A 115,343-nucleotide genomic window follows, 5' to 3' on the forward strand; every position below is an offset into this window, starting at 1 on the left:
GTTATCGTCGATGATTCTGTTTTTGAGAGCTTAAATAATCATCTTGATCCGGCTATTCAGAAACACTCTACCCTGCATATCGGAATTAATATGAAAGATCGTTCTGATCTAAAAGAAGCGACTCAGCTATTCAATGAGATGAAGTTCTCTGAGCACAACAGAAATGATTCTCAGCTTAATACAAGCAACCAGCAAAAACAAACGATGGGCTTGATTATGTTTATCGTCGCTTTCCTTGGATTAACCTTTCTTATCACATCCGGCAATATTCTCTATTTTAAGCAAATGGGAGAAAGCGAAGAGGAAAGGCCAAACTATACCATCCTTCGAAAGCTCGGCTTCACAAGGGCTGATTTGTTAAGGGGCATAAAAATAAAACAAATGTTCAACTTTGGCATTCCCTTAGTGGTTGGGCTGCTTCACAGCTATTTTGCAGTCAAATCTGGATGGTTTTTCTTTGGAACAGAGCTTTTAACTCCGATGATTATAGTCATGCTGCTATATACCATCCTTTACTCCATATTCGGAATTCTTTCCGTCTCTTATTACAAAAAGATCATTAAAGAAGCACTTTAATACCATCTAAACAGGATATCCCTCTTTGATTTTCAGAGGACGGGTATTCTGTTTTTCTTTGTGTGTTAATATGCAAAAAAATGAGATCGCAAACTCAATATCCAAGTGGAAGTTCGTTTCATTACCTGTTAAGATGTGGATAGGTAAGGAGGGTTGCGGAATGAGTTCATTAAGAGCAGAAGATATTGAACAGATTGTGCTAGAGCAAAAAACATTTTTCGAACAAGGCCAAACCAAGGAGCTGCGCTTTAGGCTGAATCAATTGCAACGATTGCTGCAAGCCATACAGCGTCATGAGCAGGAAATCGTCAAGGTGCTTTACCAAGACCTTCGCAAAAGTGAGTTAGAGACTCATATGACAGAAATTATAATCGTAACCAATAGCATTCGACATGTCATGAAGCATCTCAAAAAGTGGATGAAGCCGCAGAAGGTGAAAACACCGATTTATCTGTTTCCATCATCCAGCCGTATTATGAAGGAGCCCTACGGCACAGCTTTAATAATTGGTCCCTTCAACTATCCGTTCCAGCTTGTCATTGAGCCGCTTATCGGAGCCATTGCCGCAGGCAATTGTGCCATTCTCAAACCATCCGAAAGCTCGCCTCATGTTTCAGCTTTAATAAGTAAAATCATAAATGAAACCTTTGATCCCGCCTACATTAAAGTCATTGAGGGGGAGAAGGAAACGACCTCATTGCTCATCCACGCGCCGGTTGATTATATTTTTTTCACAGGCAGCATCGCGGTTGGCAAAATCGTTATGGAGGCTGCTGCCAAAAACCTTGTGCCTGTCACGCTTGAGCTCGGAGGAAAAAGCCCTGTCATTGTAGATTCTACCGCTAATCTCGAGATCGCTGCCAAGCGGATTATCTGGGGCAAATTAATGAATACCGGCCAAACCTGTATTTCACCCGATTATGTGCTGGCTCATCAGGATATTAAAGAAAAGCTGGTCGCAAAAATGAAGGAAGTCATCCAATCCTTCTATGGATCTTCTATACAAAGCAACAAAGATTATGGTCGAATCATTAATCAACGTCAATTTGACAGGCTTGCTTCCATTCTGGAGCAAGACAAAGCCAGCATCGTTTATGGAGGAGACACAGACCGCGCAGACCTCTTTATCGAACCGACAATACTGGATGGTGTTTCATGGGATAGCGCGGCGATGTCAGAAGAATTATTTGGCCCTATTTTGCCTGTCATGGAGTACCGAGATATCCATGAGGCCATTCGAATGATTAACGCTCATCCAAAGCCGCTTTCCCTTTATTTATTTACAGAGAATAAAGCGCTGGAGGATGAGGTTATGAGCCGTGTTTCTTTCGGCGGCGGCTGTATTAACGATACGATTATGCACGTCTCTAATCCCTATTTGCCATTTGGCGGTGTTGGCAGCTCAGGTGTAGGAGCCTATCATGGCAAATACAGCTTTGATCTGTTCTCGCATCAGAAGAGTATATTGAAGAAAAGCACCAAGTTTGAGCTTGGACTCGTCTTCCCTCCTTATGCAGGAAAATTAAAAAATATTAAAAAGCTGCTCAAATGAGCAGCTTTTTTTGCTGACAAACAGGAAGTTAGTTTTATGCAAGCTTCACTTAGTTTCGTGTATGTAGCATTGGTTCGACTTCTCATATAATCGGTTTATCACCACAACATTAGGAGGTCATCCATTATATGAATCAATCACCGCTTCTACTCACTGACGAACAAATGCAAAAGTTTATAACTGAAGGCTTTCTTATTCTAAAAACAGATTTCCCTGAATCCTTCCATCAAGCCATGACAGCTGAACTTGGAAAAGTATATGACGAGGAAGGCAATCCCGGCAACAACCTGCTGCCGCGAATCCGAGAAATACAACAGGCTTTCGACAGCCCCGTTATTACAGGCGCATTAACAAGCGTACTGGGTCCAAACTACATGCTGCATGCCCATCGCCATGGCCACTTTAATGCACAGCCGGTTGCTGGTGGTTGGCATAAGGACAGCTACTGGGGCTACTCCCGTATGCGCAACCACCACCCATGGTGGGCTATGATTATGTACTTCCCGCAAAACACGCCAATTGAGCTTGGGCCTACTAGCGTTGTGCCTGGCACCCAAAACTATGAATCACGCACCTTTGCTTCTGACGAGGTGCAAGGAGAAGCTTACGCTAGCGGTGAAGCAGGTACATTTGCACTCATCCACTATGATATCTGGCACCGTTCAACACCAAATGTATTAGGCAATGCTCGTTACATGCTTAAATTTGAATTTATGCGTACAGCTGTTCCAACTAAGCCTTCATGGAATAATCTGATTTCCGAGTGGAAAGAGCCTGCTGACCTTGCCCTGCCAATCGCAAACCACGAAGACATGTGGGAAGAAACATGGAACTGGATGTCAGGTAAGCTAGGCAGTCTAGCAAACACTGCGGAAGCAAACGAAGAGAAATTAGCCGCACTGGCAACGGCTTTGGAAGATAGCTTCGAACCAAATGCCTTGAATGCTGCCTATGAGCTTGCTAAATATGGCGCTCCAGGTGTGAAAGTACTGCTGGCTGGTCTTCATCATGAGAGATTAGACGTATCACGCACGTCTGCTTATGGACTGTCCATCGCAGGCTCAGATGCAGTAAACGGATTGATCGACGCACTAGAGAGCGATCGCTCAGAGACTGTACAATATGCTATATTCGCACTTGGCGAGCTTCGCAGCTATGCTGAATCCGCGCTTCCAAAGCTTGTTGAACTTCTGTCCCACTCCGATGCGACAGTAAGAATTGCAGTCGTTGAAGCACTTGGCATTTTGTCTAATTCTTCAGAAATTGCAGTGAAGGGTCTTATTACAGCCTTGTCCGATGAGGATGTTCAAGTACGATTTACAGCTGGGCTGTCCTTGTCCCGCATGGGTGCTACAGCGGCAGCAGCCGTTCCCGCTTTGGCGGCAGTACTCGATGATGAGAACCGTTATGTAAGAGCTCATGCTCTAGAAGCACTGCGCTATATCGGCACGGATGAAGCGAAGGATATTTTGATCAAATCACTATTCAATTCCCGCTGGTGTTCGACAACTACGCCTGCAAACAGCTTTTATCCTTGATTCCATCGGAGTTCTTATACTTGCAGCATAAAGGTTGTCCCAAAAGAACTAGTTGTGCAGAACAATCCTAATCATGGGAAAAAGTTCGGAATAACAAAGGAGCTAAGCGATTTGAATCCGCTTAGCTCCTTTGTTTTTGGCGTACGCTGCACCGCTGTTACGAACTCAGCAGCTCTTATTTAAACCATTCGCAAGCAATTATTATGGCAACGAACTCCAGCATCGCTATTTCGAGAAAAACAGCTCGTATCATCCTGTAGAGCATGATATAACGATAATCAGGTTCGTTAGCGTTTGAAAAAGATCATTTTTTGCTTAATAAGCATGATACAGTTCGTTAGAGAAAATATGAATCCGAAAGCGTAACAGAGCAAGCGAACTATTCGCTGTCCTTTTTGCTTGCCTCCATCAACTGATGGCATTTCGTTTGAAATTCATGAGCATTATCTACAAATAAATAGATTTGGTCAACTTGTTCTCGAATCCCAAACGCCGTAATAACCGTGATTTCTTCTTTTAATATCATATGCACATTAGGTTCTGTGTCCAGAATCTTTATCGTTTTTTTCATTTTATCCTTAGCTAATTTCTCGAATGTAATGGCCGAAATGGATGCAACCGTATTGATATTCATATCCGAATACATCTGAATGCCATACTGAAACCTTATTTGTTGATCTGATACCAAAATAGGATTTAAGCACATCGCTCGGTAATCAGCAACTAGCAGCATAATAATATATACATTTCCTAATGAGAGTAACCATGCAGCGGTATGCGACCATTGCGCAAGCAGAATGTGCATGCATACCCCTTCAATAATCAATATTTTCGAAAATACGAGTAAGGTTATCAGTTTGTTAGAGTTTTTATGATAACTAAACGAGGCAGACCCCGTTCGAATGAAAGGTGTTTCTCTCCATGCGAACAAGGTGTAATAAAAAACAGATAATTCATGAGTGAGTAAAGCTGCAATTTTGGGATGGCGAATGGTCTCTTCTAGACTTTTCCGAAGTGTTTCTATAGGATGATTATCCACTTTTTTATAACGCTTATAGGCAGCCGCAATATCATAGATTTTTAAAGCTAAAATAAAAGGCGGCAGCGGAATAAGAAAATATTTTATAGCGTTCATCGTTTCTTGATCGGTGTTTGGTACAAATAACGCTAATGCTAAATAACCCAGAAGAGCAAAAGGTATGATGGATGCGATCTTGAAATTCAGCTTGCGAAACCATAGAAAGTACAGCAATAAAGGAATAACAACGACAAAATCTAATGCAATGCCAAGCGTCAGAAGCTGATCGTTCTCTTTAATTAGAACAGAATTAGCAAATAGAAGATCCAGCAAAATGATAATGAAGCTTGAAGCAATAAAGAAACTAATATTCTTTTTATAAAGTTTGTTAATGGCATAACACTCCCTTCCATTTACCTTTTCATTATCTAATATATGGGTAAAATTAGCGCCTTTCAATTCCCTCCTGTGAAGAAAATGGAAACATTTTGTTTGTACTCACAAAAAAAAGCCGTCGCCTTAAATAGCGACGGTTTATTAATTAATCATTTCAGTGAAAGCTCCCTATATTCGCTCGGTGACAAAGCCATATACTCTTTGAATAAACGAGAGAAATAAGTGGCGTCCATACCTAGAGATTCAGCTATTGCCGAGATGCTAAGTGACGTAAAGGATAGCAGCTGCCGTCCTTTGTCCATACGCTTGCGATTCACATATTGTATAGGTGAGAGCCCTGTCGTATTTTTGAACATGCGTATAAAATAATTAGGGTGAAAATGTACAAGCTGAGCAAGAGTATCTACTGTAATATTTTCCGATAAATGCTCTTCAATATAGGTCAGCACGACATTCAGCTTTTCAAACGAGCTGGTTGCCGGTGTTTTGATTGTGACATCCTCAGCCTGCTCCAGCATCATGGCCATAATCTCTAGAAACGCCGACTGCAGCTGCAGCTCGGATGTCCAGTCTTCACTCTTATGATGGTGTACCAGCCTTTCAAATTTACCCTTCAAGCCTTCGTGATCGGATATCGATATCATGACGGGCATTTCGAGCAGTTGAAACAGGTTGAAATTATCTATTTTTGCAGTGAAGTGGCACCAATATTTCCCGTAAGTATTCGTATTAATCGTTCCATAGGATTGTACGACATCTGCGGGCAGCAGACACAGATCACCGGGCTTTGGATAATAAATTTGATTCCCGGCCTTAATGTACCCTTCGCCCTCTTGGATATAATATAGCTTATTCACATCCGTCGTATAATTATCGTCCTTCCACGAAAGCGGCACCTTCGTATAGTCGGCTATGGCAACATGCAATTTTAAACCGCTCATATAGGACTTCCAAAATGTACTTTTGCTTGCGTTCACCGTAATTCCCGCCTTTCAAGGCTGTCATACCCATTGTTCATCGAAGATCGCTGCGATTACCATACCATAATAGCACAAAAAAAAGAGGCAGTATCCCTCTGCCTCTTCTTATTTTCTGCTTAAGCTTGAGCGAGCCCTTGCTTGACCCACTGCGCAACATTGACTGTACGCTTAGCTTGATATTCCACAGCTGCTTTTACATCCTCAACCATTTTCCCGCCTTGCACCGTCACGCTTGTCCCATATGGATTGCCGCCAGCTTCAAAGGTAACTGGACTCGAATAACCCGGTGCAGCTACTATCGCTCCCCAATGGTACATCGAAGTGTACAGTCCAAGGATGGTTTGCTCTTGACCGCCATGCGCGTTCTGCGCCGAAGTCATTCCGCTGACTACTTTATTGACTAGCTTGCCGTTAAACCAAAGTGAGCCTGTCGAATCAAGAAACTGCTTAACAGGACCAGGCATTCCGCCAAAGCGGGATGGAATACTAAATATAATAGCGTCCGCCCATTCCAGATCCTTATAGGTAACCTCTGGTATATCTTGCGTCTCTGCAACATGAGTTCTCCAGATGGGGTTAGCTTGTATTCCTTCTTCTGAAGCAAGCTCAGGCGTCTTCAATATTTTCACCTCAGCTCCAGCTGCTTTCGCACCTTCTGCAGCCCACTGCGCCATTTGATAATTTGTTCCCGTTACACTGTAATATATAATAGCAAGATTAATCGTTGTCATTTGATACATCCCCTTAAACTTTTATGTTATTTGCTCAGTTGTTCTGCATTAATGCCGATCGTTTTTAATAGCTCAATAAGCTTCTCTTTATCCTCGCTGCTTACACAACTCAAATTGCGTGTAATGACATCCGCATGCTTCGGAAAAATATTATCAAACAGTATTTGCCCCGCTTCGGTAAGAATGACATTTGAGCCTCTACGGTCGGTAGCGCTTGGCTCTCGTCTCACATATCCTTTTTTCTCAAGCTTATCAACAACATAAGTAATGCTGCCGCTTGGAATGCAGAACTTTTCACTTATTTTCTGTATCGGATGAGGCCCCTTGCTATACAAAAGCTCCAATATCATAAAATGTTCCTGACTAATGCCATGGCTTTCAATATCCTTGCGCACATTGTCGCCAACTGCCTTAGATGCTTTGAACCATATACGAAATAACCGAAGATCAAGCTGGCTCTGTTCACTATGTTGATTCATGCCCATGCCTCCTTGCTGCATTTATCTTAAAATCATATTTCCTAGTTTTAGTATACTTTTATCCTATCATTAGGGTAAAGACATGTCAACCAACTTTTACCACACGCAAAAAAGGACCGAGCTCTTTCTCCATATAGAGAGTGTGTCGGCCTAGTCGCTTCGTATGATCTCTTACTCCGAACAAAACAAGTTCAATGAAGTAAAAATGGGATTAGTTCATTATGTACAGCATCAGGCTGTTCATGATTAACACCGTGTCCTGCATGAGGGATTATTTTGTAACGAAATTGTCCTGCGTTTAATACCTGCAAAAAATCCTTCTTATGGGATAGCTTGTACTCACCCATCAGAAAATACAGCTTATCCTTTATCGCAGCTGCTGACGCTTGATCATATTTCTGCAGCTTATGTGCAAACATCGCTTGTTGATTGTGATTTTTCATGGCAAGAACAAGATGCTCCGCTAATTCGGGATGCTGTTCATAAACGCGGGATTGGGGCGAGCTTAGCTTTTTTATAATTTTAAGCATATTATTGCGGGTTGGAATCAGCATTTCCGGCATCATCATCATTAAGGTGCTCACCATCGTTTTAATTGGTGTTGTAACCATACCTCCCTCCATGCAAACGACTCTGTTCACTCTACTTGCCTCGTTAACCGTATAATTAAAAGCCATATAAGCTCCATTCGACACACCAGCGATATGAAATTGATTCAGTCCCATTTGATCAACGATTTCATTGATCCAATCCACCTGATCAAACGTCTTTTTCTGAAAGTTTTTGTTAGGCACACTTTTTCCTGGTCCACCCATCGTATCTACTGCAATGCAATAAAAATGGTTGGATAATTCCTTTATGTTCAGCATCCACATCACCGCCGAATTATCTCCAACGCCATGAAGCAGCAGCAGCGGCGGATTCGATTTATGACCAGAAATAAGACAATGCGTGACGCCGTATTTGGTGTTAATGTCCAGCTCCTCAAATTCCGTTGGCCACAGCTCCAGAAGCGCATTATAGGAACGCAGAACCTGTTCTTTTCCTGATTCACTCTTATATATTTTTATCATGACAGCCTCCTTCTTCTTCAATCGTTTACGGTCTTATAAGCAATCTCATCTATCGCAGAAATGCTGCTTAAGTCTACATTATCGTCACTATCAATTTTTACATTAAAATACTTAACTGTATATAACGTTTGCAAATGATATTTTATATATATTAACTAATGTGGTCTCCTAGCAGGTGTCTAATCGCTTGGCACAGCCTTTTTTTATCCACAGAGCATGATGTTTCCAACAGTCCTTTGAAGAAAATATGATAAACTAGTACGTAATGATAGAAAACGTAAGGAGATAGATCATGATTAAGCTAGTATCTTGGAACGTAAATGGTTTACGGGCATGCGTAACGAAAGGCTTTAACGATTATTTCAAGGAAACGGATGCAGATATTTTTTGCCTGCAAGAAACGAAGCTGCAGGATGGACAAATCAGCATGGAGCTTGGTGAGGAGTACTCGCAATATTGGAATTACGCGATTAAGAAAGGTTACTCAGGCACTGCGGTGTTCACCCGCATAAAACCTCTCTCCGTGCACTATGGTATTGAGGAAAACTCGGAGCCAGAGGGACGAGTCATTACGCTGGAGTTTGAAGGATTCTATCTAGTTACGGTATATACGCCTAACGCCAAACGTGACTTATCGCGATTGGATTACCGAATGGAATGGGAAGATCGCTTCCGCGGTTATCTTCAGCAGCTTGATGCCTTAAAGCCTGTCATTGTTTGCGGTGATTTGAACGTAGCCCATCAGGAGATTGATCTTAAGCATCCGAAACCTAATTTAGGCAACTCCGGTTTTACAATTGAAGAGCGCGGCAAAATGACGGAGCTGCTAGCAACTGGCTTCCTCGATACATTTAGACATTTTTACCCGGATCGTACAGATGTGTACAGCTGGTGGTCGTACATGATGAAGGTGCGCGAGCGGAACGTGGGATGGCGGATCGATTATTTCTTAGCCTCTTCAAGACTGAGCCCACTGCTCATCGATGCGTCCATTGACACTCATATTTTGGGCAGCGATCATTGTCCTGTTTTGCTTACTTTGGAAGAACCGCCGGCAATCATATAATCGTCATAAAAAAAGGCGGGCAGCACTCATGATGAGCGCTGCCCGCCTTTTGCTTCGAATTAGCTTTGAAGTGACTGTGTTAAAACATTTTTTTCACGTAAAATCGAAAGTGCCTTTTGCATCTTGTCCATGTAGGCAGGCTCTTGGCCCGAGCACATAAAGCGTACGTTACCGTTGCCTCCGCCTCCGGGAATGCCATAGCGGCTTAATAATGCGGATAAGCGTTTCACCGTTCCCACATTCCCATCCACAATCTCGATATGAGCAGGAAGCAGCTCCCTCAATATATCCTTGTAGAAAGGATAATGTGTACAGCCGAGTACGATAATTCCGTAATTGTCTAAATCATAGTTTGCGAGCTTTGCCCGGAAATATTCGTTGATAATCTGTTTATCGAATTGCAGCGCCTCACAATAACGCACAAGCTCCGGCAGAGGCAGTGAATCCACGATTCCCATCTCATCCACGCGTGACACGAGTGCGTAATATTTTGGCAATTGTAGCGTTAACTGCGTTGCGAAGACGAGTACCCTTTTGCCTGTTGCTCGATTCATTTCTACTGCTGGCTTAACAGCAGGCTCCATGCCGACAATGGGCAGGGAATAACGCTCTCTTAACTCGTTAATTGCAATACTGGTCGCTGTATTGCAAGCGACGACCAATGCATCTATGCCCTCTTCCATCATTAAACCAACCGTTTCAAAAATGTACGCTTTCACGTCTTCCTCTGACTTCGTCCCATAGGGAACATGGAGCGTGTCCGCCATATAAAGAAAATCCTTATCAGGTAGTCTTTGAAGTGCCTCCGCTAATACGGTAAGCCCGCCAAGCCCTGAATCAAAAAAACCAATTCGCATGTCTCATCGATTCCTTACGTTTATTGGAATAGAGTACCTTCTGTAGCTATATCCATCTTACCTCATTGCCTGCCTCCATAAAAGCTTATAATTGCATTTGCGAAGAAAAAAATGCCTCAAGTCCGGATAGACAAGAGGCATTTCATCTGTTTCTATGGTGCCCGCTTCGGCAGCAGACGTACATAATCATCCGAAAGCTTCATGAGTTCCAGTATATAATCATAATCTCCACGATATTTGCTGAAGTCAGCTACCGGCTTTTTCGTTCTAATATCGACAGCAGTTCCGTCCTCAAAGCCTTTGCCTGGTATAAATAAGATGTCATTATTAAAAAATGATCCTGTCGGCAAATAATACCGCATACCGATTACATTTTGAGAAATATTAAGCAAGTCATGGCCAAACGTCGTAAAAGCTTGATCATCAAGCGATATGCCTAGCAGATTTGTAACGGTCGGCATAATATCAACCTGACCGCCAACCTGATTAACGGTTTTCCCCTCTATGCCAGGTACATGAACAATAAGCGGGATGTTTAAGCGGCTAATTTGCTCATCATAGTGGATGCCCAGCTGCTCACTAACCCATGCAGGATCATTGTCTGTCGTTTGTAGACCAGCGTGATCGCCATAGGCGACTAATATCGTATTTTCCCACATGCCGCTCGCTTTGAGCCCCTCAATAAAACGGCCCAGTTCATAATCGGTATAATTTAATGCGGTCAAATAATTGCCCAGCTGCGTTCCTTGCAAGGAGTCCGGCATCGTAATATGCTGAAGCTCCGTTGGAACCTTGAAAGGATGATGACTGGATGCAGTTACGAATTGAGCATAAAAAGACTTGCCTTGCTCCTTCATATCCTGAAGCTTTTCAAGACCGACCCTGTAAAGCTCCTCATCCGATGCGCCAAAAGAATTAAAATGATCATTTTTAAATGATGCTTTATCATAATATGCCGTAAAACCTAGCGCAGGATACATTCGGTTGCGATCCCAAAAAGTCACATCATTGATATGAAAGGTATTGGATTCGTACCCGCTTTCTCCAAGCAGTCTGGGAAGACTCGGCAGCTCTCGATCACCATAGCCTGTAGACATCGCCATATCCCCGGTTGGATAGATAGAAGTATTTGACATGAATTCAGCGTCCGCAGTATTCCCTTGTCCAATTTGTTGGAATACATAAGGAAAGTAGAAGCTTTCCTTCGCTAGCTGATTAAGAACAGGCGTAACCGCCTGACCACCGACAGACAAATTGATGGCAAAGTTTTGGAACGCCTCCATTTGAACGACGATCACATTTTTACCTTCGGCAGATCTGAAATAATTAGGCATGCCTGCAACGACCATCTCTCCAGCTTGTTCAAAATAGGAGGATTTGAGCGCTACCGCATCAGCCCCTGTTTCTTCTACATTGCCATTTTTCAGCGCGGCCTGCTCTTTGCTCGCCTTAACGGCTGCCGCTACCTGATAATTGATATAGCCTAAATTCTCAGCTTTCACAATCTCATTCGGAATCGTACTCGCGGACCAAATGAATCCACCCGAGATCGCAATACATAGAACAGCTGCAATGGCTGTATACAAAGGTTTGGCAATTCGCTTGCGCCCATCGCTGCGTATTCCTCTGACACGTTTAACGATATATAGAGCTGCCAAGACGGCAACATCCAGAAAGTAAATATAATAAGCAGGCAAAATAATAGACCCTACGCTTGTCCTAATTTGCAGTACCTGGTCAAGTCCATGCAGTGCGGTATACGTAGGTACTGTTCCGTAATAACTGACATACACCGTTGAAGCAAATAGCAGCAAGGAAAACACGGCATTCACGAGCCCAAATACGGCACCTCTCCACCTCGCAGAGGTGACTAGCTCCAGCAGCAGAAGCAGTGCAAGTACGGCTGCTGCATCAGGCAGCAAGCTCTCCACCTGTATGCCCGAAAAGACGAAATGGCGAAACAGGAGCATTTTCAACATCATAAAGATGAATATAACGATAAACAGTGATCTGTCATAACGTTTAGGGAAAAACTGCAAGACGCTCACTCCTTAGAAATTTGCACTTCATTAAATATAAAAAAACCGTCATCACCTGACGGCTTTCTTAAACTTTAATGTTAAGGCAATATAAAAGCAAATGCAACGGCTAATAATTAGAAGACTTTATGCCGTGGCCACTTCAAAAATAGAATCAACAATGATCGGCAGCTGATTTCTTAAGGAGCTCGCCCCCATGACCGAACGTGCATGAATTCCTCTCTCGCCAAATACCTCCACCATCAAATCCGAGAAGCCATCGAGTACCTTATGATGCTCTTCATAGCTCGGATCAGCATTCACAAAACCTTGTACCTTTACGACGCGAGTCACAAGATCCAACCGCTCTAGTGAATGCTTTAATACGGCGAGAACTTCAATTCCTGTCTGCCTAGCGAGTTGATAACCTTCTGCTGTCGTAAACTCGTTGCCAAGCTTCCCTTTTATCGCGGCCGCAGGTCCTTTGCCAGAAACAAACAGAAGTCCATTTGAAAATACGCAGTTAGCGTATTTAGCTGCGGGCTCGCTCGCCTTTGGTACAATAATCCCTAATGTTGCCAATCTACTTTCAACGGTTCCTTCTACTTGCGGCATAGCAACCCCTTCTCTCCATTTATATTTCTTGTTATTGATGGAAGCCTATGCCAAAGTTTATACTGAAATTGACCTCTACCACAGTGTCAGATTTATATGAATTTTAAGGGTCAGATTGTGTGGAGATAAGATGGATATCAACCTTTCAGAAGAAGAGCAAGGCCCTGTCTATTTGGTGTTGTACAGACATTTACGGAAACTCATCCAATCTGGCGCTCTAGCGGATGGAACAAAGCTTCCATCAATTCGATCGCTCCGCGAGCAATCGAAGCTTAGTAAAACGACAATTGAAACGGCTTATCACATGCTGCTGGAAGAAGGTTATGTGGTTAGCAAGCCGCGCGCCGGTCTATTTGTTATAAAGTCACAATTAACTCCTGCTGCTGCCATGGTTCATACAGAGATTTTAGAAGAAAAAGCTATTATACATCGCCATTCCATTCCGATTCCTATCCAAAACGACGCAGTCGTCGATTTCAGCCTGCTCGCCGTGGACGGACAATCATTCCCCATTCGCGCATGGAAGTCCGTCCTTCATGATGCCCTATCTCTCCATGCGAATTATGTTCATCAGTATGGCGATCCGCGGGGCGAATACGATTTGCGTTTGCAATTGTCTTACTATTTAAAGCGTTCAAGAGGCGTCAATTGCACGCCTGAACAAATCATTATTGGATCAGGTTTTTCTTACAGCACACAAATTCTCGCTAAATTGCTAAACGGTGCATCTACAATTGCAGTGGAAGAAGCCGGTATCGCTCAGGTAAGAGCTGCCTTCCAGCAGCACGGCTACAACGTCTCTCCTGTCCCCGTCCATAACATGGAGAACTTCGTTTCTATATTAGTAGACAAACAAATTCGAATCTTATATGTCACTCCTTCACATCGTCCTACTGGGAGCTCATTGCCGTACTCCACTAGGCAGCTGCTGCTCCACTGGGCAAGCACAAACAGCGCCTATATCATTGAGGATGACTACGACGGAGAGTTTCGTTATTCAGGCAAAACCATCCCTTCTCTCCAAGGAATGGATCATCAGGGCAGCGTCATTTATATTGGGACGTTTTCCAAAGCCTTCACACCCGCGCTGCGTATGAACTATATGGTTGTCCCGACTCCGCTGCTCAGTAAGCTGCAATCTATAGAGCACACACTTACAAGTCCATCACGCATCGATCAGTGGGCCATGCAGCTGTTCATGGAACGAGGGCATTGGTACAGGCATGTAAGGAAGGTTCGCAATCTTTATCGTAAAAAACGTGCTAAGCTGCTTCAGCTCATTGACACTTATTTTCCCGAGCATGTCCAGGTTCATGGCGACTGTGCAGGGATGCATGTGGAAATCGCTGTTCAAACAACGTGCAGTGCCGAGGAGCTGATTAAGCTTGCTGCTTCGGAGGACGTTTACGTGTATGCTGCACAGGATACGCCTATCCTGCCCGGTCGTTTTGCAAGATTGTATTTGGGGTTCGGCGGATTAAACGAGAAAGAATTGGAACGAGGGTTGCGCCGGCTCGTGAAAGCATGGGCGGGAGCCCTACTTCCTAATCATGAATAACAGGGGGCTTTACTAATGGCAAACAATCATTTCCTTACAGATCTCGATGGAACGCTGCTTCAATCGGATGCTACCTTGTCCGAGTATACGGTTAACGTCATAAACCATGCGATGAAGCAAGGTATCATCATTAGTTATGCAACGGCAAGAAGCTATATCAGCTCCAACAAAATTGTATCTGTCATTCCGTGGAAATATCCGATCGTTTTATATAATGGCGCGGTTATCTTTGATCCCATTTCATCCAAGGTCATAGGCGGATACTGGCTGGATAACGAAACGACAAATCAAATTATTAATCTAGGAAGAAAACAAGCTCTAATTCCCTTCTTGTTCGCGCTTGATGCGGAGGATAAGGAACGTGTATTCCATGAGAAGCTGCTGCGAATTGGCGACATAACCTTCTACGAGAGCCGCCCTAATGATCCTCGTTTTGGAGAAATGCCGCTGCTCGAATGCTCGGATGCCTTTAGGACGCTCATTGTGACCTATATTGGCTTGCTGCATGAGCTTGAGCCGCTTAAGGATGAAGTACAGCGTACATACGGCGATCGGGTTCATGTTCATCTCATGAAGGATCAATATATAAAAGATCATTATTTTCTAGAATTCAGCCACAGCAAAGCAAATAAAAAAGAAGGCTTGAAGCAATGGGCTGAGCTGATGCAATGTACGCCTGAGGACGTTACAGTGTTCGGTGATAATTTGAATGACTTAGGGATGTTCGAAGCTGCCGGCACCAAGGTCGCTGTTTCCAATGCGCATCCTACTCTCATTGAGCTGTCCACGCTAGTCGTAGAGAGCAACGATGAGGATGGAGTAGCGAAGTATATTGAGCGTGTGATTGAGGAGGAGTCTTAGCCTGCATATCTAAAAGCATCATTGCTGAATAGCTGCCACCAGTTGCGCGAAGTACAATGGAAACCTATCGTGTGAATGAAAGAAGAAGCTGCCCTAAGGTCATCGACCTTCTGAGACAGCTTCTTCTACGTCCTTACGTTACTTCTTCGCTACATATTTGCGAATATCAAACGCTACAGCAACAACGATAATCAAACCTTTGATAATCAGCTGCCAGTTCGGGTTGATACCGATATAAGTCAAACCATAGTTGATGACAGTGAAAATGAGAACACCTGCGATGATCCCTTTCACTCTGCCTACGCCGCCAGTTGTTGAAACGCCGCCGACCACGCATGCTGCAATGGCATCAAGCTCATACATATTGCCGTAGTTGTTCGACGCGCCGCCCGTACGCGCTGCTTCGAGCACACCCGCTAAGCCGTACAAAGCACCCGCAATTGCATAAATCCACATCAAGTTTTTAGCCACGTTAATGCCGGATACATGAGCCGCTTGAATGTTGCCGCCAATGGCGTACATGTTTTTACCAAGACGCGTTTTATTGAAGACAACCCATACGATGAACGCTACAAAAATAGCGATTAATACGATATAAGGAATAGAGAATTGACCGCTGCCAACAGCACCTGTACCAATTTCAGTGAAATCACTGCGCAAACCGCCGATTGGCTGCGAGTTGTTTGGCGGCATATCGAAGTAAAGAGAATTCGCACCGTACACCGCGACCATCGTACCAAGTGTAGCAATAAAAGGCGGTACGTTAAATTTCGCTACGATTAAGCCGTTCAATAGTCCGACCAGCAAACCAACCGTGATCGCGATTACAATCGGAATGCTCACCCATAGCTCAGGCAGGTTAGGGAAAAACTTGCTCGCATATTCAGGCATTTGCAGCATCGATGCGGATACGACCGCACTGAGTCCAACTACACGCCCTGCTGACAAGTCAGTTCCCGCTGTGATAAGAACAAATGCAGCGCCAAGCGCAATAATGACTCGCGTCGATGACTGCACCATCATATCTCTAAGCGTTGTTATAGACAAAAAGTTTGCATCAATAATGGCGATTCCTAAAATTAATGCGACAAGTACAATCCAAATGGCATTTTGCGAAAATGCATTTTTTATTTTCAAACCTTTAGCTGCTTCCATTGCCGTAAACCTCCTTTAAATCCTTCATCATTAGCCCGTCTGTGCTGCAAGCCGCATAATGCTTTGCTCGGTTGCCATGTTGCCTTCAAGAATACCTGTGGCACGACCCTCCGACATCACCATGATGCGATCGGACATGCCAATGAGCTCTGGCATCTCAGACGAAATCATAATGATGCTTTTCCCTTGCTTGGCAAGCTCAATAATAATGTTGTAAATTTCATATTTAGCTCCGATATCAATGCCCCTTGTTGGCTCGTCCAGCAACAAAATATCAGGATTTGTAAGCAGCCAGCGAGCTAACAGCACCTTCTGCTGATTACCGCCGGATAGGTTGCGAATCAATTGATCAACAGACGGCGTCTTCGTCTTGAATTTCTCAACACCTTTTGCTGCTTCCGATCTCATCTTTGATTCATTTAAGAAACCAAAGCGATTCTGATATAAATCGAGATTAGCGATCGCTGTGTTCTCGGTTACGGACAACACCGGAAAAATCCCCGTCACCCTGCGCTCCTCAGTTAATAGTGCAATTTTGTGGCGCTTTGCATCGATTGGCGACTTAATCGTAATCGACTTCCCATCCTTGTAGATGACACCTGATTTTACGGATCGAAGCCCGAACAACGCCTCAATCAGTTCAGTACGCTGAGCCCCAACCAGTCCGCCTATTCCGAGAATTTCACCTTTTCTCAGCTCGAACGATACATCCTTGAAGGAATGTGCATGCGGCGAGGTTAATCCCTCTACGCGCAGCATGACTTCTCCTGGGATGTTCGTACGCTCCGGGAATCGATCCGATAAATCTCGGCCAACCATGCGCGTAATAATCGTATCGATGGTCAGCTCAGGAGCTGGCCAAGTACCGATGTATTTACCGTCGCGCATGATCGTCACGTCATCGGAGATTCGTAATATTTCTTCCATTTTGTGCGAAATATAAATAATCGAAACGCCTCGTGCACGCAGCTTATTGATTATGTCGAACAGCTGCTCTACCTCATTGCCTGTAAGCGAGGAAGTAGGCTCATCCATTACAATAATTTTGGAATTGAAGGACACCGCTTTTGCAATTTCGAGCGATTGTATTTTGGAAACTGACAACTCGCCGACCAGCTGATGAGGGTCAATCGTCATATTTAAATCCTCGAACAGCTGAGCTGTGTCGCGGTACATCTTTTTATGATCAATGAACCGGAAAGGTGCTATGCCTCTTACCGGGAATCTGCCAAGCCAAATGTTCTCCATCACGCTGCGCTGCGGCACTGGATGCAGCTCCTGATGAATCATGGAGACGCCATAATTCAATGCGTCCTTGGAGTTTTTAATATCAACCTTTTGCTCATCAAGAATGATCTCGCCGTTATCCGGCTTATAAATGCCAAACAAACATTTCATCAATGTAGATTTACCTGCACCATTCTCGCCCATGAGCGCATGAACCGTGCCCGGCCGTACTTTTAACGTAACATCATCTAGCGCCTTAACACCTGGAAACGTCTTGGTAATCCCGTTCATTTCAAGCAAATAAGGATGCTGCTTTGCCATCGTGTAGCCTCCCTTTGTCCAGCCCGCCAAGAAAGTAGGCGAAAAAAAACAGGGGCAACGCAAGTGACGTTATTCCCCCGCTCTTGATCATCCATCTTACCGCTTATCTTATTTGCTCTCTTGCGTTACCTTTTGGTATGGAATCCAAACGTATTTACCGTCTGTAATTTCAAAGCCTGTGTTCTCTTTCGTTGGTGTTTCGCCTGCAGCAAGAACGCGCATAAGCTCAACCGTTGCTTTACCTTGGTTCGACGCATCGTTTAGAACGGTACCGAGCAAAGTGCCTTCTTTCAGCGCTTGCTTAGCTGGATCTGTTGCATCTACGCCAACAACCGGCATAAATTTATTGTCTTTAAAGTAGCCAGCAGCTTTCAATGCTTCAATCGCGCCAAGCGCCATGTCATCGTTGTTTGCCAGAACAGCTTCAATTTTATCGCCTTTGGAAGCAAGGAAAGCTGCCATCTTTTCTTGGCCCTTAACACGATCCCACATCGCAGTATCTTCAGCAATATTCTCGACTTTGATGCCAGCATCTTGAATCGCCTGTACAGAGAACTTGGTCCGAAGCTCAGCATCTTGATGCCCCGGCTCGCCTTTCAGCATCGCATATTGCAGCACGCCGTCACCGTTTTTGTCCGCTTCCGGATGTGCTTTCCAATACTCAGCTATGATTTCGCCTTCCATAGTGCCTGACTCTTCAGCTTTTGCGCCTACAAAAAACGCCTTGTCCCATTTTGCCAAATCATCAGCAAGCGGCTCGCGGTTAATGAATACTACCGGAATATTAGCTTTTTGTGCTTTATCAATAACGATGCCAGCAGCTGTACGGTCAACCGGGTTAACTGCCATTGCTTTTACTTTTTTAGTTATAAACAAATCTACTTTATCATTTTGTGTGGGCTGCGAGTTTTGGCTATCTACGATATCTACTGCCAATTTACCTTCTGCCGCTGTATCGATCGCGCTGCGCACACCGCTCATAAATGTGTCGTCAAATTTATAAATGGCTACGCCTGCCTTAGGCAAGCTGCTTGCGCTCCCGTCGCCATTTGCGCTTCCGCAACCTGCTGCTGTAACTGCTAATGCTCCAATAACGAGCGCTGCTGTCCACTTTTTCATTATTTATATCCCCCTGGTGGATGAATTAACTACTGCTTCATTATGTCGTAATTTTGGAGGGATTCACATGTAATATCCTCATCACTTTTATTAATATCCTCATCTATTTGCATATAAAATGAGCATTATTGCACAACAGGGAACAATAACTTCTGATTTTTAAGCCAAAACATATTCTCTTCCGTTATAAGCTCCATACTCATTTCAACCTTCTCGGGAACCGATTGTCCATTTGCTGCTGCTAATGCATGCTTGACGCTAAGATAGCCCATGCTGAAGGGATTTTGTACGATTAATGTTTGCAGCTGATTTTCCTGAAGCAGCTCCAGCAGCTCCGGCGAGCTATCGAAGCCTACCAGCTTGATCTTATTGCCCGCTTGCCTGCGTTTCAGTTCATACGCCGCTCCTATCGACGTTTCTGTGTTAAGTGTTAATATGCCGTCTACCTTTTGCTTATCTAAAATACTGCTGACGGTTTGCTCACATTCTTGGTACGCCTCCGAGCACAATTGACTGCCAACAAGGTGAAGTCCCTCATATTCGTTAACTGCATCACGGATTCCCCGCTCCCGCTGAATGCCATTAATTCCACCCTTGCTATACGTTACAATCGCAACATCGCCGTTGCCTCCAAGCTGTCTGGCGATTTCCCGCAGCGCTTCTTTGCCAGCTAAGTAATTGTCCATTCCGACATAAGAAGCCGTCTTCCCCGAGGTTAGCAAGCTGTCCATTGCGATAACTGGTATATTCCGCTTCGCAGCTTCCTCCAAAAAAGGCTGAAATGCCGCATCATCATTTGCTCCGATTACAATTGCATCTGGCCGAGTCTCCAGCGATTGCATAGCTGATTGCAGCTGCCCTTTGATATCCCCCTCATCTGCACCAGCAGAGACATGCAGAGTAATGCCAAATTCTTTGACGGCAGCTTGTGCGCCCATCGTCACATTTTTCCAGTAGTCGCCTTTGCTCGTCCGAAGAATAAGCTGAATCGTCTTCCCAGTCTGCTCCTGCTTCGGCACTTCTGGACCCGGGTAGAGAGCGGAATACAATAAAAGGACAGCTATGATGAAGAGCAGCAAGCTAATGACCCTGCCTTTGAGATTAACCATTATGCTTTTCCCCTCCTTCAGCTTGCTGCAGCGTAAGAGCAGGGAAACGAATCGTGACGGTTGTGCCTACTTCCTGCTCGCTCTCGAAATGCAAACCATAAGTTGGACCAAAGAACAGTCGAATTCTCTCCTGCACATTCATAACCCCAACACCTGATCCCTTCGAGCTTATGACAGCACCTGTAAGAATTTTACCCAGTCTCTCCTCCGACATGCCAAGCCCATTATCAACGATTTTGATCACAATATCACTGCCTTCAAGCCTCATGGAAATAGCAATATGCCCCTTGTCAACGGAGGGCTCAATGCCATGCACGAGCGCGTTCTCAATTAGAGGCTGAACAATAAGCTTTAAGGTAGCAAGCGACAATGCCTCCTGCTGCAAATCAAAGGAATAGTCGAATTTATTTTTGAACCGCATGTGCTGGATAACCAAATAGTTCCGTGCATGCTCCATCTCATCCGCTAGCGTGATTAGGCTTTTCCCTTTGCCTATACTAATGCGAAACAGCTTGGACAGCGACGTAATCGTCGTAATCACTTCTTCATTTTTGTTCATGCCCACCATGCGTACGACCGTATTTAACGTATTGTACAGAAAATGCGGATTGATCTGCGCTTGCAGCGCTTCCAGCTCGTACTTTCGTTTGCTCTCCTGTTCCCTTACAATTCGTTCCATCAGCTGCTTGATCGTACCGATCATAATGTTGTACCGATCTGCAAGACGCTTGATCTCAAGCGGCCCTTCGCCGCTGGCGGCCAGGTTGAAGTCGCCCCGCTCTACGCTTTTCATCGAAAGCTCCAGTCGTTTGATCGGTCTTGAGATTCTCCGTGCGACTAAACTCGATAATAAAAATACGATTAGCGCTAGGCCGATAACAAGCTTGGACATCGATCGGTTTAATTGCCCGCTTGTCGTCATCACCTCATCCAAATAGGATACGCCTACTACCTTCCAGCCGACGTTGCCAATCGTTTGAACGCTTATCATTTTTGCCTCATCCGTAGAATCGTCAATAAAGCTGCCGTACGTATGCTTAAGCGCCAGCTCAACATTCTCTTCTTTCAGCTTCGCATAGATGAGCTCAAGCTGCGGATGATAAACAATGTTGCCCGCAGACTCGTCCAGCATGTACACATAACCCTTTTGCCCCAAGCTCACTCGTTCGGACAGCTCATCAATCGTATTGAAATTGACATCCATCAGCAAAACGCCATGAACCTGCTTGCCTTGATGCTGGACTGTGATGCTTTTGCTCATCGATACGACCCATCGGAACTGCTGCTTATACAAATTTTGAACATGCGGAAGCGATATGGATAAGTGACCTGCTGAATCGAGTGCGCTTCGAAACCAGCCTTCCTCCGTCACTTTCAGCGTTTCCTTCAGCTCAACATTCGGTAAATCGATAAGCAGCTGACCTTTATCATCGAATAAGGCGAGTGATACCGTGTCCGAACGCGTCGACATCATCGATTCCAGCTGGCGGCGCATCCCATCGGACTTCACATCGGCGCTTTGTCCGATTGAATGATGCATCATGTTGAACAAGTCAGACGTGACCTCTATATAATTTTCAAGATTGTAGCTTACTTGATCGACAATTTGCTGTGAGTTGCGAAAGGCATTTTCCTGCGCGGTTGCAGAGAAACGACCATATAATACAACGCTGACAAGCAATATAATAAACACAGAAAATATCGTAATAGAAACGGTTAATATAAACTGTATGCTTTTGCGGTTTATCATTTTTCTAGTCCCAGTAAGCCGCTGCGATATTCTTTGGCAGACAATCCGGCATATTTCTTAAAGCTGAGGCTAAAATAATTTGGATCGGCAAATCCGATTTTCTCCGCTATCTCAAATGCTTTGAGCTCTGTCGTGCGAAGCAGCTCCTTCGCCTGTTCCATTCGAAGCTGCAGCAAATAAGCACCGAACGTCATTTTTAACTCTTTTTTAAACAAGCCGCTAAAATATCCTGCGCTGATATGCAGATGGGCACACACCTTCGCAATAGACAAATCACTATCGTGATAATGCTCTTTCGTATAGTGAATAGCATCCTCTACGATTTGTTTATAAGTATGCTGCCTGCGGCTGGCGATACGAACTCTCACCTTAGCACATAAATCTCCAAACCAAGCCTTCGTTTCCTGCATGCTGTTCAGCTTCTGGTATTGATTCAATATGCCCCATCCGCCTGCGAAAATGTCATCATTGTCACTCTCATAAGCTTTGGTCAGCTTGATAATCGCCGTTACCATCTCGAGCAAATAATGCTGGTACTCATGAACAGGAGCCTGGACGCGGGATATTTCATCAAACAGTCCATCAATTACTTCCTCCAGCTCTTTCTCGGTACCAAGCTTCACCGTTCGAACTAGATTTTGCTCCTTCCATTCGTCGAAGAGAAGCTTGTCATTCACACGACTTTCCATATCATCGATACAAATGATGAGGTTGTTGCCAAGAATCCGGCGATAATCTAGAGCAACCGTTGCAGCCTCATAGGCATACTTGAGATTTCCCACATCTTGTGTGAAGATTCCAACGCCAATCATGACGGGAAAACGTAAAAACCTCTCGATACTTTGCAGTATTTCCTTTAACGCATCCTGTGTTTGCTCCATTACCAAGCCCTTATCGAGCTCTGGGCTGACCGTGAACAGTACAACTTGATCTTGATGAATAAAAACTTTGCCAAGTAAATGTCTATTCCATATTTCAGCTGCAATATTGCATACGGAGAATAGCTTCAGATCCAAATCTGTTGACGAAGCGAGTGAATGTGAGGATACTTGATGCTCAGCATCCTGCTGATGTTCAGAGTGATTAACTGCAATAATGGATACGATGTACCCTTCGCCATCCAGCTCCATGCCGTATTTCGCTGCTTTTATAGAAATGTCCTTATAAGACTGTTTGCGAGTAATTAAAGAGGAAAGAAACTTCTCGCGCACGATAGGCAGACTGGTGCGGTAATGCTCCTCCAGAAGCTCAATATTGGTTCGCTTCTCACGCTCTTCATCCATGCGCTTCGCTACTTCCGCAATCGTGTCCGTCAGCTGCTTCGCCGAGAACGGTTTCAAAACATAAGCCTCTACCTGCAAATGTATAGCTTGCTTCGCGTATTCAAATTCATCATGACCCGATAAGATGACAATTCGTGTAATGGGATACACCTTTCTAGCCCATTCCGACAGCTCCAGACCGTTCATATATGGCATGCTAATATCTGTAATGAGCACATCAGGCTCCATTTTCTCAAAAATCTCCATCGCTTCCTTGCCGTTTCCTGCTGTTCTAACTTCTGAGAAACCGCAGCTCTTCCAATCAATCTCACTCATTAATCCTTCCGTAACTTCCGGCTCGTCATCAACGAGCAGCAGCTTGTACACATGTACCCCTCCAAAATTAATGCTTTTTGACGAAGCACCTGTTCAATCACCTCGTTTCGCCACTCCCCATTTAACCATAGATTTTATGAATGTAAATAAGAAATCAATGGATTAGGTTAGGGTATGTCTTACTCCTATCTTCTTATTCATGCAGGAAAATAACTTTTGAAGCCTATAAGAGCATGCAAAAAAACCGTAATCCTCTTAAAGAGCTTACGGCATCTTTTTTGCACATATACAACCTATAACCATAACATTCCTCATTGCTTTATTGACGACGTCGTGCCCGCACAACAACAATCCCAATGATCATAAAAAGGGCTAGCGCACCTATGATGATCTGCAGCTTTGTTGCTCCGCTTTCGTTAGCATGCAAAACCTCGCCAGCGCTTAAGGGCAGCGGATTATAACCATTGCCTAGTACCTTCAACTCTTCTCCTGCAGCAGAAACCAGCTTCGTTAAATCACATATCCCTGTTTCAAGCTTTCCTGATCTGTCATTAGCAGACACGATATAGGTATCACCTGCATTAAATTTTTCATATCCGCAGCTTGCAGAGCTCATCGCTGTATATACAGCTGTCTGCTGCTTGAGTTTTCCTTTCCATACCGTTGCTACTTCAAAGTCTACTTGAACGAGATCAGCAGATGACATCGTTTTTTTCTTAGGAGGCTGTGTTACCTTGATTACTTTTCCAGTGAAAATGGCAGTCTTGCGTCCAAGCTCATCTTTTACCTGCGTCTCTGCAGACGGCGACATTGCACACGAGCATGCGAAAGCTGCTTTAGGGTTAACAATAAGTGCTGTACTTAACAGAATGACTCCACATAAAAGGTATATCAGAATTTTTTGGTTCATCATCATCACCTCATAACCTAGACGGGCTGAAAATGATAAATGTTCCCACAATAATGGATCGTTATGAAATAACGTTTACCGAAGCCGCTGGCTATTTACTCATTAAATTGATATATTACCTAAGGTGAGCGAGCTTAATGCAATGGCAACGAGCTCCTTAGACTAAAGAACCGTAGGTGACTAACATGATTGAGGTAAAGACTTCTAAGCTTAGCGATGGAGAATTTAATAGAGGAGTATTTGCGAAGGTTGATATTGCAAAAGGCGTACTGTTTCATGAAGCCCCGGTCATTCCTTTCCCGAATGAGGAGCATGAGCACATAGAGAAAACGATGCTTGCTGATTATGTGTTTGAGTATGGCGCTAATCACACTGCGATCCTGCTTGGATACGGCATGTTGTTCAACCATTCCTATACCCCAAATGCTTATCACGATCTTGATTTTGACAATCATGTCGTTAACTTCTTTACTTACTCAGACGTAAAAGCTGGCGAAGAGCTTCTTATCAACTACAACGTGGATAACGATGATCCGATGTGGTTTGATGAGAAAGTGAATGAGGACGAAAAATAGCAAGTGAGCTTTCCGCCCTTATTCTAAGCTTCACGGCGTAAATAAAGACGAGCCCGTTCCGCAGAAACTGCGATCGGACTCGTCTTTTTTGTTCACAACAAAATTATACAAAACCGCCATTCACTCGAATCGTCTGACCTGTCATCCACTGTGACTCGTCACTGGACAAAAACAGCACCACACTCGAAATATCCTCAGGTTCACCCAATCTTCCGAATGCATTCATATTGGCAATACCCGTTATTTGCTCCTCTGATTTCCCTACCTTAAAGAGCTCCGTGTTAACAGGACCAGGTGCAATGGCATTAATAGTGATCCCCTTTGGACCAAGCTCCTTCGCCAGCTGGCGAGTGATCTGTTCAACTGCGCCTTTCGTGGCTGCATATACGCTATACGTTGGGAACATCGCGCCAACAACCGAAGTCGAGAAATTGATAATTCGTCCGTTAGCGTTCATATGCAATGCCGCTTGCTGGCAAGCAAAAAATGTGCCCTTCACATTAATAGCGAACTGCTTATCGAAGTCTTCCTCCGTCATATTAGCAATCGGCTTCGTAATCATAATACCCGCGTTATTCACAAGAATATCTATTTGTCCAAAAGCTTCTAACGTTTTGCTGAACATAGCCTCTACTTCCGCCACGATACTAATATCAGCTTGTATCGCTATAGCTTCACCACCTAAACGCTTAATGCCATTTACTACTTCTTCTGCTTTGCCTGGGCTACTCGTAAAGTTCACAACAACCTTTGCACCGTTACCCGCTAATTGCTCAGCAATCTCCCGACCTATTCCCCTTGACGCTCCCGTTACCATTGCTACTTTCCCAGCTAAACGCTTCTCCAAAACTATTCCCTCCCTGGCATTTACATCATTATGCTCTGATTATATTCTCGCCACAGACAAATATCAAGTGACATTTTTTATTATTTGTCATTTTGATTAAAGAAGATTTATCTATAAATAAAAAAGCCCCTCTGATTAAAATCATCATGGGGCTTCACATTATACGATTCCACTAAGCAGTAAATTCCATACGAATTTGAACTGTTCATCAATGTCTTCTGCCAACCATTCATTGGCATGTGCAGGATGATGAAATTTCGACGTTGCAAAAAACACGGCCTTCGCTAAGTTCTCGGCTTGTCCAGACTTGAATTCGTTTGAACGTATACCTTCATCTATAATTTGCGTGATCTGCCCTATCAAGCGGTTCACATGATCGGTGATCATTTCAACCGCATTTACAGTGACAACCGCGTACATAGCAAACATTTCTGAATCATTGGCTGCATAATTCCGTTTGCTGCGGATGAGCGTCTCCATCCATAAACGCAAGCGCTCTGAAGAGCTGCCGCCGGTTTGATTGGCTATCGCTTCTAAAGGCGATGCGATGCATCTCTCCAGCCAGCGCCCCGTTACCGCTTCTCGCAACGCAGCTTTACTTGCAAAGTGGCGATACAACGTACCATGGCTTACTTGCAGCACCTTAGCTACATCCACAACCGAGCTTTTATCGGGCCCATAACGTCTAAGCACCTGTTCAGCTGCATCTAAAATCGTTTCCTTATTCAACGGAAGATCATTTGTCATATTGGGCAGTGAGCGATTCATCCACTTCAGACAGCTGGATGATCCATTAGCTCAGCACCGTCCCCCCTCTCGGTGATTTTAGCCTACTATATCAAATCAAGAGTGTAATGACAATATCGTTATTTTGTTATTCGTTTTTATGCTGTTAAAATAAAAGCCAAATTAATTCGCAAGCAAACATGATATATAATATTTAAGATCTTAACGTATGCTTGCATCATAATGACTTTGTAATAATAAAGCCGAATGTCCTCCAGTAAGAGGCATTCGGCTTTATATGCGCTTATGACTTAAAGGTAAAGCCCGCCTTTTTATGAAAAAAAGAGAGCTATTGACCAATAAAGGTTGCAGAGCCGTTATCACCTGTAAAAGGAGGTGCGCCAGGCGTTGTTACATAACAAATAATCATTTTGTAGGACTTACCATTGGATATGTTCTGGTTAAAGGTAAGCACAAAGCTTTGGTTTTGACTGTCTGCCGCAGCTATCGATACTTTACTCGCTGTTAATGAATTGCTTGGATTCACTTGATCATTTTTGCCAAGGGTTGCGATGCCTGTTGGCGTAACATCCGTTGTACTCTGAATCCAATAATTTGTTGGCGTTATGCCTTTTGTTTTATCAACTGGCTGGTCGTAATTGATGAGCAGTTGATTAGGAGATGTTTGTTTCACCTCGCGCAGCATTGGTATGGTCTGCTCCCTAGCACTTGCTGCCTGAGGAGCAACAATCGTCAGAGCAAAAATACTGATCAACACGAGCCTTGTCATAAACTTACTCATTTTGTTCCTCCCTATTCAATAAGTGAAGTATTTGTTACCTTTAAGGATAATGCCCTTACGAGTTATCATTTATCCGTTAAATAGGAAATTAATGTATTTCCAAAAAAAAAGACCAGGTTCCCCTCATAAAGGGGAAACCTAGCCTGCTTTGTCTTTATGTATGAACATTTAATGATAGCGAACAGCTTAAAATTAATGATCAATAACGATGCTTTCTAGTTTCACGTTAACCGGATGTGCGATGGTGTCGCCAACTGGACATTTGCTCTCTAGAAACTTCACGAATTCCTCAACCTTTTCTTTTGGTGAATCGGTTTTGATATGGAAGGTATAGCGAATATCCGAGTAACCAGGACGCACATCCGATTTATTGAAAAATCCATCAAGATCGATGTCGCCTTCTACCTCTACTCTGAAGTCATCCAGTTTAACATCAAACTTTGGAGCGTAAACTCTAGCAACAATCGATTGGCAAGCTCCTAATGAAGCGAGCAGCGCTTCAACAGGATTCATCCCCGTATCTGTCCCGCCCAAGCTTTTGGGCTCATCGATCGTGAGCTCGAAATGTCTAGACTTCGTTAAAACCTTTACGCCCTCTTGTAATTGAGCAGTTGCTTTAAACGTTTGAACAGCCATTTTGTAGTCTCCTCTAGTTCATTGGTTTTTTGTAGATCATTTGCAAATAAACCAAGTTATTTACTAGGTATTATATGTTCATTCTAAATTTATGTCAATCCTTGGAATCGCAGCCATGAAGCTTATCTACTCTTTATTATTCCTCGAATGAAAGATTAGACGGCCCATCCAGCAGCTCGCTTTCCATCTCAAGATTAGTTGTTGGCACGCTGAGATCAACCTCTTCGAACTTGAAGCTATCCACCCATACATGCCCTTTGCCCATAAGCAGTACACCAATGGATATGGTCGCGCTGTTATCAGGAACATCCAATACGATAGCGTAATGATTCCAGCCCGTATCGCCAATAATTTTTCTATTATTCATATTATCAAACTGCAAAATATCCTGTGCGTTGTTGTCCACCCTCATCCACAAGCCGCAATATTCCTGTACCCCGCTTGTCCTTACAAAACCTGTGAATCTCATTCTGCGACCGACAAACTTCTCAGCTTTAAATTGCTGCATCATCGTCCCAAATTGACCCGGGTCCTCTGCAATAAGCGCCTTCAAATACCCCGATGCATTTCCTTGATGAACAATGCTGCGGTCAACCCCCATTTCATAGTTTTGAGGCTGGCTTCCCGTCAGGAACCAGTCTTTCACAGGTGAAGCATGATCCATATAATCTCCTCCTAAAGTAGAATACGTATGTGGTGCAAACATTTTACGGTAACGGCCCGGCGGCATGCTGTACATCTTCTTGAATGCTCTTGTAAATGCTTCCTGGCTTTCAAAATAGCAGTTCAACGAAATCGTAATGATCGTTTCATCCGTGTTTAGTAGCAGTCTAGATGCATAACAAAGTCGGCGGCTTCTCAAATAATCCGCTATGTTTATGCCTACTTCCTTTCGGAATAAACGGTGAAAATGGTATGGAGAAAAACCAGCGTGTGCAGCTATTTGTTCAAGTGTCAGTTCATCCTGAAGGTTATCCTCCATGTACTGGATACTTTTTTGAATGATGTTGTGAGTAATCAAAGGTGCGCCTCCTTTGACTCTAGAATAGCAGAAGGAAGAAGGCTGTTTTTGATATTTTTTGCTAAGTTGTCATTGCTGCAAGCTTAATCCTCTATTTTAGTAAAGATCACTTTTGGTTAAATTACACTTGTGTGAAATCAGTAAAGTTTAAGTATAAATAAACAGCACCTTGCCGTGCCTATTTCCACTAAGCATAATGAATTTAGACATGGTATCAACAGCACCTAGAGTATGACCTCTACTACGTTAAAAGGAGTGATGATGTTTGAATAAGAACAATCAAATCAAAAAGCATGTGAGAGGTTTACATTTATAATTAAATAAACCTCTCACATACTTCTGGGAGGAAATAAGTTTATGTATATTTCGAAAGCGATAGGAACGGAACTTGCCAGCGAAAACTTCTCTAAAGCAGCAGCACTTTTTGGAGCTTTGAAGCACCATTTATCGATTCAAGGTGTCATTGAAGGTGTTTTGCACGGCAGAGTTTTCTTGTCCATTGACAGCGCGACAGCTGTATTAACAAGCCCTCAAGGTATATTTTTAGGCGGCAGCCCTGAAAATCATTTATTTTTTGAAGAAGTAAACAAGCTGTTTAAAGAAGAACTTTTGCCGAAGCTTGCAGCCATCGGACGGCTTGATTATGTGCTCTTCTATCCCTCGGATGAGAAATGGGAAAACATGCTCAGTCTCGTGATGAAGGATCTGCTGCCTCTGCGAAGCGGCCGTATGACGTTTACTCACGATCTGGACGGAATAGAGACTAAGCTTGCTGATCATATTTTCCCGGTAGATAGCAGCTTTCTTAAAAGAGAAGATTTAATAGGGCTCGATGGCGTCATCAGTGAAATTCAAGGTGGCTGGGCCTCCATTGAAGCTTATGAGGATAGAGGTTTTGGATGCGCTGCAATTCAAGACACGGATGAAGGACCCGCCATCATCAGCTGGTGCCTGACCGATTGGGTAGTCGGGGATGAATGTGAGCTTGGCATTCAAACAGATGAACAATATCGAGGCAACGGATGGGCTCGAAAAACAGCGTTAGGTGCACTGTCACTTGCGAAGCAACGAGGCATGACAAGAGTAGGCTGGCAATGCTGGTCAAGCAATGTAGGCTCGCAAAAAACCGCTATAGCTGCTGGGTTTAAGCTGCTTATTGATTTCCCCGTTTTGTTCGGATGGAATCTGCCTTTAAACAATCTCCTCGTTAACGGGAACCACTATCTGCGCGGAGACACGAAATATGGCGTGGAACGAGACTATGCACGTGCAGCATGGAGCTACGCACAAGCGCTTGATCAAGGCTGGGATTGGAACGGAGATGCCGCGCTGTATTGGAATGCCGCTTGCTTGTTTTATTTGACCGGAGAGCAGGATCGTGCCATACATTATTACAAAAGCGCGGTGGAAAAGGGTTGGCAGGGCATTCATAAGCCCCATTATCATGATTATGTCTATAGAGAAGCAGACAGTGAGCAGATGGCTCGTATTTTCGCTGAAGCATGTAAGGAATAGAGGTTGACCTCTGTTACCCTCCGCCAATGTCTAACATACAATGTTTGGTGGAGGTGATTCTTTTATGCTTCAAATGTCATGGTATTCGAAGGCTTTAGGATTAGTCGGCCAGCCAGTCGGCGTCTCTTTAATGAACGGACAAGGTGTAACAGGCGTTTTATGCAGCATTACCGGCGGTAATTTAGTGCTGCAGGAATACTTGTATCAGAGTCAATTTGCGACGAAGCAATATCCCCTTAATACGATTCAAGATGTTAATTCTTTTCCAGGCTGCAGCACGCCCGGTCCTTTATTCTAATACCAATTCACAGATCACCAAGAGCACGGGGCGTTTTAAAAGTCATATTGCGATTTTTTGAGCACTACTTATAACTTATTTTCTTCGAGAAAAAGGACCTCAAGCTCCACTATACAGTGGAATTAGGGGTCCTTTCATTTGAAAACGAGGATGTTCCCCTGTCATGCGAAGACTTTTGCGGCAGCGCCTGCAGCAGCTTCATCTAAGCACAGAAATGCACTTATTTATCCAAATCTTTTTCAATTCTGCTCAATTAGAGGTATTTGTACACCTATTTGTATCATTTCAATCTTGTTTATTAAAAACAGGTGCACTTTTGCACTTGTTTACTCTCCACTATCGGTTCACGCACATTACAATCATACAACATGCATCGCAGATGCTGGATATGGTGGAAAAGAGAATTACGCTAAAAATAGCAGTACAGGAATAGCTCTCCTGTACTGCTATTTTTCATATATTTACCAATACTTCCGTTCAACGCGAGCTATTCCTCCGCGAACTTGATCCTTATGGGACAGCCCCTTTTCTGTATGATGAGCGCTATCCATTGTAATTGAGAACAATTATCATTTATAATGATAGAAGTCGATGGATTTATCATCATCCAGAAAGAGTGAACTGCCTATGTCCCCTGCTTGTGAAGAAATGTCCCTTTCCTCCCATTTATTTTATATGCCTGTCCAAGTAACTAGAATAGATAATGAAACGGTGGCAGACCGCTTCTTTGAAGAAGCGACACCATTTTCCCGTATTCTCATCGTATCGAGCGGTACAGCTGAGCTTTCTATTAACGATCAGCTGTATGAGATAGCGCGTGGAAGCGTCGTGTTATGTGATGCCTATCAGCGATTAAAATGGAAGGCATCTCCCTCGCTGCGCGGTATCCAGGTTGCTTACCGCTGCTTGACTGCAGAGGGCTCCGAGCATCGCGGGCTCAATCACGCTGAACCGCTGCATCGCTGTCCTGTCGGAATCCTTAGACTAGCCGGCGAGCTGGAAACGGTGTGGAGAGAGCCCCAATTAAGTGAACCGCTTCAATCTCAACAGTTGTTTATTGAGCTGCTTGTAGAGTTGTTCAAAGAACGTAATGCTTTGCAGCAGCCATCCAACTACTGGCTGGAACATGCCATTCAATATATGGAGACGCATTATAATAAGGATCTGACGCGGGAGCAAATGGCTGAACAAGCTCATGTAAGCCAAGAGCATTTCTCACGTACATTCCGCAAAAATACGGGACGCACCTTCAATGCCTATCTGACCTTGCTGAGAATTCGCAGCGCGCAGCGGCGTATCCTTGTCGGAGCTCCTGATCTGAATACTCTCGCACTAGAAGTCGGCTATAAGGAAGGCTTTTATTTAAGCCGTAAATTCAAAGAAGCTGTCGGGCTTTCCCCCACCGCTTATCAACGCAAGCACAAACGGATTGCCGCATTGAATCTAAATCATACTGCTAGCCTAATGGCGCTCGGCGTTATCCCAGAGCTTGGCGTCTATACAACCTGGTTGGAGCATTCCAATAACAAGTTGATTGTAAACACCAGTCAGAAGTTAAATACATACGGCCAAACTCCCTCCACCTATTATGAAGCGATCGCTGCTGCAAGGCCTGATGTCATTATTAGCTACAATACGGCGGAAGAGAATAAGGACCTGCTTCCGCTCGCGCCAGTGGTGGAACTCCCTTTTATGACGATGAACTGGCGCGAACAGTTCCTTATGATTGCTGACATTGTAGATAAACGTCAGACAGCTGAAGCGTGGCTCGCCTATTATGATCAGTTGATCATTAGAAGCAATCATAGGCTGGATCGCCAGCTTGGCTATCGCGGTACCGCCGTTGTATGGGAGATTGATTCGAACAAAGCTTATTGCTGCAGCAGCAGCCATGGCAGAGGCAGTCAAATTCTTTATGATGATCTCGGATTTCAGCCTCCCTCCGAATTGCTGGAACAAGGCTTTTTCGCTCGTGGATATGTGGAAGCAGATATCGAAACCATTGCATCTTATCCGGCCGACCATATTTTCATTACTTCATTGCCTTCTTGCCAGCGTGATCTGATTCAAATGGATCGTTTATTTCACTCCCCTCGCTGGCTTGCGCTGAAAGCTGTCCAGAATAAGCAGGTATACCTGCTTAATGAGCCAGATATGTTTTGCGGATACGACCCGATCTCTACGCAAGCGCAGCTTCGAGAGCTGCTTCGTGCGATGACCTCACGTCACAAATCTGCATGACTACACATCATTTTAGTCCATAGTCATTTTCAAGATTACACGGTAAAGTGTTACTGAGAATGATTATCGTTTTAAATAAGGGGGATATGACATTGTTTTCTTTTCAACAGAAGTTTTACAGCAGCCGTCGTTTCATTTTTGCCGTTTCATTACTATTGTTAGCGGTTCTCGTTTCCGCTTGTGGAACAGAAAAAGCTCCAACCAACACTGGAGCACCATCAAGCGGCACCGAAGAGACCACACCCGAAACGGCCGTGCCGGAAGCTGCGAAATTCAAGACGGTCTCCACGGTTAAAGGCGACATCGAAATTCCGGTTCATCCGAAGCGGATTGTAGCCGAAGAATACTTGGGCAGCCTGATTGCTCTTGATGTTATTCCGGCAGGATCTCCGGGTGTTACGATAGAAAACTACTATTTCAAAGAAGCGCTGGCAGGCGTTGCAGATACAGGAATTTATGGAGAGCCATCCGCTGAAAACATAATCAGCCTCTCCCCCGATCTCATCATTACAGCCAACGGAGACAGCTACGAGCAGCTCCGTAAAATTGCACCAACGATTGTTATCCCATACGGAGAATTAAAAAATGTTCACGCTGAGTTGACCTATTTCGGAGATTTATTCGGAAAAGAAGATGTAGCTAAGTCATGGCTGGCCGAATATGACCGACGCATTGCAGAAGCCAAAGCTAAGGTAGATAAAGCTATTCCTGAGGGTGCAACCTTCTCCATCATGGAGTACAGCGATAAAACGACTTGGGTTTATGGAGACAACTTCGGTCGCGGCGGCCAACCCATCTATCAATCATTAGGCCGTAAACCTCCTGTCGATGTTGCCGATGAAATCATGAAGAAGCAGTGGGCTGAAATTTCATCGGAAATGCTGTCCAAGTATGCAGGCGATTATATTATTTTGACATCCAATGACCGTACAATAGAATATTTTCAAAACGACCCGATCTGGGGCAATCTTCCGGCTGTAAAAAATGGCCACATCTACATATGGCCTGAAGAGAGATCATGGTATTATGACCCCATCGCTGTTCTAGCTCAATCTGAAGAGCTGACAGAGTGGCTCGTTAATCAAGGGAAATAATAAAAAGCCTTCAAAACCACTAGCAGCGTGGCTTTGAAGGCTCTTTTAACTATAATAAGTTCTACTTATTCTAAAATAATAACCACCGCTTTACTTCGCTACAACCGGTTTATCTTGAGATACTGCAAGCTGATGCAAATAAATGCCCGTTCCATCTCCAATGGCGTAATTGAGTACCCGTTTATTAACTGGAACGATAACGGCGCGATACAGCGTCGGGAATACAGGAATGTCTTTCACCATCAGCTCCTGCCATTCCTTGTAGATGCCTTGACGTACCTTCACATCAAAGGCCGCTTCTGAAATCCCTTCTTTAAGCAATCGATCCTGTTCGTCACTAGCATAACGCGGGAAGTTATAGATCGCATCGCGCCCGTATAGGCCAGCTGGATCGACGTCAATGCCTACGCCCCAAGCCCCTTGATACACATCTACTGTTGGATCGTCTTTTCCTGTGCTTCCTACACGATCATAGAAAGTGTTAAACTCCACCATTTCCAGCTTTACGTTCAAGCCAATCGCTTGCCATGACTGTACATAATATTGAGCAAGCGGCTGTGCAATATCTCCGCCTGTCATGGAAATAAAGTTAATAGCTAATTCGCTGCCATCTGGATTTGTACGGAATTTGCCATTCATTTTGTAGCCGGCATCATCCAAAATCTTGTTAGCCAAATCTTTATCAAAGGCAAGGCCTTTATTAGTAGCATCATGGTACTCTGGGTGAGAAGGCGGAATAAGTGTCGTCGCATTCCAGCGCAGGCCGTGATAGAATTGCTTGCCGACCTGATCGTTATCGACCGCATGCCACATCGCTTTCCGCAGGTTTACATCGCCCATTTTCGATTTTGGATCAGGAACGACTTTGCCAGCCTCAGCATCCCACTTGCCTAGTTTAAAGCCAATATACGTATATGCACGGTCAATTGCACCTAAGTATTCAAGATTTGATAGACTCGCATTATCTGGATATTGATCCGCCGGGAAGGAATCAACGAGATCGACGCCGCCAGTTTTCAATTGTTGTACGACGGTTGTTTGATTAATTACTTTCAATACAACCTCATCTAGTGCAGGCTCACCGCGCCAGTAATCTGTATTTTTCTCAAAAACAACAGATTCCCCAGGAACGATGCTTTTTACTTTAAATGGCCCGAAGCCGATTGGTTTCTCACGAACCTCTGGAGAAGCCGAAATTCTAGCCACATCCATATTGCCGAATATGTGCTTCGCTAATGGATAATTCCATACACCACCGGTCAAAAGGGAAGGAGATGATTGAATATACGTAATTTTAAGCTTTTTCTCGCCTAAAACTTCAATTCCTGAGATCGTTTTTGCTTTTCCTTCATGGAATTCCGTCATCCCTACGATATTAGTGAAATTCGAATCATACCGTGGACCGTCATATTTGGGGTTGCCGATGACTTCATGAGCGAATAACCAATCCTCTGCAGTTACTGGCTTGCCGTCATGCCAGTTTACATTATCGCGAATCGTAAGCGTAAATGTTTTGCCATCCTCAGACACTTCATACGTTGCTGCCCCATCATTCGTATATACATAGCTTTTATCCCAAGTAAGCAGCCCTTCATCAAACCAGTTTAGTACTTGTGAATCCGGATCACCGGAATAAAAGTTCCAGTTCAGCGTCCCTTCAAATGGTGTATCTGATACAAGGCCAAATGTAATGGAACCACCCTTTATGGCTTCGCCCTCATTTTTCTTCACATTGCTGAAATCCTCAATGGAATAAAGACCATCGTCTGGAGCAGGCTTCTCGGTTTCCGCAGGAGCGGCACTCTCCGTGGGCTTCGCCGCACCATCAGTCGGGCTCGGCGTGTCTACACTCCCGTTATTAGATGAACAAGCTGCAAGAAAGACTAGCAATGCCACCATAAGCGGTAAAAATAAAGACCTTGAAAACATCGTGTTCTTCTTCACCATCATTCTCCTCCTTTATTATCCTTTTCTTTGTCTTGCATCTGTCGCACGCTTTAGCGCTTGACCGACATTGTTTATACTCAACATCAGTACCAAAATCAGTATCGATGCAGGTAACCATATCCACCATCTAAGCTCGAGCGTTTGCGGGTCTCTAGCATAGCTGACCAACGTGCCTAAGCTGGGCATGCTCTCTGGAAACCCGAAGCCAAGAAACGATAGTCCAGACTCCAAACCGATATTTGCCGCCAAGTTCAAAGTCATCGTTACAATTATGATGGAGCTTAAATTCGGCAATACCTGGACCATCATGATTTTAAAATTGGAGGAGCCTAATGTTTTGGATGCCTGAACATAATCAAGCTCCTTCTCCTGCAGCGCTTTTGAACGAATTAATCTTGCAATCCCCATCCACAAAAAAGCGGTCATAATAAGCGAGAAAGACCAAATATTATATTTGGGTACGGCTGTAACAAACGCAATCACGATCATCAAGGTCGGCAGGATCATAAAAAAGTCAACAAATCTCATAAAGATGTTATCAACCGTACCGCCGAAATAACCAGAAATGAGTCCAACACATACGCCAATTACTCCTGTAAATGCAGTAACAATAATAGCAATCGTTAATGAATTTCGAGTCCCAATAATTAATTGCCCAAAAACATCGCGGCCTCCATAATCCGTACCTAACAAATGCTCGGATGACGGCGGCTTTTTCAGTGCGAATAAATCAACCGATACAATTTGCTCCTGATTCAGAACAAGAGAGATCCCATACACAGAAAGAATAACTACGCTCAAAAAAATTAATGATACGAATGCGACTTTGTCTCGTACGATTTCCCGCCAAATAATATTCAAGCTTGACGGGCTTTTATCCGGCACCTGGAGCGCGGTTATGGGAATGTTCGTCTTTCTCATTTCTTTCACCTCAACATCTCGAGTTCTTATTTAATTCGAATACGAGGATCAACGATACTCAAAACAATGTCAGAGATTAATGCCCCGACAATAGAGGCCACTCCATACAATAAAACAAGCGCAGTAACGACGCTGAAATCCCGCAGAGCGATTGAGCTTAAGAATAGTTGACCCATTCCTGGATAACTGAAGATACCCTCTATGAACACCGTGCCTCCGATGAGTCCAGTAATCTCATAACCAAAAAAAGCTGCGATCGGCAATAACGAATTTCTTAAAATATGGCGATTATAAACGCGGGATTCTGAGGCGCCTTTTGCTCTTGCTGTGATAATGAAATCCTTTTGCTTCGTATCAATGATTTCGCTTCGAAGATATTGAACCGTCGACACGGTTGCGATAAGAGCCATCGAGATGGCTGGGAGCAGCAAATGATAAAATTTGCTCATAGCATATTGAAGAGTACTTGGTTCCAGTCCTGGAGCGACGCTTCCCCCTGTTGGAAACCAACCAAAATGAAAGCCGAACACCCATAACATCAATAAAGCGAAAATAAATAGCGGGGCTGCAAATCCAATATAGGTATAGCTTGTAATCAATCGATCTCCCCATGTGTCGTTATAGCGTCCGCTTGTAATCCCAAGCGGTATTGCAATCAAGTAAGTAAGGATTAGAGTGACGATGGATAACCAAACGGTATTCATCATGCGCTGGCCAATCAGATCAGACACTGGCATTTTGAAACGAAACGACTGTCCGAAGTCACCTTGCACAGCTTTCGTAATCCAGTCCCAATACTGCACATACCACGGATTGTTGAGGCCTAGCCTCTCACGCTGTGCATCCATTGCAGCTGGATCAATACTCGGATCGATCATTCCAGTCAATGCATCCCCCGGCATGGCCTTGGCTATTAGAAAGACGAGGATGCTTAACAATATAATTTGAGGGATCATTATGACTATTCTTCGTAAAACTGTGCGCCACATCGTCCTCACCCTCTCCCAGGCAAAGCCACGAAATGTGTTTCTGAAACGGGTTTTAACGGATAAGCCAAACCATCCTCGTCAAAATAATTCTCATAGGCTTGTTCATATTCCGCCTTTACCGCTTTGCGAAACGAGTGTTTTTCCTCTCGTTTCGTTGGATCAATGTCAGGAATAGCCGAGATAAGACGCTTCGTATAAATATGCTGAGGTTGATTGAAAATATCAGCTGTCGTTCCTCGTTCAACGTAACGGCCTTTGTACATAATGCCAATATGATCGCACATATGCCTTATAATGCCGAGATCATGACTAATGAGCAGATAAGTAAGGTTTAGCTCCTTCTGAATATCCTGCATGAAGTTTAGTACCTGCGCTTGAACAGATACGTCCAGCGCTGACACAGGTTCATCGGCTATAATCAGCTTTGGTTTTAAAGCGATGGCTCTCGCAATCCCGATTCGCTGCCGCTGGCCTCCTGAAAATTCATGAGGATATTTATAAATCGATTCTGGGCTCAAGCCCACTTGCTCTAGTAATTGTTGTACACTACGCTTCTCTTCGCCAGCAGACTGCTTCTCAAAATTTCGCAGCGGCTCAGCGATAATATCAAGCACGCGTTTCTTAGGATTCAAGGAGGAATAGGGATCTTGGAAGATCATTTGAATATCTCTGCGGAAGCCTGCATGGCTTCGAAGTCCGCCTGCAGCAAGCTGCTGGCCTTGGAAGAGAACACTTCCTGATGTAATTGCATTTAAGCCTATGATGGCTCTGCCTGTCGTGGTCTTGCCAGAGCCAGACTCACCTACTAGTCCATAGGTCTGTCCCTGCTCCAAGGAGAATTGTATACCGTCTACCGCTTTGATCGGTGGACCCTTTTTACTGAAAAGACTCCCGCGATTCGGAAAATGTACCTTTAGATCGCTGATCTCAAGAAATGACATGTTGATGATCCTCCTTCTCGTCAGGGAAGTGAAAATGCTTGTAGCAGCTGCATCTGACGAAATGGCCCGGAGAAATCTCATGCATTTCCGGGTTCGCTTCATGTGCAGCCTCAGCAATCCAAGGCGTCCTCGATCGAAAACGGCAGCCCTGCCTCGGGAGGTTCTGAAGAGATGGCACAATTCCCTGAATAACATGGAGCTTAGACTTTGCTTCATTCACAGTTGGTATCGATTGCAATAATGATCTGGTATAGGGATGCTGTGCTTTAGCAATGATTGTGTAGATATCGGCAATTTCAACAATTTGTCCGGCATACATAACAGCGACTCGGTCAGCCATCTCGGCCACAACGCCCAAGTCATGCGTGATTAATACAATGCCAGCCTTGCTTTCATCCTTCAATCGCCGCAGCAATTCAAGAATTTGCAATTGTATCGTTACATCCAGTGCTGTAGTCGGTTCATCTGCAATTAATAGCTTAGGATCATTGGCAATCGCGATGGCAATAATGACACGCTGCCTCATCCCGCCGGACAATTCATGGGGGTAACGCCCGTATGTATGCTCTGGGCGAGGAATACCCACTTTAGTTAAAAGCTCGATCGCCCTGTCCGCTCTTTCCTTACTAGAGAGTTTGGGCTGGTGCAGGAGAATAACTTCTTCAATCTGAGTACCGATAATCATAAGGGGATTTAATGCGGATAATGGGTCTTGGAAGATCATGCCTATTTCTTTCCCTCTCAGCTTATTTAGCGTGGAGGGTGACATCTGGACAATGTCCTGTCCTTGGTAATAAATATTTCCTTCTATCTTTGCTCTCGTATGGAGGCCCATGATGGAATAGGCCAGCGCACTCTTGCCGGAGCCCGATTCCCCCACTATGGCAAGAACTTCATTTTCTTTTACCGTTAGCGTCACATCATCCACTGCTGCGTAATAACGATCCGCAATTCGAAAAGAAGTCGTCAAATTCTCAATTTTCAGCAGCTCTTTTTTCAATAGAATCCTCCTAACGTAGTGATTCTAAACTTGCAATATTCATAATTTTCCGAATTTTCAAACCATAGATTTATCATATCTAATATAAGCATAAAACAATTTAACTGCAACTATAATTTATAGCATATTCAATATATATATTCTTGTTTTTGGATTTCATTACTCTAATGGATCATATACTAATGTTTATAGTAAACGCTGTCAAGCTTTAATGTGATGTATTACATTTCGGTGATAGTTATTTGTTAGGTTTATACTGTTATATAATTACATTTAATAAAATATGTATTTTCTTTTTGTAAATATAATCTCCGTTTTACTCATTACTACAATCATTACTTTAAAAATATTTATGAAATTTTCAGCAAACGAAACTCTGATAAACTATTTTTCAATATTAGTTTACGAGTTAGATTCCTCACTGTTTTTATGCAATAATATGTACATAATCTTTTAAAATGAAACAGAAACAGAAAAGATTTCCCTTAGTCTAAACGAATTTATTAATGGCGATAATAATATTCGATACTAAAAACAATTCATAGCTGATGGAGTGAGCGCCCTGATTTCTTTAAACCGATTTATTAAAATTTGTTTCGCTGTAATTTTAGTTCTTGCCATTATTTATTTAGCATCACTTGTCGATTTTATTTTCAAGCCCTTCGTTTCTTTGTTCAGTATTGTTATGATTCCGTTGATGCTCGCCTCTTTTTTCTATTATCTACTACGCCCGCTTGTAAACTGGATGGAGCGACCTAAATTAAAGAGACCTTGGGTCATTCTCATTATTTATTTAGCAGCTGCTGTGCTGTTTAGTTTATTTATCGTTGGCGTATTTCCTTCGCTTCGCACTCAGTTTTTCAATTTAGTAAATAATGCGCCTAATCTTTTCAATACGTTAGGCAAGCAGCTGCAAGATCTGGAACAGAACGGGTTTTTAGCAGACATTTTACCTGAAGATGTAAGTCCTTTTTCAAAAATAACCGAATACCTGAATAAAGGATTTTCATTGTTGACTAACTATTTAACGGGGATGTTTTCTTTTATCTCTAATTTCGCACTCATTTTGTTCACCTTCCCTATTCTTCTTTTTTACATGTTGAAGGAAGGGGATAAATTCGGCCAGAAAATCGTCAGCTTCATGCCTAAGAGGTACCATGCTGAAGGTAAAAAAACGATGCAGGAGATTGATACGGCTCTAAGCGGATTCATTGTGGGGAGAGTTGTTGTAAATCTGGCGCTCGGTGTTCTGATGTATATCGGCTTCCTTATCATCGGTTTGCCCTATGCTCTTTTACTGACTGTCGTTGCTGTTATTATGAATTTTATTCCTTTTATAGGTGCCATACTGTCTGCTGTACCGATCGTCATTATTGGTTTAATTGAATCGCCAACTGTTGCGATTTGGTCATTAGTGGTCATTCTACTCTCACAACAAATACAGGATAATATTATTTCACCTTATATTTTCGGAAAACAGCTCGATATTCACCCTATTACAACTATTCTATTGGTGCTGGTGGGCAGTGACGCTTTTGGAATCATAGGCGTAATCATTATTATACCGGTATATATGATGCTGAAAATCGTTGTTACCAAGGTATATCAGCTGTTCTTCAAACAGAAATGGGAAGACGCATAAGTATTAAGCTTTACAAGCAAAAGGGGATCACATCGATGTGGTCCCCTTTTGCTTACCCGTAGCCATTGTTGATTTCTACTTTGCCAAAATCGTATTGCCGTCATCCACCACCAATCTCGATTCTAGTTTATTCACCCTCAAATATTCTATGATAATTAATAGATTTTGGTGTTACAAAACATCCCTATTCTCGATATGCCGAACCGTTGACCAGGCGATCGCTACGCCAAATACTGCTAAAGCAAGCGGAATGTAAATGATGGTTGCCAGTGAGAAGACAGGATTGCTCGAACTCGTCAGCATGACGATTAGGAGTGAAGAGAGAATAGTTGCAGGCACCGAATGCTTGCGCATGCCGAAATAAAGCGGCACTAAACTTGCTCCTGCTGCTGCAAAAGCAAAACTTACGATGCTTGCTAGCTGCGCAGCATAATCCATCGGTACAGGCGCTTCCTCTATAATATGAAAAAAATGATTTATGCCAATAAGCATGGACAATGTGAAAATATGCGAGATGACGATTGCAACAAAAGTAAGGATAGCTACAATCGCCAGCTTGGAAGCAAACAGCTTTTTGCGACTAACCGGGTACATAAACATAACTAGAATTGTTTTTTTCTTATACTCATCAATGATTAACTTGCTAATTAGAACGGCAGCCATGACGATAAACGTCGATCTAACCATAGCGCCAGCTATAATATACAGCTCTCCAATATTTGCGATCTCATTTTTTACTTCTACACCCTCAAAGTAACCGATCATGAACATTAGCGTAACAATCAAGACATTCGCTATGATCGCTGCCTTCACATACCAGCCTAATCCCATTTTCGCTATTTCCAGCTTCATAAGTTTAATCACGAATGCTTCACCTCGTCCCCTTGAATCAAATCGAGGAAATACTGCTCCAAAGAAGTGTACTTCTTGTTCAGCGACTCGATATTCACATCATTTAGTGCAAGCGACTTTGAAATCGTCGTCTGCATCGCTCCCGATTCAAAGATACGAATCATATTGTCATTTATAATTTTAAAATTAGTGAGCTGGAGCTCGTTGGCTAGCACAGCGCATGCCTTTGTCCGATCCGGCGTTATGAGCTCGATATATTCCGAGTTCTGGCCCCTAACATCTGCCATCGACACCTGTTTAATGAGCCTGCCGCCACTGATCACGCCAATCGTATTGGCCATTTGCTCTATTTCACTGAGCAAATGGCTCGATATGAGAATAGTAACTCCATAATCTGTACTTAGCATTTGAAGCAGGTTACGAATTTCTTTAATGCCGGCAGGATCAAGCCCATTAATCGGCTCATCCAATATGAGCAATTCAGGTCTGTTCATAATCGCTCTAGCGATCGCCAGTCTTTGCTTCATCCCGAGCGAGAAGTTTTTGACCGCTTTATCATCCACGTTACGCAGGGCAACCATGCCGAGCACCTCTCCGATAACCTTGTCATCATGGCAGCCCATGTACTCGTTATGCAGCTGCAGGTTTTGTTTGGCAGTCAGCTTGTCATAAAAAACCGGCATTTCAATGATGCTTCCCATTCTTTTAAATACATCATACGTGTTAGGCCTAAGCGGCTCATTAAACAATTCGATTTGCCCCGCAGTCGGCTTAATCAAATTCGTGAGCATTTTCATAACGGTCGTTTTCCCTGCGCCATTTGGGCCAAGGAAGCCGTATATTTCGCCCTTCCGCACGCTCATGCTTACATTGCTTACGACTTCTTTGCCCTCAAATGCTTTCGTCAGGCCGCTCGTTCTCAAAATATAATCCACTCGTTCTCTCCTTCTTTCCATGTTGTAACTAGTTCTCAGTTTATCGAACACCCTTATCTTATTTGTTGCTTATTTCTAACAAAAATCTTAAGTTGCTAATAGGTCATGTGTTTGAGCTTAACCGTGAACGTCGTTTTCTCAAACGGGATGCTATGCAATGTAATCTCGCCATTCATTTCCTCCACGAGTCTTTTCGTAATCGTTAAGCCCAATCCACTTCCCTGGAAAGCCTTGTTTCTAGACTCCTCCAGCGTAAACATCCTTTCAAAAACAAGCTCTTGATTTCGAGCGCTAATCCCTTTGCCGCAATCCGAAACGTCAATCCTAACATACGAATCGTCAACGCTCATAGCAAGCCCAATTCTCTTCCCATCGCTGCCGTAACGAATGGCATTGGACAATAAATTGCTGAGCACCCGCTCCAGCGCTTCCTCGTTTCCTAAAGCATAGATCGCTTCTTCTGGAATTTGAATATCTGCTTCATAGCCGCTTGCCTGCACCAAATCGTAAAAGGACAAAATGCTTTTTTTGCATAGCTCGTTCATATGTATTCGCGATAGCGTGATGTCGTTGTCACYCGCTTCTAATCTAGCTAGATCGAAAAAACCGTTCATTAGCTTAATGATCTCCAGCGTTTTTCCATGAATCAGCCGCAGAAGACGTTCTCTTTCTTCAGATGCCATCTCGCGGCTGCCTTGTATCATCTCGGCATAGCCGAGCACGACGGTTAGCGGTGTTTTTAGATCATGCGAGAAGTTAGCAAGCATTTTCCTCATGGAATGATTCGTTTTAGTAAACTGCGCCAGCTTATTTTGATTATCTGTGAAGAGGCGGTTTAACTCGACCAGCAGAAGTTTCAATTCGCGATCATCTGTCATGAGAAGCAGCGTTTCCGAAGATTGCTGCTCTAGCTGTCTGCTGATTTGGTTTGCAATATACCGTAAGTCGGAGCTTCTAGCGCGCTTCATTTGATACTGAATGACATTTAAAATGGCGAGTATGACAATGATACCTACTAAACTATAAACCATATTAAAATTCTCCCAGCTTATATCCAATGCCCCATAACGTCTTTATATATTGCGGCGATGATGGATCGTCTTCGATCTTCTCTCTCAAACGGCTGATATGAACGTTTATAACGTTCTCGTCTCCAAAGTAATCATCATTCCATACCGATCTGTAAATTTGCTCCTTCGTAAACACTTTGGTTGGGTTCATCGTTAGAAGCTTTATGATCTGCCATTCCTTTGAAGTAAGCTTAATCGACTTGCCCCGTTTACTTACATCAATATTATCCGTATCGATTGTAAGTTCATGAACACGAAGTACGTTCGAGGCTTCCTGATTCCGAACACCTGAGTATAGCGTTGCTCTGCGAATCGCAGCTTTTACTCTTGCGAGCAGTTCGATCATAGAGAACGGTTTGGCCAGATAGTCATCCGCTCCGAATCCTAATCCTAAAGCTTTGTCCACATCGCCATCCTTAGCAGATAAAATGAGGACTGGAAGCAGACTATGCTCCCTAATCTTCTTCAAAAAATCAATGCCATTCAGCTTAGGCAGCATGACATCCAGCAATATTAAATCATACGTTTCCTGAGAAAATAACCGCAGTGCTTCTTCACCATCTGCCGCATGTACGATATGGAAGCCTTCCAACGTCAAATAAGCCTCTACCATTTCGCTAATCGATCGATCGTCTTCTACGAGCAATATGCGTTGTTTCAAGCCGTCCCACCTATCCTATCTATGTAAAGTCATTTTATATTTTCAATCTATTTCCTTACTATACCATAGCCTATTTGTGTCAGATGACAGGAACATTGTCCAATAACTAAAAAAAAGCCCGCGATTTTACGCGGACTTAAGATTCGTTTATTTCACTTCAACTACAAAAGGGCTGATAAACGTTTTACCGTTTCGTTGAAATTGCCCCCAAATCTTATATACACCAGCACTCGGGAAAATCGTCATGAATTTCGCCTCCGGGCCTTTCGCTTTTTCCTCCATCGGGTGTACATGCAAATACTGCTCTGTATCTTCGCTTAGAATCACAACGTGCCCAACTGCGCCTAGGTAAGGCTCTAAATCCGTTATCGGATCTTTGGACTTCGCATCCGAAAGTTTGAAGTTCAACTCCATTTCTTTGCCGGCTTCCGGATGATTGTTTTCGAGTGTGATTTCTACCCCGTCCACAATCACGAAATGTTCATCCGATGGTTTAATCGGAACTTGTTCAGCGGCTAGCCCTTCTACCTTGATCCATTCGGACTTCGTTGTGGCTGATCCGCCGGTAGGAATATAGTCGGCGAATAACTTGTAATCTCCACCGGAAGGGAACGATGTCGTGATTTCGAATTGCCCATTCCCTTTGTACTCCGGATGGATGTGGTCAAAGTAAGATAAATCTTTGCTGACTGCGATGAGATGAAGCTTCTTCTCGTGATTAATATCAAATGCCTCGATGGCCTTTCCGTCCGTATCTTGAATTTGTACGGTTATTACGGTGTTCTCTCCAGATTTCGGCGTTTCTTCAGACCATTTCCATTCAGCATTCGTCTCAAGCTTCTTCGTCTCACCAGAATGTTCTTCTCCGTGAGCTCCGTGCTCTCCGGCACTGGATGCAGCGGGTGATGCCACTTGAGAATTCCCGCCATGAGCACCATGATTATCTGTTTCTTGTTTATTTTGTTTTCCGCAAGCAGCAACAAGAACGAGTACAGCTAGCAATCCGATCAAATAAATTCGTTTCATTTTAGCCTCCATGATCTGAATAACTTTAAACTTTTGCCCTTTGTAGACGCAGCGCATTCAGTACAACGGAGACGGAGCTTAAAGCCATAGCTGCTCCGGCGAGCCATGGTGCAAGGAATCCAAGCGCTGCAATCGGGATGCCGATGACATTATAAGCAAGCGCCCAGAACAAGTTTTGCTTAATGTTTACCATCGTTTTCTTACTCATCGAGATCGCGTCCGGAATACTGTTCAAGTCACCGCGCATTAAAGTAACATCCGCAGCCTCCATGGCCACATCGGTTCCCGTTCCGATAGCCATCCCGATATCCGCAATTGCCAATGCCGGCGCATCGTTAATTCCATCTCCAACCATTGCGACCTTCTTACCGCTTTCTTGCAATCGCTTGACCTCGTTGGCTTTGCCATCGGGCAGCACTTCCGCCAGCACATGGTCGATTCCAACTTGGCTCGCAATGGCTTTCGCCGTACGTTCATTGTCGCCTGTCATCATCACGACTTCCAAACCGAGCTGCTTTAATCTGGCAACTGCCTGCTTCGAAGTTTCTTTAATCGTGTCCGCTACGGCTACCATACCAGCGTACTTCCCGTTAACCGCAACCAGCATCGCTGTTTTTCCAACCGACTCCAGTCGGCTCATTTCCTCAAAAGCGGACTCCGCGTTCACGTTAGCTTTCGCCAATAACTTTCGGGTTCCTATTAGCAATTCGTTCCCTTGAACTGTAGCTTCAATGCCAAACCCAGGTATCGCTTGAAAGGATTCGGTCGATGGGAGAGAAATACCTTGCTCTTGAATGCCAGCCACGATCGCTTCCGCAAGCGGATGCTCCGAATTCTTCTCCGCTGCAGCAATCCAGGACAAGAGCTGTTCCCGATTATAGCCTTGCTCAATCCGTACATCCGTCAATTCCGGCTTGCCTTTCGTTACCGTTCCCGTTTTATCCAATATAATGGTGTTAATGCGATGCGTGGATTCTAAATGCTCGCCGCCTTTGAACAAAATACCGAGTTCAGCGGATCGACCCGAACCAGCCATGATCGATGTTGGCGTAGCAAGACCTAGCGCACACGGGCATGCTATAACCAGAACGGCAATTGCCTTCTCCAACGCCTCTGCGAAATTGCCTGCATCAACAGCGAAGTACCAGATCAAGAAAGTGACGATCGCGATCCCTACAACGATCGGGACGAATATTCCAGAGATCACGTCAGCCACCCTTTGAATCGGCGCTTTCGAGCCTTGCGCTTCCTCTACGACTTTGATGATTTGGGAAAGCGCCGTTTCTTTTCCGACTTTAGTCGCTCTAACTTTAAGCACGCCATTTTTGTTCAGCGTTGCTCCAATGACTTGATCTCCTGTCTGCTTATCTACCGGGATACTTTCACCGGTTAACATCGATTCATCAACTGCCGATAACCCTTCAAGCACTACACCATCGACTGGCACTTTCTCGCCGGGTTTAACTAGGAATACATCTCCAGTTACTACCTCTTCTATTGGAATACTAACTTCCTGACCATCCCGTATGACGATAGCCGACTTGGCTTGTAAACCCATCAATGCTTTAATCGCTTCGGAAGATCGGCCTTTCGCCAGCGTTTCAAATAATTTACCCAGCAAGATTAACGTAATCAGCACGGCACTCGTCTCATAATACATCTCAACCTGATGATGTGCGGATGCATTTATTGATTCGATGGTTAAGTAAACACTATAGAAGTAGGCGGCAGATGTGCCGAGCGCTACCAATACATCCATATTCGCACTGCCATTGCGCAGCGCCTTATAGGCTCCGACATAGAAACGGCTGCCAATAATGAATTGTACCGGGGTAGCCAATATCAATTGGAACCATGGATTCATGAAAATCTCAGGCACCCATATCCATGACGTAAAGGAGAAATGCCCAACCATTGCCCAGAGAAGCGGCAAAGAGAGAATAGCTGATACAATCAACCGGATCTGCAGGCTGCGGACTTCTTTTTTCTTATGATCGCTTTCATTCGTCTGCTCGCTCTTTGGTTTAGCTTTATAGCCGATCTGTTCAACTTTCTTGATCATATCTGCAGCACTTGTCATGGATGGAATAAATTCCACATGCGCCGTCTCCAAAGCTAAGTTTACCGTCGCTTTTACGCCGCTCATTTTGTTAAGGCCCTTCTCGATGCGCGTGGCGCATGCTGCGCAGGTCATGCCTACAATATCGAAGTCAATGGACTCCTTCACCGTACCGTATCCCAGGGCTTGAATTTTCTGCTCCAATTGGGACATGTTCACTTGAGTAGGGTCAAAGTTGACGGATGCTTGCTCCATGGCGAAGTTCACGTTTGCATGTGCAACGCCTTCCAGCTTATTCAGGCCTTTCTCTATACGGCTCGCACATGCTGCGCAAGTCATGCCAGTGATCTGTAGTGTGGCTTGTTGATTAGATACTGCTTGATTAGAACTGCTCATGATCATCACCTATTCTTCTGTCGTATTACCATCTTAACTATGTGACTTTTTTATTTCACGACATCGTAACCCTGTTTCTCAATCGTTTCGACAATGGCATCCAATGAGACTTCACTGTCGTCATACACCAATTCAACCAGGCCTGCGGCTCGATCAACAGTCGCTTTGGCACCGAGAGTTTCGACTGCACCTTCAATCCTACGAACACAACTGCCACAAGTCATTCCTTCTACATTTAACATAACGTTTTTCATTATTAATTCCTCCGTCTCACTTGTTTTGTTAATATACAATACTCCCCTATAGTATATTAACGACAAAATAATAAATTATTGATGACTTCCTTGAAGTTGATTCAACCGACAAGCTTAGTCACACTTTCCTTTCGCAAACGGGTCACTTGCTCCAAGGGTGCAGCCTGCATATCCGATTTTATTAGAATCGACACTTCCAAGCCGGTGAACGCTTCATCCAGCCAAAGTTCGAATGGCAAACCCACTTCTTCCGCACCTTATGAGAGTGGAGATGCTAAGGCTAATATACGAAGAGTCAAGCTCCAACACAACCTTTGTAATTAATGGTAACGATAAGTATAGAATACCCCCGTACCCTATATTTGTCAAGCGAAGTTGATGAATAAAATTTAAAAGCAAATGTACACAAGCACATTTGCTCCGATTATCATTTCATTAGTTTATTTATTGTCGTCAACAACTCATCAATGACTCCATGTTCACCCGATTGAATTTTTTCAACGACACAGCTTTTCATATGGTTCTCGAGAAGTAATTTTCCGACGCCGTTTAGAGCCGATTGAACCGACGCGATCTGATTGAGTACGTCATCGCAGTACGTATCTTTTTCGATTAACCCTTTGATCCCTCGAATTTGCCCTTCAATTCGGTTCAGGCGACTGGTCAGGTTTATCTTGGTCTTCTCGGAGTGATGGCTATGTTGATGGTGGTGATGATTTTCATGTCCAGCGGATGCAACCGTTAATTCATTTTCCATGGCTTATCCCCTCCCCTTATGCCCTATTATACCCCCTAACCCTATCCGTTGCAAAGTTCTGATAAAGCAGCAAATCAGCCGTGAATAACACGACTGATTATTATGCTATCTCATATTCAATTCTCTGACGTTTTCCCTTTACGAATAAAAATCAACGCGATAAGTGCACCCACGATAGCAATGATAGCTGCTCCAACGAATGCGGAGTGAAAACCCGTATTTAATGCTGCGATTTGATCGATCCCTTTATCCAGCTCCCCTTTTGTCCAGGAAGAAGATACAGCAACCATGACAGCTAATCCAATGGCTGAACCAATCTGATAGCTCATATTGGATAAGCCCGACGCCAAACCGGACTCTTCCGGCCTTGCCCCTGACAAGGAGGAAATCGTTGCCGGGATATAAGCCATTGACATGCCAAGTGCCCCGAGTAGAGAAGCCCATAGTACGTTGGTAACGAAGTTTCCATCCTCTGGCGTATTCCCAGCGAACAGCAACAGTGATCCTGCTAATATAAGCATGCCAATGACGAGATTTCCTTTGATGCCGAACTTGCCGACAAGCCTTCCCATGACTGCGACCATCAAGATCATGATGAGGATCGTCATCGGCACCAGAGCAACCCCGCCCATGAATGCCGAATAGTTCAAAACCTGTTGAAGATACAGATTCAAGAAAAACCAAAGCGGAATCCAAGCACCTGAAAGAGTTGCCAAAATGATATTGCTCGCAAGTAGATTTGGAGCTCTAAATATCCGTAGAGGTACGAGCGGGTCTTTTTTCTTCGCTTGCACGATCAGAAACAGAATGAACAGTACAGCAGCAATGGCCAATAGACCAAATGTTTGCGCCCCCCATCCGTTATGCTCCGAAGTGACGATCGCATATACCGCCAGCACCAACGCAGCTGTGACCGTCAGTGATCCTAAGATATCGATGCTGCCTTTGCTTTTTGTTCCTTTTGGAAGGACATACAGACTGTACAAAATAGCGAACAAGCCAACGGGGATGTTGATCAGGAATGTCCAATTCCAACTGAGCCATTCCGTGATGACTCCTCCAAGGAAAACCCCGGCGGTTCCGCCTGCTGCTGCGGATGCTCCCCAGAAGCCGAAAGCTTTGTTTAACTCCTTAGGGTTAGCGACAAAAAGTTGCATGATGATGGTCAATGCAGCTGGAGCGATTAGCGCAGATCCAAATCCCTGAATGGCGCGGCCAATATTCATCGACTCCTGGGACCAAGCTAATCCGGCTAACAGCGAAGCAAGTGACAAGATTATAAACCCAAGCATAAACATCTTGCGTTGACCGAATAGATCGGAAAGTCGGCCTCCTAGCAGCAATAATCCCCCAAAGAAAATGACATACGCATTAAATACCCATTGCAGGTTGTTTTGCGAGTAACCAAGTGCTTCTTTAACAGCTGGAAGAGCAACCCCGATGATAGATGTATCCATGATAACGATGAACTGAGCCAAGCATAGCAAGAACAATGCCTTCCATCTTAGCGGATTCACATTAGCCATAGCATTTGAATTTCCTGACATATCGTATTCCTCCTTGATTTGATTTACATTCGTATAGTATACCCCCCTACCCTATATTGTCAACAACTATTTCCATAAAAAAACTGCTGACTTTAGATCAGCAGTAACTTGATTTGATTTAAATCCACTATGGGATGAGTTGATTGATGGCGCCCGTTAACGTTTCTTTCGGTACAAATCCTGTCACTTTCCCCACTAGCTCACCCTTTTTGTAAATAAACAAAGCTGGTAAACTCATGACTCCCATTTGCTCTGTCACCTTCGTTTCCGTCGCTACATCCACCATGGCCACCGTTACTTTTCCTGCATAAGCTTGGTCGATTTCCTCTAGAATCGGCTTCATTTGTTTACAGAGCGTACACCATTCCGCCCAAAATTCCACCAAGACGGCATCCTGTTCAGAAACCAACTTATCGTACGTGTTGTCCGTTAAATTTAATATAGTCATTGCTCTGTCCCTCCTCTTGTGTAATTCACCCTGATAGGTACATAACCACCACACGCAACACACAGTTTATGTTGATGGAGAATCTTAATATACTTTAACTTCATAAAATCTGACAAACACTATAATAACTCAATTACCGCCAAATTAAAATTTAAGATAAAAATCTAAAAATCTATTAATAAGTTAACATGATCTCCGTCGGAATTGAGGCAATTTGGTCTTTATCTGCGGATCGACCTATTAGACTTAAGACGTAGTCGCAGCTCCGTCGCCAGCCGCTTGAGGCGGAATAAGCTTAAATGATACATTTTCATTAACAGTAAATAACGATGAAATTCGGAGGTAAACTGATGCGTGTACGAGGAAGTGCCGGTCGTTCGTGGTCACTTGGAATATTGGCTTTTTTGGCGTTAGCGGTTGGGGCATACGCCTTGCTTTTGTACGGATCACCTGACGGCATTAAGGAGCAGGGCTTTGTCACAGAAAAAGGAAGCATGCCTGACCTATGGTACAGCGTTCTATCGGGCCATGCCGTTTCTGCTGGAATAGCGATTGCAATCGGCTGGTTTCAATTCATCAGGCGGTTTCGGCATCGCTCGCCAAAAGTACACCGCACGATCGGCTATATTTATGCTGCAATGATTGGAATTGGCGGCATCACTGGCCTGTATCTCGCTTTTTACGCGAACGGCGGGCTGATCGCAAAGGTTGGCTTCGGCACCTTATCTATTTTTTGGCTGTATTCCCTTTATCGCGCGTTAAAAAGCATTATCGTCCACCGGAATAAGGCTGAGCATGGACGCTGGATGGCGAGAAACTATGCTCTTACCTGCGCTGCAATTACACTCCGCTTGTATACTGCACTCGCAGCTGGCATTTGGAAAATAACGGATACGAATGAATCGTTCTTCGTTATTGCTTGGATTTGCTGGGTACCAAATCTACTGTTTATTGAAATGCTAATGAGTAGAAAAAAGCGTATTGGCATGACACATGAGAACGGTATATATCCAAAGATATAAACAGAAAATGAGCAAGGACGGCTGCAACCCATCCTTGCTCTTTCCTTGTTATCGTCCTGCTTTTAAACGCGGTTATGATCCGCTCTCCACTTCGTAATCGATTTCTTGATCGTCCCGGAATTCATTCCCGCTTCAACAGCCTTCACGCATAATGCAGGAAAAGCATCATCCTCCGCAAAACGCAGAGCAATGATTTGCTGCACGCTAAGTCTTGTATCCAATGGTTTGCCTGTAAGCCTGAAGTGCCGAAAATTCTCCTCGTGAACAATGCTGCGATCCTGCAGCTTCGTTGCGAACTGACGGACAACCGCCCCTAATAGAACTACACATACAGAAAGACCAAAAATTAATAGCGAAGAGAAGCTGAATTGCTCTTTAAATATATGAACAATCGACGCGATAAATAAGATAAGCGCAATGGGCGCCAGTATAAAATGATACAAAGGTGCATATTGCCCATGGTTCTCATAGCTTTGCGTTTTCACATTGCTCACAACGATTCCCCCAATGTAATGTCTAGTTCATTCTTTTTTGAAAAACTGAATCACGCCAAAAGCAAGACCTTCAGAGTCTTCACAATAAGCAAAATCGCCAATTTCAGGGATTTCCATCTTGGCGGAGGTAACTTTGCCGCCTGCCCGCTCGACCTTGCCCAAATATTCATCCAGATCCGCCACGGTAATTGAATTAACGGTTCGCAGTGCCTCTTCTGTAGAGCTGCGCATTAGTCCACCGTCAATTCCTTCCTCACCATCTTCGCCCGTAATGATTATCCAGTACCCCTCCATCATCTCTTGGAACTTCCAACCAAAAACCTCTTCGTAAAATGACATTTTTTTCTCGGGATTTCTAGTCTCTATTTCAAAATGAATAACACGTGACATGACGTTCACTCCTCTTTGTGCAGTAGTCTGATAAGACTCTACAAAAAGAATAGCCATAAACCGTGAATTTTGCTTCTTCTAGTTTGCTCTCTTTTATCCCTCCAGCCTATTAAGAAAAGCTTGAACAAGAACGGGAAAGGAAATCAATATAGGCGGATCATAAAACTTTGGAGGTCGAAGGGTAACATTGGATTCGCCTTTAGCAACGCCATCTGTTACAGTGATTTTCCCATTTGCCTTGCCACGCCAAGAGTGCTGCGGATGCAGATACTCATCGAGAGAAGCATCCCATGAAAATGCGATAGACATGATATAGTACGTTCCATCGGGAACATTCGGTATCACGTATGCTCCTGACTCAAAAACCATGGTGCATCCCATAGGCTTGCCCATAGGAATTGGCCTAGGAAACAAGCCAATACAAATCACGCCATGAAGCGATTCTGACGCCTTAACATTCCCCTCTATGGCTGAAAGCGCCTTAATGCCCTCTGGCAAACGAATGGATCGAAGTTCATTGAGCCCAAGCAACCTGCTCTCTATAAAATGTCTAAACTGCTGCGGCGAAAGCCCGATAAAACTTGAGAATTTGGAAGAAAAGGTGCTAAAACTGCTGTATCCCACCGTTTGACCTACCTCTGTAACTGATAAAGTAGATTTCAATAGTAGCTTTTTACTCCATTGAAAGCGAAGAGCAGATAAATACAGCCGAGGCGGAATGCCTGTGGTGAAGCGAAAGATACGATCAAAATGAAAAGGAGTGTACGAAATAAGCTTTGCCAGCATTCCCGTCGAAAGAGTCGAATCTTCCATACGTTCTACCATCTGAACAATTGCTGCTTTTACAGCGACTTCATGATCAGATTCCGTCGTTTGCTTCAAGCCTGCCGTCTTTTTTTCGTAAACTTCTTGAACGGAGTGACTCACACCATTACTACCCCACCTCTGCCATGTAGTCTTCCTATTAGAATCATTAAACATGGTGACGTTAAATACTTACAACATATGTAAATCATTATACATGATAACTTTCTATTGTCAGAAAAAAATAAAGTATTTTTAATAACGCTATCTGCATTTCCCTTACTATCCATCCTGTATTATGATTCTATAAAAAAGGGAAGGGACTCTTCTGCCTATGGAATTATCGAGGTCTCAGCAATTAGCTCAGGAGTATATAACAAATTACGCAAGAAGCTGCAAAAATGAGGTAGAGCAAACAATGAGGGAAATCCTTAAAATGTCCAGCATCGAGCTGAAGACATTTGAAGATGCTGTCTCTAAACTAAAATCTCATGCAAGTATTGCGCTGCACTTTCATCCCGATCGATTAGATCCGAACATGAAAAGCGTTGCTGAAGCACTGCTTGAGCAGGGGATCTATAAAAGCCAGTTCGAGACTTTCCTATCGAATGGAAGTGTATCAGCATTTCCAGGTGGTGAACGAGACGTTTGGGAAAATAAAATGTTTGGCGGAGCGTACCAAATAAATGGCTCAACCAATAGCGAACGGCCGAAGTATGGGGCACTCAATGTCATGTTACATCCCGATGGACCTGCTCCACGGTTTGGATCATGCTATTTTCTTTTATCCGCTGAGGTCTCTCATCGTTGCACTTATACTTATTTGGATTCTCACCAAGACCCTAAGGAAAAGGGGACGTATAAGGAATTTGACCTTATTTTGGCTGCTCTCATGAGGGATGCCTTCTATAATAATTTTGCCATTGGTGAAAGCAATCTGACGGTTCGAAAGTTAATCGACCATATGCTCGTCAATCTTGAAAAACCATTCCAAAATCCATCAAATAAAGAGCCAAATCGAAATCTTGACCACTATATCGAAGCTCAGGTTCATGGTGACATTTCTCTTAAAGAAGACGTAAGGACGCTTGTTGCCGATCCATCATTTAAGGGCACCCATACAGGACAAATCTTAGAACAGCTATGTTTAAAGTATGCAATTGATCTTTACTGGCATAGTGCCTTTACCCTTTTAGTTGATGAGGTTCCTATCAATTTCAGAGGTCCTTCGATGCCTTCACTAGCCAAAAGAATTGCGCAAAGTGATTTTATTGATGTTAATATGATTGGCGCAGCAGCTATGGACTTGAAACGAAATCCAAGTCATTGGAGCGATAGAGGAACCTACAAAGAAGTTCTGCAAGAATTAAAATTACTCTGGCATGTTTTAGTGAGATATGGAAAGCCAATGGAAAAGTGAAAGTTAGCGTAATCGGAGGTTAACAAAGGAAAATTAAAAAAGAGGAGCCCGCAGCTCCTCCCCTCTAAACCTTATGTTCTACCGATTCTTTGCTCTGATCAGCATCTGATCTCACTTTGATTCGATATTCCTGCGGCGATATTCCCTCAAGCTCCTTAAACACACGAGAAAACTGCTTGCTGTTCTCAAAGCCAACGGCGCTGCCGATTTCCTGCATCTTCTGATTGCCTTCGAGCAGCAGTTCTTTGCTTTTGCGAATACGAATTTTTTTTAGAAACAATACAAAATTCTCGCCCGTATGAACCTTGAACGCTTCACTGAAATAGGAGTAATTAAGGCCAACATAATTGCTCACGACAGCCATATTAAGCGGACGATAATAGTTATCCTCCATATAATTAACCGCTGCTTTAATCTCTGAATGCTCGCTATATGCTGAGCGAATGCCTCTGACATAGTCGTTCACGCTTGAGAGCAGCAGCTCCAAGCTCCGATAATAGTCGTGAAAGCTGCGGAAATTATCCATACTGCCCACTTTACGATACAGCTTCAATACCTCGATCGACTCTTCACCGTAAATACGAAATACTTCGTCCAGAACCTGCTCATTGATCATTTTGCCTACCAGCTTTAAGTAGCCAATATCTACATTTGGTATATCCTCGGTATGGAAAATTTGCTTCAGCAGCTCCTGAACCTCCCGTTCCCGATCGGTTCCGAGCATGTTGCCAAGCTTGCGAATTTCTTCTTCTGGCACCGGATAATACTGCCGCTTAGCTCGAATGTCTTCATGATGCAGCAGACGGCAATTCGAATAAATGAATGAATATTGCAGCGCCTCAGAAGCTTGCTTATAACAATGAAACAGATCTTCGATTTCATTCCCCTCGGCGCTTATCCCCATCCGCAGTCCGTCCAGCTCCTTCCCGCCAGCCTGCCTAAACAATTCTTCGAACTGCAATGCTGGGCTGCCGATCAGTACGAGCTTGCCTTCACTATCTAGAAACGAGACATCCAGTACGCCTTTAATCGGCTGCATCATTTTCTCCACTAGCAGCTTGAACTCTTCTTTGTTCATGGAGTCGCCGCTCTCCGATTTATAATTCAGGACGGCAACAGTAAATGGTCTAGTAAACTGCTCAAATCCGATTTTAGCTTCCAGATCATTTGCAAAATCGTAAGCAGGGTCATTATGCCTGAACCATTCCTTCAGCCTGTTTATCCGCAGCTGTTCACGGTACGTATCGCTTACCGCTACCCGCTCAGCTAATTCAGCTTGTGCTTGCAGCGTGTGCTCGCTCTTTGTGAGTGATTCAAACAGCTCGTCCCGCCGAATCGGCTTAAGCAAATAATCTTTAACCTGGTATTCTATCGCAGCCTTTGCATAGGAGAAATCGTCATAGCCGCTTAAAATAATGAAGATCGGTTTCTGCTCCGGCTCCGACACCTGAGTTAGCTGTTTAATGAGTTCAATTCCATCCATCACCGGCATGCGAATATCTGTAATTACGATATCTGCTCGTTCATTGCGATATTGTGTTAACGCATCTTCTCCATGAATCGCCATTCGAATGTGATACAATTCGGGAAATTCTCTCTCTATCATCGTCTTGAGCCCTAATCGGATATTTTTCTCGTCATCTACGATCAGCATTGTTCTCATATCCGGAACTTCCTCCCATCAACAGTACCTTAGGAAGGGTAATGACTACTTCTGTGAATTGCCCTTCTCTGCTATATACCTGTAATCCATATGACTTGCCATAATAAAGCCGAATACGCTGATGAACATTGCGCAGGCCGATTCCAAACGCTTGTTTTCCGTTTCCAGTTTCTTTCTCTGAAGAAATCCCGTTACTATTATCGGTGTGAATCATTTCATTTAACCGCTCCAAGCGGGCCGCTTTAATACCCATACCGTTATCTCTCAGCCTGATGATAATGCCTGCTTCCTCATCCTCAATAACATCAATTAATATTTTGCTCGTGCTCTCTTCCACACCTGTCCATGCATGTTTTACTGCATTTTCTACGATTGGCTGCAGGGACATCTTCAGCACTTCAATCTCCAGCAGCTTGGGTGGAATATTTAGTTCCAGCTGAATCGGTTCGTCGAACCGAATATTCATGACGGCAATATAATTCTGAATATGGCGAAGCTCATCCTGTAAGCTTACATACTCGCCAGACCACTTGAAATTATAACGCATCATCCCGCCAAGCGAGGTAAGCGAATCGGATATCGTCCGCTGGTTTTCCATCTCTGCGAGCATCTTAATATTCTCGAGCGTATTGTACAAAAAATGCGAGTCGATCTGACTGTGCAGGGTGCGCAGCTCCGCCTCTTTCGTTAGCGCCTGCTTCTTAACTCCCTGGGCAATTAGCTCATTAATTGTATGAATTAATTTGTTAAAATGATGCGCTAGCTCGCCTATTTCTCCGCCTCCGCCCAAAGGAAGCCCCGTTGGCATTTCTCCTCTTCTTACTTTCTTCATTGCCTCTGTGAGACGACTCAGATTTTTGAGAATAAAGGAGTTCATTAAATACGTTATGAAGGACAATAGACCGATCAAAATAATATTAGCAGCGATGATTTGTCTCTCGGCTCTGGATACGCGTTCATCAACATTTTTTAACGACACCACATTAAGAATATGCGCACTGACTTGTTCCACAGGCGTGGAGACCAGCAAATAAGGATGCTTATTTACAGAAAATCGCTTTTCCTTAACCCCTTGCTCATTCATTTCCCGGAACTCTTGCAAAATGGCTTGATGAAGCTCTGGATCACTGCCGACAAACGGTTGATTGTCATCCATAAAAATAGTTCCGTTGCCATCAGCAAGCATCATCTGTGACCCGTCATCCTTAATATTGGCAAACGCTTTAGGCGAGAACTGCTTCAGCAGCATTTCGACTTGGATAATCCCAATACGCTTGCTTCCGGAATTCACGACGCGCAGGAGTGAAACCTTCGGCATTTGCTCGTTAACATCCGTCACGTAACGATGCAAAATGTCGAGATCCTGCTCTTTGAATATCCACATCTCCTTGCCATCCAATTGATTCAGCTTGGCGTACCACGGCTCTTTTTGAATCCGGCGTTCATGGAAAATAATCGGCCAAACTTCGGACATATGATCATTGTTTGCAAACAATCGAAGATGGACAATATTTGGATTATTGATTTGAATGTTGATCATGTCGGTAAGGGCGCCGCGATATAAGTCGAGGAGCTCTTCAATAGGAAGTTCTTCATCCTTTGAAATATAATCCGAAATTTCAGATTTCGATAGCGTGAGCTGGGCAGCCCGTTCCATAGCTTCAATCTGATTTAGAACATTCACTTTCTCCATTTCAAGCAAGTATTGGCTTTGCTTAAAGGTATCGTTAATATAACTATCCCTAATCTGATTAAAGAGATAGTTCGATACGCCGATGCTAGGGATTAATAATATGACGATATAAGCCGCCACAAGGCGGCTTTGCATCGATCGATGTCCTAGCCAATTCGTAGCAGACTGAAGATGTAACCGAAATTTTCTGCCCATAATGCTCTCACTTCCGCTCTGTATTTCATTCACTCGATTAACTTCCCCATCAAGCAAAAACAGCTATTCTTATATTGCACAAAAAGCACCCCAGACCGTTTCCGGTTCTGGAGTACCTTTCGCTGGGGTCTTCCCCCTAAGTGGTAGAAATGATTATATTATTTTGCTGCGTCCAACTTCGCAACATTTTCTTCGTATTTCTTTTGTTTGTAGGCTTGTACTTTGCTGAATCCAAGAGTCTCACGTTTCTTTAGGAAATCGCCCCAAATTTTATCGAACTCTGCATCCGATTTAGCAAGCACTAGTTTTGGCAATACTTTACCAAACTCTTGATCTATTTTTGTGTTCATAATACCTTCGGCTGAAGTGCCAGTTGGGTTCAACTGGTCGAATTCCGACAAGCTCTTCGCCTTGCCGCGAGTCCAATCTTCCAATTGCTTGAATGGCTCAACAGCTGGCGGAGACCAGATTGGCGTTAGGTTCGTATCCATCATCATCCAGAACGTGTGGGATGCGCCAAGCTGCTTGTCGAAAGCGCCACGATCTGTATTCAATAGATTCAATGCGTCTGGCAAGAACTGATCTTTGCCATCAATATTATCCCAAGTTACGCCTTGTTTACCGAAGAACGTATCATGCTGTCCTTCTTCCGAGATCAAATAGTCTAGGAAACGAATCGCGCGCGCTTTGTCTTTCACATCTTTGGAGATCAGTGTAACTGTCCAACCTGAGATCGATGGACCAGCAAGCGTCGGCTGATCAAGGTTAGTATTAGCAGGACCGTCTACAGCAATGTAGATGGAGTTCGGATCATTTGCAAATAGTGCATTTTGTTGGTTTGCAAGGTCAGATCTAGCGTAAAGCATTGCGAAATAACGGCCTTGTGCAATTTTTTCTTCCATTTGCGGGCGCTTGTCAATGAAGATATCTTTCGACAGCAAGCCGTCTTCGTTCGCTTGACGCATTGTTTTCAGCCATTTTACGTATTCAGGATCTGTATTGCGATCATACAGCTGACCATCTTTATCGTAAGGAATAGCAAGGAAGTTCTGAATATAATGTTGAAGCGACGCGTTGCCTGTGTCGCTGAAATCATACATGCCTAGTGGAATAAGCGGTTGGCCATTCACATCAGGATACATTTTTTTCGCAGCCTCAAGTGCATTCAAGAAGCCTTCCGGCGTACGCATATCCGGCTTGCCTAGTGCTTCGTACATATCTTTGCGCACAAGGAAGGTTTGCGTGGATGTAATGTTGTCTCCGAATTTCTCATAGTCCTTAGGTGATGAGGAAGAGTTCGGATAACCGTATACATTGCCGTTTTCTTGTTTGTACCAAGAAAGCTTAGCAGGGTCTGTTACTTTGTAGAAGTAAGGGTCATATTGATCAGCAAGCTCGTTCAGCGGAAGGACTAGATCGCCTTCGATCATTTTCTTAACCGCATCTTCGTACCAGCCTAGTGTAATAAAGTCAGGCAAAGAGCCCGAAGCGATCATTGTATTCATCTTCTCAGCTTCGTTGCCGGCTGGAACGATGAAGTTAATGTTAACGCCAGTTTTTTCAGTAATATATTTCGAAGTCGCATCTACGCCCCATTTGTTAGGGAACCAAGAGAAGTTGATGTACCAGTCGAACGTAATCGGGCTTTTATCCACTTCCCAGCCCTTATCGTCCTGAGTAAGCTTCACTTGCTCAGCAGGAGCGCCATTGCCCTCTTCCTTGCCATTGTTTTTGTTGCCGCCTGAAGAGCAAGCGGTCGTAAAGACTAGAACCGTTGCGACCATCAGCATCAATACATTTTTGAGCTTAAGCTTCTTGTTCATGTTTGTCTTCCCCTTCTCTGTATGAATGATTATATATGCAATCCTCTGCTCAATAAAGGGCGGAAGGTACTGCCATAAGTTAACCTTTAATCGAACCGATCATCATTCCTTTTACGAAATACTTCTGCAGGAACGGATAAGCGATAACGATTGGAAGGGTCGTGACAACCATCGTAGCCAGCTTGATGGATTGTGTAGTAACGGATTTCCCTATACCTCCAGGGATAGCGGCCAACATTTGGCTAGAGCTGGACTGAGCAACAATACGGTACAAATAAGTTTGTATCGGCTGCATGTCCATGTTGTTCATGTAGATTACGCCGGCAAAATAATCATTCCATTGGTATACCCCGTGGAACAAAGCAATTGTAGCGATAACCGGCATCGATACGGGCAAAATCACTCGCACAAAGATCGACCAGTCATTTGCTCCGTCAATTTTAGCAGCTTCCTCAAGGCCATCCGGAATATCCCGGAAGAAGGTCATGAAGATAATAAGATCGAAGAAGCTGAACATGGCGGGAATGATATAGACCATGAAGTTATCCAGTAAATGCAGGTCTCTCATAAGCAGGTAGGTCGGGATTAGACCGCCGCCGAAGAACAAAGTAACCGTTCCGAAGAGAATATATATTTTGCCGCCGATGAGGCCTTTGCGTGAGAATGCATAAGCAACCATCGCCGTAAAAAACACGTGAAGCACCGTGCCAAGCAGTGTTTTGGCTACGGTAATTCCCATCGCAGTCATGATGCCGCTGCTTTGGAAAACCGCGTCGAAGCTCTCGATGCTGAATACCCGCGGCCACCAGTAGATCCCGCCGCGCATGCCGTCCTGCCCTTCATTGAAGGCATTGACCAGCACATACCAAATCGGATATAGGGTCGCGAAGCAAATGAGCAGCATACCGAAATTGTTGAAGATATCGAAAAATGCTTCTCCTTTTGTTTTACGTTTAATATTAAACACGGTTAGTCGCCTCCGTTTCTAGAACAGTGAAGTATCGTTCATTTTTTTCGTTACTCGGTTTGCAATAAGCAATAGAATTAATGCGATTAAAGACTTAAACAATCCGACAGCAGTCGAGTAAGAATAACGTCCTTGCTGCATACCCGTCTGATAAACATAAATATCGATAACGTTGCTCGCGCTCTCGTTCAATGAGTTGCGCAGCACTAGAATCTGGTCAAAGTTCGAATTAAGCACGCCGCTCACTGCTAGAATGAACAGGATGGAGATTGTCGCCTTAATGCTAGGCAAAGTGACGTACCACATTTTTTGAAAACGTCCTGCGCCATCAATCGTTGCTGCTTCATACAGCTCTGGCGATACGCTGGCAATAGCCGCTAGATAGATAATGGCGGACCAGCCAAGCTCTTTCCATATATCTGATGTAATAATGATGCTCCAGAAGTAGCTAGGCTCTGCCAAATAGGAAATCGGCTCATCGATGAAATTAAGAGCAAGAAGAACGTTGTTAATAATCCCAACATCCGAAAGCCAAGTGGCAAGAATACCGCCGAGAATAACCCATGACAAAAAGTGAGGCAAATACGAAATGGTCTGAATCGCTTTTTTGAAGCCGACCGAACGAACCTCGTTTAAAAATAATGCAAAAATAATAGGTAGTGGAAATCCGATCGCAAGTTTGATAAGACTGATGCCGAGTGTATTTTTCATGACATCAACGAAGCTCTCATCCTGGAAAAACTCCTTAAAGTGCATAAAGCCAACCCAAGGCGCCTCGCTTATGGATTTGACAATGTTGAATTCTTTAAAGGCGATAATAACGCCATACATAGGAACGTAGTTGAATATAATCATCCATAGCACGCCTAGTAACGCCATAATTTGAATGTGCCGTTGGCTGTACAACTTTTTGAACCATTTGCTTCTTGCTGCCTTTGCGTCCGCAGCAGGCAAGGAAGCAGGCGCTGAACCTAGCTGTGTTTTCAAAATAATTACCCCCATGCTGTTGAAAATCTGATGTAAGCCCTTGCATCTCTTATACTTTAATTGTAGATTGTTGGCTCCTGTCTCGTAAGGCTTTAGATTTCGTATTCAGGTGACCATTTTTCGGTTTTGGGTGCATCTACCGTTTTTTGCGCACAAAAAAATGTGATGCTGGCAGAACCTGCCTCGCATCACATTTTGTTTTTTTCATTCTATTTAGCAAACGAAAATTCAATCCAATCCAAATCTACACTGCCGCTTAAAATACGGATGATGACACGAACTGCTCCAGCTGGTAGATGAATGTCCTTTAGAAGCAGGCTCTCCGTCCAATCCTCACCGTTTACCTCACAGCTCACCGGCTCTTGGCCTTCTAGTTCAATGGATAATGTCGCTTGACCCGCAGCTGCTAGCAGCCCTGCATGCAGATCAAATGACTTTGCTTCGACGCACAAAGCATCATACGCGAGCCAATCTCCTTGATGCAGCTCAACACAAAGCGTATTATCCTCTGCCCAAACCTTGCCGCCCTCTGAATGATAGCTTGGCATCTCGGTCTTGCCCGTAATCATCCTCATTGGCACGCCGTCACTTGCACGCAGTCCTGTCTTGTTCGTTTTCTTGTTCACGATGCCAAAGCCGGCACCCTCACCTTGTCCATAAAATTCAGCAGGAATCTGGAGCGGAAGGTGACGCAGCAGCGCACGGGATATGCCTGGGAACACATCACAGTTGTCCACTTTAAGATTATCGAGATATTCATTTAAGATCGCTTCCGCAGTTGCTTCATCCGGTTTAGCGCCGCCCTCCAAATAAGCCGTCAGCAGATTCCAGCCTTCCGGCATCCGAATAGAGTATGGAGAATTTGATGTGTTCATCTTTTTCCACGTCCAGAAATTCCACGAAATCTGATGATCCTCGAACATTTGGAATGCTCCGCTGTACCACTGTGCGTTATTTTCACCGCCTTCACCCATGAAGATCGGCACATTCCACTCCTCACGCTTATCTATATATTTCTGAATACTTTCCGTATCGGGGTTGTTCCAATACTTATGGAATTGCAGCATTAAATTATCATCAAATTTCTCTGTGAATACACTCCAGTCCGTTGACCAATGCACCCCTTCAATAATGATCATATGGCGCTTGTCCACTTCACGGATCGCTGCTGTAATTTCCTTGTGCAGCGGCTCTACAAGGTCGTTATATTGATTAAACCAATCCGGAAGAGGTTCATTAAAGAGGTCATATCCGGCAATAATCCAATCGTCTTTATAGCGCTCTGCGAACATTCGCCAAATCGCGATCGTCAGCTCTTGGTTGCGGCGATCCGTAAACAGCTCCGGCAAATCATTTTCCGAATCATCAATGTTGGCTCCCGTCTGCCCGCCTGGCGCCCCGTGCAAATCCAAAATGACATACAGCTTATACTTTCTGCACCATTCAATCACTTCATGAATTCGTGCAAGCCTTTTTTCATTAAAAATGATCTCTTCGCCTTGTTCTAGAATTCCGCGGGCATTGATTGGAAACCTCACGGAATTAAAGCCCTGCTTCGCTACTTCGCGGACATCAATCTCTTCCACATAACGCTCCACATAACTATCCCAGAACTGTGCTGCTTTCTCTTCGCCGATTAATTCCTTGACCATCGCCTCGATTTTGCGCGGACGGTCTCCGCCTTGCGGAAACTTCCACATATAGCCTTCCGGCAGCAGCCAGCTTCCGAACCCAACGCCTCTCAGCACAATTTCTTTGCCGTCTCCATTAAGCAACTTTTTACCTTCCGCTCTAACGAAACCGCTTACATCATTGTTGTTGCTATGCACGCTCATCATCGGATTGCCTCCTTATATGTATGGTTTGGAACTATCATCGTTACTCTCTCAAAATATAGCACAAGACCGCAGTTTACGGTGAGCATTCCGAAATACGGAGAGCATATACGAAAGGCGCAGCCTTCTAGCAGCCGATTTGCGTTTTAGTTTGTATATAGCGATGCATCTGCATTTGTATGCGAAAAGGTAAAGTAACACGTAGAACTGTCCACCAGAAGTATCATGAGTACCCCGGAGGTGACAGCAAGTACCAGCAGTTCCAAAGGTACCTGAGGTACCTCAGGTGCCTGAGATACCAGCGGTTACAGAGATACCTGAGGTGCCAGGGATACCAGCAGTACCAACACTTCCAGCAGTTCCAGAGGTACCTGAAGTGCCAAAGATACCAGCGGTACCAGCGAAACCAGCAGTATCAGCAGTACTAGAGGTACTAGAGGTACTAGAGGTACTAGAGGTACTAGAGGTACTAGAGGTATCAAAAATACCAGCAGTTCCAAAGGTACCTGAGGTAACAGAGATACAAGCGGTACCATAGGTACCATCATTACCTGTAACGAATCTGATACACGTTATCCGCCTACATTTCCGCTTTTAAAAAATGTAACGAACACCAGCAACCTTATTTCCTTCAAAACATCCCTTTTCGTGTACAAAAGTACCTATTAGCGTTGCTGTGATTCGTTAGCATCTTCAAACATCTCTTTTCCGCAAAATAAGCTCTTTACGATTCGTTAGACTTTAACTCTTTCCAAATGGCTAATCCATCCAAATTATGCAACCTTATCAATCATTAAGGTGTCTATATGATTACAAGTAAATGTCGCAAGGCAGCATTATTATTATGTTGGGGGTGTACTATCGGTAATGTCGAAAATAAAACCAGTATTTTTCATTTTATTATGCATCATCATCTTAGGCGGATGCTCCAAAGATACAAATAGCAAGGAAAATAAGTTTATTTTAGAGGATGTAACTAAAGCGATTGAAGCTCAGAAGTTAGAGCTAATATCCTATGGGATAACAGGTTACCCACCGAAATTAAACGATGTTATTCCCGAGGTCTATTCCGTAGGAATGCCACTAGATAAGAAAGAAAATGAACCTGAGTTTATGCATTTTTATATCTTTCAATCTGAAAAAGATCGTATTAATGGGGCTGAAGAACTCAATAAACAAACAGAAAATGCCGATTCCAAATCGTTTCCGAGATTATATCAGGAAGGAAACGTTCTGATCGTTTATTGGAGTGACATCAAGGAGAATACACGACTAGACAAACCTATTGAAGCGGCGTTAGAGCAGCTCAAGAATGCCTAATAATCTCATCCGCTACCGCTTGAGGTGGGGATGACAACATCGTGTAACCCTTTGTTTTGATCGTTACTCTTTCGCCGATCCTCAGGTCATTATAAAGCTCTCTATCATCAACGCGAATAATCATCAGATCGTTATGATTTTCGTTATTCAAAAAATCAGAAAGCGATTTGGATTTAGCCTCTTTTTTGGAAATGTTATAGACAACAAATAGGGTTGGAGCGTCATTGCTGTTAAGTTGCTTCTCTAGAATATAATCGCCTTTTTCAAATGGTTTATTAATGCCAATGATTAACCCGCAGACTGCAATTGCGACTACCAAATACGCTATCCATTTTCTCATCTTGTTCCTCCCTATTTGATTGGTGGCTATTTTATTTCCAAGCTAAGCCACTCACAATATTTCAAGAAAAACTTGTCCAATAGCTCAGCATTGACCATCGATAATTGTTTGACCAATGCGTATTTAAAGAAATCCAATAGATCATCTTCAATACTCTCCAGTTGTTCAATCAATTCAATATCGTTATATTCAATAAAAAACATTTTCTGCTTCTCTTGTTCTGTTGGTGGTTTTACATTCATCACTCCATAGTAATCATCCGACCAAATCCTTACTGATTGATCCAAGTATTCGATAGATGGAAAGGGATCATGTCCTAGCCAGGCACTTTTCTTATTTATGACCGCGTCAAGGACCTCCTTCCATTGCTCCAATCCACAGCAACAACTGGGAAGTATCACATGGCTATGACTCTCAAAAGCAATCCCGCCGCTCAGTACAATTTCATCTGTATTAATGAGTTCTTTTACCACTTTATTAGGTTCTTTATTTATATCAATATCATTCATGCCACATAGCACTGTCAGAAAAATAACAACATCCTCTGCGCTTGAATTTTTTGATAAATATGCATTTTCTAGGCTCTCTGCTTTTGGAAGCCATAAAGGCTTATCGAAAAAGGGATTAGTAATTACGGCTTGAACACGTGTCATGGCCATTCTCCTCTTACAAGATACTTAAGCTTGCAATAATTCCCTGCATAACTATTCTAATACAGTAGAGCAGGCAATGGCTATATCCATCAAAATGTGTTTGATAATGAAATGCCCTCATGATATATTTAGCAATATTTAGGAGAGATTGAAAACAACGCGAATGACATAACTATTTCATATGACTAAGGAAGCGAGTGTTGTTTGGTGGAAAATAAAGCTGTCATACTTGGCTCAAACTTTTACACAGGTTTAAGCATCATAAGAGGCCTCGGCTCCAAGGGGATCTATACAGTAGCAATGGATTATTCCAAGCAAAATACATATGGCGCCAAATCCAAATACTTAAGCGAGCAAATTATTGTTCCTCATTATAAACAGCAGAAGGAACAGCTTCTGCACTATTTAATCGACTACGCCAAACAGCAGGACAAGAAGCCTGTCCTTTTTCCGAGCGTCGACCCTTATGTGGAGTTCGTTGATTCTTATTTGGACGAACTCAAAAAGTACTACCATATAAATATGAACGTTCAAGGCTTTTGGAGCAATATTATGGATAAGGAGTATCTCCATACCCTTACAACAAAACACGGTGTATTAGTGCCAGAATCGATCAGCCCAGCTGAGGAACGATTTGAAGAAAGAGTCGTTGCTGAGATCGGCTTTCCATGTATCGTGAAACCCACGGACTCTCCAGCTTTCGTGGACTTTTTCCGAGCCAAAATATTCACATGCCATAACTTGGAGGAAATGAGAGCTGCAATCGAGAAATCGAGGCAAGCTAAACTTCAGGTTATCGTGCAAAGAATTATTCCCGGCTTCGATGACCATGTCTATACACTTGATGCCTACTTGGATCAGAGTTCAAAGGTAACTCACTGGATGACCTGTCAAAAACTACGGCAATTCCCGATTAACTTTGGCGCTTCTTCCTTTACAAAGCAAAAGTACATAGAGGAGCTTTACCACATCGGTGCCCCTTTTCTAGAAGCGATTGGCTATAAGGGCTTCGCCGAAATTGAATTCAAGAAAGATGCGGTAACCGGCAAGTATTATTTGCTGGAGATTAATGCAAGAACGACTACACTGGACCCTCTCCTACAAAAATGTGGCGTTAACTTCCCACTGCTCGCTTACAACGAGCTTGTAGGCAAGCCGATTGGAAGCTATGCGATTACAAGCGATACAGGGATCGCCTTCTGCTTTTTGTTTGAAGATCTTATTTCATCGCGCGATTATGTCCGAACCAAACAGTTAAGCGTCCTGCCAATCGTTAAATCCCATTTTGTCAAAAGAGCGCCTGCCATCTGGAGCCTAAGCGACCCAGCGCCTGCCGTATCATTCTGCTATATGGTATTTAAAAAAATAGTGAGGAAAGTTTCACAACGGAGGGTAATACGGCAGCCGTAACTATAAGACGAAAAGATAGCACAATAGGAAAACCTCCCGTTAAAGCAGCTGAATCAGCTCAATTAACAGGAGGTTTTTATTAAATTTCTATAAGTAAGGTGTTCCCTCCATCAAGCTTCATTCCCTTTTGAATCTACAAAAAACCAATAAACGATAAATTGTAAAACGCTCATCCATAGGATGAACAGCAATGAATTTCCGTTTAATGAATCTAGCACTTGTTTCAATAAAGACAAAGGCTCCGTAAACAAATGAATAGAATGAAAGCGTAAAAATCTTCCTATATAAATCCCTAGACCGCCGAGCAGCATAAATCCAAATAAAATCAGTTTATTCCACTTCGTATTTATAAGAAGCAGTTGAATCTCTTTGATCATTAAAATGTAAAAAAATAGAGCTATGAAAACCCCGCTGATTAACACAAAGAAGTTCCACCACTCATTAACGTGAAGTCCCTCCATATAATCAAACGAAAAGAAATTGAGATGAATCAGATCGGTTACAACGTAGAACACATTTGGCGAGAGCAGGATGAAAACGATAAAGAAAACAAAACTAACCAGCATATTTCTTTTCTTATGCGACTTAAATAAAGGCAGCAAAAAAGACAGCTCCAGTGCTGCAAAAGCAAGAAATAAATTAAAGATCATAAATGAATAATAGTTATCTAAAGTAAACAGAAGCGCTATATACGTAAAAAAAGATATTCTCGCCTTAAAACGATTATTCATCCAAACACTCCTATTTTTATCCATTTTTTGCATTTCCGTGTGAAAAGGTATCAAAAGCCTTGCGAGATTGCCTCGCAAGGCTTTTTCGTTCTACTTTTGAAGCCGATTGGCTAATATTTTCCCTAATGCCTCTTCCGCTGCAAAAACTTCAATCGGGCTATCAGGATTTTCTCGGGTATGCTTTAACCGTTCAATTGATTCATCATTAATGTGAGCGGGATCAATGAAAGACAATGCCCATGCTGCCCAAAAACAAGCTTTATCATTTGTGGAAGCGAGTATTTGCAGTAAATAAGGGACGCTATGGCTGCCTATTCTCGTTAAAGTTAATGCAGAGGCCATTCTGAGCTGTTCATTGTCCTCCATCAACAAGGCAGCAACCTGAGCAGCAGATTCTGATGCTGCTTCGCCAAACTCACCTAGTACAACAACGATCATAGTACGTACAGATACATCCGTTACTTGCAGTTGTTCGCTTAAAGCTGGAATTACACTTGTCCCTTGTTTTTTCAAATTATGTATCGCATGAAACGCTTCTTGTGTATTTGTGCTGCCTAGTTTCATGATATTAGCATCAAATGGTTTTAAGTCAGACATTGTTTTATCTCCTTTTTATAAGATGAAAAAAACAAATCCTTTAATGTATACAAATCTCAAAAAGATGACACACTACATTTTTCCATTCCAAATGTAAAACGTTTTTTTCTGAAAGAATGTTGCGGAACATACACCTCTAAGCTCGGGTATCAGCTCATTGTAAGTACAACTCATGAATTTTTCCTTATAATCTACATTATCCAACATTAGGATTGAACATTTGTTCATTTATGATTTTACATATGTTCAAAGTCGTGTTATTATAAGCGTGAAATTAAGCATTCGTATAAGGGGAAGGTGAACTGGCTATGTTAAATTTGTCTGGAATGATTGATCATACGCTTTTGCGTGCAGATGCCACAAAGTCTGAGATTACAAAATTAACGGCAGAAGCGAGAAAATATAGTTTTGCTTCCGTTTGCGTCAATCCAACTTGGGTAGCTTACGCTGCTGAGCAATTGGCAGGCAGCACCGTTAAGGTTTGTACAGTAATCGGATTTCCATTAGGGGCTTCTACTACGGAGACAAAGGCCTTTGAAGCTAAGAACGCTATTGCAAATGGAGCGACTGAGGTTGATATGGTCATTAACATTGGTGCACTCAAAGATGGCGACGACGACTTTGTACAAAAAGATATTCAAGCTGTTGTTGAAGCCGCTGCTGGTAAAGCCATTGTGAAAGTAATTATCGAAGCATCACTGCTTACAGACGATGAAAAAGTACGCGCTAGTCAGTTGTCTGATCGTGCGGGTGCGGATTTCGTGAAAACATCGACAGGTTTTTCAACTGGCGGAGCAACTGCTGAAGACGTAGCGCTTATGCGCAAAACGGTTGGGGACAAGCTCGGCGTTAAAGCTTCCGGCGGCATTCGCAGTCTTGAAGATATGGAAAAAATGATTGCAGCAGGCGCATCAAGAATCGGTGCCAGCTCAGGCGTGAAGATTATGGAAGGCGAGCAATCGACCTCTTCTTACTAAATAGATATGATGGTGCTGCTCCAATTTGGAGCAGCCTTTACAGGAGGATTTTAGGATGAAGGAACAGTTAATTAAAGAAGCGATTGAAGCCCGTCAGCATGCTCATATCCCCTACTCGCATTTTGCAGTTGGTGCCGCTCTACTAACAGGCAGCAAACGCATTTACCGAGGCTGTAATATTGAGAATGCATCGTTTGGATTAACGAATTGCGCTGAGCGAACGGCTATTTTCAAAGCGGTATCCGAAGGTGAACGCATCATTGAAGCTATTGCAGTAGTGGCAGATACCGAAGGTCCTGTATCTCCATGCGGCGCTTGTCGACAGGTATTGGCCGAATTTTGTGATGAGAATACAAAAATCTATTTAACAAATCTCCATGGGCATACAGAAGAATGGACCATGGCACAGCTGCTGCCAGGTGCTTTTCAAGCCTCCGATATGAAATAGTAATCTGTGAATCTATTGTAAGCGCTTCATAGTAATTCTAAACTCGCACAATATTAACTAACTAGGAGAATGAACCATGAAATTTTTAATCGCTATATTAGGTTTGCTTGTTGTTCTTGGGCTTTCTTACATCGCGAGCAATAACAAAAAGAACATTCGCTATAAACCGCTAATTATCATGGTCGTCCTGCAGGTGATCTTAGCCTTCGTTCTATTAAATACCGTTGCTGGTGCTGTCTTAATTAAAGGCTTCTCCAGTATGTTTGAGAAATTGCTTGGATTTGCCCATACCGGGATTGAATTCGTATTTGGCGGCTTGCTGAATGAAGGACAGTTCTCTTTCTTCTTAAGTGTGCTGCTGCCAATCGTGTTTATTTCCGCGCTCATTGGTATATTGCAATACATCAAGGTTTTGCCGTTTATCGTCAAATATATCGGTCTTGTCTTGAGCAAAATAAATGGCATGGGCAAATTGGAGTCCTATAATGCGGTAGCTTCTGCAATTTTGGGACAATCAGAGGTTTTCATCTCCGTTAAAAAACAAATCGGGTTGCTGCCTAAACATCGGTTGTATACATTGTGTGCCTCGGCGATGTCTACGGTGTCGATGTCGATCGTCGGCTCATACATGCAAATACTCGATCCAAAATATGTAGTAACAGCGCTTGTCTTGAATCTGTTTGGCGGATTCATCATCGCTTCCATTCTTAACCCTTATAAGGTTGAGCCGGAAGACGATATTTTGCAGGTGCAAGAAGAAGAAAAACAATCCTTCTTTGAAGTGTTGGGCGAATATATATTAGATGGCTTCAAGGTTGCTATCATCGTCGCAGCTATGCTTATCGGTTTTATCGCCATGATCGCGCTCGTAAATGGACTTTTCAGCGGTATCATTGGCATCTCGTTCCAAGAACTGTTAGGCTATATTTTTGCTCCCTTCGCTTTTATCATGGGTGTTCCATGGAAAGACGCAGTCGACGCAGGAAGCATTATGGCTACAAAAATGGTATCCAACGAGTTTGTCGCTATGCTTGAGCTAGAAAAATATCCTAATTTGTCCGCTCGCGCTGTCGGCATTGTCTCTGTATTTTTAGTTTCATTCGCCAACTTCTCATCGATCGGCATCATTGCCGGCGCTGTGAAAGGCCTGCATGAAAAACAAGGTAACGTCGTGGCTCGATTTGGGTTAAAATTGTTGTACGGGGCTACTTTAGTTAGCGTCTTGTCTGCCATTATTGCCGGACTGTTTATTAAATAACAAGGAGCCTAAAACCAATGAACAAGTTTCAAAGAATTCACCTTGTTGTCATGGACTCTGTAGGTATCGGCGAGTCGCCGGATGCAGCCAGCTTCGGGGACGTTGATGTCGATACACTCGGTCATATCGCACGGGAATGCGGAGGTCTGGAGATGCCTAATATGGCTAAGCTCGGACTATCCAACATTAAGGAAATTGCTGGAGTGAAGGTCGCAGACCAGCCGCTTGCTTATTATACAAAAATGCAAGAAGCGTCCAATGGCAAAGATACAATGACGGGCCACTGGGAGATCATGGGACTTCATATTGCAGTACCATTTCGCGTCTTCGCAGATGGATTCCCGCAGGAATTGATTGCTCGCATTGAAGCTCATACCGGTCGCAAGGTCATTGGAAACAAACCTGCAAGCGGCACTGAAATTATCGACGAGCTTGGTGAAGAGCATATGCAGACGGGCGCACTGATTGTATACACTTCTGCTGATTCCGTGCTGCAAATTGCTGCTCATGAAGAGGTTGTTCCACTGTCTGAGCTTTATGGAATTTGTGAATTTTGCCGAGAAATCACACTGGAAGATCCCTACATGCTGGGGAGAATTATCGCACGTCCTTTTGTTGGCGAGCCAGGCCATTTCAAAAGAACATCCAATCGCCATGACTATGCATTGAAGCCATTTAATAGAACAGTAATGAATGAGCTAAAAGATGGTGGATTTGATGTCATCGCTCTTGGTAAAATATCCGATATATACGATGGTGAAGGTGTTACGAAAACGGTGCGTACAGTGTCCAATGCAGATGGCATGGATCAATTTATCGCGACCCTTGACGAATCGTTTACGGGAATCAGCTTCTTGAACCTCGTTGATTTTGATGCGCTATTCGGGCATCGCCGCGATCCAAAGGGCTATGGACAAGCATTGGAAGAATATGATGCTCGTTTGCCAGAGGTTTTTGCCAAATTAACGGATCAGGATTTGCTGATCATTACAGCCGATCACGGCAATGACCCGACTTATCATGGTACGGATCATACTCGTGAATATGTGCCTCTACTCGCATACTCGCCGCGTTTTCAACAAGCTGGTCAAGCTCTGCCGATAAGCGAAACCTTTGCAGATATTGGGGCTACCATTGCTGAAAACTTCGGAGTTAAGATGCCAGAGCATGGCAAAAGCTTTTTGGGACAATTAAAATAACGATTTTAGAGGAGAATGTTGATGAGCGTTCATATTGCAGCCGAACAAGGCCAAATTGCAGAAACTATTTTATTGCCGGGTGATCCGCTAAGAGCCAAATATATTGCGGATACTTATTTGGAGGATGTCATCTGCTATAACGAAGTTAGGGGCATGCTAGGTTTTACAGGTACTTATAAAGGAAATCGCATATCCGTGCAGGGAACTGGTATGGGCGTCCCTTCAATCAGTATTTATGTGAATGAATTGATTAAGGACTATGGCGTTAAAAATCTAGTTCGTGTAGGCACTTGCGGCGCTATGCAGGAAAGCGTACATGTTCGTGAAGTTATTTTGGCGCAAGCCGCTTGTACAGATTCCAGCGTTAATCGCCATGTTTTTGGCGGATATGATTTCTCGCCAATCGGCAGCTTCTCCTTGTTGAAGGCAGCCTATGAGCGCGGTAGTGAAAAAGGGCTTAAATTGCATGTCGGCAATATTTTCTGCTCGGATACTTTCTACCGCGATGATAAGACAATCGTTCAAAGACTGATGGATCACGGCGTTCTAGGTGTAGAAATGGAAACAACAGCACTTTATACTCTTGCAGCTAAATACGGCGTCAACGCACTAACGATTCTAACGGTAAGCGACCATCTTCTAACTGGCGAAGAAACGACTTCGGCAGAGCGTCAAAGCACCTTTAACGATATGATGGAAGTTGCTCTTGAAACCGTAATTTCACTATAATTTGATATTAAATAATCAATGAACAGCGAGGAGACAACAACATGAGAATGGTTGACCTAATTGAGAAAAAACGTGATGGCGGAGAGCTTACAACAGAGGAAATCAACTTTATTATTGAAGGCTATACGAAGGATGAAATTCCTGACTATCAGGTTAGTGCCTTGGCTATGGCTATCTTCTTCAAGGATATGACAGAGCGCGAACGCGCTGACTTAACGATGGCGATCGTGAATTCCGGCGATACGATTGATCTGTCGGCAATTGAAGGCGTGAAGGTAGATAAGCACTCCACTGGCGGTGTTGGCGATACAACTACGCTTGTACTTGCTCCACTTGTTGCTGCACTGGATATCCCGGTTGCCAAAATGTCAGGCCGCGGTCTTGGACATACTGGCGGTACAATTGACAAGCTGGAAGCCATTGCAGGATTCCATGTGGAAATCGGCAAGGATGAATTTGTGAACCTCGTGAACAAGGATAAAATTGCGGTTATCGGACAATCCGGCAATTTGACGCCAGCTGATAAGAAGCTATACGCTTTGCGCGATGTTACAGCAACGGTAGATTCTATTCCGCTCATTGCCAGTTCGATTATGAGCAAGAAGATTGCTGCCGGTTCAGATGCTATCGTGCTTGATGTGAAGACAGGCGCTGGCGCATTTATGAAAACCGTTGAAGATGCCAAGGAACTTGCACATGCTATGGTAAGCATAGGCAATAACGTTGGCCGTAAGACGATGGCCGTCATCTCGGATATGAGCCAGCCGCTTGGACTCGCAATCGGCAACGCGCTTGAAGTGAAAGAAGCAATCGATACACTTCAAGGAAAAGGACCTAAAGATTTGGAAGAGCTTTGCCTTGCACTAGGCAGCCAAATGGTGTTTCTTGCGAATAAAGCTAGCTCTCTAGAAGAAGCCGAGGAAATGCTGAAGGAAGTTATTCGCAACGGCAAAGCACTCGAAAAATTCAAATCATTTATCGCTAATCAAGGCGGCGATCCTTCGGTTGTGGATCATCCTGAGAAATTGCCGCAAGCGCCTTATCTGATTGAAGTGCCTGCCAAAGCAGACGGCGTGGTCACTGAAATAATTGCCGATGAGATCGGAACTGCAGCGATGCTGCTTGGAGCTGGACGTGCGACGAAGGAATCGGAAATTGATTTGGCTGTTGGCCTCATGCTGAATAAAAAAATCGGCGATGCGGTTAAAACAGGTGAATCCCTCGTTACGATTCATTCCAACCGTGAGAATGTTGATGATGTGCTTAATATCATTTACGAAAACATCCGCATCGGCAGCAGCGTAACACCACCCGTACTCATCTACGGAATTGTGACAGAATAATATAATTAAAGAAGAGGACCGTTGGAGCTTGCCGTTTAGGCAGCTACAACAGTCCTCTTCTTTAATTACAGCAGACCATATGCACCGATTTAATTACCTTCAGCCAGCAACAGCTGCTCTGCTTTGAAATGCAGCTCCCATACGTTGCAGGTTTGATTTGCCAGTATAATACTGGTAGAATCCATCTCCGGGTAATAGGCAAACATAGCAGCTACACCTGCATTTGAACCCTCTTTATACATTCGAATTAGTTTGCCATCATTATTGTAGAGAAAATGAAAGCCATATCCGTTTACGATTTTGCCCCATTCATACTTTTGTTCGATGGCAGAATGAGGCTTCATGATCTCGGTCGTCATCTCCTCGGATAACAACTTTCCATTAATGAGTGCACGCATGAACAAGTCAAGGTCGCTGACAGTAGTAAATGCACCTCCATCAGAAGTACCCATTGGCGGATAGGAATATATGTTTTTACGCCACGCGACTATATTTTGTTCGTCATAAATGGCGGCGTAGCCTTCAGCAATAGGAGCATCTCCCTCATCTTTTGAGCTAAATGCTGTATTCTGCATCCCGCAAGCACGAAATATATGTTCATCTACATAGCTTCGATAGTTTCCATTGGTTGCTTTCTCAATCGCGAGGCCTAGCAGCACAAATGCACAGTTATTATAGCTGACGTTAGTTCCCGCCTTGAATTTGGGTTCCTTATACGCAAACTGAGGAATAAAATCAGCACAATCTCTTATCGAGTAATTGGGCTTGTTTATGAACAAATCCTCGTAGCTCTCTCCCATTTCTTCATCTGCATCATCAGCAATACCTGACGTATGCGTAAGTAAATGAGTGATCGTAACGTCGCTTGGTATTTTGGTGCCAGTGAGGTCGATGATCGCTGTAATTCGGTCTTCCAGCTTTATTTTGCCTTGCTCAACAAGCTGAAGTATCGCAACTGCAGTAAACAATTTGGTAATCGAAGCTGTATCGAACATCGTATTCATCTGGTTTGCCACTTTAAATCCTCTATGTGCAAAGCCGTATGCTCGGGCGAATATGACCTTGCCGCCTTTGTTCACTAATCCTGCACCTGAAAAATGATGCTGCTCATGATACTGATCAAATAAGGAAGTTAGTTCTTTTTCCATCTCTAAAACCCTCTCATTATTAACATAGCTTCATTTTACCATTTGCATATTTCCATATCCGATAAAGTTTAACTATAATGATTTGTTATCAGGTTTTAGTACTCCTGAGAGCCGCGGCTTGTTCATTACCCGATTAAAGGGGCAGACCCATCTAACAAGCCATTTACCTCATTTCCTTCCTTACGCCAATATTCCATGCCGCCAAGCATCTCCTTTACCTTAAAGCCAAGCCCAGATAAACGAGCGGCACCTTTGGCAGCTCCATTGCATGCCGGCCCCCAGCAGTATACAACAATGACTTGTTCCTTTGAGAAGGATGAAGTCCTCTCCTCATTAATCATATTGGACGGCAGGTTAATCGCACCAGGAACATGGCACTCTTCATAAGCTTTTGCGCTGCGAACATCGATGAGCAGAAAGTCATGAACGCCCCGCTTCATATCATGACATACGTCAGAAACATCTGTTTCTACAGCCAGTTTGTTCATATAATGACGATGGGTATCCTCCGGTGAAGCTGCTGGTGTTTCAAGAACAAGCGATACATAAGATTCGTTTTCCATTTCCGCTGCCTCCATTTGGGCTGTTATATTTAAGCCGTTCGATTTCTTAAATACAATGTAGCACAGCCTTAAACAATGGAGTTATCGATAGAAATCTATAGTACACTTCATTAATTTTGATGATTAACCCCGCCAACAAGCTCTAAGAACCCCGTAAACGCTTTGGATTTCCATTTCTTCTTGGCATAGATGAGCTGTGTATAGAACTTACAATCGGGGTGCGCAAAAGGAACAGCAATCAACTCGCCTTTCTGAACCGCATCAGCAACGACAATACGCGGCAATAAAGCAATTCCAAGACCGTACATCACACACTGCTTAATCGCTTCTAAATTGCCAAACTCATACGATAATGTATAATTCACATGGTTATGTTTGAGTACCTTGAGCAGCATAGCCCGGTAGGTGCAGCCATTCTCTGTTAAAATCATCGATTCGTTCTCCAAATCTTCAACCTGCACCTTATCAAAGCTTACGAAGCGATGATCGGGACTTGCAATGATGACAAGCTCCTCTTCCCTCAAAATACAGCTGTGAAGCTCAGGATCAGCAAACGGCGGATCTAAGATGATCCCGACATCTAAAGCTCCCTCTTTTACACTCTCGATAATTACCGGTTCATTCCCCGGCTGAATGACAATGTTAACCTGCGGGTAGCTTAAACGATACGCCTGAAGATGCGGGGGGAGGAAAAAAGCAGCCAATGTCTCAATCGTACCAATGGTCAGCGTGCCCTTCGACTGTGTGGAGAGAACTTCTTTTGACTCCTCATGCAGCCTAACGATATCGTCGGCATATTGCAATAGCGTTTCCCCGGCCATCGTTAGCCTCATTTTCCTCCCAAATCGCTCCACTAGAACTGCCCCATACGATTCTTCAAGCTTCTGAATTTGAGTCGTAATACTCGACTGCGCATAACCCAGAGTTTCAGCAGCTCGTGTGAAGCTCCCCCACTTTGCTACTTCGCGAAATGTTTTTAAGTACGTTAATTCCAAGGCGCTATTCCCCTTTCTATAGGGAGAATCGTTCCCCCTATTGTAACTAGGATTTAGCTGTTATTCATTCGTATTTCACAACATTAAATACGTCCTAACATGATGCGCAAGCCAACTACGATCATGGACGGCACTAATAACTTATCGCTTTTTCCCCAAATAGGAGATGTGCTATGTGGCGACTGTATCTCGTAATTCTTTGAATCTGCAAATTCCTTCAACCGATCTTGCGAGGAGTCTGTTTCACCATTAGGATATCCAACTTCGACCTGCCCATTTTCTACTTTAGATGCCGTTATCCAGCTTGGGGATAGCAATTTAAGATTAGGAGGGATGTCAGATAAGAAAAAGACGTATTCTTCACCGGATTTGAACTTCATAGAAAAATCAGGACATGCATTTCCAGCTGGATATTTGCTTCTATTGTCTATCGTTTCTGGCAAATAAATCGTCTGCGGCGCTTTGCCCGGTCCAGCATATGAAGTAACAGCCAGTGTAACTTTTCTTCCGTCCTCACTTATATCAGCCACCTTGCCATAAACCATAGCTTTCGACTCATAAGCCTCTTCAAAGTTCCATGGGATAGGTGAGCAAGCATGGACAAAATTAGCGTTCACTACGATAAACAAACAGATGAAGCTAAGTGTTAGTAATAGTACTTTATTTCTCATGTTCATCACTCCCATTCATTCTTATATCCTATAACGATGGGATGGAAATAATTGTTGCTGCTCTGCTGCCGACTTCAAAGCAATAACCGCAGTCGCATCTAATTTAAGTCAACGGACTAATATCTTTTCGAAAATAATAATGTTTGCTGCCTAAGGGCGCGTCTTCAAAAACCGCCACTTCTCTATAACCGTTTTTCTTATAAAATTCCGGCGCCTGAAAACTAAACGTGTTTAGCTTAATGAAGGTGCATTTCTTCTCTTTAGCTATTTTCTCTATTTGGGATAGCAGCTGGCTGCCGAGACCTGTGCCTCTAAGAGCTTGATCTACCCACAAAATATCGACCTCTATCCAATTCCAGCAAAAGACGCTTAATAGTCCGCCAAGGATTTTGCCTTCATCATCCTTTATCGTCAGGTTTATTTCCTCATAATTGTTTTTCAACTCGTCGGGGACATGCCCATGATTAAACTCGATCAGTTTTCTTTTCACATATTCGCTTTCTTCTTTGCTTCCATAAGTAATTTCAGCTGACACTAGTTTCCACCACCAAATAAGATAATATAATGATCACTTTCCAATTATAGTATATTGCACATTCAAGATGAAGCGTTTTGCTTATTCATGGAAACGGCTGCGGAAGCTGCTTGGCGACTCTCCCGTCCAGCGTTTGAACTGCCTGCTGAAGTGCGCAATATTATGGTAGCCAAGCCTCGCCGATATCGACTCTACCGTTGCTTCGGGATTCATCAGCAGCAGCTTCGCTTTTTTCAGCATCAAAGTGGACAAATATTGACGGGGAGACACGCCATACACCTGGGTAAACATGCGATTGACCGACGACATGCTGTAACCCACCGAATCCGCAATTAATTTTATCGTCTCCATCTCATCCTCCTGCTCTCTTCTGCTTGCCGCACCCTCAACCGTACGCTCCAGCATTGTCGCAATCTGTGCTGCTGCAGCCGATTTCCGTGCACCAGCCTCATCGCCGCGGTTAAGCTCAGACAGCGTACCGCTTAATCCAGCAAACAGTTCAAATAAAGCAGACAAAATATTCATGCGAGATTCTACTCGTACCACTGCTTCTTCAGAGGTTAATGCCATTAATTTATCCAAAGCTGGCTTGATTGCTACTGCCAGCTCACTGCCAGCTTCGTGAAAACAACGGCTATTGCGAATAAGAAGCTCACGGAAAGACCTCTCATCGACGTCAAAATGCAAGCAGTAATAGGTCATTTCATCATTACTAGCGACAGAGCTTTCATGATTGTCCCCCGGATTGAGCAATATAAGATCACCTGGACCTTGCTTATAGCCATGTCCGTTAACCTTCATCTCCTGCGTTCCCGATAATACGAGATTCACTTCAAATAGAGGATGCTTATGCAGCGGGTATTTCCATTCCGGATCAACCGTACGCCAGTGTGCTGCAAAAACACGGAAGGTGGAATCCATATCAGGCAGCATAAATTCCTTTCTAGCGGACTCTATTTTCATTTGCATAAGCGCGCATTTCTCCTTCCTTATTTGCATACCCAAAAATATGATTGATTTGGGTAAATATCAACATGGTATGGATATGGGAACGGGTTAAAATCATTGCTATGATATAGATAGTATAGATTACAATTCATTTCCTAAAAAGGAGAAAAGATATGACTGCCATCCAAAATCCGATTTTACCTGGCTTTAATCCAGACCCCTGTATTTGCCGTGTAGGAGAAGACTACTATATTGCGGTTTCAACCTTCGAATGGTTTCCCGGCGTTGGCATTTACCACTCTAAGGATTTAAAAAACTGGAGGCTTGCCGCAAGACCTTTAAGCAGGCTCAGCCAACTGAACATGATGGGCAATCCTGATTCTGGCGGTATTTGGGCTCCTGCACTATCCTATAGCGACAATAAATTTTGGCTCATCTATACCGATGTGAAAGTGACCGAAGGGCAATGGAAAGACTGCCACAACTATTTGGTTACCTGCGACACGATTGATGGCGAATGGTCCGAGCCCATTCATGTGAATAGCTCCGGCTTCGATCCATCGTTGTTCCATGACGAGGACGGCAAAAAGTATTTTGTAAACATGATGTGGGATCAACGGGTCGGCCATCACAACTTCTATGGTATTTTGCTTCAGGAATACAGCGCGAGCGAGCAGAAGCTAATCGGCAAACCTGAAATTATTTTCAAAGGAACCGAGATTAAGCTGACCGAAGCTCCTCACCTTTATAAAATGAATGGCTACTATTACTTGCTTACGGCTGAGGGCGGCACCAAATATGAGCATCAGGCGACCATCGCTCGCTCCAAACAGCTTGCCGGACCATATGAGGTGCATCCGGAAAATCCGTTAATCTCATCGTTCCATGCACCGCGTATTCCATTGCAAAAGGCTGGCCATGCTTCTATCGTTCAAACGCATACCGGCGAATGGTTCTTAGTGCATCTTGTTGGACGACCTCTCTCTAGAGAAGGCCAGCCGCTGCTTGATCCGCGTGGTTACTGCCCGCTTGGCAGAGAAACAGCTATTCAGCGGCTCGAATGGCGCAATGATTGGCCTTATGTCGTTGGCGGCAACCAGCCATCCCTTGTCATTGAAGGACCTAACATTCCCGAAGTGAAATGGGAACGCGATTATCCAGTTAAGGATGATTTCGATAGCAGCACGCTAAATCTGCATTTCCAAAGCCTGCGCATCCCTTTAGGAGATCAAATTGTTTCTTTGACCGATAACCCTGGACATCTTCGTCTATACGGCAAAGAATCATTGACTTCTAAATTTACGCAGTCATTTATCGCAAGGAGATGGCAGCATTTCAACTTTACAGCTGAAACAAAAATCGCATTTCAACCGACGTCCTTCCAACAATCAGCTGGGCTTGTGAACTACTACAATACGCAAAACTGGACATCCTGCCAAATCTCATGGAATGAGGAAAAGGGAAGAATTTTGCAGCTTGTTGCATGCGATAATTTTTCGTTCTCTGAGCCGCTTCAAGGAAACGAAATAGCAATTCCAGAAGACGTTACCTATGTGCATGTCCGTGTTGACGTAGAGAATACACTGTACTACTACTCTTATTCGTTTGATGGCAAGAGCTGGACTCGTCTGCCTGTAAACTTCGAATGCTACAAGCTATCGGATGACTACATTCAAGGCGGCGGCTTCTTCACAGGCGCATTCGTCGGCATGCAGTGTCAGGATACATCGGGACGCAGCCTGCACGCAGACTTTGATTATTTTATATACGACAATCATTAATGAAGCAAGAAAGCTTTTGGGAGCTGAGCATCGTTCCTAAGAGCTTTCTTTTTTTATCCTTTGCATAAACGAAAGAACCTCCATAATCACTGCTGTGATTGGAGGTTCTTGTACGGTTCAGATACTGCCAAGCGGACGACGTCCCATCATCAGCTTTAGCCTTTGACCGAACCTGCTGCTATGCCTTCAACGATACGATCGCTTAAGAATAGGAATGCAATCAATATTGGCAATATACTAATCATTAATGTAGCGCCGATTGCGCCCCAGTCCGTCGTATATTGGCCGATGAAGTTTTGCACGCCGACCGTCAGCGTTTTATAGGCATCTGAGCTTATAAATGTATTAACGAAAATAAATTCATTCCAATTATAAATCATGTTAATAATGCCTGTCGTTGCGATAACAGAGCCAGTCATCGGCAGTACGATTCGGAAAAATATTTTGTTCACGGAGCAGCCGTCGATAACCGCCGCTTCTTCTACCTCACGCGGCAAAGCATAATAGAAGCCAAGCAGGATCATAATCGTGATCGGCATATTGAACGCTACATAAGACAAAATAAGCGACAACGGATGATCAATAAGATGTATTTTGTTGAAAATGCTGAACAACGGAATGAGCGTCGAATGCACCGGAATCATCATCGCAACCATGAATAGACCGAGTACAAAAGAGCTTCCTTTCCACTTCAACCTTGTTATCGCGTAGGTAACTAGGCTGCCTAACACAATCGTAAGCACCGTCGCAACAACTGTAATCCATACGCTGTTAAAAAAATAAACATCAATATTTCCAGCGCTCCATACCTTCTCGTAATTTTCCCACCTAGGATTCATAGGCAGTGACAGCGGAGGAAGATTGAATACTTCCTGATTGTTTTTAAGCGAGAAAAACAGCAGCCATACGAGCGGGAAAATTTGCAATATGGCAACGACCGATAACACGATATATAGTACGGAATAACCCAGTTTGCTTGCTATCCAAGCGCCGGAGCTTTTGTTTCCGTTCCTCAGCTGTCCTGCAGTTCCGGGCATCATGAAGCTTCCCTCCTTACGAATATTGAATCGTATCTTTTGTAGCAGTCAATTTTCGGATTATCCAAGTTACGATGAGACAAATGATAAGCAGGAAGAAACCAATTGCACTGCCATAACCAAAGTCATATGCCCGGAAAGCTTGGTGATACATGTACGATGCCATCACTTCACTGGAACCGTTTGGTCCACCATCTGTCATGACATAAATCAGATCAAAGTATTTAAGCGATCCAACAATTGCCAGCACGATCGTTACTTTAATGACCTCCATCGCCAGCGGAAGCTTGATCTTGTAAGCGATTTGAAAGGCATTCGCGCCGTCAATCTTCGCCGCTTCCTCAAGTGAAGCTGGGATGTTCTTAAGCGCAGCGTAATAAATTAAAATATAAAAGCCCGCATACTGCCATAGGATTGGAATGAATAGAGCAAACAATACCAGTGAAGACTCAGCCAGCCATGCGGGAGGATTTGCAAACCCAATGGATTCGAGAAAGCTGTTCAGAATCCCATTCGTTGGATGATAAATTTTCAGCCAAAGCTGTGCAATCGCTACGGACGACAGCAGCATCGGAATCAAATATATTTTGCGAAAAAAATTGACGCCTTTTAGTTTGGCGGACAACACCATAGCAATAACTAAATAGAGAATGAGACTAAGTGTTGAAAAAACAGCTAACATAAGCGAATGACCAGCGCTGTTCCAAAACATTTTATCCTTAATTAGAGCTTGATAATTATCCAAACCAATAAATTTCATCGCTCCAATGCCATTCCACTGGTTTAATCCATAATAGCCAGTCAGAACGATTGGAATGTATACAATAGCTAATATCAGAAGCAGGGAAGGCAGCACATACAGCGCAATTATTCTTTTGTTCGACATGACCTTATCCAAATTAGCCGACTCCTTTCTCATTCTCAAGCAGTAAGCGTTTACCCGGCATCATATGCCGGGTAAACGGCTTCCCTGCTCCCTATTCTAGAAGCTGTCAGTTTCCTTTGGAAATGGCCGCATCATGCTCTTCAGAGAATTTCTCTGGTGTCACTGCTTTGCCGAATAACGCTTGAATTTGGTTGAGATGCGTTTCTGCGGCATTTGCTTGCATTTGTACATCTGCAAACAAGGTAATGCTGCTAGCTTTGTTCATTTCATTGAACAGATCTACATATAGCTGAGGCAGCTCAAGCTTGGAAGTATCCACCTTCGTTGCTGGAATAACACCTGCTCCAGTAACGGATTGCTCGCCCCATTTTTCCACAAAATATTCTACGAAAGCTTTCGCTTCTGCTTTGACGTTTGAGCTTTCTGAAACGAACAATCCAACGCCTGGTCCGCCTACCCAGCTGTTGATATCGCCTTTGCCGCCTTCAACCGTTGGGAACTTGAAGAAACCAACGCTGTCGCGGAACTCTTTAGGAATATCTTCATTCGTTGTGAAGTTAGGAAGCTCCCACGTACCCATCATGTACATAGCCGCTTTGCTGTTCAGAAACTCTGATTTTGCTTCTTCGTTGGACAAGCCGTTAAAGCCTTTTACGAATGCGTTGCTGTCTACTAGCGATTGAACCTCACTAGCCGCTTTTACCAGGTTTTCATCCTTGAAAGATCCTGAGCCGCTAATCGCTTTGGACAATGCTTCTTGTCCTGCAAAACGATCTGCAAGGTACATGTACCACAATGATCCAGTCCAACGATCCTTGTTGCCAAGGGCGATTGGCGCGACACCGTTTTCAGAGAGCGTTTTCACAACTTGCTTAAATTGCTCGTAGGTTTGCGGCACTTCCAGCTTGTATTTCTCAAAAAGCGCTTTATTGTAATATACCGGGGAAATATTGAATTCAAGCGGCAAACCATACGTTTTACCGTCTACAGCATAAGCCTCTGTTGTGCCGCTGACGAATTTGCCATTAAGATTTCCGCTAAGCAGATCATCCAGCGGTGTGAACAGCTTGCCCTCTACATACGGCTGAAGGAAGCCCGCTGCCCAAGTCACACCTACATCCGGCAGTTGATTTGATGCTGAAAGCACTTTCAATTTATTTTTATATTGTTCGTTATCCAGCACTTCTTGTTTGATCGTAACGTTAGGGTTCTCTTTTTGATATTCAGAAATAATTTGATTCACAATTTTGTTTTGTCCAGCCGATACGCCCTCAGGCCATAAGTGCATAAAATTAACCGTTACTTTCTCGGAACCGCTTCCATTTGCACCATTCTTTGAACCCTCTTTACCGCCATTGTTCGAATTTTGACCGCAGCCTGCTGCAACAACTGCAAGACATAGAGTCAATAGGAGAATCGTCCATTTCTTTTTGAACACGTTTACAACCCCTTTTCTGCTGGTGATAGATTTGAATCTTACAAATCCATTTTATCAACACGATGTCAGCATCGTAAGGGTACATGAATTGGGGAAAATACTACTTTTATTGGATTGTCTCCTCGGAATGAGCGATCGTTCTTCGGTATTGACCCGGGCTAGTTCCTTCAAGCGAACGAAACACTTTCACAAAATATTTCGCCGTTTGATAACCGACTTGTTCAGCAATATCAGCAATCGCAAGTCTTGTTGTAGACAGTAATTCCTTAGCTCTTTGCACCCTTTTTCTCGTCAAATAATCGCTAAACGTAAGCCCCGTCTGCTCCTTAAAGAGCACGCTGAGATAGCTTGCATTCATATGCAAATGGTCTGCTGTATCGCGCATAGTGAGCGGCTTCTGCAAATTGTCTTTTAAATACTGAATCGCTTCTTGCACCTGCGGGCTGTAGCTGTCTTCTTCCTGCGCAATATCCAGCAGCTTCGGGTCCATTAGCTTCTCCATGCGCTCAATCCGGTGTTTGCTTTCTTCTCTTTTCATAGCAAGCTCTACCGCTTTAATAAGTTTAGTCTTATCCAAAGGCTTGAGCAGATATTCGACCACACCAAACTGCAGCGCCTTCTGCGCGTAATCAAATTCAGGGTGACCCGAAATAATGATGACGACAGGAGGTTGCGGCAGCTGCTCGTTTATTCGCTCCACTAAATCGAGCCCTCCGATTTCAGGCATGCGTATATCGGTGATTAGCAAATTCGCCTCGTTAAGCGTAAGCCACTCCAACGCTTCTATTCCATTGGACGCGATCTCTATCCGATATTGTCCAGCCGACCATGCTTCAAGCACTTTGCGTACGCCTTCCCTCGTTCTCGGTTCATCATCCACGATCAGTATGGTTTTCAATTGGAATTCCCCTTCCATGTTCATTCGGTATCTCAAAGGCGACGGTTGTGCCACTGCCGATCTCGCTCTTAATTTCCAAGCCTTTGGTTTCCAAATGATAATAAAGCAGCAATCTTCGTTCCACATTGCTTATGCCAACCCCAGTTCCTTTGGAGGAAGTTTGATGCTGACCTTTATCCATTGCTGCGTACAAAGCCCGAATTTTCTCCTCATCCATGCCTGGTCCATTATCCGTCACAGCAATGCGAGTATAACCCGTCCGCTCAGACGGCTCGACCCGAACAACAACGGTGCCTGCCCCAATTCGCTGTTCAACGCCGTGCAGAATCGCATTTTCCACGAGCGGTTGAATAAGAAGCTTAGGAATCGGCACGCTGCGGCAATTTTCTTCCGATTCAACCTTCCATGCCAGTCTATCAATCATGCGCATATCCATTATTTTTAAATACCGCTGCGCATGCTCAAGCTCATCACCGATCGTTACCCATTCATCCTCATCCGCGTGTGAAATGACATATCGGAACAACCCAGACATCGCAATAACAACATCCGCCAGCTCCTCTTCGCCTTTCTCATCCAGCGCCCAATAAAAGGCTTCCAACGTATTAAACAAAAAATGCGGATTAATTTGCGCTTGCAGCGCCTTCAGCTCCGTCCGGCTTTGAACAATTTCCTTCTGATAAACAACATCAATGAGCTCATTCAAAGAGCCAACCATCTGATTGTACGTATTATTAAGCTCGTTAATTTCCATCGTTTTGGACGTAACCGGTATCGGCTTCAAGGTCCCGAACTTCGCATTGCGCATCACTTTAATCAAATTCAATATCGGGCGAGTAATCATCGTTGATAAAATAAAAGTTAAAATAAGAAATAACATGCCGCCTACTAAAATCGAAACAATAATAACGGTACGCAAAATTGAAATGCCTTCGGCAGCATACTTTATCGGCGTTAAAATAATAATTTTCCAGCCGGTCATTTCCGATTTTTTCTCAATGGCCATGAAACGTTCTCCGTCCAGCGCTACCGTCTCATCCCCTTGATTAAGCATCTTCTCAACGTCTACTTCCTTCGAAAAATCGGAGGTAATCGTCTGATTCTCGGCATCGAATAAACCCATCATTTCGCTGGAATTATTGTCAGCGTTTCCATTCGATTCCGTGAGCTCAAAATATTTTTTATCAATTTGCACCATCAAATACCCTGCATGCGAGAAGGAATGGTCAATAAGCCGAACATGGCGAATCGCAATGATGGAATCGGGGTACCTCGGGTCCATCCCGAACCAGACCAACCTGCCTCTTCCCTTGTCCACAAGGCTGAGCCAGCCCGTAGATACCCGGTTGTCCAAGCTTATATCCGTAAGCGGGAACAGCATCCGATAGTCGGTTGTATACAGCTCCAATGAGCGAATCCCCGTTGCATAAGCTTCTTGCTTTCGTATCTCCTGCTGAAGGGATTGACGTTCTTCAAAGCTGATCTTTCGTCCTTGCACCTCTTGTGCCATCAACCGCTGGATCGTTGCGCTTGTTGCTACCTGCATCGTAAACGTATCGATCTGCCGCAGCAGCACATCCAGCTTGCCTGTCGCTTGAACAGCCGTTTGTTGAATATGTTTTTCCGCATTGTTGCGCAGCAGAACCGAAACTTGATCATACGTAAAAAAGCCGACCGCCCCCAGCACGATAACCATAACGAGCATGAAGCCAAGGAAAATTTGATTACGCAATGTATTCATTTGTCCGAAACGATTCATGCCTACACTCCTTGTCCCATTCATTTCGTTTTTACTATACACAATTAAGATAATAAAAAGAAAGCCCTATCATTTCCACTGCTAATATATTAATTAATTAGATTAATAATCCATTGTTCACTGTAATCAGATATAATGATCATAAGCTTATGGCATATCAGAGTATCTACTTGCTAATCATCTTAGAGAGGGGAATTCCGTTGACCGTTGATTTCCTAGTACGCAATAACGTAAATCTTTTAGGCAAAGGTGAACAAACGATTGTATTTGCTCATGGATTCGGCTGCGATCAAGATATGTGGCGCTACATCGTCCCGAGCTTTAAAGATGATTACCGCATCATCTTGTTTGATTATGTAGGTTCTGGAGAATCACAAATCGATTATTATGAACCCGAAAAATATAGTAGTTTACATGGTTATGCGCAAGATGTCATTGAAATTATGGATACGCTGCATGTAAAGGATGCTATATTTGTTGGCCACTCCGTTAGCAGTATGATTGGGATGCTTGCATCCATTCACAATACGGAATATTTTAAACACATCATTATGCTTGGTCCTTCTCCGCGTTATGTAAACGACCTTCCTGATTATTATGGAGGTTTCCATAGGCATGAAATCGATGAATTGCTTCATATGATGCAAATGAATTTTATTGGCTGGGCGAGCTACCTTGCGCCAATCGTCATGCAAAACCCAGATCGCAAAGAATTAACTAGCGAATTGGAAAAATGCTTTTGCTCTAGAGATCCCCATATTGCAAGGCAATTTGCTGAGGTAACTTTTTTATCCGATTGTCGCGCTGATCTCATTCATGCAACCGTCCCTACCCTCATTCTTCAATGTTCTGACGACAGCATTGCTCCTATTGAGGTTGGCGACTATTTGCATGCTCATCTTAAAAACAGTACTCTTCAGCATATGCTAGCAAAAGGCCATTACCCGCACTTAAGTCATCCCGAAGAGACGACGCAATTGATCAAACAATATCTATCCAACAACTAGAACTTGAAGAGAGGCAGTCGTTACATGGATACCCAGTTAAATTATGCCCCCTGTGGATTTTTCACTATTTCAAGTACAGGGGTAATTCTAGAGGTCAATCAAACGCTGTTAAACATGCTTGGTTTTGACCGACAGGAACTGCTGAACCAACATCTTGAAACCACTATGTCTCTTACGAACAAACTGTTTTTTCATACCTATTTTTATCCGTATATCCAGCTGTATGGGCATGTGAATGAAATGTACTTCTCGTTTAAAACGAGAGACCAGCTTGATGTGCCTGTACTGCTAAACGGTATTCGTCACGAACGAGATGGCGAAATTGTCATTGATTGTGTCGTTGTGGAAATGCGCAAACGCATTGAACATGAGAACGATATCCTGCAAACCAAAACAAAGCTGGAGGAGCTTTATCGGGCAACCAATGAAGCGAACAAAAAGCTTGAACTTCTACATGAAGAATATGAAAGCAAACAATCGCAATTGCTAATTTTGAACCACCAGTTGGAAAAGCTAGCCTCAACCGATCCTTTAACAGGGCTCAAAAACCGAAGGTTTTTTCAAGAGAGCTTGCTCGCGTATATCGCATTATTTCAACAAACTGAGCTGCCATTTTCCCTTTTAATTATCGATATTGATCGTTTTAAAAGCATTAACGATACCTATGGGCATCCGGTCGGTGATTTGGTTCTTACAGAGCTGGCACAATTACTCGTATCCGCGTCAAGAGAAGACGACATTGTGGCTCGATTTGGAGGAGAGGAATTCGTCATTATTATTCCTAATACCAACCAGGAGAATGCCATATTAGCAGCCGAAAGGTATCGCAGCAAGACTGAAACAGCTCATTGGGGAGAATATCATGTGACGGTTAGTATTGGCGCAGCAACGATTACGCAGGAGGATACCGATCAATCCTTGCTTCAAAAAGCTGATCAAGCGCTCTACAACTCCAAAAAAAGCGGGAGAAACCAGGTCACACACTACTCCAATTTGGAGGAGGGCTAATCGCTTGTTCCCCTTTTTGAAAACAAGAAATAGACCGAGAACCACATTTCCGAATGGTTTCGGTCTATTTTGATTTCTAATTTTCATATCGTTCGATTCATATAATAATAAAAAAGCCCATCCCTTAATTCTGCTTCCTTCTCAAAATGCAGCCTATTCAGCAGTTGAATGGATTTTTCATTTTGCTGTTCCACGGTGGCTTCGATCATCGATAAACCCATCTGTTCAAATCCAAACGCTATTACAGGGAGCAGCGCTTCTTGCATTAGCCCCATTCCCCAGTATTCCTTGGCTAAATCAAATCCTATCTCTGCTTTAGGCTGCTCTCCTTGAACCCAGCAATGGAAACCGCAAGTTCCAACGAGTCTATGATCCTTTTTACTGAAAATCCCCCATCGGCAGCCCTTATCATCGATGTGATATTGAATAATCTCTTTGGCCTCGTTTAAATCTTCACATGGGTTTATATCCATAAATCTGGTCACATTTTCATCCGAAAAATGCTTATAAATTGCTTCAGAATCTTCTAAAGTCAAAATAGAAAGCCTCAAACGTTCTGTCTCTAGTTCAGGAAATACAAAATCATAAGCAGTCAATTCACAACACCTCCGCTCAGCTAACCCTTTTACAAAAAGTGATCATACTCTATTCGCATTCTATATAAATTCAAAATTCGAACTTGTTCCTCACCTAATTGTTCATGATTCCAATACATATGCATCAGGTTGTATTCAAACAGCTGTTTCAATTTCAAAAAAAGAGGCAATGTGTCTACCATCTCCGGAGATAGATTGTGCTCTTCTCTATACCCATCAAGGAGAGCTTCTGTAATGGACTGTCGATAGTCCTTTATGTTCCCTCCGCCTGAGAATGAGAATTCCATAGCAGAATAGATGGGCACAGCTAAATCAAAAATATTAAAATGTTTTTCACAATCTTGGAAATCAATCATCGTAATTTCAGAGCCGTCCACTAAGATGTTTTCTAGCCATAAATCACCGTGGATCAGTCCGTAGTTTGAATTATTTTTAGGTAAACCCTTAATCTTTGTTAAAAGATGATCCGCCATTTCTCGTATCACTGTTTCTTCCTTCGGGATATGTGTGAGAAAATCATATTCCTTGTTTTCATACCAATCCTTAAGATGTGCCGTAGACTCACGATAGGATTGGGTTACACGATGCATCTTACCTATTTGTTTTCCAACCTTTTTAAGTACGGATGTGTTCCACTCCGCCCGTGGCAAATGAATGCCCGCCGCAGCTTTATATACAACGGCCAGCTTTTCTTCATCCAGCATGATCTTTTCAATATATTGATGATTAGAGGAGCGGACAGCTTCAGAAGCGCCAACGCCTTGATGGCATAAAAAATTCGTCCAGCTCACTTCTTCTGACTGCTCTTGATAGGTTTTATAGTTCGTTATTCGAACAAAAAAGGTGCCCTGCTCTGCAAGACAACGATAGATTTCATTGGTTACCGTCTCCACCTTATAACAACCAATAGAATAAGCTCTTTTAAGAAATTTCAATATTTGTTCTTCCATATTTGTATCCGCCTCGTTATAGATAGTTATCTCAACCACTTCTTTAGTTTACCATTTATAAACATGGGGCTCCGATAAAATACAATTATACTTGTTCTTGGCATGGCCGAAACACTCTTATTGCAGCTATTTTCTATAATTTATAGTGCGTGAGCGGCTAGAAGCAGGCGATTCGCAGGTGACTGCGCTTGTACGCCAAGCAGGGCAATATTTTGGCTACGCTTTAACTAACCTGCTTCATCTCTATAATCCAGATGTCATCGTGGTTGGCGGCAGTACTCCGACATATAAGGGCTATATGGAAGCTGCCAAGGCTGCTCTTGAAGAATGAATTGTTGAAGTGCTGCAACCTAACAGAACCTAAGATTCATAACCGTGTCATCGCCTTTGGCGCTAGAGCTTGGATAAGGAAGCTTACACAATAACCATATTTGCGTAGCTTTATTTATTCATAAAGAACAGAAAAGCCGGACACCATTCGATTGAATGATGTCCGGCCTTCTTATAGCTGCTCCTTATGTTGCTTCCCGCAAAAAAGAGCACCAGCATGGTGCTCTTTTCATTCAAAATACACCTTATAATGTCGAGGCGGCCTGGCCAACTAACGACGTCAGTTGATCATAATCAACTGTATTCCCCTGTTTAAGCTTAATGGTTTTCCGTTCAGGAGGACCGTCAAACAATGGCTCCGGAAACGAGAGCTCACTTGCGTTAAAGATCGTAAAGCTCACCGCATCCTTCGAAGTTGAAATAACGGCAGCGTATTTTCCATTTTTCAAAAAATGAGGTTTCTTATACTGAATGCGCTCCTGAACGTCTGGGATAGCTCCATGAACAAGCTTGCGCAGCTCAGAACTCAGCTCCACTTGCCAAGGCTCTTTTATCGCTGCGATAAAATCTGTTACTTCTTGATTCATATGATATTTCTCCTTTGTAATTGAAATTCTACCTGACTCTATCATTACGTCGAACGAGGATTAACAAAATCGACAGCTTCATGAAAAAACTCAACTTTTATTTAGGATGTCAATTTGGTCTCTCAAATCCGCTTCCAGTGCCATCATTCTTGAGCCTTGCAGCAAATTCGTATCATCAAGAAGCAAGCGGAGCTCAATTTCACCCTCACCGCCGTAGGCTGGGTTTGGCATACGCAGCGCAAATGCAATGGCTTCTTCCTCCGATTTCACATCAATCAGCGTAAATCCCGCAATTATTCCTTTTGCCTCCGCAAAAGGACCGACTACAACATTTGGCTTTTCTCCGTATTCGGAATACGTGATCCGCAGTCCGCTCGAGCTGGGCTGCAGACCTTCAGCAGCTAAGAGCACACCAGCCTCAGCAAGAGATTCATTGAACGAAGCCATCTCATCCATAAGCTGTCGATCGGGCTTTACACCAGCTTCAGATTGCTTGGTTGCTTTAACAATCAACATATATCGCATGTATATTTCCTCCCTATCGGTTGAGAACGGGGTGATTTCAAACCATCCTCTACTTCAGCAACGAATGGGGAGCTTCATAATCGACATGATCGTTATGTTTCATGACATTCATTTTCTTTATCCGCTTCTAAAGACAAGCACTCGGCAGCACGATTCAGCAGAAGCTCGCGCTCGCGAGCGTTACGTGTCAACGAAGCAGCACGCTCAAACTCTGTGCGCGCCTCATCCATACGGCCCAATTTAACCAGAAGATCACCACGGACGCTCGGCAGCAAATGATAGTCTTTTAACGATGCTGCGGACGTGAGCTCATCAACAATTTGAAGGCCGAACGCAGGACCGAAAGCCATTGCAATCGCTACCGCCCGATTTAATTCTACGATAGGAGACGGCATGACGCGCGACAAAGCTTCATATAAAGCGGCAATACGCGCCCAATCGGTCTCCGATGCCATCCGAGCTTTAGCATGGCACGCCGTAATCGCAGCTTGAAGCGCGTAAGGACCAAGCGGACGGCCGAGCTTTTGCGCTCGCTCAAGAGCGGTTAAGCCTCGGCGGATGAGCAGCTGATCCCATAAACCGCGGTTTTGATCCATCAGAAGAATCGGTTCACCCGCAGCATTTACCCGTGTTTTGAAGCGTGACGATTGGATTTCCATTAAAGCAACCAAACCATGTACTTCAGGCTCGGCGGGTGCAATTTCCGCAAGGATACGCCCTAGCCTTAGCGCTTCCTGACAGAGCAGCGGTCGAAACCAGCTGCCGCCGGAAGTCGCCGTATACCCCTCATTAAACATTAAATAGATTACTTCGAGTACAGTAGAGAGTCGTTCCTTGAGCTCATCGCCTACAGGAACCTCGAAACCAACTCGCAAGCTGCTTAATGTACGTTTCGCTCGAACAATCCGCTGTGCAATAGTCGACTCTGCTACAAGATAAGCATGTGCGATTTCATCCGTGGTCAGTCCTCCGAGCAAGCGCAGCGTCAAAGCTACTCTCGCCTCCTGAGATAGAGCAGGATGACATGTTGTGAAAATCAAGCGCAGGAGATCATCTCCGACCTCTCCGTCCATCGCAATATGAATATCTTCCTCGGTATATAAGACAGTTCCCCGTCCAAACTCTTCATATTTCTGGTCCCGCAGCTTGCTCCTCCTAATCATATCAATCGCACGGCGTTTCGCTGCAGTCATAAGCCATGCTCCTGGATTATCCGGAATTCCGCTTTCCGGCCACTTCTCTAGTGCAATAATAAGCGCATCCTGTGCAAGGTCTTCCGCAAGGCCGACGTCGCGAACCATCCGCGCCAACCCGGCTATAAGCTTAGCTGATTCAATACGCCAGATCGCATCAATTGTACGATGGACTGCAGACTGGCTCACGATTTTTTAGGCCTCTCCATCTGTTCTCGAAGCGCGGCTTCCATAGCCAGCGTTTCCGGGTTTTGTGTCAACTCCATCGCATCAAGCACCTGCCGCAGCTCAATTTCACCCTCGCCATTACCATGGGGATCTGGCATCCTCATCGCCCATTCAATGGCTTCTTCCCTAGAATTAACTTCAATAAGCGTATACCCTGCTATAATTTCTTTGGCCTCAGTGAATGGACCGTCTATTACTTTCGGTTTTTCACCGGGATTTGGATAAGAAATGCGTATGCCGTTCGAGCTTGCTTGGAGCCCGTCCGCTGCGAGCAGCACGCCAGCCTTAGCCAATTCTTCATTGTAACGAAGCATCGCTTCGAGAAGCTCCTGACTTGGCATAACTCCTGCCTCGGAATCTTTCGTGCCCTTGACGATCATCATAAATCGCATATGTATTCCCTCCTGATTTTGTAATAGAGTCTCTGTTATTGTTTTTACTCAGCCGATAATTTCGTCCTTATTTAAACGACGAATACCATTGTTCAAATTCGACTTAGCGAGTTAAAATGATGTCTATTAATTGCTCATGTTGTCCCGCTCCAGTTCATATCCGTTATTTATTCTTCATCCATAGATAAAACTCCTTTATGAAGCAAGTGTAGTGTATACGTCATGAAGCAAAATAAAAACCTCTATGTCCGCCGCCTTCTGCAAAAGAGAAGAAGCGAGGCAAATAGAGGCTCTCGTATTTGTTAGCATATGTAATTTTATGCTTTTAACAATTAATCACATCAACAGTTTAAGTGGACGCCTTGCTTTCCATCTCCCTTATATTAATGCCTTTATTTCACGCAGCATCTCACCTGCAAATGCCGCTAAAAGCTCACGGTCAAACGATTGTTTCCCTGTAACTCCGGCGTACTCGTCTAGACACTTTCCAATCAAGTCCCGATACTCTTTTGGAAGAGCTTTGACGCCCCATTCTCCTCCTTCTTTTTTGGACGATATATTTCCTTCTCTCAGGTAGAACAGCACTCTACACAGGTTCAAGGTAACATACATCGGTTGATCCATAATGTCTTCCGAAGCCCCTTTAATATCATGATAAATGGACGCTAGAAAATACGTTTTATCGATAGGCTCATATAGCTCCTTAAGCGGCTTGCCATATAAGGTAATTCCGCGATAATAAGCGACAACCAGCTGCGATGCAAAATCATGATCCTCGTACCCGCCGCAAACATAGTTTTCATCTGAGCGATATCTCTCCTTGTGGAAGTCAGAATAATGCATTTCACAGGGCGTAGGATAGACGAAGGAACTCAGGTGCGATTCCAAAACCATACTAAACTCCATACCTCTAGCATTTGGCATTTCATCATCCAGCGCCAGCACTAACCTAGCCGTCCTCTTTTTGTTTTCCTCGGTCAAACTCTCTTTGATCACAACGATAAAATCGATATCGCTTCTTTGGGGATGAAAGCATCCCATAGCCAATGAACCGTGCAAATAAATGCCCGACAAATTGTCGCCGAGCTCCCCTTTAAACAAAGAAACGATTTTATCCAAGTACAGCTGCATGCTTTTGCCTCCCCCAACTCATCTGTCCGCATTATTAAATCTAAACACTATTTTGTGACCGTCAAATGTCATGCCAACCGCTTCTTCAAAATGGTTCTTTGTGTAGCTTGATACTGTTTTTCTCCAAAATTTTTGCCCTGTTATATTTTGCTCCATCGGGTTTGTAAAGAGCTCCCACTGGCCTTTGAACATCTCAAATACTTGCGTCGCGGCCTTTTGTGCAACACCTTTCCCTCTGAATGGCTGCAATAGAAAGAAATCATTCACAAAATAATTGACCCCTTTTGCACAATGAGGAGGTGTAGCAATAAGCATAAAGCCCGCAGGAATGTCATCGACCCTTATTAGGAAAGGGTACAAACAGTCAGGCTTTTCCCACCAAATATTCTGAACATCATATTGCTCCGTTAATGTTCTACAATCGTTATTATCCTCGAAAATACCATGGCTGTTCGGCATATGTCCGTAATGCCCAGATAGATCGTGCAAATAAAGAGGATATACATTTTTTATGATATAAGCTTCATCTGGAGCAGCCAGTTTCACTTCTATTTTCATCATCTATCCCACTCTCAATCTTTATTTTCAAAAGAAGCTATATTTCAAACTTATACCAGTATGCGGCTGCAAGCAAGGTACAGTTTAATTGTAACTAATCTACACGTTTTTTCGGTGCAGCCTCTTCTAGAAACAAAAAAACGGTTCAGCAAAGACTAAAATCGTCTTCACTGAACCGGAACAAATTAAATTTACAGCTGTACGGTTGCTTTTATTTCACTTGCCTTAATAATAGCATCTAAAATCTCTTGATTGCGGTAGCCATCCATAAAGCCGGCAATGCCGTCCGGAATGCTTCCTTCAAGCAATGCCGTAAAATCAGCATACTGCGTCACTTTACAACTTGCAGGAACTTCGACAACCACTCTCGCAAGTTGACCAGGAGCCTCCTCACGAATCCAAATCAACTCATTCGGATTTAGCGTTGAAGCATGGAGCGTGCCTAAATCTCCATATATGGATACTTCGTGCTGATTGCCCGATCCAATCGCATTGCGAGTCGTTTGGAAGACGCCCATTATACCGCCCTCCATACGAGCCTGGAAGCTTGCAAAGTCATCCACCTCGATGGTAACCATGTTGCCGCTCGCTGGATCTTGCCGCTGCGGAATAATGGTATGCAGCTGTGCCGACAGCTCTTCGAATTCCCCAAATAGAAACCGTGCCATATCGATCATATGCGAGCCCAAATCGCCAAGCGTCCCCGTGCCGGTAATATCTTTGTTAAAACGCCAGATATAAGGGACATTATTTGGCGCTGCGCCCCATCCCTGCAAATATTGGACACTAAAGCTGCGAACCGATCCGATTTTACCCTCGCGCACATGCTGCCGTACGTAACGGAATGCAGGTGTATAACGGTAGGTGAACGCCATCATTGCTGGAATGGGCTGCTTTTCATACAACTCAAGCAGTGACTCGGCTTCCTCAAACATGCGGGTAAAAGGCTTCTCCGCCATGAATGGTTTCCGTGCTTGCAGGCAAGCCCGAATAATGTCAGCATGAACGTTGTTCGGCGTAACGGACACTACGGCATCCACATCCGCATCCTCAATTAGATGGTTATAGTCCAAGTAACGCTTGCCCTCAGCAACATCAAGCTGGTCGCCCACCTTGGCTAACGCTTCTTCATACACATCGCTTACCGCAATAATCTCAAAGCGGCCTTCCGCTTTCATCCACCGAATATGCTCCTGAGCCATTCCGCCCAAACCTATCAAGCCGATACGAAATTTTCTCATATTTCGGTTACCTCTCTCGAGTAAGGCTTGGATTTAATAGGCTCCAGCGGAGCTGCATTGCCATAAACAGGCTCAGCCGTTTGACTTGGCACTGCCCATCGCACGCCGTTCTCGATCACCTTCTGGATTTCTTTATTGTAATAGGTCGGATAGGTCTCATGCCCCGGACGGAAGTAAAAGACCTTCCCTTGTCCGCGGTGGTAAGTAACGCCGCTGCGGAACACTTCGCCGCCTTCAAACCAAGAAACAAAAACCAGCTGGTCTGGAGTCGGAATATTAAAATGCTCACCGTACATCTCTTCCTGCTGCAGCTCGATGTATTCGCCAAGGCCTGACGCAATTGGATGGGCCGGGTCAATGACCCAAATCCGTTCCTTTTCATCCGCCTCGCGCCATTTCAGCTGTCCTGTCGGTGTGCCAAGCAGCTTGCTGAAAATTTTCGAAGCATGCCCTGAATGCAGAACGATAAGCCCCATTCCTTTCAGCACCCGCTGATACACCTTGTCAACGATACTGTCCTCGACCTCATGATGCGCCAAATGCCCCCACCAAATTAATACATCCGTCTGATTTAATACCTGCTCCGTTAGTCCATGCTCCGGCTCATCGAGCGTAGCTGTTCCGACTTCAAAGCCTGCTTTCGTCAGGAAGTCTGCAATAGCGCCATGAATGCCGTTCGGATAAATGCCACCTACAACCGGATTGTTTTTCTCATGACGATTTTCATTCCATACCGTTACTCTCACCATTACGTACGAGCTCCTTTACAACAGTTACTTAACACTTGTGTAGCGTTTGTAGGCATCACTGCGAATCTCAACCAATCGTTTAAGTCCCATACCGTTCAGCTGTTTAATATACGCGTCCCACTCTTGATCGATGTTTCCTTTTATAATCCATTTTGCACGGTTCGTTTTGACGTAGCTGTCAATATCCGTAGTAAGCGTTGGAAGCTCTTTGAATTCTTCTACGTTGTACATAACATTCGGGAATGGCGTCGTTACATATTCACTTACGAGCTTGTCGATTGCCAGCTTCAGCCCGTCGCCTGTCGTTTCATCCAAAACGATATTTTTCTCAAAGCTTGGGCTTACATATTTTGGACCAAAATCACGGACCGATTGATCCCAGTACCAAGCATCCGCGCTTGTGCCTTCTGGAGGATTCATCAGCGCATAGCTGCCATCGCCTTTTTTATCAATAACGGTACCGATTGCGCCCCAGAAATTTTGAATGCTTGCTTCATTTGTGTAGAACTGATCCGCCCAGCGCGCAGCGACTTCCGGATTTTCACTGAATGTCGTAATCAGCATTTCATTGCGTCTTAAGCTTAATCCAACAGGATCGCCGGTTTGATAACGTTTGCCATCTGGACCAGCAATGGACGGAATAGCTGCATATTCATCCTTCCACTTTCCGAAGACAGCATCCGGTATCCATTGATTCGAGAAGCCGATCATAGCTGCATCTGGATTTTGCTGTTTAGCAGAAGACATGGTATTGTCCTGGGTGAACAGCTCCTGATCGATCAACCCTTCTGAATACAATTTATGCGTCCATTTCAGCGCTTCTTTATATTCGTTCGAAGTCGGATAGAAAACGGGCTCGCCGTCCTTGAGCATCATGCTGTTGCCGTTCAAATCTGTTATGCCAAATGGGTTTAGAAAATCCATGCTAATATCTACCGAGCCGCTAAAAGGAATTTCATCCGCTTTCCCGTTTTGGTTCGGGTCTTTTTCTTTGAATGCTTTGAACACATTGTACAGATCTTCAATGTTATTAGGGACTTCAAGGCCGAGACGATCGAGCCACGCTTTATTGATTACAGGCTGCATCGTCGAGAGAGGACGTGATGGCAGCCTAGCAGGCAAAGAATAAATTTTGCCGTCTGGGAATGTGCTGATTTGCTTCAGCTCTGGCGTTTCGTCCATTGCCGCTTTCAAGTTCGGCATATATTTGTCGATATAGTCATCGAGCGGGCGGAAATAGCTTAAGTTGTTGACGATATCGGAATCCGAGAAGGCGTTGTCTCCAAAAATAATATCAGGAAGCTTGCCGCTCGCCAGCATGATCGATTTTTGCTCGGCCCAGTCATTGGAGGACATGACCTGCCAGTTTATTTTAACGTTCGTTGCTTTTTCAAGGTCCTGCAGCCATTTATTATTTTTGAATGTATCTCCCATATTGCCCCAGCGCACAGTCAACACATCCAGTGTGATTGGCGCCGTTACGATCGGCAGCCCTTCTGAGCTGAATTCGGAGCCTGCTTGGGCAGGTTCCTTCTCCGTTTTGCCAGAAGCGCAGCCTATAAGACTGATTAACATGCTTAAGCTTAGAACTAGTGCAATGAACAATTTTTTCTTCATTTGAAGTTCCCCCTAGTACTTATTGTGAATGGCAAATGGCTAAATTACTTCACAGCGCCAATCATCACCCCCTGATTGAAATACTTTTGAACGAATGGATACATACACATGATTGGAAGCGTCGAGACGATAATAACGGAATAGCGCATTAGGTTCGCTAGTCGCAGGGCAATAAGCGCCGCTTCGCCTGTTCCCATGCTTGACTGCATTTGGTTCGTAATTAATATGTTCCTAAGCACAAGCTGCAAGGGATACAAATCCTGATCCTTTAAGTAAATGAGTGCATTAAAATAGGAATTCCAGTAGCCAACCGCCGTCCATAAAGCCAAAACAGACAAAATGGCTTTTGACAGCGGCAGCACGATTTGCACATAATACTTCAGGTTGCCGCAGCCATCAAGCTGCGCGGCTTCCCACAAATCGCCAGGTATGCTCGACTGGAAAAACGTACGCGCCACAATGATATTAAACACGGCAACAGAGAATGGCAGTACCATAACTAGAAAAGTGTCATACAAATGAAAGTCGCGGATCGTCAAAAATGTAGGAATGAGACCGCCATTAAAAAACATCGTGAATATAAAAAATATATTGATGCTCTTGCGGCCTACAAGATCTTTTCTGGAAAGTGCATAAGCTGCCGAAACATTGATCGCCAAGCTAATGATCGTCCCTATTACGGTATACAGGAGCGTATTTCGGTAGCCGATCCATATGTTTGAATGATTCAATAATTCCTTATAGCCATCGAGCGTAAAGCCTTTTGGCAAAACCCACATTTGACCGTTAGCGACGGCGGCAGGATCACTGAATGATGCGATGACGATAAAATAAATCGGATAAACGATTAGGATCAGCATCACAATCGCAAACAAATATAACAACCATTCCATGGCGTCGAAGGAACGCCTTTTTTGTTTATGCAAAGCCGGTTGTGCTGCGGTTTCCATTGTGCTCATCCGTATCCTTCCTTTCTGTTACCACAGGCTGTTTTCGCTGTATTTTTTGGCTGCCTGATTAACTAGAATCAGTAATATAAAGCTAATGATCGTATTAAACAGATTGATCGCCGAGGAGAAGCTGTACTGGCTGCTCAGCATCCCGATTTTATATACATAGGTAGCAATAACCTCGCTGGAGGAAATGTTCAAATTATTTTGCATCAAATAAACCTTTTCAAATCCGACACCTAGCAGTCCGCCAATTCGAAGGATCAGCAATGTGATGGCCGTTGGGAGCAGCATCGGAATATCAATGAAACGTATTCTTTGCCAGCGGCTTGCCCCATCCACCTTCGCTGCTTCATAAAGGCTTGGATCAACAGCGGATAACGCCGCAATGAAGATAATGCTGTCCCAGCCAGCGTGCTGCCAAACATCCGTCCATACATAAACGCTGGTAAACCATTCCGCTGAGCCCATCAAGTTAGGAGCCTCAGCACCAAACAAGCGAAAGATATTGCCCATTAGCCCGGTGCTCGGTGAGGATAAAATGAGGATCAGACCCACCATTACAACGGTAGAAATAAAATGCGGCATATAGGTTACCGTCTGAAATACTTGCTTAAACCGGTTCACTCGCATTTGATTGATCATCAGCGCGAGCATAATCGGTATTGGAAAAGTAGCTATGCTATAGAAGCTAATAATCAACGTGTTTTTAATTGTGCTGGAAAATTGATAGGAGTTGAAAAACTTCTCAAAGTACTTGAACCCTGCCCAAGGACTGTCCATAATTCCGAGAGCAGGACTGTAATCTTTAAAAGCAATCAGCACCCCATACATCGGCTTATAAGAAAAAAGCAGAAGCAGCACAACTGCTGGCAGCAGCAAAACATACAAGCCCCAATTCTTTCTTATCCGGCCAATCGTTTGCTGCATATTCATGTTTAATTGGCTGGTCTTCAATGAAATTCCCCCATCCTTCATTCGTCTGCGTCCATGTTGTTTCGTCACACTCTCTCTTGCCTCTTTATTATAGAGGCTGCTTTGAGAACAATTCGGACTATTCTAAATGGCTATTCGGACTTTTCATCCCATTCATCTAATGGTTTGGCAGCAGAATGCTAAAAATAAAAAAAAGACTGACACTATCCAGACTTTCTTGCGTTTTTTTCGGACTTTCATGTGAAAACGGGCTAGACCCGCCTCTCATTCTACTGCGTTTGCATTATAATTGGTTTTACTAGCAGACAGAAAGCCCGAAAAGAGAGGAAGCTAATGAGACCTATGACAAAACGCAAACCCGGCAAATCCTATCCGATTAGGCACTACGTAAAAGTGATGCTCTTGATTTTAGTCTCTGTATTAGTACTGGATTGCATTATTAGTATCGTCGCTATTTCCATGGTCAAGCAGCAAACGACACGGTATTTGCAAAACACCGCGAATATGTACATTAATCAAATCAATCTTGATTTCTCCAATATTAATCAATACATGGGCTGGACGCTCGCAAACGATGAAAACGTAAAAAAGATGAAGCAATTTCGCTCCACCGATAACGAATTTATTAAAGCAAATACAGAACTGTACAGGCGTTTCTCCGAGCTCCAAAAAAATTACGAGAAAAAGTATAATTTCTTCATCTATTTAGAAGATCAAAAATACTTTTTAAATTCCTCACCAACCAATGTGTTGTACCCCGATTATTTATCGTTAAAAAAACAAATCGCATCCTATGTACAAGATAAAAATTCGCTTGAAACCTATTATTCCAACTGGTCGCTTATCCAGCTGAATGCGAAATATTTTATCATTAATATCGTGCCATTTCATGAAAGCTACCTGATTTGTCTCATTTCGGCTGATGAACTGATTGGTCCGCTTCAGCAAATGGATCTTGGCGGCAACGGGTTTGTATCCTTAATAGATCATACCGGCAATGTCATCAATAATCTGTCGAGGGATAAGGGCACTGAGGTCCGTAACAACGAGCAAAAGAAAACGCTGCTAGGCATGATCCAGACCACAACAACCGTCAGCAAACCATTTGCAAACGCAACCTTTGGCGTGAAAATGTTCATCAAGTTTGGCGCGTTTGAGAAAATTATGATTGCCCAGCTGCTCATTATGCTCCTTGCTGCTATTGTTGCTTGTGCCCTATGCGGCATCATGGTATATTTCAATATCCTGATTTTAAGACCGCTCAAAAACTTTTCATTCAGCCTGACGCAGTTTAATGAAGACAGCAAACCGCTCGATCTCAAGATGAACAAAATCGTTGAGCTGGAATATGCCAATAAACTGTTCAAAAACCTGCTGGAGCAAATTCGAATTTTCAAAATCGATATTTATGAGCATGAAATTGAAAAACAAAAGATTCAGCTCGATTATATGAAATTACAGATCAAGCCTCACTTTTTTTTGAACTGCTTAACCAACATTCACAGCATGGCTCAAATGCAAATGTTCGAGGAAATTCAAAGCATGGCCATTTCAACGTCCAACTATTTTCGTTATATTTTTCAAAATGGGGAAGATTTCGTGAAGCTGGACGATGAGATTGATCATGTTCGCATTTATTTGGAAATTCAAAAACATCGTTACAGAGATGCCTTCTCCTATCATATTCATCAAGGCCAAGACACGGGCAAGATGAGAATTCCGCCGCTTGTGCTTCAGACCTTCATCGAAAATTCAGTGAAATATGCTGTTTCGCGTGTACAGGAGGTTCAAATTAGGCTGGATGTTGATGTGGAAAGGGAATCCGAGGAAGAGGTTGCTGTTATTCGTATATCCGATACCGGCCCTGGTTTTGACACGGATATATTGGAAAGGCTTGAAAGTGGACAGCCGCTTGATCAAGCAGACGGGAATCACATCGGCATCATGAACACAGTACAACGTTTGGAGTACTTATATCACCGCAAGGCTAAAATTCATTTTTCCAATATTGATGCTGGAGGGGCTTGCGTGACGATATACCTTCCTCATCCTACGCAGGATACACCGTGAAAGGAGTAACAACAAATGAATGTACTGCTTGTAGATGACGACTATTTTGTTGTGACCGCACTAGAGAAAAAGGTCGATTGGCAGGCATTATCGATTGATCATGTCTATACTGCTTTTAATATCGCCCACGCGCAGGAGCTGCTCAAGCAGCATCCGATTCACATTTTACTTTGCGACATCGAAATGCCGCAGGGCAGCGGGCTTGAGCTGCTTGCTTGGATTCGTGAAGAGAAATACAATATTCAGACCATATTTCTGACCAATTATGCTGATTTCAACTACGCGCAAAAAGCGATTGAGCTGCAGAGCTTTGATTATTTTCTAAAACCAATTGAATTTGACAAGCTGACGCTAATTATTCAGAAAGCCATCTTCAAAGCTAACGAACAGCAGGGCGTCGCCAAGGCGGTTCAAGAAGGCTACTACTGGCAAAAAAATCAAAAAAACGTACAGGAGCATTTTTGGCGTAAGCTTGTGACGGGGAAAACAACCTATTCTACCCCCTCCAACATTTCCTATTTGATTGCAGAGCAGAATCTCCCTTACGCTTTATCAGACTTGGTACTGCCTGTCCTTATTCATGTATTTCCTCACGAGGAAAGCCTAGAAAAAAAAGACAAGGATCTATTTGATTTTGCGCTTATGAATGTGCTGCATGAGCTGTTCCAGAATAAACGTTTTACAGTCGAATCGATATTGGAGTTCAAGGAGTCCAATTGGATGGCGATACTGAAATGGAAGGACATTCCCGACAGCGGAATCATTGAAAACATTTGCGCTACCTTCATTCAAAGAGCAAGTACATTTCTCAAATGTGATGCAAGCTGCAATATAGCAAGCACCGGAAAACTGGAGGCCATCCATCACGTCATGAAGGATTTGCTTAGCATGAATGAGAAGATCATTAAATATCGAAATCAAACCTTTTTGCTGGAGCATTTCAATCAGCAAGAAACTTCTTATATACCGCCTAACTTAATGCTTTTGGAGCAGCTGCTGGAGCAAAATAATCCAAGCTCCTTCCTTGCGGAAACGAGCTCATATTTGCACAATATCACCCAAAAGCAAATGCTGAATGCTTCTGTGCTGAGTTTGTTTCGGCTGGATATCGTTCAGCTTGTTTATGCGTATCTCAAGAGCAAAGAAATTCAAGCACATAAAATGTATACGGGAAGAACCAATGACCAAATGTTTATGCAATCGTTGAACTCCATAGAGGATATGGAGAACTATCTTCAATATCTGGTGAATACGGCGACAGAGTACCGAAATTTCACGGAGCAGCCCAAGTCCGTCGTAGAAGAAATCAAGCAGCATATTCACAGCCATTGCGGAGATGAGCTGACCAGAACGAGCCTGGCGGAAACCGTCTATCTTAATCCTGATTATTTGGCTCGATTGTTTAAGAAAGAAACGGGCATTTCATTAGGGAATTATATTATTCAAGTGCGCATCAAGGCCGCCAAGCATTTGCTCGAAACCACACAGTTATCGGTTAATACAATCGCCAGCAAAACCGGATACACGAACTACTCTTATTTTACCAAGCTGTTCAAGCAGGAGATCGGCTGTACGCCTAATGAGTTTAGGAAAATGCAAAATGGTCTCAAACAGTGACACTGACGATTATTTTATAAAATCCTTCCATATTTGAATCATAACTTGAGGTCCTATTTCTTGAGGATAAAGTAATAAACAAATAAATGAAGTTAGGATTATAGTCGTTAACCATATATAGAATTTTATTTTTTTACTCAATTCAGCTTTTATTGTTACGGTTAGTACTGTTATGATAATGCCACTATTAATCAAAAAAATCATTGGGACTGCGATTATTCTTCCTAGTCCTGTAAACGGGTATAGTTTGAACAGTATATTTACTAATAATATAGAGGGGATCAAGCCTGCAATACAAAGTAAGATTCTTAAGCTGAATTTTTTCAATCTTCATTTCTCCATTCTTGAATCGAAACTCATCTTCGTGCAAAGACACGATAAGGAATAGTTTAGGAAAATGCATAATGAAAATAGATCTAGAAAATAGACTTAAGCTTGCTCAGCACCCGTATAAAAGCACTTTATGAGTCGTTTCAACAAAAAAAATCTAAAATCTAGATCTATTTTCGCCAAATGAGTCTTACTCGCAAAAATAGATCTAGATAATAGATTTAAGTCTGATCATCTTATTCCGTTTACATTATGTAGGGGCTGTTAATTGAAAGAAAATCCATCTTTGAGTCTACTGACTAATGATTTTCTCTTTTCTTTTATCCCCCATACGAGCCCTAAAATGATTGGTGGATAGTAGATTGGATTCATCCAGCTATATGTACCATCTAATAATAAATCGCCTAATAAAATCTCATCTTTCTCGTCAACCTTTAGTGACCAATTTCCACTATAAGCATGTTTCCCCTTGTTGCTTTTTATATATTTGATTGCTCTATTGAAATCGAACGTCTCAACTAAAGACTTGTCCACGTCTTCGCACATCGATGAATACTTTTCCTCTTTTTGCTTCCACGAGAAGTTTGAATCCCATATCTCAATAAGCTGAAATCCAAATAACTGTTCCTCAATTATTTGTTTAAGTTTATCCGATAGATAGATCTCGTCGAGTATATGATCACCTTCATGTAACCTCACCCTAAAAATGTCATGGCCTTCCACTACTTCTTGGCGGAAAGCAAATTGTTCATACCCTATTAATCTGCCTGATCCATCTATTCTTTTTTCTAGCGACTGGTCTGGGTCAACACAATCTAAAGCGGTAAGTACATTTAGGACATAAAGCTCAGAATCTGAAATGAGGGGTAAAAACTCCACATTAATATTCGGAATTTGTAAGATTAAATCTTTGGCTCTGGCGCTAACGATGAGTGAGCCTCCAGTTCTATACATAAAATCAGAAGGTTTATTCCTATCCTCAATGGAAACACGCAGTGCCGTCCAATTACTTGCAACTGATTTGCACTCTTTAAATAGCTTCCTCATATTTGCGTAGTCATCGTAATTCACATAACTTGCCGAGTTAAATGCCGGATGATAATCAAGCCACCATATTTTCATAACGTACACTTCCTCAATTATAATTTGCACGCACGAACCCTCATCAGCTCAAACCATCCAATGAGAGCTTTATATCATAAAAGTGGCCGATATACTCATGTTAAGAAAACCTGAATTTTCTCAAGCAGCCTATTCCATTCGATAGGCTTAGTATCAAAATCATCGCATCCCGCTTCAAAGGCTTTATCCCGATCACTTGCCATCGCATGGGCGGTCAAGGCGATAATCGGAATATGATTGGTCCCCTCAGCTGCCTTCAGTTCCCTTGTAGCGTCCCAGCCGTCAATGACGGGCAAGCTCATATCCATCAAGATGAGATTAGGCGACTCCGACTTTGCCATCTCTACCCCTTGCAGGCCATCGGATGCCATGACCACTTGATAACCTTTGCGGATCAAGCGGCGCGACAACATATCCCGGTTCATCTCGTTGTCTTCAACCAACAAAATTTTATACATGTTCTCCCCCCTCTGCAAGCGAGAGCGCAATCAAATGGCGTACTTCATGCAAGAGAGCCTTGCGATCCAGATGTCCCTTTTGCACGATGTTCTCTACACAGCCATTAAGCCTCCGCCGATCTTCTTCCGTTATACTTTTTGCTGTCACAACGACAACCGGGATCGGTCTCCATTCCTCGTGCTCACGCATCGCCGCAACAAACTCAAAGCCATCCATTTCCGGCATCATAAGATCTAATAAAATTAAATGAGGCGCTTCCTCTTGCATGCGCTGCAGTGCGTGATGCCCATTGCCGGCCCTTGTCACGCGGTAGCCTTCCCGCTTCAGCAGCTTTGTCATCATGTCACTTGTCACCGCATCGTCTTCAATGACCAGCACAGAGTGCGACTGGCGCTCAGGTATATACTTATCTAATGTAGAGATCAATCGCTCCCGATAAATCGGCTTCGTTAGAAATTCCGACGCGCCAAGCGCATAAGCCAAATGCTGCTCGTCCATCATGGAAATCATTACAACAGGAATATGCGCAAGCTCAGAATCATTCTTGAGTGCTGCCAGTACGTTCCAACCGTCCATTCCGGGCATGAGCACATCAAGCGCAATGACGGCTGGCTTCAACGTCTTCGCTAAGCGGACACCCTCTTGCCCTGATGGGGCGAGCTGTACGTTCCACTCCTCATTCCCCAAATAATACTGCATTAGCCGAAGCATCGCTGGATCATCGTCGATGACGAGAATCGTTCTAGCCCCTTCCATGGGAAAGCTTTCATCACTATGTATTAAGGCATTTAGTTGTTCAGAGTCAGCATTCTCCAGCAGGGGAAGCCAGATAGTGAACGTAGTACCTTCACCTACTATGCTGCTCGCGTTTATGTTGCCTCCCATCATATAGCATAGGCTTTGGCTAATGGCGAGCCCCAAGCCGGTACCGCCATATTTTTTCGTTGTCGACGAATCCGCTTGTTTAAACGCTTGAAAAATTTGATCCATCTGCTCCGCAGTCATCCCGATGCCAGTATCTTGTACCCGGAATACAATGCCAGGCAGTCCCGCCTCACTCTCAAATTCCACTTGCAGCGTTACTGTTCCATCCTTCGTGAACTTGCTTGCGTTGCTGAGCAAATTAAATAGGATTTGACGGAGCTTTGTTATGTCGGTTTTGATCGAGCCTTCCGTGCATTCTACCTTGATCTGGTTCTTATTCACTTCCATTAGCGGATGCACAGTCGTTACAATGTCATGAATAATGCTCGGAATATCACATTGCTCCAAGTATAATTCCATTTTGCCTGCTTCGATTTTGGACAAGTCGAGTATATCGTTTATGAGTGTGAGCAAATGCCTGCCGGCATTATTAATCTTGTTAAGATCTTCGGCAAAAGCAGGTTCGCCCATCTCTTCCATGTCTTCCTTCAGCATTTCGCTATAACCGATAATTGCGTTCAGAGGAGTCCGCAATTCATGGCTCATGCTCGCCAGAAATTGGCTTTTGATCTGACTGGCTTCCACTGCTTCATCGCGGGCTTTCGACAACTCAAGCGTCCGTTCTTTCACAAGCTCCTCCAGCTGATCATTTAATTGCCTCAGCTCTTGGTTAACATAATAGATCTCACGAGTTTTTTCCTCGGCAATCTTCTCGGCTGCTTGGCGAGCCTTCTTCTCCCGCTCAAGCTGCCTGCGGACTACATCAATATCATTCATGGCATGGTTCACCCCACTTGGGTTAATTCAAAACGGGCAGACGTTCCATCTGCCAAATCGATTCTTTTCACATCTATTGCTTCTCCATAGTGCGCCACGCAGCCTAAAATAAGTCCTTCAGCCAAATCAGCGAACGGCCGTGAGGAGTTGTACATCATAATCAAAGTACCCGGTATAGAAGTGTCATATTGAAACGCTGGAAGCTCCGCTCCAGGATAAAGCTTGCGCACTTCTACATGGATATAGCTGTCGACCTTCTGCAAAAACTCAAATACGGTGCTATTCTCCACCATAAAGTCAGGATGCATATCTAGCAGCTGGCCAAATAAATATTCGCCAAATGTTCGAATGAGGTCAGGCACAGGGATCTGGGTTCGAGCGTTAAGCTCTACGATCAATTTAATCATCTCATGATGGTCATATGTGCCAACCGTTGTATAGCTTCCTCCTGAAGGCAGCTCCGCTGCTTCAATAATTTGGTCTACCAGCTTCAGTGAAAACTTATTTTCTACCATTTCCAAAAAAGATGTGAACACCATTCCTTTCACAACTGAACACCCTCTCGTTCTCTCTCATCTTCACTGCTGCTTTCTATCACACGCAAAAAAGCCTCTACGACCTTAGGATCAAAATGAACTCCGCTCTGAAGCTTAATTTCAGCAATGGCTTCCTCTTGTGTCCATGCTCGTTTGTACGGTCGCTCATGCGTCAGGGCATCGTAGAAATCAGCGATCGCCACAATTCTACCGGCAAGTGGAATATCTTCTCCGCTAAGTCCATTCGGATAACCTGTCCCATTCCATTTCTCATGATGAGACAGCGCGATGCTTTTGGCTAATTGCAGAACTGGGAACTGGCTTCCCTCCAAAATGCTGGCGCCAATTTCCGTATGCAGCTTCATCTTTTCGAATTCCTCCGGCAAGAATCTTCCCGGCTTCAGCAGGATGCTGTCTGAGATTCCGATTTTTCCGATATCATGCAAAGGTGCTGCCCGTCTAATAAGAGCTGCTTCCTCTGCCGACAACCCTAAATCAGTTGCAAGTCTTCCAGCCATATCACCCACTCGCTGCGTATGCTGCCCCGTCTCATCATCACGATATTCCGCGGTACGCCCCAGTACGTTCAAAATTTCATTTTTGGCCTGTTCGATTTCTTTGGTACGTTCGCGAACCCGCTGCTCCAAATTGTAGTTTTGCTCTTGAAGCTTCAGATGGTAATATCTTGTCTTCAAAAAGTTTTGAATGCGCAGGACAACTTCCATCCGATCAAAAGGTTTTGTAATAAAATCGTTGGCGCCTTCATGCAGCACCCGCGTTCTGGCCTCAGGTGTCACATCCGCTGTTAAGACAAGTACTGGCAAATATTCGCCTTCTTGCTTCCATTTCCTTAAATGCTGCAGCGCCGACAATCCATCCATAACAGGCATATGTAAATCTAACAAAATAATATCGGGCTGATTGGCCCGGTATAGCGTCTCTAGCTGCGTTGCATCTGTGGTCGTGAACAAATTCGTATAACCCGCTCGTGACAATATACGCTCTAGGAGACTGATATTATATTCCTGATCATCTACAATCAGAAACTTTGCGGATTTCATCCATAGCTCATCCATAATTTATCCTCATTTGTTCTTCGGTTATTAGATAATCTTTCCATACTTGCTATCATTATAGATCATCATTCGACATTAATCGAGAGAGTTCTTGCTAAGCTTTTGATTTCGAAAATAGGATAAGGAAGGGAATTTCTTATATTTTGTCGAAATGTAATCATTGCCATAATGAACCGAGTAGGAGTTGGTTAGCAAATGAATCATGCTCATGGAACATACGATATCGTATTGGTCATCTTTTCATATCTTGTAGCGGTCGTTGCCTCTTATACGGTGCTTGATTTGGTCGGACGAATAAGTACTACGCATAATAGAAAACGATGGTTATGGCTCCTATTTGGCGCTTGCGCTATGGGTATGGGCATATGGTCGATGCATTTTGTTGGAATGCTCGCCTTTTCGCTGCCCGTTCCCATTGCATATCATATGCCAACCGTTGTTCTGTCGGTTATTGTAGCTATAGTAGCGTCTTTTTTGGCCCTTCATATCGTCGGTAGAAACCAGCTTTCACTGCCTCAATTGCTGAGCGGGGGAATATTGCTGGCAAGCGGTATAGTAACGATGCATTACATCGGCATGGAAGCAATGATGATTGAGATCACCTACGATCCTATTTATTTCTCGTTATCTATTATTATTGCTGTTGTGGCCTCAGTTGCGGCCTTGTGGCTTTCATTTTATTTTCGTAAAGGCAGTGAGAACAAGCGCGGACATATGTGGAAGAAGCTGGGTAGTGGATTGTTAATGGGCGCTGCAGTCGTTGGCATGCATTATATCGGCATGATGGCTGCGCATTTTGATATAGACAATATCCATTTACACAGTGCGGAATCTGGGATGATTCTGAATCAACAATGGCTCGCTTATATCATTTCCGGAGGAACGCTGTTTACATTAGGCATGTCCCTTATCGGTATCTATATTTCCAATAAATTCTCTGTTAAAGACTCTGAAATACAAGATAAGTCGGATGAGATTCTAAAAATAAACCATGAATTGCGGCAGCTCAACGAACACTTGGAGCAGATGGTTAAGGAGCGGACAGCGCAGCTCGAGCAGGCCCATGATGAAGCGATTAAAGCCAATCGAATCAAGAGCCAATTTCTTGCCAATATGAGCCATGAGCTTCGGACACCGCTGAACGCCATCATTGGCTATAGTGAGATGCTGATCGAGGAGGCAGAGGAGCTCGGTGAGCAGACGTTTGTAGAGGATTTAGGCAAAATCGGAAAAAGCGGAAGGCATCTGCTCTCCCTTATTAACGATATTTTGGACATTTCAAAAATTGAAGAAGGCAAGATGGAAATCCATGAAGAGATGTTTCAGGTTCATGATTTAATCCAAGATGTCATGACAACCATAAAACCGCTTATTGAAAGTAATGGCAACCAGCTGCAAACTCACTATGTACGAGGTGAAATGATGGCTGATGTTACAAAGCTGCGCCAAATCCTATTAAATTTGCTTAGCAATGCTAGCAAATTCACCCATAATGGAGCTATTCAATTTAACGTCTATGCAGAAGATAAGGAAGGACAACCAGGCTTTAGCTTTCTTATCAAAGATTCCGGCATCGGCATGAGCCCTGAGCAGCTGGACAAATTATTTCAGCCGTTCACCCAAGCCGATGCTTCCACCACTCGCAAATACGGCGGCACTGGACTTGGGCTTGCCATAAGCAGCCGATTCTGTTCCATAATGGGCGGACATATTTCCGTTGAGAGCGAGCCCGGGGTGGGAAGCATCTTCATTTGCTGGATTCCAATCTCGCGAGCCTAGAATTCGTAAAAGCTCAAATAATGGCTTTATGTAAAGTTCAAACAAAAAAAGCACCGGGTTCTCTTTACGAGACTTTTCCGGCGCTTCTTTTTGAATACTTTTTTCTAGAAAATAGCTGGTCAGGCATGCATACATAAGTAATGCCCGCCTCAGCTCGTAATACCGACCTTCTACAGTCATCCGTCCCAGCCTGATGATKAGCTTTCTAGTTCAACCTTTCTAACTTTCCTTCGCTGCTTCTACTTATCCTGTGTCAATAATTGAACAGCTTCCTTTATTTGAACTTCAATATCATGAGGCGTGTAGCCTAACCAAGTATCCATGCTAATATCGTAAATATGATTATCTTTAACAGCCGTGAGATTTTTCCACAACGAGCTTTGCTTTATCTCGTCCAAACGCTTAGTTGTATCCTCTCCCTCAAGCAAGGTCAGAAACACATAATCAGCGTCGTAATCCGGAAGCACCTCCAAGGAGATCGGAACTGCCCACAAATTCGGATCCTTCTCTATTTCCTTATGAACGAGAGCAGGCGGAGTGAGTCCAAGCGCTTTATAAAGCGTAAAGCCCATATTGCGAACGCCATAGACATAAAATTGTTTCGGGTCCACTCTATAAATAGCAAAAGTTTTGCCCTCGCCAATTTTACCGATAATTTCATCTTTTGCTGTTTTCATTTTCTCATCGAAATCCGTTTTCCATGCTGCTGCTTCCTGCTTACGATTCAGAATATCTCCTATAACCTCAACGTGGCCGAATACATCGTAATCCATCCATGGAACAACAACCGTTGGAGCTATTTTTGTAAGCTTGTCATAAACGTCCTTCTCAATGTCACCAGCAATAATCAAGTCAGGCTGCAATGACACGATTTTCTCGTAGTTTATTTGATCTGCGCTTCCAACGTCCTCAATACCTTTAAAGTCCGCATCCGTTGTTTCAAGCAAATGGCTTGAAGCTCCGATTGGTTTAAGACCTACCTTAAGCATATGGCTGGCATATTGGAGTGTAACGACTTTTTCCGGGTTGACCGGGATCTTCGTTTCTCCAAAGAAATGTTTATAAACCCGCGTTTCGGTCGTACTTTCATTAGATGCCTTCTCATTCTGTGAAGCCGCGTCGTTCTGCTCAAGGTTTGACGTTGCTTGTGGATTCGTTTCTGCCTTCCCGCATGCCGCTAATGCTAATACAAATAAAAGCATACTCATGCATATGAATACGTTTTTCTTCAAGATGATATCCCCCAGTAATGTGTAGCTATATTTTTGGACGCAGCTAAGCTTACTTTTTCCCAGTAATACTGGGCTAAAAGTTCTCATCCGCCTCTTTCATTGATAAAGATTATCATTATTAATTAGATGCGTCAATGAAATATATTGGGTATATTTTCTCGCAGTTTTATAACCCTATTAACATTTGGGACTCCCTTCCTTTTATGTATACACATAGTCATCTGTACGATATATTGTGGAGAATATTAAATGTCCCGATTGACTGTTATCAAGTGTTATATAGATTAGAAAGCACCATTCGCGAAGGGAGGAGATTTCATCGAAGACCAGACCATTGAGCAATTCATCGTACGGGTGCAAAAAGGCGATTCGAGTTACTATGTCGAGGTCGTACAAAAGTATCAGCAGGCCATCTACCGCTACTGCTTGCGGTTACTTGGAAATCAGCAGGATGCTGAAGATGCAGCCCAAGATATTTTTATAAAAGCGTTCGAGTCTATTATGCAATATAAGAACACGGTCAGCTTCTCTTCATGGTTGTACAAAATTGCCTACCGTCATTGTTTAAACCTATTGCGTAAGCGAAAATACCAGCTTCGTCTGCTGCTTCGATTGTTTACTCCAGAAGTGAAAGCAGAGAGTCCAGAACAAACGATAGACAACCGATTATTCAGCCCGCAATTAATGTATGCACTGACTGCGTTATCTCCAGAGGATCGATCTATGCTCATTCTTCGCATTTTTGAAGAACGAACTTTT

The 115,343-nt window shown here is 43.7% G+C and carries 110 protein-coding genes (2 of these 110 cut by a window edge); 31 read left to right on the forward strand and 79 right to left on the reverse strand.

The window, feature by feature from the left end; translation table 11 throughout:
* The 3 genes from AC1DM9_RS24215 to AC1DM9_RS24225 form a co-directional block, all read left to right on the forward strand.
* A protein-coding gene (locus AC1DM9_RS24215) for an FtsX-like permease family protein (RefSeq protein ID WP_477582620.1) crosses the window boundary here: on the forward strand, positions 1-576 show its 3' portion. 1,377 nt of this gene lie to the left of the window's left edge; 576 of the gene's 1,953 nt are visible here — the last part of the coding sequence; the start codon falls outside the window, past its left edge; it ends in the stop codon at positions 574-576.
* A 160-nt stretch (positions 577-736) separates the two neighbouring features.
* Positions 737-2,128, forward strand: coding sequence for an aldehyde dehydrogenase (locus tag AC1DM9_RS24220; protein ID WP_477582622.1), 1,392 nt, complete (start codon positions 737-739; stop codon positions 2,126-2,128).
* Between the two features lie 128 nt (positions 2,129-2,256).
* A complete protein-coding gene (locus AC1DM9_RS24225; protein ID WP_477582624.1) occupies positions 2,257-3,666 on the forward strand; it encodes a HEAT repeat domain-containing protein in 1,410 nt (469 codons plus the stop codon).
* Between the two features lie 379 nt (positions 3,667-4,045).
* Here AC1DM9_RS24225 and AC1DM9_RS24230 read toward each other — a convergent pair whose 3' ends face one another.
* From AC1DM9_RS24230 to AC1DM9_RS24250, 5 genes are all read right to left on the reverse strand, one after another.
* Positions 4,046-5,017, reverse strand: a complete 972-nt coding sequence (locus AC1DM9_RS24230; protein WP_477582626.1) for a hypothetical protein — start codon at positions 5,015-5,017, stop codon at positions 4,046-4,048.
* Between the two features lie 212 nt (positions 5,018-5,229).
* Positions 5,230-6,057 (reverse strand): AraC family transcriptional regulator, encoded by an 828-nt coding sequence (locus AC1DM9_RS24235; RefSeq protein ID WP_083682118.1) that lies wholly within the window; start codon positions 6,055-6,057, stop codon positions 5,230-5,232.
* A gap of 119 nt (positions 6,058-6,176) precedes the next feature.
* Positions 6,177-6,791 (reverse strand): NAD(P)H:quinone oxidoreductase, encoded by a 615-nt coding sequence (gene wrbA / locus AC1DM9_RS24240; protein WP_477582628.1) that lies wholly within the window; start codon positions 6,789-6,791, stop codon positions 6,177-6,179.
* Positions 6,792-6,817: 26 nt separating this feature from the next.
* On the reverse strand, positions 6,818-7,270 hold the full coding sequence (locus tag AC1DM9_RS24245; RefSeq protein WP_477582630.1) for a MarR family winged helix-turn-helix transcriptional regulator: 453 nt from the start codon (positions 7,268-7,270) through the stop codon (positions 6,818-6,820).
* A gap of 191 nt (positions 7,271-7,461) precedes the next feature.
* Positions 7,462-8,343, reverse strand: coding sequence for an alpha/beta fold hydrolase (locus AC1DM9_RS24250; protein ID WP_477582632.1), 882 nt, complete (start codon positions 8,341-8,343; stop codon positions 7,462-7,464).
* 295 nt (positions 8,344-8,638) lie between these two features.
* Between AC1DM9_RS24250 and AC1DM9_RS24255 the strand changes: the two genes are divergently transcribed.
* Entirely contained in the window at positions 8,639-9,409 is a 771-nt protein-coding gene (locus AC1DM9_RS24255) for an exodeoxyribonuclease III (protein ID WP_477510856.1), read from the forward strand.
* Between the two features lie 59 nt (positions 9,410-9,468).
* Here the strand turns inward: AC1DM9_RS24255 and murI are convergent, their stop codons facing one another.
* From murI to AC1DM9_RS24270, 3 genes are all read right to left on the reverse strand, one after another.
* On the reverse strand, positions 9,469-10,266 hold the full coding sequence (gene murI, locus AC1DM9_RS24260) for a glutamate racemase (protein ID WP_076268780.1): 798 nt from the start codon (positions 10,264-10,266) through the stop codon (positions 9,469-9,471).
* Between the two features lie 152 nt (positions 10,267-10,418).
* Positions 10,419-12,248, reverse strand: coding sequence for an LTA synthase family protein (locus AC1DM9_RS24265; RefSeq protein WP_477582634.1), 1,830 nt, complete (start codon positions 12,246-12,248; stop codon positions 10,419-10,421).
* A 183-nt stretch (positions 12,249-12,431) separates the two neighbouring features.
* Complete coding sequence (locus AC1DM9_RS24270; RefSeq protein ID WP_477582636.1) at positions 12,432-12,899, reverse strand: RidA family protein; 468 nt, start codon at positions 12,897-12,899, stop codon at positions 12,432-12,434.
* A gap of 130 nt (positions 12,900-13,029) precedes the next feature.
* Here AC1DM9_RS24270 and pdxR point away from each other — a divergent pair, with 130 nt between their 5' ends.
* Both pdxR and AC1DM9_RS24280 read left to right on the forward strand, forming a co-directional pair.
* Positions 13,030-14,457, forward strand: a complete 1,428-nt coding sequence (gene pdxR / locus AC1DM9_RS24275) for a MocR-like pyridoxine biosynthesis transcription factor PdxR (protein ID WP_477582638.1) — start codon at positions 13,030-13,032, stop codon at positions 14,455-14,457.
* A gap of 15 nt (positions 14,458-14,472) precedes the next feature.
* Positions 14,473-15,318 (forward strand): Cof-type HAD-IIB family hydrolase, encoded by an 846-nt coding sequence (locus AC1DM9_RS24280; RefSeq protein ID WP_477582640.1) that lies wholly within the window; start codon positions 14,473-14,475, stop codon positions 15,316-15,318.
* A 138-nt stretch (positions 15,319-15,456) separates the two neighbouring features.
* Here the strand turns inward: AC1DM9_RS24280 and mglC are convergent, their stop codons facing one another.
* From mglC to AC1DM9_RS24315, 7 genes are all read right to left on the reverse strand, one after another.
* Positions 15,457-16,473, reverse strand: a complete 1,017-nt coding sequence (gene mglC / locus AC1DM9_RS24285) for a galactose/methyl galactoside ABC transporter permease MglC (RefSeq protein WP_477582642.1) — start codon at positions 16,471-16,473, stop codon at positions 15,457-15,459.
* A 30-nt stretch (positions 16,474-16,503) separates the two neighbouring features.
* A complete protein-coding gene (locus tag AC1DM9_RS24290) occupies positions 16,504-18,021 on the reverse strand; it encodes a sugar ABC transporter ATP-binding protein (RefSeq protein ID WP_477510822.1) in 1,518 nt (505 codons plus the stop codon).
* Positions 18,022-18,129: 108 nt separating this feature from the next.
* Complete coding sequence (locus AC1DM9_RS24295) at positions 18,130-19,140, reverse strand: galactose ABC transporter substrate-binding protein (protein WP_441878648.1); 1,011 nt, start codon at positions 19,138-19,140, stop codon at positions 18,130-18,132.
* Positions 19,141-19,265: 125 nt separating this feature from the next.
* Positions 19,266-20,249, reverse strand: coding sequence for a substrate-binding domain-containing protein (locus AC1DM9_RS24300; RefSeq protein WP_477582644.1), 984 nt, complete (start codon positions 20,247-20,249; stop codon positions 19,266-19,268).
* Positions 20,242-21,999 carry a cache domain-containing sensor histidine kinase gene (locus AC1DM9_RS24305; RefSeq protein WP_477549101.1) on the reverse strand — a complete coding sequence of 586 codons (1,758 nt, stop codon included), beginning with the start codon at positions 21,997-21,999 and terminating at the stop codon, positions 20,242-20,244. Before AC1DM9_RS24305 ends, AC1DM9_RS24300 begins: the two co-directional genes overlap by 8 nt.
* Positions 21,996-23,648 (reverse strand): response regulator transcription factor, encoded by a 1,653-nt coding sequence (locus AC1DM9_RS24310; protein WP_477582646.1) that lies wholly within the window; start codon positions 23,646-23,648, stop codon positions 21,996-21,998. Before AC1DM9_RS24310 ends, AC1DM9_RS24305 begins: the two co-directional genes overlap by 4 nt.
* Positions 23,649-23,916: 268 nt before the next feature.
* Complete coding sequence (locus AC1DM9_RS24315) at positions 23,917-24,513, reverse strand: hypothetical protein (RefSeq protein WP_477582648.1); 597 nt, start codon at positions 24,511-24,513, stop codon at positions 23,917-23,919.
* A 179-nt stretch (positions 24,514-24,692) separates the two neighbouring features.
* Here AC1DM9_RS24315 and AC1DM9_RS24320 point away from each other — a divergent pair, with 179 nt between their 5' ends.
* Positions 24,693-25,082: an SET domain-containing protein gene (locus AC1DM9_RS24320; protein WP_054026376.1), complete on the forward strand. Its 390-nt coding sequence runs from the start codon at positions 24,693-24,695 to the stop codon at positions 25,080-25,082.
* Positions 25,083-25,185: 103 nt separating this feature from the next.
* Here AC1DM9_RS24320 and AC1DM9_RS24325 read toward each other — a convergent pair whose 3' ends face one another.
* The 5 genes from AC1DM9_RS24325 to AC1DM9_RS24345 form a co-directional block, all read right to left on the reverse strand.
* Positions 25,186-25,929, reverse strand: a complete 744-nt coding sequence (locus AC1DM9_RS24325) for an SDR family oxidoreductase (protein ID WP_477582650.1) — start codon at positions 25,927-25,929, stop codon at positions 25,186-25,188.
* Positions 25,930-26,088: 159 nt separating this feature from the next.
* Entirely contained in the window at positions 26,089-26,676 is a 588-nt protein-coding gene (locus tag AC1DM9_RS24330) for a TetR/AcrR family transcriptional regulator (RefSeq protein WP_477582652.1), read from the reverse strand.
* A 328-nt stretch (positions 26,677-27,004) separates the two neighbouring features.
* On the reverse strand, positions 27,005-27,457 hold the full coding sequence (locus AC1DM9_RS24335; RefSeq protein WP_477549097.1) for a hypothetical protein: 453 nt from the start codon (positions 27,455-27,457) through the stop codon (positions 27,005-27,007).
* 192 nt (positions 27,458-27,649) lie between these two features.
* Entirely contained in the window at positions 27,650-28,093 is a 444-nt protein-coding gene (locus tag AC1DM9_RS24340; RefSeq protein WP_076268773.1) for an OsmC family protein, read from the reverse strand.
* 136 nt (positions 28,094-28,229) lie between these two features.
* Entirely contained in the window at positions 28,230-29,114 is an 885-nt protein-coding gene (locus AC1DM9_RS24345; protein WP_477549096.1) for a helix-turn-helix transcriptional regulator, read from the reverse strand.
* A 357-nt stretch (positions 29,115-29,471) separates the two neighbouring features.
* Here AC1DM9_RS24345 and AC1DM9_RS24350 point away from each other — a divergent pair, with 357 nt between their 5' ends.
* The 4 genes from AC1DM9_RS24350 to AC1DM9_RS24365 all read left to right on the forward strand — a co-directional run bounded on the left by AC1DM9_RS24350 (position 29,472) and on the right by AC1DM9_RS24365 (position 34,262).
* Positions 29,472-30,629, forward strand: coding sequence for a GNAT family N-acetyltransferase (locus AC1DM9_RS24350; RefSeq protein ID WP_477582654.1), 1,158 nt, complete (start codon positions 29,472-29,474; stop codon positions 30,627-30,629).
* Between the two features lie 73 nt (positions 30,630-30,702).
* Positions 30,703-30,927, forward strand: a complete 225-nt coding sequence (locus AC1DM9_RS24355; RefSeq protein WP_339209498.1) for a hypothetical protein — start codon at positions 30,703-30,705, stop codon at positions 30,925-30,927.
* 591 nt (positions 30,928-31,518) lie between these two features.
* A complete protein-coding gene (locus tag AC1DM9_RS24360; protein ID WP_477582656.1) occupies positions 31,519-33,168 on the forward strand; it encodes an AraC family transcriptional regulator in 1,650 nt (549 codons plus the stop codon).
* Between the two features lie 86 nt (positions 33,169-33,254).
* Positions 33,255-34,262, forward strand: a complete 1,008-nt coding sequence (locus AC1DM9_RS24365; RefSeq protein ID WP_477510833.1) for an ABC transporter substrate-binding protein — start codon at positions 33,255-33,257, stop codon at positions 34,260-34,262.
* A gap of 90 nt (positions 34,263-34,352) precedes the next feature.
* Here the strand turns inward: AC1DM9_RS24365 and AC1DM9_RS24370 are convergent, their stop codons facing one another.
* Genes AC1DM9_RS24370 through AC1DM9_RS24390 form a run of 5 tightly spaced genes read right to left on the reverse strand, consistent with a single transcriptional unit; the run spans position 34,353 to position 40,060 of the window.
* Positions 34,353-36,209, reverse strand: coding sequence for an oligopeptide ABC transporter substrate-binding protein (locus AC1DM9_RS24370; protein WP_477582775.1), 1,857 nt, complete (start codon positions 36,207-36,209; stop codon positions 34,353-34,355).
* Between the two features lie 15 nt (positions 36,210-36,224).
* Complete coding sequence (locus AC1DM9_RS24375) at positions 36,225-37,130, reverse strand: ABC transporter permease (RefSeq protein WP_076268768.1); 906 nt, start codon at positions 37,128-37,130, stop codon at positions 36,225-36,227.
* A gap of 26 nt (positions 37,131-37,156) precedes the next feature.
* Complete coding sequence (opp4B, locus tag AC1DM9_RS24380) at positions 37,157-38,119, reverse strand: oligopeptide ABC transporter permease (protein WP_441878673.1); 963 nt, start codon at positions 38,117-38,119, stop codon at positions 37,157-37,159.
* Positions 38,120-38,124: 5 nt separating this feature from the next.
* Positions 38,125-39,060 (reverse strand): ABC transporter ATP-binding protein, encoded by a 936-nt coding sequence (locus AC1DM9_RS24385; RefSeq protein WP_339206714.1) that lies wholly within the window; start codon positions 39,058-39,060, stop codon positions 38,125-38,127.
* Positions 39,047-40,060: an ABC transporter ATP-binding protein gene (locus AC1DM9_RS24390; protein WP_441878676.1), complete on the reverse strand. Its 1,014-nt coding sequence runs from the start codon at positions 40,058-40,060 to the stop codon at positions 39,047-39,049. Before AC1DM9_RS24390 ends, AC1DM9_RS24385 begins: the two co-directional genes overlap by 14 nt.
* Positions 40,061-40,622: 562 nt before the next feature.
* Here AC1DM9_RS24390 and AC1DM9_RS24395 point away from each other — a divergent pair.
* Positions 40,623-41,702 carry an AI-2E family transporter gene (locus AC1DM9_RS24395; RefSeq protein WP_477582777.1) on the forward strand — a complete coding sequence of 360 codons (1,080 nt, stop codon included), beginning with the start codon at positions 40,623-40,625 and terminating at the stop codon, positions 41,700-41,702.
* A gap of 171 nt (positions 41,703-41,873) precedes the next feature.
* Here the strand turns inward: AC1DM9_RS24395 and AC1DM9_RS24400 are convergent, their stop codons facing one another.
* The 11 genes from AC1DM9_RS24400 to AC1DM9_RS24450 form a co-directional block, all read right to left on the reverse strand.
* Positions 41,874-42,566 carry an ABC transporter permease gene (locus AC1DM9_RS24400; RefSeq protein WP_441878678.1) on the reverse strand — a complete coding sequence of 231 codons (693 nt, stop codon included), beginning with the start codon at positions 42,564-42,566 and terminating at the stop codon, positions 41,874-41,876.
* Entirely contained in the window at positions 42,563-43,489 is a 927-nt protein-coding gene (locus AC1DM9_RS24405; RefSeq protein WP_441878680.1) for an ATP-binding cassette domain-containing protein, read from the reverse strand. The genes AC1DM9_RS24400 and AC1DM9_RS24405 overlap by 4 nt, the downstream gene beginning before the upstream one ends.
* Before the next feature lie 95 nt (positions 43,490-43,584).
* Positions 43,585-44,520 (reverse strand): sensor histidine kinase, encoded by a 936-nt coding sequence (locus AC1DM9_RS24410; protein ID WP_477582660.1) that lies wholly within the window; start codon positions 44,518-44,520, stop codon positions 43,585-43,587.
* Position 44,521: 1 nt separating this feature from the next.
* The gene (locus tag AC1DM9_RS24415; protein WP_441878684.1) at positions 44,522-45,220 is read right to left on the reverse strand and encodes a response regulator transcription factor; all 699 of its coding nucleotides are present in this window, start codon (positions 45,218-45,220) and stop codon (positions 44,522-44,524) included.
* Positions 45,221-45,367: 147 nt separating this feature from the next.
* A complete protein-coding gene (locus tag AC1DM9_RS24420) occupies positions 45,368-46,246 on the reverse strand; it encodes a hypothetical protein (RefSeq protein WP_477510836.1) in 879 nt (292 codons plus the stop codon).
* Positions 46,247-46,271: 25 nt separating this feature from the next.
* Entirely contained in the window at positions 46,272-48,701 is a 2,430-nt protein-coding gene (locus AC1DM9_RS24425) for a heavy metal translocating P-type ATPase (protein WP_477582662.1), read from the reverse strand.
* Between the two features lie 50 nt (positions 48,702-48,751).
* Positions 48,752-48,955 (reverse strand): cation transporter, encoded by a 204-nt coding sequence (locus AC1DM9_RS24430; protein ID WP_441878690.1) that lies wholly within the window; start codon positions 48,953-48,955, stop codon positions 48,752-48,754.
* Between the two features lie 101 nt (positions 48,956-49,056).
* On the reverse strand, positions 49,057-49,194 hold the full coding sequence (locus tag AC1DM9_RS24435; protein ID WP_477549089.1) for a hypothetical protein: 138 nt from the start codon (positions 49,192-49,194) through the stop codon (positions 49,057-49,059).
* 188 nt (positions 49,195-49,382) lie between these two features.
* Complete coding sequence (locus tag AC1DM9_RS24440) at positions 49,383-49,712, reverse strand: metal-sensitive transcriptional regulator (RefSeq protein ID WP_076268759.1); 330 nt, start codon at positions 49,710-49,712, stop codon at positions 49,383-49,385.
* A gap of 116 nt (positions 49,713-49,828) precedes the next feature.
* Positions 49,829-51,259 (reverse strand): MFS transporter, encoded by a 1,431-nt coding sequence (locus AC1DM9_RS24445; protein WP_477549088.1) that lies wholly within the window; start codon positions 51,257-51,259, stop codon positions 49,829-49,831.
* A 127-nt stretch (positions 51,260-51,386) separates the two neighbouring features.
* Positions 51,387-51,770, reverse strand: a complete 384-nt coding sequence (locus tag AC1DM9_RS24450) for a thioredoxin family protein (RefSeq protein WP_477582664.1) — start codon at positions 51,768-51,770, stop codon at positions 51,387-51,389.
* A gap of 287 nt (positions 51,771-52,057) precedes the next feature.
* Here AC1DM9_RS24450 and AC1DM9_RS24455 point away from each other — a divergent pair, with 287 nt between their 5' ends.
* A complete protein-coding gene (locus AC1DM9_RS24455; protein WP_477582666.1) occupies positions 52,058-52,729 on the forward strand; it encodes a DUF2306 domain-containing protein in 672 nt (223 codons plus the stop codon).
* A gap of 62 nt (positions 52,730-52,791) precedes the next feature.
* Here AC1DM9_RS24455 and AC1DM9_RS24460 read toward each other — a convergent pair whose 3' ends face one another.
* The 3 genes from AC1DM9_RS24460 to AC1DM9_RS24470 form a co-directional block, all read right to left on the reverse strand.
* On the reverse strand, positions 52,792-53,223 hold the full coding sequence (locus tag AC1DM9_RS24460; protein WP_477582668.1) for a DUF6526 family protein: 432 nt from the start codon (positions 53,221-53,223) through the stop codon (positions 52,792-52,794).
* Positions 53,224-53,250: 27 nt separating this feature from the next.
* Positions 53,251-53,613 (reverse strand): VOC family protein, encoded by a 363-nt coding sequence (locus AC1DM9_RS24465; RefSeq protein WP_339206696.1) that lies wholly within the window; start codon positions 53,611-53,613, stop codon positions 53,251-53,253.
* Positions 53,614-53,706: 93 nt separating this feature from the next.
* Entirely contained in the window at positions 53,707-54,540 is an 834-nt protein-coding gene (locus AC1DM9_RS24470) for a helix-turn-helix domain-containing protein (RefSeq protein WP_477582670.1), read from the reverse strand.
* 211 nt (positions 54,541-54,751) lie between these two features.
* Here AC1DM9_RS24470 and AC1DM9_RS24475 point away from each other — a divergent pair, with 211 nt between their 5' ends.
* A complete protein-coding gene (locus AC1DM9_RS24475) occupies positions 54,752-55,837 on the forward strand; it encodes a DUF3626 domain-containing protein (protein ID WP_477582672.1) in 1,086 nt (361 codons plus the stop codon).
* A gap of 64 nt (positions 55,838-55,901) precedes the next feature.
* On the opposite strand, the gene AC1DM9_RS24480 is transcribed toward AC1DM9_RS24475, so the two are convergent.
* The 6 genes from AC1DM9_RS24480 to AC1DM9_RS24505 form a co-directional block, all read right to left on the reverse strand.
* A complete protein-coding gene (locus AC1DM9_RS24480) occupies positions 55,902-57,500 on the reverse strand; it encodes a response regulator transcription factor (RefSeq protein WP_477582674.1) in 1,599 nt (532 codons plus the stop codon).
* Complete coding sequence (locus AC1DM9_RS24485) at positions 57,475-59,421, reverse strand: sensor histidine kinase (protein ID WP_477582676.1); 1,947 nt, start codon at positions 59,419-59,421, stop codon at positions 57,475-57,477. The genes AC1DM9_RS24480 and AC1DM9_RS24485 overlap by 26 nt, the downstream gene beginning before the upstream one ends.
* A 125-nt stretch (positions 59,422-59,546) precedes the next feature.
* Positions 59,547-61,211 carry an extracellular solute-binding protein gene (locus AC1DM9_RS24490; protein ID WP_339206686.1) on the reverse strand — a complete coding sequence of 555 codons (1,665 nt, stop codon included), beginning with the start codon at positions 61,209-61,211 and terminating at the stop codon, positions 59,547-59,549.
* Positions 61,212-61,290: 79 nt separating this feature from the next.
* A complete protein-coding gene (locus AC1DM9_RS24495; RefSeq protein ID WP_083682147.1) occupies positions 61,291-62,115 on the reverse strand; it encodes a carbohydrate ABC transporter permease in 825 nt (274 codons plus the stop codon).
* An 81-nt stretch (positions 62,116-62,196) separates the two neighbouring features.
* Complete coding sequence (locus AC1DM9_RS24500; RefSeq protein WP_339209495.1) at positions 62,197-63,132, reverse strand: ABC transporter permease; 936 nt, start codon at positions 63,130-63,132, stop codon at positions 62,197-62,199.
* Between the two features lie 242 nt (positions 63,133-63,374).
* On the reverse strand, positions 63,375-65,003 hold the full coding sequence (locus tag AC1DM9_RS24505; RefSeq protein ID WP_477582678.1) for a glycoside hydrolase family 5 protein: 1,629 nt from the start codon (positions 65,001-65,003) through the stop codon (positions 63,375-63,377).
* 319 nt (positions 65,004-65,322) lie between these two features.
* On the opposite strand from AC1DM9_RS24505, the gene AC1DM9_RS24510 reads away from it, so the two are divergent.
* Both AC1DM9_RS24510 and AC1DM9_RS24515 read left to right on the forward strand, forming a co-directional pair.
* Positions 65,323-65,538: a hypothetical protein gene (locus AC1DM9_RS24510; protein WP_477582680.1), complete on the forward strand. Its 216-nt coding sequence runs from the start codon at positions 65,323-65,325 to the stop codon at positions 65,536-65,538.
* A gap of 329 nt (positions 65,539-65,867) precedes the next feature.
* Positions 65,868-66,320, forward strand: a complete 453-nt coding sequence (locus tag AC1DM9_RS24515) for a hypothetical protein (protein ID WP_477582682.1) — start codon at positions 65,868-65,870, stop codon at positions 66,318-66,320.
* Here AC1DM9_RS24515 and AC1DM9_RS24520 read toward each other — a convergent pair.
* Positions 66,307-66,660, reverse strand: a complete 354-nt coding sequence (locus tag AC1DM9_RS24520) for a DUF3221 domain-containing protein (RefSeq protein ID WP_477582684.1) — start codon at positions 66,658-66,660, stop codon at positions 66,307-66,309. The genes AC1DM9_RS24515 and AC1DM9_RS24520 overlap by 14 nt on opposite strands.
* Positions 66,661-66,686: 26 nt before the next feature.
* Entirely contained in the window at positions 66,687-67,313 is a 627-nt protein-coding gene (locus AC1DM9_RS24525) for a hypothetical protein (protein WP_477549082.1), read from the reverse strand.
* 207 nt (positions 67,314-67,520) lie between these two features.
* On the opposite strand from AC1DM9_RS24525, the gene AC1DM9_RS24530 reads away from it, so the two are divergent.
* Positions 67,521-68,723, forward strand: a complete 1,203-nt coding sequence (locus AC1DM9_RS24530; RefSeq protein ID WP_477582779.1) for a carboxylate--amine ligase — start codon at positions 67,521-67,523, stop codon at positions 68,721-68,723.
* Positions 68,724-68,833: 110 nt separating this feature from the next.
* Here AC1DM9_RS24530 and AC1DM9_RS24535 read toward each other — a convergent pair whose 3' ends face one another.
* Both AC1DM9_RS24535 and AC1DM9_RS24540 read right to left on the reverse strand, forming a co-directional pair.
* Positions 68,834-69,454 carry a DUF1361 domain-containing protein gene (locus AC1DM9_RS24535; RefSeq protein WP_477510849.1) on the reverse strand — a complete coding sequence of 207 codons (621 nt, stop codon included), beginning with the start codon at positions 69,452-69,454 and terminating at the stop codon, positions 68,834-68,836.
* Between the two features lie 90 nt (positions 69,455-69,544).
* On the reverse strand, positions 69,545-70,051 hold the full coding sequence (locus tag AC1DM9_RS24540) for a HEAT repeat domain-containing protein (protein WP_477582687.1): 507 nt from the start codon (positions 70,049-70,051) through the stop codon (positions 69,545-69,547).
* 308 nt (positions 70,052-70,359) lie between these two features.
* Here AC1DM9_RS24540 and deoC point away from each other — a divergent pair, with 308 nt between their 5' ends.
* The 6 genes from deoC to AC1DM9_RS24570 all read left to right on the forward strand — a co-directional run bounded on the left by deoC (position 70,360) and on the right by AC1DM9_RS24570 (position 76,005).
* Complete coding sequence (gene deoC / locus AC1DM9_RS24545; RefSeq protein ID WP_339206677.1) at positions 70,360-71,028, forward strand: deoxyribose-phosphate aldolase; 669 nt, start codon at positions 70,360-70,362, stop codon at positions 71,026-71,028.
* Positions 71,029-71,083: 55 nt separating this feature from the next.
* Positions 71,084-71,476, forward strand: a complete 393-nt coding sequence (locus AC1DM9_RS24550) for a cytidine deaminase (protein WP_076268745.1) — start codon at positions 71,084-71,086, stop codon at positions 71,474-71,476.
* 76 nt (positions 71,477-71,552) lie between these two features.
* Positions 71,553-72,734 (forward strand): NupC/NupG family nucleoside CNT transporter, encoded by a 1,182-nt coding sequence (locus AC1DM9_RS24555; protein WP_477549079.1) that lies wholly within the window; start codon positions 71,553-71,555, stop codon positions 72,732-72,734.
* Between the two features lie 17 nt (positions 72,735-72,751).
* Positions 72,752-73,933 (forward strand): phosphopentomutase, encoded by a 1,182-nt coding sequence (deoB, locus tag AC1DM9_RS24560; protein WP_477582689.1) that lies wholly within the window; start codon positions 72,752-72,754, stop codon positions 73,931-73,933.
* Between the two features lie 21 nt (positions 73,934-73,954).
* Positions 73,955-74,662, forward strand: coding sequence for a purine-nucleoside phosphorylase (gene deoD / locus AC1DM9_RS24565; RefSeq protein ID WP_477549078.1), 708 nt, complete (start codon positions 73,955-73,957; stop codon positions 74,660-74,662).
* Between the two features lie 41 nt (positions 74,663-74,703).
* The gene (locus tag AC1DM9_RS24570; protein ID WP_339206672.1) at positions 74,704-76,005 is read left to right on the forward strand and encodes a pyrimidine-nucleoside phosphorylase; all 1,302 of its coding nucleotides are present in this window, start codon (positions 74,704-74,706) and stop codon (positions 76,003-76,005) included.
* Between the two features lie 89 nt (positions 76,006-76,094).
* On the opposite strand, the gene AC1DM9_RS24575 is transcribed toward AC1DM9_RS24570, so the two are convergent.
* The 6 genes from AC1DM9_RS24575 to AC1DM9_RS24600 form a co-directional block, all read right to left on the reverse strand.
* Positions 76,095-77,153 (reverse strand): serine hydrolase domain-containing protein, encoded by a 1,059-nt coding sequence (locus AC1DM9_RS24575; RefSeq protein ID WP_477582691.1) that lies wholly within the window; start codon positions 77,151-77,153, stop codon positions 76,095-76,097.
* 125 nt (positions 77,154-77,278) lie between these two features.
* Entirely contained in the window at positions 77,279-77,716 is a 438-nt protein-coding gene (locus AC1DM9_RS24580) for a rhodanese-like domain-containing protein (protein WP_477549076.1), read from the reverse strand.
* Positions 77,717-77,826: 110 nt separating this feature from the next.
* Positions 77,827-78,711: a LysR family transcriptional regulator gene (locus AC1DM9_RS24585; protein ID WP_477510854.1), complete on the reverse strand. Its 885-nt coding sequence runs from the start codon at positions 78,709-78,711 to the stop codon at positions 77,827-77,829.
* Positions 78,712-78,794: 83 nt separating this feature from the next.
* Positions 78,795-79,382: a hypothetical protein gene (locus AC1DM9_RS24590; protein WP_441878741.1), complete on the reverse strand. Its 588-nt coding sequence runs from the start codon at positions 79,380-79,382 to the stop codon at positions 78,795-78,797.
* 103 nt (positions 79,383-79,485) lie between these two features.
* Positions 79,486-79,917 (reverse strand): GNAT family N-acetyltransferase, encoded by a 432-nt coding sequence (locus AC1DM9_RS24595; protein WP_477582693.1) that lies wholly within the window; start codon positions 79,915-79,917, stop codon positions 79,486-79,488.
* Between the two features lie 81 nt (positions 79,918-79,998).
* Complete coding sequence (locus tag AC1DM9_RS24600; RefSeq protein ID WP_477582695.1) at positions 79,999-80,886, reverse strand: AraC family transcriptional regulator; 888 nt, start codon at positions 80,884-80,886, stop codon at positions 79,999-80,001.
* 152 nt (positions 80,887-81,038) lie between these two features.
* Here AC1DM9_RS24600 and AC1DM9_RS24605 point away from each other — a divergent pair, with 152 nt between their 5' ends.
* A complete protein-coding gene (locus AC1DM9_RS24605) occupies positions 81,039-82,646 on the forward strand; it encodes a glycoside hydrolase family 43 protein (RefSeq protein WP_441878745.1) in 1,608 nt (535 codons plus the stop codon).
* 155 nt (positions 82,647-82,801) lie between these two features.
* On the opposite strand, the gene AC1DM9_RS24610 is transcribed toward AC1DM9_RS24605, so the two are convergent.
* From AC1DM9_RS24610 to AC1DM9_RS24630, 5 genes are all read right to left on the reverse strand, one after another.
* Positions 82,802-83,686 (reverse strand): carbohydrate ABC transporter permease, encoded by an 885-nt coding sequence (locus tag AC1DM9_RS24610; RefSeq protein WP_076268734.1) that lies wholly within the window; start codon positions 83,684-83,686, stop codon positions 82,802-82,804.
* 13 nt (positions 83,687-83,699) lie between these two features.
* Positions 83,700-84,581 (reverse strand): carbohydrate ABC transporter permease, encoded by an 882-nt coding sequence (locus tag AC1DM9_RS24615; protein WP_076268733.1) that lies wholly within the window; start codon positions 84,579-84,581, stop codon positions 83,700-83,702.
* A gap of 94 nt (positions 84,582-84,675) precedes the next feature.
* Entirely contained in the window at positions 84,676-86,007 is a 1,332-nt protein-coding gene (locus tag AC1DM9_RS24620; RefSeq protein ID WP_076268732.1) for an extracellular solute-binding protein, read from the reverse strand.
* Between the two features lie 106 nt (positions 86,008-86,113).
* Entirely contained in the window at positions 86,114-86,905 is a 792-nt protein-coding gene (locus tag AC1DM9_RS24625; protein ID WP_477510223.1) for a response regulator transcription factor, read from the reverse strand.
* The gene (locus tag AC1DM9_RS24630; protein WP_477582698.1) at positions 86,880-88,664 is read right to left on the reverse strand and encodes a sensor histidine kinase; all 1,785 of its coding nucleotides are present in this window, start codon (positions 88,662-88,664) and stop codon (positions 86,880-86,882) included. The genes AC1DM9_RS24625 and AC1DM9_RS24630 overlap by 26 nt, the downstream gene beginning before the upstream one ends.
* 200 nt (positions 88,665-88,864) lie before the next feature.
* Here AC1DM9_RS24630 and AC1DM9_RS24635 point away from each other — a divergent pair, with 200 nt between their 5' ends.
* Together AC1DM9_RS24635 and AC1DM9_RS24640 are read left to right on the forward strand one after the other, a co-directional pair.
* Positions 88,865-89,671 (forward strand): alpha/beta fold hydrolase, encoded by an 807-nt coding sequence (locus tag AC1DM9_RS24635; protein WP_477510221.1) that lies wholly within the window; start codon positions 88,865-88,867, stop codon positions 89,669-89,671.
* Between the two features lie 24 nt (positions 89,672-89,695).
* Complete coding sequence (locus tag AC1DM9_RS24640; RefSeq protein WP_477582700.1) at positions 89,696-90,679, forward strand: sensor domain-containing diguanylate cyclase; 984 nt, start codon at positions 89,696-89,698, stop codon at positions 90,677-90,679.
* 83 nt (positions 90,680-90,762) lie between these two features.
* On the opposite strand, the gene AC1DM9_RS24645 is transcribed toward AC1DM9_RS24640, so the two are convergent.
* Both AC1DM9_RS24645 and AC1DM9_RS24650 read right to left on the reverse strand, forming a co-directional pair.
* Complete coding sequence (locus AC1DM9_RS24645) at positions 90,763-91,275, reverse strand: GNAT family N-acetyltransferase (protein WP_477582702.1); 513 nt, start codon at positions 91,273-91,275, stop codon at positions 90,763-90,765.
* 29 nt (positions 91,276-91,304) lie between these two features.
* Positions 91,305-92,225 carry a phosphotransferase enzyme family protein gene (locus AC1DM9_RS24650; protein ID WP_477582704.1) on the reverse strand — a complete coding sequence of 307 codons (921 nt, stop codon included), beginning with the start codon at positions 92,223-92,225 and terminating at the stop codon, positions 91,305-91,307.
* A 145-nt stretch (positions 92,226-92,370) separates the two neighbouring features.
* On the opposite strand from AC1DM9_RS24650, the gene AC1DM9_RS24655 reads away from it, so the two are divergent.
* Complete coding sequence (locus AC1DM9_RS24655) at positions 92,371-92,556, forward strand: ROK family protein (RefSeq protein WP_441878761.1); 186 nt, start codon at positions 92,371-92,373, stop codon at positions 92,554-92,556.
* Between the two features lie 244 nt (positions 92,557-92,800).
* On the opposite strand, the gene AC1DM9_RS24660 is transcribed toward AC1DM9_RS24655, so the two are convergent.
* The 11 genes from AC1DM9_RS24660 to AC1DM9_RS24710 form a co-directional block, all read right to left on the reverse strand.
* On the reverse strand, positions 92,801-93,142 hold the full coding sequence (locus tag AC1DM9_RS24660) for a DUF1801 domain-containing protein (protein ID WP_076268722.1): 342 nt from the start codon (positions 93,140-93,142) through the stop codon (positions 92,801-92,803).
* 90 nt (positions 93,143-93,232) lie between these two features.
* Positions 93,233-93,667, reverse strand: a complete 435-nt coding sequence (locus AC1DM9_RS24665) for a YciI family protein (RefSeq protein ID WP_477582706.1) — start codon at positions 93,665-93,667, stop codon at positions 93,233-93,235.
* A 92-nt stretch (positions 93,668-93,759) separates the two neighbouring features.
* Positions 93,760-95,049 carry an RNA polymerase sigma factor gene (locus AC1DM9_RS24670; RefSeq protein ID WP_477582708.1) on the reverse strand — a complete coding sequence of 430 codons (1,290 nt, stop codon included), beginning with the start codon at positions 95,047-95,049 and terminating at the stop codon, positions 93,760-93,762.
* On the reverse strand, positions 95,046-95,480 hold the full coding sequence (locus AC1DM9_RS24675; protein WP_477582710.1) for a YciI family protein: 435 nt from the start codon (positions 95,478-95,480) through the stop codon (positions 95,046-95,048). Before AC1DM9_RS24675 ends, AC1DM9_RS24670 begins: the two co-directional genes overlap by 4 nt.
* A gap of 378 nt (positions 95,481-95,858) precedes the next feature.
* Positions 95,859-96,611: an aminoglycoside adenylyltransferase domain-containing protein gene (locus tag AC1DM9_RS24680; protein WP_477582712.1), complete on the reverse strand. Its 753-nt coding sequence runs from the start codon at positions 96,609-96,611 to the stop codon at positions 95,859-95,861.
* 18 nt (positions 96,612-96,629) lie between these two features.
* Positions 96,630-97,172 (reverse strand): GNAT family N-acetyltransferase, encoded by a 543-nt coding sequence (locus tag AC1DM9_RS24685; RefSeq protein ID WP_477582714.1) that lies wholly within the window; start codon positions 97,170-97,172, stop codon positions 96,630-96,632.
* 188 nt (positions 97,173-97,360) lie between these two features.
* Positions 97,361-98,410: a Gfo/Idh/MocA family protein gene (locus AC1DM9_RS24690; RefSeq protein ID WP_477582716.1), complete on the reverse strand. Its 1,050-nt coding sequence runs from the start codon at positions 98,408-98,410 to the stop codon at positions 97,361-97,363.
* On the reverse strand, positions 98,407-99,159 hold the full coding sequence (locus AC1DM9_RS24695; RefSeq protein ID WP_441878773.1) for a ThuA domain-containing protein: 753 nt from the start codon (positions 99,157-99,159) through the stop codon (positions 98,407-98,409). Before AC1DM9_RS24695 ends, AC1DM9_RS24690 begins: the two co-directional genes overlap by 4 nt.
* A gap of 24 nt (positions 99,160-99,183) precedes the next feature.
* Positions 99,184-100,776, reverse strand: coding sequence for an extracellular solute-binding protein (locus AC1DM9_RS24700; protein ID WP_477582718.1), 1,593 nt, complete (start codon positions 100,774-100,776; stop codon positions 99,184-99,186).
* A gap of 44 nt (positions 100,777-100,820) precedes the next feature.
* A complete protein-coding gene (locus AC1DM9_RS24705) occupies positions 100,821-101,726 on the reverse strand; it encodes a carbohydrate ABC transporter permease (protein WP_430056181.1) in 906 nt (301 codons plus the stop codon).
* A 27-nt stretch (positions 101,727-101,753) separates the two neighbouring features.
* Positions 101,754-102,662 (reverse strand): ABC transporter permease, encoded by a 909-nt coding sequence (locus tag AC1DM9_RS24710; protein ID WP_076268873.1) that lies wholly within the window; start codon positions 102,660-102,662, stop codon positions 101,754-101,756.
* A gap of 342 nt (positions 102,663-103,004) precedes the next feature.
* Between AC1DM9_RS24710 and AC1DM9_RS24715 the strand changes: the two genes are divergently transcribed.
* Together AC1DM9_RS24715 and AC1DM9_RS24720 are read left to right on the forward strand one after the other, a co-directional pair.
* A complete protein-coding gene (locus tag AC1DM9_RS24715) occupies positions 103,005-104,732 on the forward strand; it encodes a sensor histidine kinase (RefSeq protein ID WP_477510210.1) in 1,728 nt (575 codons plus the stop codon).
* Positions 104,733-104,747: 15 nt separating this feature from the next.
* Positions 104,748-106,349 carry a response regulator transcription factor gene (locus tag AC1DM9_RS24720; RefSeq protein WP_477510209.1) on the forward strand — a complete coding sequence of 534 codons (1,602 nt, stop codon included), beginning with the start codon at positions 104,748-104,750 and terminating at the stop codon, positions 106,347-106,349.
* A 594-nt stretch (positions 106,350-106,943) separates the two neighbouring features.
* Here the strand turns inward: AC1DM9_RS24720 and AC1DM9_RS24725 are convergent.
* From AC1DM9_RS24725 to AC1DM9_RS24745, 5 genes are all read right to left on the reverse strand, one after another.
* Complete coding sequence (locus AC1DM9_RS24725; protein ID WP_477582720.1) at positions 106,944-107,801, reverse strand: imm11 family protein; 858 nt, start codon at positions 107,799-107,801, stop codon at positions 106,944-106,946.
* A gap of 95 nt (positions 107,802-107,896) precedes the next feature.
* A complete protein-coding gene (locus tag AC1DM9_RS24730) occupies positions 107,897-108,259 on the reverse strand; it encodes a response regulator (protein ID WP_477582722.1) in 363 nt (120 codons plus the stop codon).
* Positions 108,252-109,961, reverse strand: coding sequence for a response regulator (locus AC1DM9_RS24735; RefSeq protein WP_477582724.1), 1,710 nt, complete (start codon positions 109,959-109,961; stop codon positions 108,252-108,254). Before AC1DM9_RS24735 ends, AC1DM9_RS24730 begins: the two co-directional genes overlap by 8 nt.
* An 8-nt stretch (positions 109,962-109,969) precedes the next feature.
* On the reverse strand, positions 109,970-110,500 hold the full coding sequence (locus AC1DM9_RS24740; RefSeq protein WP_477582781.1) for a heme NO-binding domain-containing protein: 531 nt from the start codon (positions 110,498-110,500) through the stop codon (positions 109,970-109,972).
* A gap of 5 nt (positions 110,501-110,505) precedes the next feature.
* On the reverse strand, positions 110,506-111,573 hold the full coding sequence (locus AC1DM9_RS24745) for an HD-GYP domain-containing protein (protein WP_475446055.1): 1,068 nt from the start codon (positions 111,571-111,573) through the stop codon (positions 110,506-110,508).
* Between the two features lie 195 nt (positions 111,574-111,768).
* Here AC1DM9_RS24745 and AC1DM9_RS24750 point away from each other — a divergent pair, with 195 nt between their 5' ends.
* Positions 111,769-113,352 (forward strand): sensor histidine kinase, encoded by a 1,584-nt coding sequence (locus AC1DM9_RS24750; protein ID WP_477582727.1) that lies wholly within the window; start codon positions 111,769-111,771, stop codon positions 113,350-113,352.
* A 239-nt stretch (positions 113,353-113,591) separates the two neighbouring features.
* On the opposite strand, the gene AC1DM9_RS24755 is transcribed toward AC1DM9_RS24750, so the two are convergent.
* The gene (locus AC1DM9_RS24755) at positions 113,592-114,560 is read right to left on the reverse strand and encodes an ABC transporter substrate-binding protein (RefSeq protein WP_477582729.1); all 969 of its coding nucleotides are present in this window, start codon (positions 114,558-114,560) and stop codon (positions 113,592-113,594) included.
* Positions 114,561-114,917: 357 nt separating this feature from the next.
* Here AC1DM9_RS24755 and AC1DM9_RS24760 point away from each other — a divergent pair, with 357 nt between their 5' ends.
* Positions 114,918-115,343 carry the 5' portion of an RNA polymerase sigma factor gene (locus AC1DM9_RS24760; protein WP_477582783.1) on the forward strand. It continues 150 nt past the right edge of the window, so the window shows 426 of its 576 coding nt (coding positions 1-426); its start codon is at positions 114,918-114,920; its stop codon lies beyond the right edge, outside the window.

This window comes from Paenibacillus sp. 01T431 (genome assembly GCF_056398625.1).

Excerpts from the sequence above, each read along its gene's own strand:
- AC1DM9_RS24220 (WP_477582622.1), top strand. The coding sequence starts at position 737 with ATGAGTTCATTAAGAGCAGAAGATATTGAACAGATTGTGCTAGAGCAA.
- AC1DM9_RS24225 (WP_477582624.1), top strand. The coding sequence starts at position 2,257 with ATGAATCAATCACCGCTTCTACTCACTGACGAACAAATGCAAAAGTTT.
- wrbA (WP_477582628.1), bottom strand. The coding sequence starts at position 6,791 with ATGACAACGATTAATCTTGCTATTATATATTACAGTGTAACGGGAACA.
- AC1DM9_RS24245 (WP_477582630.1), bottom strand. The coding sequence starts at position 7,270 with ATGAATCAACATAGTGAACAGAGCCAGCTTGATCTTCGGTTATTTCGT.
- AC1DM9_RS24250 (WP_477582632.1), bottom strand. The coding sequence starts at position 8,343 with ATGATAAAAATATATAAGAGTGAATCAGGAAAAGAACAGGTTCTGCGT.
- murI (WP_076268780.1), bottom strand. The coding sequence starts at position 10,266 with ATGCGAATTGGTTTTTTTGATTCAGGGCTTGGCGGGCTTACCGTATTA.
- AC1DM9_RS24265 (WP_477582634.1), bottom strand. The coding sequence starts at position 12,248 with ATGATGTTGAAAATGCTCCTGTTTCGCCATTTCGTCTTTTCGGGCATA.
- AC1DM9_RS24270 (WP_477582636.1), bottom strand. The coding sequence starts at position 12,899 with ATGCCGCAAGTAGAAGGAACCGTTGAAAGTAGATTGGCAACATTAGGG.
- pdxR (WP_477582638.1), top strand. The coding sequence starts at position 13,030 with ATGGATATCAACCTTTCAGAAGAAGAGCAAGGCCCTGTCTATTTGGTG.
- AC1DM9_RS24280 (WP_477582640.1), top strand. The coding sequence starts at position 14,473 with ATGGCAAACAATCATTTCCTTACAGATCTCGATGGAACGCTGCTTCAA.
- mglC (WP_477582642.1), bottom strand. The coding sequence starts at position 16,473 with ATGGAAGCAGCTAAAGGTTTGAAAATAAAAAATGCATTTTCGCAAAAT.
- AC1DM9_RS24290 (WP_477510822.1), bottom strand. The coding sequence starts at position 18,021 with ATGGCAAAGCAGCATCCTTATTTGCTTGAAATGAACGGGATTACCAAG.
- AC1DM9_RS24295 (WP_441878648.1), bottom strand. The coding sequence starts at position 19,140 with ATGAAAAAGTGGACAGCAGCGCTCGTTATTGGAGCATTAGCAGTTACA.
- AC1DM9_RS24300 (WP_477582644.1), bottom strand. The coding sequence starts at position 20,249 with ATGGTTAATCTCAAAGGCAGGGTCATTAGCTTGCTGCTCTTCATCATA.
- AC1DM9_RS24305 (WP_477549101.1), bottom strand. The coding sequence starts at position 21,999 with ATGATAAACCGCAAAAGCATACAGTTTATATTAACCGTTTCTATTACG.
- AC1DM9_RS24315 (WP_477582648.1), bottom strand. The coding sequence starts at position 24,513 with ATGATGATGAACCAAAAAATTCTGATATACCTTTTATGTGGAGTCATT.
- AC1DM9_RS24320 (WP_054026376.1), top strand. The coding sequence starts at position 24,693 with ATGATTGAGGTAAAGACTTCTAAGCTTAGCGATGGAGAATTTAATAGA.
- AC1DM9_RS24330 (WP_477582652.1), bottom strand. The coding sequence starts at position 26,676 with ATGACAAATGATCTTCCGTTGAATAAGGAAACGATTTTAGATGCAGCT.
- AC1DM9_RS24335 (WP_477549097.1), bottom strand. The coding sequence starts at position 27,457 with ATGAGTAAGTTTATGACAAGGCTCGTGTTGATCAGTATTTTTGCTCTG.
- AC1DM9_RS24340 (WP_076268773.1), bottom strand. The coding sequence starts at position 28,093 with ATGGCTGTTCAAACGTTTAAAGCAACTGCTCAATTACAAGAGGGCGTA.
- AC1DM9_RS24350 (WP_477582654.1), top strand. The coding sequence starts at position 29,472 with ATGTATATTTCGAAAGCGATAGGAACGGAACTTGCCAGCGAAAACTTC.
- AC1DM9_RS24355 (WP_339209498.1), top strand. The coding sequence starts at position 30,703 with ATGTCATGGTATTCGAAGGCTTTAGGATTAGTCGGCCAGCCAGTCGGC.
- AC1DM9_RS24360 (WP_477582656.1), top strand. The coding sequence starts at position 31,519 with ATGGATTTATCATCATCCAGAAAGAGTGAACTGCCTATGTCCCCTGCT.
- AC1DM9_RS24365 (WP_477510833.1), top strand. The coding sequence starts at position 33,255 with ATGACATTGTTTTCTTTTCAACAGAAGTTTTACAGCAGCCGTCGTTTC.
- AC1DM9_RS24370 (WP_477582775.1), bottom strand. The coding sequence starts at position 36,209 with ATGGTGAAGAAGAACACGATGTTTTCAAGGTCTTTATTTTTACCGCTT.
- AC1DM9_RS24375 (WP_076268768.1), bottom strand. The coding sequence starts at position 37,130 with ATGAGAAAGACGAACATTCCCATAACCGCGCTCCAGGTGCCGGATAAA.
- opp4B (WP_441878673.1), bottom strand. The coding sequence starts at position 38,119 with ATGTGGCGCACAGTTTTACGAAGAATAGTCATAATGATCCCTCAAATT.
- AC1DM9_RS24385 (WP_339206714.1), bottom strand. The coding sequence starts at position 39,060 with ATGTCATTTCTTGAGATCAGCGATCTAAAGGTACATTTTCCGAATCGC.
- AC1DM9_RS24420 (WP_477510836.1), bottom strand. The coding sequence starts at position 46,246 with ATGAAACGAATTTATTTGATCGGATTGCTAGCTGTACTCGTTCTTGTT.
- AC1DM9_RS24425 (WP_477582662.1), bottom strand. The coding sequence starts at position 48,701 with ATGAGCAGTTCTAATCAAGCAGTATCTAATCAACAAGCCACACTACAG.
- AC1DM9_RS24430 (WP_441878690.1), bottom strand. The coding sequence starts at position 48,955 with ATGAAAAACGTTATGTTAAATGTAGAAGGAATGACTTGTGGCAGTTGT.
- AC1DM9_RS24440 (WP_076268759.1), bottom strand. The coding sequence starts at position 49,712 with ATGGAAAATGAATTAACGGTTGCATCCGCTGGACATGAAAATCATCAC.
- AC1DM9_RS24445 (WP_477549088.1), bottom strand. The coding sequence starts at position 51,259 with ATGTCAGGAAATTCAAATGCTATGGCTAATGTGAATCCGCTAAGATGG.
- AC1DM9_RS24455 (WP_477582666.1), top strand. The coding sequence starts at position 52,058 with ATGCGTGTACGAGGAAGTGCCGGTCGTTCGTGGTCACTTGGAATATTG.
- AC1DM9_RS24465 (WP_339206696.1), bottom strand. The coding sequence starts at position 53,613 with ATGTCACGTGTTATTCATTTTGAAATAGAGACTAGAAATCCCGAGAAA.
- AC1DM9_RS24475 (WP_477582672.1), top strand. The coding sequence starts at position 54,752 with ATGGAATTATCGAGGTCTCAGCAATTAGCTCAGGAGTATATAACAAAT.
- AC1DM9_RS24480 (WP_477582674.1), bottom strand. The coding sequence starts at position 57,500 with ATGAGAACAATGCTGATCGTAGATGACGAGAAAAATATCCGATTAGGG.
- AC1DM9_RS24490 (WP_339206686.1), bottom strand. The coding sequence starts at position 61,211 with ATGAACAAGAAGCTTAAGCTCAAAAATGTATTGATGCTGATGGTCGCA.
- AC1DM9_RS24495 (WP_083682147.1), bottom strand. The coding sequence starts at position 62,115 with ATGCTGCTCATTTGCTTCGCGACCCTATATCCGATTTGGTATGTGCTG.
- AC1DM9_RS24505 (WP_477582678.1), bottom strand. The coding sequence starts at position 65,003 with ATGATGAGCGTGCATAGCAACAACAATGATGTAAGCGGTTTCGTTAGA.
- AC1DM9_RS24515 (WP_477582682.1), top strand. The coding sequence starts at position 65,868 with ATGTCGAAAATAAAACCAGTATTTTTCATTTTATTATGCATCATCATC.
- AC1DM9_RS24520 (WP_477582684.1), bottom strand. The coding sequence starts at position 66,660 with ATGAGAAAATGGATAGCGTATTTGGTAGTCGCAATTGCAGTCTGCGGG.
- AC1DM9_RS24525 (WP_477549082.1), bottom strand. The coding sequence starts at position 67,313 with ATGACACGTGTTCAAGCCGTAATTACTAATCCCTTTTTCGATAAGCCT.
- AC1DM9_RS24535 (WP_477510849.1), bottom strand. The coding sequence starts at position 69,454 with ATGAATAATCGTTTTAAGGCGAGAATATCTTTTTTTACGTATATAGCG.
- AC1DM9_RS24540 (WP_477582687.1), bottom strand. The coding sequence starts at position 70,051 with ATGTCTGACTTAAAACCATTTGATGCTAATATCATGAAACTAGGCAGC.
- deoC (WP_339206677.1), top strand. The coding sequence starts at position 70,360 with ATGTTAAATTTGTCTGGAATGATTGATCATACGCTTTTGCGTGCAGAT.
- AC1DM9_RS24550 (WP_076268745.1), top strand. The coding sequence starts at position 71,084 with ATGAAGGAACAGTTAATTAAAGAAGCGATTGAAGCCCGTCAGCATGCT.
- AC1DM9_RS24555 (WP_477549079.1), top strand. The coding sequence starts at position 71,553 with ATGAAATTTTTAATCGCTATATTAGGTTTGCTTGTTGTTCTTGGGCTT.
- deoB (WP_477582689.1), top strand. The coding sequence starts at position 72,752 with ATGAACAAGTTTCAAAGAATTCACCTTGTTGTCATGGACTCTGTAGGT.
- deoD (WP_477549078.1), top strand. The coding sequence starts at position 73,955 with ATGAGCGTTCATATTGCAGCCGAACAAGGCCAAATTGCAGAAACTATT.
- AC1DM9_RS24570 (WP_339206672.1), top strand. The coding sequence starts at position 74,704 with ATGAGAATGGTTGACCTAATTGAGAAAAAACGTGATGGCGGAGAGCTT.
- AC1DM9_RS24575 (WP_477582691.1), bottom strand. The coding sequence starts at position 77,153 with ATGGAAAAAGAACTAACTTCCTTATTTGATCAGTATCATGAGCAGCAT.
- AC1DM9_RS24580 (WP_477549076.1), bottom strand. The coding sequence starts at position 77,716 with ATGGAAAACGAATCTTATGTATCGCTTGTTCTTGAAACACCAGCAGCT.
- AC1DM9_RS24590 (WP_441878741.1), bottom strand. The coding sequence starts at position 79,382 with ATGAGAAATAAAGTACTATTACTAACACTTAGCTTCATCTGTTTGTTT.
- AC1DM9_RS24600 (WP_477582695.1), bottom strand. The coding sequence starts at position 80,886 with ATGCAAATGAAAATAGAGTCCGCTAGAAAGGAATTTATGCTGCCTGAT.
- AC1DM9_RS24605 (WP_441878745.1), top strand. The coding sequence starts at position 81,039 with ATGACTGCCATCCAAAATCCGATTTTACCTGGCTTTAATCCAGACCCC.
- AC1DM9_RS24610 (WP_076268734.1), bottom strand. The coding sequence starts at position 83,686 with ATGATGCCCGGAACTGCAGGACAGCTGAGGAACGGAAACAAAAGCTCC.
- AC1DM9_RS24630 (WP_477582698.1), bottom strand. The coding sequence starts at position 88,664 with ATGAATCGTTTCGGACAAATGAATACATTGCGTAATCAAATTTTCCTT.
- AC1DM9_RS24640 (WP_477582700.1), top strand. The coding sequence starts at position 89,696 with ATGGATACCCAGTTAAATTATGCCCCCTGTGGATTTTTCACTATTTCA.
- AC1DM9_RS24650 (WP_477582704.1), bottom strand. The coding sequence starts at position 92,225 with ATGGAAGAACAAATATTGAAATTTCTTAAAAGAGCTTATTCTATTGGT.
- AC1DM9_RS24660 (WP_076268722.1), bottom strand. The coding sequence starts at position 93,142 with ATGAATCAAGAAGTAACAGATTTTATCGCAGCGATAAAAGAGCCTTGG.
- AC1DM9_RS24665 (WP_477582706.1), bottom strand. The coding sequence starts at position 93,667 with ATGCGATATATGTTGATTGTTAAAGCAACCAAGCAATCTGAAGCTGGT.
- AC1DM9_RS24675 (WP_477582710.1), bottom strand. The coding sequence starts at position 95,480 with ATGCGATTTATGATGATCGTCAAGGGCACGAAAGATTCCGAGGCAGGA.
- AC1DM9_RS24680 (WP_477582712.1), bottom strand. The coding sequence starts at position 96,611 with ATGCAGCTGTACTTGGATAAAATCGTTTCTTTGTTTAAAGGGGAGCTC.
- AC1DM9_RS24685 (WP_477582714.1), bottom strand. The coding sequence starts at position 97,172 with ATGATGAAAATAGAAGTGAAACTGGCTGCTCCAGATGAAGCTTATATC.
- AC1DM9_RS24690 (WP_477582716.1), bottom strand. The coding sequence starts at position 98,410 with ATGAGAAAATTTCGTATCGGCTTGATAGGTTTGGGCGGAATGGCTCAG.
- AC1DM9_RS24695 (WP_441878773.1), bottom strand. The coding sequence starts at position 99,159 with ATGGTGAGAGTAACGGTATGGAATGAAAATCGTCATGAGAAAAACAAT.
- AC1DM9_RS24700 (WP_477582718.1), bottom strand. The coding sequence starts at position 100,776 with ATGAAGAAAAAATTGTTCATTGCACTAGTTCTAAGCTTAAGCATGTTA.
- AC1DM9_RS24705 (WP_430056181.1), bottom strand. The coding sequence starts at position 101,726 with ATGGAAACCGCAGCACAACCGGCTTTGCATAAACAAAAAAGGCGTTCC.
- AC1DM9_RS24710 (WP_076268873.1), bottom strand. The coding sequence starts at position 102,662 with ATGAATATGCAGCAAACGATTGGCCGGATAAGAAAGAATTGGGGCTTG.
- AC1DM9_RS24715 (WP_477510210.1), top strand. The coding sequence starts at position 103,005 with ATGACAAAACGCAAACCCGGCAAATCCTATCCGATTAGGCACTACGTA.
- AC1DM9_RS24720 (WP_477510209.1), top strand. The coding sequence starts at position 104,748 with ATGAATGTACTGCTTGTAGATGACGACTATTTTGTTGTGACCGCACTA.
- AC1DM9_RS24725 (WP_477582720.1), bottom strand. The coding sequence starts at position 107,801 with ATGAAAATATGGTGGCTTGATTATCATCCGGCATTTAACTCGGCAAGT.
- AC1DM9_RS24730 (WP_477582722.1), bottom strand. The coding sequence starts at position 108,259 with ATGTATAAAATTTTGTTGGTTGAAGACAACGAGATGAACCGGGATATG.
- AC1DM9_RS24735 (WP_477582724.1), bottom strand. The coding sequence starts at position 109,961 with ATGAATGATATTGATGTAGTCCGCAGGCAGCTTGAGCGGGAGAAGAAG.
- AC1DM9_RS24740 (WP_477582781.1), bottom strand. The coding sequence starts at position 110,500 with ATGGTGTTCACATCTTTTTTGGAAATGGTAGAAAATAAGTTTTCACTG.
- AC1DM9_RS24745 (WP_475446055.1), bottom strand. The coding sequence starts at position 111,573 with ATGGATGAGCTATGGATGAAATCCGCAAAGTTTCTGATTGTAGATGAT.
- AC1DM9_RS24750 (WP_477582727.1), top strand. The coding sequence starts at position 111,769 with ATGAATCATGCTCATGGAACATACGATATCGTATTGGTCATCTTTTCA.
- AC1DM9_RS24755 (WP_477582729.1), bottom strand. The coding sequence starts at position 114,560 with ATGAGTATGCTTTTATTTGTATTAGCATTAGCGGCATGCGGGAAGGCA.